This is a genomic window from Burkholderia sp. 22088 (assembly GCF_052045915.1).
Lineage (GTDB): Bacteria > Pseudomonadota > Gammaproteobacteria > Burkholderiales > Burkholderiaceae > Burkholderia > Burkholderia cepacia.
On the sequence record NZ_JBQEPY010000006.1, the window covers coordinates 173,015 to 287,636 of the forward strand.

At 67.2% G+C, this 114,622-nt stretch carries 102 protein-coding genes and 1 pseudogene (1 of these 103 only partly in view); 34 read left to right on the forward strand and 69 right to left on the reverse strand.

Going from position 1 to position 114,622, the window contains the following annotated elements; all coding sequences use genetic code 11:
• Window positions 1-140: 140 nt before the first annotated feature.
• The 6 genes from ACTJLD_RS13580 to ACTJLD_RS13605 all read right to left on the reverse strand — a co-directional run bounded on the left by ACTJLD_RS13580 (window position 141) and on the right by ACTJLD_RS13605 (window position 5,868).
• Window positions 141-1,337, reverse strand: coding sequence for a TauD/TfdA family dioxygenase (locus ACTJLD_RS13580; protein ID WP_059698387.1), 1,197 nt, complete (start codon window positions 1,335-1,337; stop codon window positions 141-143).
• Between the two features lie 22 nt (window positions 1,338-1,359).
• Window positions 1,360-2,316: an alpha/beta hydrolase gene (locus ACTJLD_RS13585; RefSeq protein ID WP_440659007.1), complete on the reverse strand. Its 957-nt coding sequence runs from the start codon at window positions 2,314-2,316 to the stop codon at window positions 1,360-1,362.
• A 33-nt stretch (window positions 2,317-2,349) separates the two neighbouring features.
• A complete protein-coding gene (locus ACTJLD_RS13590) occupies window positions 2,350-2,838 on the reverse strand; it encodes a thioesterase family protein (RefSeq protein WP_021161452.1) in 489 nt (162 codons plus the stop codon).
• Between the two features lie 21 nt (window positions 2,839-2,859).
• Window positions 2,860-3,825, reverse strand: coding sequence for an L-carnitine dehydrogenase (locus ACTJLD_RS13595; protein WP_021161453.1), 966 nt, complete (start codon window positions 3,823-3,825; stop codon window positions 2,860-2,862).
• 87 nt (window positions 3,826-3,912) lie between these two features.
• Window positions 3,913-4,842 (reverse strand): 3-keto-5-aminohexanoate cleavage protein, encoded by a 930-nt coding sequence (locus ACTJLD_RS13600; RefSeq protein ID WP_059525285.1) that lies wholly within the window; start codon window positions 4,840-4,842, stop codon window positions 3,913-3,915.
• Window positions 4,843-4,914: 72 nt separating this feature from the next.
• Entirely contained in the window at window positions 4,915-5,868 is a 954-nt protein-coding gene (locus ACTJLD_RS13605; RefSeq protein WP_060173682.1) for a choline ABC transporter substrate-binding protein, read from the reverse strand.
• A 611-nt stretch (window positions 5,869-6,479) separates the two neighbouring features.
• On the opposite strand from ACTJLD_RS13605, the gene ACTJLD_RS13610 reads away from it, so the two are divergent.
• Window positions 6,480-8,063 carry an isocitrate lyase gene (locus ACTJLD_RS13610; RefSeq protein WP_021161457.1) on the forward strand — a complete coding sequence of 528 codons (1,584 nt, stop codon included), beginning with the start codon at window positions 6,480-6,482 and terminating at the stop codon, window positions 8,061-8,063.
• 86 nt (window positions 8,064-8,149) lie between these two features.
• On the opposite strand, the gene ACTJLD_RS13615 is transcribed toward ACTJLD_RS13610, so the two are convergent.
• Window positions 8,150-9,049, reverse strand: coding sequence for a LysR family transcriptional regulator (locus tag ACTJLD_RS13615; protein ID WP_440659008.1), 900 nt, complete (start codon window positions 9,047-9,049; stop codon window positions 8,150-8,152).
• Between the two features lie 122 nt (window positions 9,050-9,171).
• Between ACTJLD_RS13615 and ACTJLD_RS13620 the strand changes: the two genes are divergently transcribed.
• Complete coding sequence (locus tag ACTJLD_RS13620) at window positions 9,172-9,615, forward strand: DMT family transporter (protein ID WP_134256093.1); 444 nt, start codon at window positions 9,172-9,174, stop codon at window positions 9,613-9,615.
• 261 nt (window positions 9,616-9,876) lie between these two features.
• Here the strand turns inward: ACTJLD_RS13620 and ACTJLD_RS13625 are convergent, their stop codons facing one another.
• The 7 genes from ACTJLD_RS13625 to ACTJLD_RS13655 form a co-directional block, all read right to left on the reverse strand.
• On the reverse strand, window positions 9,877-11,382 hold the full coding sequence (locus ACTJLD_RS13625; RefSeq protein ID WP_440659009.1) for an aldehyde dehydrogenase family protein: 1,506 nt from the start codon (window positions 11,380-11,382) through the stop codon (window positions 9,877-9,879).
• 33 nt (window positions 11,383-11,415) lie between these two features.
• Window positions 11,416-11,856, reverse strand: a complete 441-nt coding sequence (locus ACTJLD_RS13630; protein WP_440659148.1) for a c-type cytochrome — start codon at window positions 11,854-11,856, stop codon at window positions 11,416-11,418.
• Between the two features lie 101 nt (window positions 11,857-11,957).
• Window positions 11,958-12,458, reverse strand: coding sequence for a c-type cytochrome (locus ACTJLD_RS13635; protein ID WP_226151806.1), 501 nt, complete (start codon window positions 12,456-12,458; stop codon window positions 11,958-11,960).
• Window positions 12,455-12,991 carry a methylamine dehydrogenase light chain gene (locus ACTJLD_RS13640; RefSeq protein ID WP_021161464.1) on the reverse strand — a complete coding sequence of 179 codons (537 nt, stop codon included), beginning with the start codon at window positions 12,989-12,991 and terminating at the stop codon, window positions 12,455-12,457. Before ACTJLD_RS13640 ends, ACTJLD_RS13635 begins: the two co-directional genes overlap by 4 nt.
• Before the next feature lie 39 nt (window positions 12,992-13,030).
• Window positions 13,031-13,657: a methylamine dehydrogenase accessory protein MauD gene (gene mauD, locus ACTJLD_RS13645; RefSeq protein WP_021161465.1), complete on the reverse strand. Its 627-nt coding sequence runs from the start codon at window positions 13,655-13,657 to the stop codon at window positions 13,031-13,033.
• Window positions 13,654-14,208 (reverse strand): MauE/DoxX family redox-associated membrane protein, encoded by a 555-nt coding sequence (locus tag ACTJLD_RS13650; protein ID WP_060173687.1) that lies wholly within the window; start codon window positions 14,206-14,208, stop codon window positions 13,654-13,656. Before ACTJLD_RS13650 ends, mauD begins: the two co-directional genes overlap by 4 nt.
• Before the next feature lie 7 nt (window positions 14,209-14,215).
• Window positions 14,216-15,373 (reverse strand): amine dehydrogenase large subunit, encoded by a 1,158-nt coding sequence (locus ACTJLD_RS13655; protein WP_440659012.1) that lies wholly within the window; start codon window positions 15,371-15,373, stop codon window positions 14,216-14,218.
• Window positions 15,374-15,617: 244 nt separating this feature from the next.
• Here ACTJLD_RS13655 and ACTJLD_RS13660 point away from each other — a divergent pair, with 244 nt between their 5' ends.
• From ACTJLD_RS13660 to ACTJLD_RS13680, 5 genes are all read left to right on the forward strand, one after another.
• Window positions 15,618-16,580, forward strand: a complete 963-nt coding sequence (locus ACTJLD_RS13660; RefSeq protein WP_060173689.1) for a helix-turn-helix domain-containing protein — start codon at window positions 15,618-15,620, stop codon at window positions 16,578-16,580.
• 88 nt (window positions 16,581-16,668) lie between these two features.
• Window positions 16,669-17,613: a GlxA family transcriptional regulator gene (locus ACTJLD_RS13665; protein WP_021161470.1), complete on the forward strand. Its 945-nt coding sequence runs from the start codon at window positions 16,669-16,671 to the stop codon at window positions 17,611-17,613.
• Window positions 17,614-18,110: 497 nt separating this feature from the next.
• On the forward strand, window positions 18,111-19,823 hold the full coding sequence (locus ACTJLD_RS13670; RefSeq protein WP_027789713.1) for a M36 family metallopeptidase: 1,713 nt from the start codon (window positions 18,111-18,113) through the stop codon (window positions 19,821-19,823).
• A gap of 79 nt (window positions 19,824-19,902) precedes the next feature.
• Entirely contained in the window at window positions 19,903-21,156 is a 1,254-nt protein-coding gene (locus ACTJLD_RS13675) for a M20/M25/M40 family metallo-hydrolase (RefSeq protein WP_134256088.1), read from the forward strand.
• 175 nt (window positions 21,157-21,331) lie between these two features.
• A complete protein-coding gene (locus tag ACTJLD_RS13680) occupies window positions 21,332-21,694 on the forward strand; it encodes a YbjQ family protein (protein ID WP_027789715.1) in 363 nt (120 codons plus the stop codon).
• Window positions 21,695-21,700: 6 nt separating this feature from the next.
• On the opposite strand, the gene ACTJLD_RS13685 is transcribed toward ACTJLD_RS13680, so the two are convergent.
• The 5 genes from ACTJLD_RS13685 to betC form a co-directional block, all read right to left on the reverse strand.
• Complete coding sequence (locus tag ACTJLD_RS13685; RefSeq protein WP_440659013.1) at window positions 21,701-22,951, reverse strand: MFS transporter; 1,251 nt, start codon at window positions 22,949-22,951, stop codon at window positions 21,701-21,703.
• A gap of 250 nt (window positions 22,952-23,201) precedes the next feature.
• Window positions 23,202-24,614 carry a cysteine--tRNA ligase gene (cysS, locus tag ACTJLD_RS13690; protein ID WP_440659014.1) on the reverse strand — a complete coding sequence of 471 codons (1,413 nt, stop codon included), beginning with the start codon at window positions 24,612-24,614 and terminating at the stop codon, window positions 23,202-23,204.
• 361 nt (window positions 24,615-24,975) lie between these two features.
• Window positions 24,976-26,115 (reverse strand): porin, encoded by a 1,140-nt coding sequence (locus ACTJLD_RS13695; RefSeq protein WP_027789718.1) that lies wholly within the window; start codon window positions 26,113-26,115, stop codon window positions 24,976-24,978.
• 260 nt (window positions 26,116-26,375) lie between these two features.
• The gene (gene choX / locus ACTJLD_RS13700) at window positions 26,376-27,344 is read right to left on the reverse strand and encodes a choline ABC transporter substrate-binding protein (RefSeq protein WP_440659015.1); all 969 of its coding nucleotides are present in this window, start codon (window positions 27,342-27,344) and stop codon (window positions 26,376-26,378) included.
• Between the two features lie 45 nt (window positions 27,345-27,389).
• A complete protein-coding gene (gene betC / locus ACTJLD_RS13705; RefSeq protein ID WP_440659016.1) occupies window positions 27,390-28,925 on the reverse strand; it encodes a choline-sulfatase in 1,536 nt (511 codons plus the stop codon).
• Between the two features lie 288 nt (window positions 28,926-29,213).
• On the opposite strand from betC, the gene ACTJLD_RS13710 reads away from it, so the two are divergent.
• Together ACTJLD_RS13710 and purU are read left to right on the forward strand one after the other, a co-directional pair.
• The gene (locus ACTJLD_RS13710) at window positions 29,214-30,119 is read left to right on the forward strand and encodes a choline sulfate utilization transcriptional regulator (protein ID WP_027789721.1); all 906 of its coding nucleotides are present in this window, start codon (window positions 29,214-29,216) and stop codon (window positions 30,117-30,119) included.
• A 272-nt stretch (window positions 30,120-30,391) separates the two neighbouring features.
• Window positions 30,392-31,279: a formyltetrahydrofolate deformylase gene (gene purU, locus ACTJLD_RS13715; protein ID WP_059698426.1), complete on the forward strand. Its 888-nt coding sequence runs from the start codon at window positions 30,392-30,394 to the stop codon at window positions 31,277-31,279.
• Window positions 31,280-31,416: 137 nt separating this feature from the next.
• Here the strand turns inward: purU and ACTJLD_RS13720 are convergent, their stop codons facing one another.
• The 6 genes from ACTJLD_RS13720 to ACTJLD_RS13745 form a co-directional block, all read right to left on the reverse strand.
• Entirely contained in the window at window positions 31,417-32,070 is a 654-nt protein-coding gene (locus tag ACTJLD_RS13720) for a nucleoside triphosphate hydrolase (RefSeq protein ID WP_060349662.1), read from the reverse strand.
• A complete protein-coding gene (locus ACTJLD_RS13725; RefSeq protein WP_060173732.1) occupies window positions 32,067-32,960 on the reverse strand; it encodes a sugar phosphate isomerase/epimerase family protein in 894 nt (297 codons plus the stop codon). The genes ACTJLD_RS13720 and ACTJLD_RS13725 overlap by 4 nt, the downstream gene beginning before the upstream one ends.
• The gene (locus ACTJLD_RS13730; protein WP_104766921.1) at window positions 32,957-34,015 is read right to left on the reverse strand and encodes an ABC transporter permease; all 1,059 of its coding nucleotides are present in this window, start codon (window positions 34,013-34,015) and stop codon (window positions 32,957-32,959) included. Before ACTJLD_RS13730 ends, ACTJLD_RS13725 begins: the two co-directional genes overlap by 4 nt.
• A 2-nt stretch (window positions 34,016-34,017) precedes the next feature.
• Complete coding sequence (locus ACTJLD_RS13735; RefSeq protein ID WP_060173696.1) at window positions 34,018-35,025, reverse strand: ABC transporter permease; 1,008 nt, start codon at window positions 35,023-35,025, stop codon at window positions 34,018-34,020.
• Window positions 35,018-36,583, reverse strand: a complete 1,566-nt coding sequence (locus ACTJLD_RS13740; protein ID WP_440659018.1) for a sugar ABC transporter ATP-binding protein — start codon at window positions 36,581-36,583, stop codon at window positions 35,018-35,020. Before ACTJLD_RS13740 ends, ACTJLD_RS13735 begins: the two co-directional genes overlap by 8 nt.
• Before the next feature lie 83 nt (window positions 36,584-36,666).
• Window positions 36,667-37,659, reverse strand: a complete 993-nt coding sequence (locus ACTJLD_RS13745) for a substrate-binding domain-containing protein (protein ID WP_081081290.1) — start codon at window positions 37,657-37,659, stop codon at window positions 36,667-36,669.
• A 211-nt stretch (window positions 37,660-37,870) separates the two neighbouring features.
• Here ACTJLD_RS13745 and ACTJLD_RS13750 point away from each other — a divergent pair, with 211 nt between their 5' ends.
• A complete protein-coding gene (locus ACTJLD_RS13750) occupies window positions 37,871-38,944 on the forward strand; it encodes a substrate-binding domain-containing protein (protein ID WP_060173698.1) in 1,074 nt (357 codons plus the stop codon).
• A 128-nt stretch (window positions 38,945-39,072) separates the two neighbouring features.
• Here ACTJLD_RS13750 and ACTJLD_RS13755 read toward each other — a convergent pair whose 3' ends face one another.
• From ACTJLD_RS13755 to ACTJLD_RS13805, 11 genes are all read right to left on the reverse strand, one after another.
• The gene (locus ACTJLD_RS13755; RefSeq protein WP_027789724.1) at window positions 39,073-40,728 is read right to left on the reverse strand and encodes an APC family permease; all 1,656 of its coding nucleotides are present in this window, start codon (window positions 40,726-40,728) and stop codon (window positions 39,073-39,075) included.
• A gap of 178 nt (window positions 40,729-40,906) precedes the next feature.
• On the reverse strand, window positions 40,907-41,770 hold the full coding sequence (locus ACTJLD_RS13760) for a glycine betaine ABC transporter substrate-binding protein (RefSeq protein WP_027789725.1): 864 nt from the start codon (window positions 41,768-41,770) through the stop codon (window positions 40,907-40,909).
• A gap of 134 nt (window positions 41,771-41,904) precedes the next feature.
• Window positions 41,905-43,053 (reverse strand): hybrid-cluster NAD(P)-dependent oxidoreductase, encoded by a 1,149-nt coding sequence (locus ACTJLD_RS13765; RefSeq protein ID WP_124838692.1) that lies wholly within the window; start codon window positions 43,051-43,053, stop codon window positions 41,905-41,907.
• A gap of 26 nt (window positions 43,054-43,079) precedes the next feature.
• Complete coding sequence (locus tag ACTJLD_RS13770) at window positions 43,080-44,321, reverse strand: aromatic ring-hydroxylating oxygenase subunit alpha (RefSeq protein ID WP_059649812.1); 1,242 nt, start codon at window positions 44,319-44,321, stop codon at window positions 43,080-43,082.
• A gap of 52 nt (window positions 44,322-44,373) precedes the next feature.
• Entirely contained in the window at window positions 44,374-45,159 is a 786-nt protein-coding gene (locus ACTJLD_RS13775; protein WP_059525208.1) for an electron transfer flavoprotein subunit beta/FixA family protein, read from the reverse strand.
• Entirely contained in the window at window positions 45,156-46,325 is a 1,170-nt protein-coding gene (locus ACTJLD_RS13780; protein ID WP_175755610.1) for an electron transfer flavoprotein subunit alpha/FixB family protein, read from the reverse strand. The genes ACTJLD_RS13775 and ACTJLD_RS13780 overlap by 4 nt, the downstream gene beginning before the upstream one ends.
• 4 nt (window positions 46,326-46,329) lie before the next feature.
• A complete protein-coding gene (locus tag ACTJLD_RS13785; protein ID WP_440659019.1) occupies window positions 46,330-48,255 on the reverse strand; it encodes a (Fe-S)-binding protein in 1,926 nt (641 codons plus the stop codon).
• A 3-nt stretch (window positions 48,256-48,258) separates the two neighbouring features.
• Window positions 48,259-50,322: an oxidoreductase gene (locus ACTJLD_RS13790; protein WP_440659021.1), complete on the reverse strand. Its 2,064-nt coding sequence runs from the start codon at window positions 50,320-50,322 to the stop codon at window positions 48,259-48,261.
• Window positions 50,323-50,382: 60 nt separating this feature from the next.
• A complete protein-coding gene (locus ACTJLD_RS13795) occupies window positions 50,383-50,916 on the reverse strand; it encodes a DUF5943 domain-containing protein (RefSeq protein ID WP_006488993.1) in 534 nt (177 codons plus the stop codon).
• Window positions 50,917-51,058: 142 nt separating this feature from the next.
• On the reverse strand, window positions 51,059-52,030 hold the full coding sequence (locus ACTJLD_RS13800) for a dipeptidase (RefSeq protein WP_027789731.1): 972 nt from the start codon (window positions 52,028-52,030) through the stop codon (window positions 51,059-51,061).
• Between the two features lie 31 nt (window positions 52,031-52,061).
• The gene (locus tag ACTJLD_RS13805; RefSeq protein ID WP_027789732.1) at window positions 52,062-53,336 is read right to left on the reverse strand and encodes a serine hydroxymethyltransferase; all 1,275 of its coding nucleotides are present in this window, start codon (window positions 53,334-53,336) and stop codon (window positions 52,062-52,064) included.
• Window positions 53,337-53,781: 445 nt separating this feature from the next.
• On the opposite strand from ACTJLD_RS13805, the gene ACTJLD_RS13810 reads away from it, so the two are divergent.
• The gene (locus ACTJLD_RS13810) at window positions 53,782-54,807 is read left to right on the forward strand and encodes a GlxA family transcriptional regulator (RefSeq protein WP_027789733.1); all 1,026 of its coding nucleotides are present in this window, start codon (window positions 53,782-53,784) and stop codon (window positions 54,805-54,807) included.
• Between the two features lie 59 nt (window positions 54,808-54,866).
• On the opposite strand, the gene ACTJLD_RS13815 is transcribed toward ACTJLD_RS13810, so the two are convergent.
• Window positions 54,867-56,279, reverse strand: coding sequence for a discoidin domain-containing protein (locus tag ACTJLD_RS13815; protein WP_124817816.1), 1,413 nt, complete (start codon window positions 56,277-56,279; stop codon window positions 54,867-54,869).
• Window positions 56,280-56,549: 270 nt separating this feature from the next.
• On the opposite strand from ACTJLD_RS13815, the gene ACTJLD_RS13820 reads away from it, so the two are divergent.
• The 3 genes from ACTJLD_RS13820 (at window position 56,550) to ACTJLD_RS13830 (ending at window position 60,061) form a co-directional block, all read left to right on the forward strand.
• Complete coding sequence (locus ACTJLD_RS13820) at window positions 56,550-57,971, forward strand: aminotransferase-like domain-containing protein (protein ID WP_301826128.1); 1,422 nt, start codon at window positions 56,550-56,552, stop codon at window positions 57,969-57,971.
• A 264-nt stretch (window positions 57,972-58,235) separates the two neighbouring features.
• Window positions 58,236-59,003, forward strand: a complete 768-nt coding sequence (locus tag ACTJLD_RS13825) for a hypothetical protein (protein WP_440659024.1) — start codon at window positions 58,236-58,238, stop codon at window positions 59,001-59,003.
• 170 nt (window positions 59,004-59,173) lie between these two features.
• Window positions 59,174-60,061, forward strand: coding sequence for a DMT family transporter (locus ACTJLD_RS13830; protein WP_440659026.1), 888 nt, complete (start codon window positions 59,174-59,176; stop codon window positions 60,059-60,061).
• On the opposite strand, the gene ACTJLD_RS13835 is transcribed toward ACTJLD_RS13830, so the two are convergent.
• The 9 genes from ACTJLD_RS13835 to ACTJLD_RS13875 form a co-directional block, all read right to left on the reverse strand.
• Entirely contained in the window at window positions 60,050-60,964 is a 915-nt protein-coding gene (locus ACTJLD_RS13835) for a LysR substrate-binding domain-containing protein (RefSeq protein WP_060086149.1), read from the reverse strand. The genes ACTJLD_RS13830 and ACTJLD_RS13835 overlap by 12 nt on opposite strands.
• Before the next feature lie 219 nt (window positions 60,965-61,183).
• A complete protein-coding gene (fdhA, locus tag ACTJLD_RS13840) occupies window positions 61,184-62,380 on the reverse strand; it encodes a formaldehyde dehydrogenase, glutathione-independent (RefSeq protein WP_027789739.1) in 1,197 nt (398 codons plus the stop codon).
• Window positions 62,381-62,634: 254 nt separating this feature from the next.
• Entirely contained in the window at window positions 62,635-63,825 is a 1,191-nt protein-coding gene (locus ACTJLD_RS13845) for an HlyD family secretion protein (RefSeq protein WP_060197317.1), read from the reverse strand.
• Window positions 63,825-65,678, reverse strand: coding sequence for an efflux transporter outer membrane subunit (locus ACTJLD_RS13850; protein ID WP_440659029.1), 1,854 nt, complete (start codon window positions 65,676-65,678; stop codon window positions 63,825-63,827). Before ACTJLD_RS13850 ends, ACTJLD_RS13845 begins: the two co-directional genes overlap by 1 nt.
• A gap of 8 nt (window positions 65,679-65,686) precedes the next feature.
• Window positions 65,687-66,637 carry a glycosyltransferase family 2 protein gene (locus ACTJLD_RS13855; RefSeq protein WP_124817806.1) on the reverse strand — a complete coding sequence of 317 codons (951 nt, stop codon included), beginning with the start codon at window positions 66,635-66,637 and terminating at the stop codon, window positions 65,687-65,689.
• A 10-nt stretch (window positions 66,638-66,647) separates the two neighbouring features.
• A complete protein-coding gene (locus ACTJLD_RS13860; RefSeq protein WP_440659032.1) occupies window positions 66,648-68,249 on the reverse strand; it encodes a DHA2 family efflux MFS transporter permease subunit in 1,602 nt (533 codons plus the stop codon).
• Window positions 68,246-69,529, reverse strand: a complete 1,284-nt coding sequence (locus ACTJLD_RS13865; RefSeq protein ID WP_440659034.1) for a glycosyltransferase — start codon at window positions 69,527-69,529, stop codon at window positions 68,246-68,248. The genes ACTJLD_RS13860 and ACTJLD_RS13865 overlap by 4 nt, the downstream gene beginning before the upstream one ends.
• Window positions 69,530-69,546: 17 nt before the next feature.
• Window positions 69,547-70,116 (reverse strand): methyltransferase family protein, encoded by a 570-nt coding sequence (locus tag ACTJLD_RS13870; RefSeq protein WP_027789745.1) that lies wholly within the window; start codon window positions 70,114-70,116, stop codon window positions 69,547-69,549.
• Between the two features lie 67 nt (window positions 70,117-70,183).
• Entirely contained in the window at window positions 70,184-71,086 is a 903-nt protein-coding gene (locus ACTJLD_RS13875; protein ID WP_027789746.1) for an alpha/beta fold hydrolase, read from the reverse strand.
• Between the two features lie 718 nt (window positions 71,087-71,804).
• Here ACTJLD_RS13875 and betI point away from each other — a divergent pair.
• From betI to betA, 3 genes are read left to right on the forward strand one after another with little or no spacing between them, the layout of a single operon-like run.
• Entirely contained in the window at window positions 71,805-72,389 is a 585-nt protein-coding gene (gene betI, locus ACTJLD_RS13880) for a transcriptional regulator BetI (RefSeq protein WP_060197307.1), read from the forward strand.
• 32 nt (window positions 72,390-72,421) lie between these two features.
• Window positions 72,422-73,891 (forward strand): betaine-aldehyde dehydrogenase, encoded by a 1,470-nt coding sequence (gene betB, locus ACTJLD_RS13885; RefSeq protein WP_027789748.1) that lies wholly within the window; start codon window positions 72,422-72,424, stop codon window positions 73,889-73,891.
• Between the two features lie 25 nt (window positions 73,892-73,916).
• Window positions 73,917-75,617, forward strand: a complete 1,701-nt coding sequence (gene betA / locus ACTJLD_RS13890) for a choline dehydrogenase (protein ID WP_440659037.1) — start codon at window positions 73,917-73,919, stop codon at window positions 75,615-75,617.
• Between the two features lie 79 nt (window positions 75,618-75,696).
• Here the strand turns inward: betA and ACTJLD_RS13895 are convergent, their stop codons facing one another.
• The 10 genes from ACTJLD_RS13895 to ACTJLD_RS13940 all read right to left on the reverse strand — a co-directional run bounded on the left by ACTJLD_RS13895 (window position 75,697) and on the right by ACTJLD_RS13940 (window position 85,816).
• A complete protein-coding gene (locus tag ACTJLD_RS13895) occupies window positions 75,697-76,287 on the reverse strand; it encodes a dual specificity protein phosphatase family protein (protein WP_124535218.1) in 591 nt (196 codons plus the stop codon).
• Window positions 76,288-76,300: 13 nt separating this feature from the next.
• Entirely contained in the window at window positions 76,301-76,795 is a 495-nt protein-coding gene (locus ACTJLD_RS13900) for a hypothetical protein (protein ID WP_440659039.1), read from the reverse strand.
• Window positions 76,792-77,934: an MGDG synthase family glycosyltransferase gene (locus ACTJLD_RS13905; protein ID WP_059687002.1), complete on the reverse strand. Its 1,143-nt coding sequence runs from the start codon at window positions 77,932-77,934 to the stop codon at window positions 76,792-76,794. The genes ACTJLD_RS13900 and ACTJLD_RS13905 overlap by 4 nt, the downstream gene beginning before the upstream one ends.
• A gap of 510 nt (window positions 77,935-78,444) precedes the next feature.
• Complete coding sequence (locus ACTJLD_RS13910) at window positions 78,445-79,536, reverse strand: hypothetical protein (protein ID WP_440659040.1); 1,092 nt, start codon at window positions 79,534-79,536, stop codon at window positions 78,445-78,447.
• A gap of 234 nt (window positions 79,537-79,770) precedes the next feature.
• Window positions 79,771-80,277: a hypothetical protein gene (locus ACTJLD_RS13915; protein WP_059698471.1), complete on the reverse strand. Its 507-nt coding sequence runs from the start codon at window positions 80,275-80,277 to the stop codon at window positions 79,771-79,773.
• A 180-nt stretch (window positions 80,278-80,457) separates the two neighbouring features.
• A complete protein-coding gene (locus ACTJLD_RS13920; RefSeq protein WP_021160324.1) occupies window positions 80,458-80,961 on the reverse strand; it encodes a hypothetical protein in 504 nt (167 codons plus the stop codon).
• A gap of 121 nt (window positions 80,962-81,082) precedes the next feature.
• On the reverse strand, window positions 81,083-81,907 hold the full coding sequence (locus ACTJLD_RS13925; RefSeq protein WP_048026405.1) for an OmpW/AlkL family protein: 825 nt from the start codon (window positions 81,905-81,907) through the stop codon (window positions 81,083-81,085).
• Between the two features lie 74 nt (window positions 81,908-81,981).
• The gene (locus tag ACTJLD_RS13930) at window positions 81,982-83,235 is read right to left on the reverse strand and encodes a DUF2957 domain-containing protein (RefSeq protein WP_027789760.1); all 1,254 of its coding nucleotides are present in this window, start codon (window positions 83,233-83,235) and stop codon (window positions 81,982-81,984) included.
• Window positions 83,236-83,306: 71 nt separating this feature from the next.
• Window positions 83,307-84,902 (reverse strand): DUF2957 domain-containing protein, encoded by a 1,596-nt coding sequence (locus ACTJLD_RS13935; RefSeq protein WP_134256967.1) that lies wholly within the window; start codon window positions 84,900-84,902, stop codon window positions 83,307-83,309.
• 617 nt (window positions 84,903-85,519) lie between these two features.
• Window positions 85,520-85,816, reverse strand: a complete 297-nt coding sequence (locus ACTJLD_RS13940; RefSeq protein WP_021160319.1) for a cupin domain-containing protein — start codon at window positions 85,814-85,816, stop codon at window positions 85,520-85,522.
• A 434-nt stretch (window positions 85,817-86,250) separates the two neighbouring features.
• Between ACTJLD_RS13940 and ACTJLD_RS13945 the strand changes: the two genes are divergently transcribed.
• The 4 genes from ACTJLD_RS13945 to ACTJLD_RS13960 all read left to right on the forward strand — a co-directional run bounded on the left by ACTJLD_RS13945 (window position 86,251) and on the right by ACTJLD_RS13960 (window position 90,448).
• Window positions 86,251-87,198: an ABC transporter ATP-binding protein gene (locus ACTJLD_RS13945; RefSeq protein WP_027789763.1), complete on the forward strand. Its 948-nt coding sequence runs from the start codon at window positions 86,251-86,253 to the stop codon at window positions 87,196-87,198.
• 3 nt (window positions 87,199-87,201) lie between these two features.
• Window positions 87,202-87,963 (forward strand): ABC transporter permease, encoded by a 762-nt coding sequence (locus ACTJLD_RS13950; protein WP_021160316.1) that lies wholly within the window; start codon window positions 87,202-87,204, stop codon window positions 87,961-87,963.
• Between the two features lie 160 nt (window positions 87,964-88,123).
• Window positions 88,124-89,545 carry an MFS transporter gene (locus ACTJLD_RS13955; RefSeq protein ID WP_440659043.1) on the forward strand — a complete coding sequence of 474 codons (1,422 nt, stop codon included), beginning with the start codon at window positions 88,124-88,126 and terminating at the stop codon, window positions 89,543-89,545.
• 201 nt (window positions 89,546-89,746) lie between these two features.
• On the forward strand, window positions 89,747-90,448 hold the full coding sequence (locus ACTJLD_RS13960) for an MBL fold metallo-hydrolase (RefSeq protein ID WP_440659045.1): 702 nt from the start codon (window positions 89,747-89,749) through the stop codon (window positions 90,446-90,448).
• Between the two features lie 46 nt (window positions 90,449-90,494).
• Here ACTJLD_RS13960 and ACTJLD_RS13965 read toward each other — a convergent pair whose 3' ends face one another.
• A complete protein-coding gene (locus ACTJLD_RS13965; protein ID WP_027790668.1) occupies window positions 90,495-90,725 on the reverse strand; it encodes a hypothetical protein in 231 nt (76 codons plus the stop codon).
• 209 nt (window positions 90,726-90,934) lie between these two features.
• Between ACTJLD_RS13965 and ACTJLD_RS13970 the strand changes: the two genes are divergently transcribed.
• From ACTJLD_RS13970 to ACTJLD_RS13990, 5 genes and pseudogenes are all read left to right on the forward strand, one after another.
• Entirely contained in the window at window positions 90,935-91,366 is a 432-nt protein-coding gene (locus ACTJLD_RS13970; protein ID WP_060206654.1) for a YciI family protein, read from the forward strand.
• Between the two features lie 140 nt (window positions 91,367-91,506).
• Window positions 91,507-92,313 carry a DinB family protein gene (locus ACTJLD_RS13975; protein ID WP_175755632.1) on the forward strand — a complete coding sequence of 269 codons (807 nt, stop codon included), beginning with the start codon at window positions 91,507-91,509 and terminating at the stop codon, window positions 92,311-92,313.
• Window positions 92,310-93,104: an alpha/beta fold hydrolase gene (locus tag ACTJLD_RS13980; protein WP_440659048.1), complete on the forward strand. Its 795-nt coding sequence runs from the start codon at window positions 92,310-92,312 to the stop codon at window positions 93,102-93,104. Before ACTJLD_RS13975 ends, ACTJLD_RS13980 begins: the two co-directional genes overlap by 4 nt.
• A 79-nt stretch (window positions 93,105-93,183) precedes the next feature.
• A complete protein-coding gene (locus ACTJLD_RS13985) occupies window positions 93,184-94,062 on the forward strand; it encodes an alpha/beta hydrolase (protein ID WP_196486475.1) in 879 nt (292 codons plus the stop codon).
• A gap of 11 nt (window positions 94,063-94,073) precedes the next feature.
• Window positions 94,074-94,307, forward strand: a pseudogene (locus tag ACTJLD_RS13990) (aldo/keto reductase); the annotation flags it as partial.
• 94 nt (window positions 94,308-94,401) lie between these two features.
• On the opposite strand, the gene ACTJLD_RS13995 reads toward ACTJLD_RS13990, so the two are convergent.
• Window positions 94,402-94,635 (reverse strand): hypothetical protein, encoded by a 234-nt coding sequence (locus ACTJLD_RS13995; RefSeq protein WP_059698488.1) that lies wholly within the window; start codon window positions 94,633-94,635, stop codon window positions 94,402-94,404.
• 207 nt (window positions 94,636-94,842) lie between these two features.
• Window positions 94,843-95,742, reverse strand: a complete 900-nt coding sequence (locus ACTJLD_RS14000; RefSeq protein ID WP_059620307.1) for a hypothetical protein — start codon at window positions 95,740-95,742, stop codon at window positions 94,843-94,845.
• Between the two features lie 78 nt (window positions 95,743-95,820).
• Here ACTJLD_RS14000 and ACTJLD_RS14005 point away from each other — a divergent pair, with 78 nt between their 5' ends.
• The 3 genes from ACTJLD_RS14005 (at window position 95,821) to ACTJLD_RS14015 (ending at window position 99,125) form a co-directional block, all read left to right on the forward strand.
• Window positions 95,821-96,159, forward strand: a complete 339-nt coding sequence (locus ACTJLD_RS14005) for a helix-turn-helix domain-containing protein (protein ID WP_021160302.1) — start codon at window positions 95,821-95,823, stop codon at window positions 96,157-96,159.
• Window positions 96,160-96,183: 24 nt separating this feature from the next.
• On the forward strand, window positions 96,184-96,675 hold the full coding sequence (locus tag ACTJLD_RS14010) for a hypothetical protein (RefSeq protein WP_440659052.1): 492 nt from the start codon (window positions 96,184-96,186) through the stop codon (window positions 96,673-96,675).
• Window positions 96,676-97,196: 521 nt separating this feature from the next.
• On the forward strand, window positions 97,197-99,125 hold the full coding sequence (locus tag ACTJLD_RS14015; RefSeq protein WP_060197380.1) for a S53 family peptidase: 1,929 nt from the start codon (window positions 97,197-97,199) through the stop codon (window positions 99,123-99,125).
• A 69-nt stretch (window positions 99,126-99,194) separates the two neighbouring features.
• On the opposite strand, the gene ACTJLD_RS14020 is transcribed toward ACTJLD_RS14015, so the two are convergent.
• The 9 genes from ACTJLD_RS14020 to ACTJLD_RS14060 all read right to left on the reverse strand — a co-directional run bounded on the left by ACTJLD_RS14020 (window position 99,195) and on the right by ACTJLD_RS14060 (window position 106,837).
• The gene (locus tag ACTJLD_RS14020; protein WP_226255090.1) at window positions 99,195-99,617 is read right to left on the reverse strand and encodes an ExbD/TolR family protein; all 423 of its coding nucleotides are present in this window, start codon (window positions 99,615-99,617) and stop codon (window positions 99,195-99,197) included.
• Complete coding sequence (locus ACTJLD_RS14025) at window positions 99,614-100,357, reverse strand: MotA/TolQ/ExbB proton channel family protein (protein ID WP_440659055.1); 744 nt, start codon at window positions 100,355-100,357, stop codon at window positions 99,614-99,616. The genes ACTJLD_RS14020 and ACTJLD_RS14025 overlap by 4 nt, the downstream gene beginning before the upstream one ends.
• Before the next feature lie 14 nt (window positions 100,358-100,371).
• Window positions 100,372-100,707 carry an energy transducer TonB gene (locus ACTJLD_RS14030; RefSeq protein ID WP_264164957.1) on the reverse strand — a complete coding sequence of 112 codons (336 nt, stop codon included), beginning with the start codon at window positions 100,705-100,707 and terminating at the stop codon, window positions 100,372-100,374.
• A 590-nt stretch (window positions 100,708-101,297) separates the two neighbouring features.
• On the reverse strand, window positions 101,298-102,437 hold the full coding sequence (pqqE, locus tag ACTJLD_RS14035; protein ID WP_059698500.1) for a pyrroloquinoline quinone biosynthesis protein PqqE: 1,140 nt from the start codon (window positions 102,435-102,437) through the stop codon (window positions 101,298-101,300).
• Between the two features lies 1 nt (window position 102,438).
• A complete protein-coding gene (gene pqqD / locus ACTJLD_RS14040; protein WP_021160296.1) occupies window positions 102,439-102,720 on the reverse strand; it encodes a pyrroloquinoline quinone biosynthesis peptide chaperone PqqD in 282 nt (93 codons plus the stop codon).
• Window positions 102,717-103,436 (reverse strand): pyrroloquinoline-quinone synthase PqqC, encoded by a 720-nt coding sequence (pqqC, locus tag ACTJLD_RS14045; RefSeq protein ID WP_175864717.1) that lies wholly within the window; start codon window positions 103,434-103,436, stop codon window positions 102,717-102,719. The genes pqqD and pqqC overlap by 4 nt, the downstream gene beginning before the upstream one ends.
• Before the next feature lie 2 nt (window positions 103,437-103,438).
• The gene (gene pqqB, locus ACTJLD_RS14050) at window positions 103,439-104,362 is read right to left on the reverse strand and encodes a pyrroloquinoline quinone biosynthesis protein PqqB (protein ID WP_059698503.1); all 924 of its coding nucleotides are present in this window, start codon (window positions 104,360-104,362) and stop codon (window positions 103,439-103,441) included.
• 61 nt (window positions 104,363-104,423) lie between these two features.
• Window positions 104,424-104,498 carry a pyrroloquinoline quinone precursor peptide PqqA gene (pqqA, locus tag ACTJLD_RS14055; protein ID WP_006485436.1) on the reverse strand — a complete coding sequence of 25 codons (75 nt, stop codon included), beginning with the start codon at window positions 104,496-104,498 and terminating at the stop codon, window positions 104,424-104,426.
• Window positions 104,499-104,818: 320 nt separating this feature from the next.
• Complete coding sequence (locus ACTJLD_RS14060; protein ID WP_027790657.1) at window positions 104,819-106,837, reverse strand: sigma-54-dependent Fis family transcriptional regulator; 2,019 nt, start codon at window positions 106,835-106,837, stop codon at window positions 104,819-104,821.
• Between the two features lie 316 nt (window positions 106,838-107,153).
• Here ACTJLD_RS14060 and ACTJLD_RS14065 point away from each other — a divergent pair, with 316 nt between their 5' ends.
• Complete coding sequence (locus ACTJLD_RS14065) at window positions 107,154-108,188, forward strand: alpha/beta fold hydrolase (RefSeq protein ID WP_440659059.1); 1,035 nt, start codon at window positions 107,154-107,156, stop codon at window positions 108,186-108,188.
• Window positions 108,189-108,234: 46 nt separating this feature from the next.
• Here the strand turns inward: ACTJLD_RS14065 and ACTJLD_RS14070 are convergent, their stop codons facing one another.
• Window positions 108,235-110,619 carry a TonB-dependent receptor gene (locus ACTJLD_RS14070; protein WP_440659060.1) on the reverse strand — a complete coding sequence of 795 codons (2,385 nt, stop codon included), beginning with the start codon at window positions 110,617-110,619 and terminating at the stop codon, window positions 108,235-108,237.
• A gap of 429 nt (window positions 110,620-111,048) precedes the next feature.
• Between ACTJLD_RS14070 and ACTJLD_RS14075 the strand changes: the two genes are divergently transcribed.
• The 4 genes from ACTJLD_RS14075 to ACTJLD_RS14090 form a co-directional block, all read left to right on the forward strand.
• Window positions 111,049-112,770, forward strand: coding sequence for a methanol/ethanol family PQQ-dependent dehydrogenase (locus ACTJLD_RS14075; protein ID WP_301826143.1), 1,722 nt, complete (start codon window positions 111,049-111,051; stop codon window positions 112,768-112,770).
• A 71-nt stretch (window positions 112,771-112,841) separates the two neighbouring features.
• On the forward strand, window positions 112,842-114,083 hold the full coding sequence (locus ACTJLD_RS14080) for a c-type cytochrome (RefSeq protein ID WP_440659062.1): 1,242 nt from the start codon (window positions 112,842-112,844) through the stop codon (window positions 114,081-114,083).
• An 86-nt stretch (window positions 114,084-114,169) separates the two neighbouring features.
• Window positions 114,170-114,484 (forward strand): high-potential iron-sulfur protein, encoded by a 315-nt coding sequence (locus ACTJLD_RS14085; RefSeq protein WP_059698511.1) that lies wholly within the window; start codon window positions 114,170-114,172, stop codon window positions 114,482-114,484.
• On the forward strand, window positions 114,468-114,622 hold the start of the coding sequence (locus ACTJLD_RS14090) for a sigma-70 family RNA polymerase sigma factor (protein WP_440659063.1). The gene runs 1,753 nt beyond the window's last position; the window shows 155 of its 1,908 coding nt (coding positions 1-155); the start codon lies at window positions 114,468-114,470; the stop codon falls past the right edge of the window. The genes ACTJLD_RS14085 and ACTJLD_RS14090 overlap by 17 nt, the downstream gene beginning before the upstream one ends.

Sequence of the window (114,622 nt, forward strand, 5' to 3'; positions counted from 1 at the left end):
CCTTGCGGGGCTCGTCCTTTTTTATGAAACGCATACCTCCGCCGCCCGGCAGCGGGTGGCTTCGCCCGGGCGCCTCGCGTCCGGGCGCTTTTTCATCCTGCGCGGCAGGTGTGCAGGCAGGATGAAGCCGCACGTACCCGTCAGTGCGGTGCAGCCGCGGCGGGCGCCGAACGCGACAGCACGCGCCACCGCGACAGCAATTCGTCGCGATCGACGTAGCAACCCTGCAGATGCCGGCGGCCGGTCGACGGATCGAACTCGGTGCGCGCATGCAGCACGCGCCGGTTGTCGAACGCCCACATGTCGCCCGCCCGCAGCCGGCGCTGCACGCGAAAGCGCGGCTCGCGCGCAAGCGCGAGGAACCGCCGGTACGCGCGATAGACGGCCGCGACCGAGCCGGCCGGCGCATCGAGCGGCCCGCGCAGGAAGTTCGCGACGCGCACCTCGGTCACGTTGCCGCGCGCATCGAGCCCGATCACCGGCGCCGAGCAGCGATAGTCGCTGTTCGCACTCTTGTTCCAGAACTCGAACGGCGTCGACGCGAGTTGCTCGAAATCGGCCGGATGCTCGCGCCGCAGCGCATCCGCCAGCGCGAAGCCGTCGAGGAACACGCTGTCGCCGCCGGTCGCATCGTTCGCCAGGCAATGCAGGAACTGGACGCCCGGCTGCAGCTCGCGGGTCGGCAGATCGGTATGCGGCGGCAGGTTCAGCGACGTATACGCATTGCTGTCCGGGCGCGGCTTCGATTCGACGTCGAACAGCACACCGAAATTGCTCTCGCGGATCAGGCCGATGCGGCGCGCGATCTCGTCGACGCGGCCGCGCTCGGCCGGCACGCCTTCGACAAGCGTCAGCCCGGTGCGCTGCAACGCGGCGAGCCATGCGAGCAATGCGCCGTCGTCCTCCATCACGTCGCGCCACGCGAACACGCCGATGGCCGTCGCATCGTCGCCGGCCCACACGTGCCGCCCGTGCGCGGCCTGGCGCTCGGCGCGCGACGCGTCGTCGTACGCATGCGCGCGCAACCATCCCGGCGACCACGCGCTGCGATGTCCGTCGTTCCACTCGACATGCAGCGCGCCGTCGGCTTCGACGTGCACCGCGCGCGCGGCGAGATCCTCGCGCGCGTCGGCGATCTCGAACACCTGTTCACGCGTGACGGCATGCACGCATGCGGAGCACGCGCAGTTGTCGCGCAGCCAGTCGAAATGAAACGGCGATCGTCGCGTGTCGCTCCACTCGACGTCCACCGCTGAGTCGCCAATCGCGACCGCTGCAATGGTCGCGTCGACCGAAAACGTCCGCCAGTCCTCGATACGGTGTTGCGCTGCCTGCATCGTTGCCTCCCGGAAACGCCCGCTACGCGTGTGGTGCGAGCAGAAACCCGCCGACCGTCCGGTGCATCCGCGCCGCCTGCGGGCTCGTTCCGAGCGCGCGCCAGCAGCCGTGCACCAGCCCCTCTCCCATCCAGTAGTGCGCGGCACCGCCGGCCGCGCGAATCCGTTCGACGTACACGCGCGCATCGTCGCGCAGCGGATCGTGTTCGGCGCCGATCGCGAGGACGGGCGGCAGGCCGTCGAAACGCGCAGCCGCGAGCGGCACCGACGCGCGCAACAGCGGATTGCCGTCTCCCAGCGCATCGGACAGGCCGCCGTTCCAGTACAGCGCGCGATAACGATGGACGTCGTCGAGCGTCAGCATCGGTGCGTGCGCTTCCGTTTCGCGCGCGGGCGATTGCGGTTCGAACCCGAGCATCGGATAGACGAGCGCGATGCCGTCGACACCGCCTTCGCCCGCATCGCGCAACGCGGTGGCCACGGCCGCCGCGAGCATGCCGCCCGCGCTGTCGCCCGCGAGCGTCAGCGGAGGCGCGCACGGCCCGAACGGCCAGCGCGCGTCGCGTGCGGCGCGCGTGACGGCCAGGCAATCTTCGAGCGCGGCCGGCGCGCGATGCTCGGGCGCCAGCCGGTAATCGACCGCGATCACGTCGAGCCCCGTATCGGCCGCCAGTTGCGCGGTGATCAGCGCATGACTGTCGAGCGAGCCGACGACGAAGCCGCCGCCATGAAAGAACAGCACCGTGCCGCGCGGCGCACCCTGCGCGGACGTGTAGCGCCGCAGCGCGATCGCGCGGCCGTCGGGCGCCTGCCAGACGGCGTCCTGCTGCACGATGCCGGCCGGCAGCGCGGCCGGCGTCCACTCGGCCGCGAAGCGGTCGTAGAGGCGGCGCTGCTCGACGGGCGAGCGTGCGGCCGCGTCGGCCGGATACCACGCGTCGACGGCAGCGACGAACGCCGCGATTTCCGGTTCGAGCATCGTGTGCGCTCCGCGCTTGAAGGTTCGCGCCCGCTATCGGCGCGGCGGCAGCGCGATCACGCGGCCCGCATACGCGGGTGCCGCGCAATCGCGCTGCAATGCATGCAGCCCGGCCACGCGTGCGGCCACGTCGTCGTCGAACGGCGCCGATTTCGCGCCGTCGCGCGTATCGACGTGCAGCAGCATCTGCTCGCTCGCCGATACCGCATCGTCATGCCCGTCCGCGAACAGCTCGAGATACAGGTGCAGCCGCTTCGCGTCATGCGCCAGCACACGCGCATCGACACGCACCTGCGTGCCCTCCTTGATCTCGTGCAGGTAGTTCACGTGCGCTTCGAGCGTGTAGACCGAGCGGCCCCGCTCGCGACGCGCGGCGTCGTCGAGGCCGATGCGATCCAGCAACGCATCGGTCGCGAAGCTGAAGATCAGCAGGTAGAACGCATCGCGCAGGTGGCCGTTGTAGTCGACCCATTCGGGCCGCACCACGTCGCGGTATATCGTCAGCGGGGTATCGCCGGTCATCGCCTTCAGTCCTCTAGTCCCTTAGTCCTCGAATCGCATCCCGTGCCGCGCCTTCACCGCGGCGATCGACTTCAGCACCTCGGTGATGCACTCGTCGCGATAGCGTTCGAGTTCCTTGATGCTGCGCGTGCCCTGCTGTTCGGTCGTGCCTTCGACGACGCTGTCGATCAGCGCATCGGTGAGCGTGGGCGCGACCAGCTTCGTCCACGGCAGTTCGAGCGCGGGGCCGAACTGCTGCATGAAGTGTCGCATGCCCGCGTCGCCGCCGGCGAGCGTGTAGGTCAGGAAGGTGCCCATGAACGACCAGCGGATGCCCGCGCCGAAGCGGATCGCGTCGTCGATCTCGCCGGTCGTCGCGACGCCTTCGTTGACGAGGTGCAGCGCCTCACGCCACAACGCTTCGAGCAGCCGGTCCGCGATGAAGCCCGGCACTTCCTTTCGCACGTGCAACGGCCGCATGCCGAGCTTGCGATAGATCTCCATCGCGCCTTCGACCGCTTCCGGCGACGTGCGCGCGCCGCCGAGCACCTCGACGAGCGGCAGCAGGTAGACGGGATTGAACGGGTGGCCGACCACGCAGCGCTCCGGATGCGTCGCCCGCGCGTAGAAATCCGTCGGCAGCAGGCCGGACGTCGACGACGCGATGATCGCGTCGGGTTTCGCCGCGCGGCTGATCTGCTCGTGCAGTTCGAGCTTCAGCGCCTCGCGCTCGGGCGCGCTTTCCTGGATGAAATCGGCATCGGCGACGCACGCTTCGATCGTCTCCACGAAACGCAGCCGCGCGGGATCGGCGCCGGGCGCGAGGCCGACGCGCTCGAGCGCGGGCCACGCGTTCGCGACGTTCGCGCGCAGCCGTTCTTCCGCGCCCGGCGCGGGGTCCCAGACGACCACGTCGAGACCGTGCGCGAGCGCGCGGGAAATCCATCCGCTGCCGATCACGCCGGTGCCGATGGCGGCGAACGTCTTGATGTCGGTCTTCACAGCCATGTCAACGCATCCTTCAAATCAGGGGAAATCGGTGGGCGGCCGCGCGGGGCGTGCCGCCGCGTCATGTCGGTCAGTCGGCGCAGCCGCTCACGCGAACTCGGCGACCGCTCGGCGTTCGAGCGGTCGCTCGCCCCGTGCGGGCAAGCCGAGCTTGCGGCGGCCTTCGGCCGGCGTCAGTACCCGGCCGCCGAGCCGTTCGACGATCTCTCGCGCGCGCTCGACGAGCGTGCCGTTGGTCGCATGCACGCCGCGATCGAGCCAGATGTTGTCTTCGAGGCCGACGCGCACGTGGCCGCCGAGCAGCATCGCCTGCGCGACCATCGGCATCTGCATGCGGCCGATCCCGAAGCCCGCCCAGTGCGCACCCGGCGGCAGGTTGTCGACCATCGCCTTCATCGTGCCCGTATCGGCCGGCGCGCCCCATGGAATGCCGAGGCACAGCTGGAACAGCGGCGGATCGTCGAGCAGCCCTTCCTTCAGCAGTTGCTTCGCGAACCACAGATGGCCCGTGTCGAAGATTTCCAGCTCCGGCTTCACGCCGAGTTCCTGGATGCGCTTCGCGCCGGCGCGCAATTGCGCGGGCGTCGACACGTAGATGTAGTCGCCGTCGCCGAAATTCAGCGTGCCGCAGTCGAGCGTGCAGATTTCGGGCAGCAGCTCCTCGACATGCGCGAGGCGCGTGAGGCCGCCGACCAGGTCGGTGCCCTTGCCGAAACGCATCGGGTCTTCGCCCGGGCCGATCTCGAGATCGCCGCCCATGCCGGCCGTCAGGTTGATGATCACGTCGACGTCGGCCGAGCGGATGCGGTCGACCACTTCGCGGTATAGGTTCGGGTCGCGGCTGCCGCGCCCCGTCTGCGGATCGCGCACGTGGCAGTGCGCAACGGTCGCGCCGGCCTTCGCGGCCTCGATCGCGGCGGCCGCGATCTCCTTCGGCGTGACCGGAATCGCCGGATGCTTGCCGACCGTATCGCCCGCGCCGGTGACGGCGCAGGTGATGATGACTTCATGGTTCATGCTGGTTGCCTCGCTTGACTCGGGTTGTGTCGCATTGCGGGTGTTTCGTCAGGGCGCGCGGCGCGCGGGCCGTCACAGGCCGAGATACGCCTTCACGGCCGGCAGCCCGTCCTTGCCGTCGAACGTCTTGACGCCCGCGAGCCACGGATCGAGCACCTGCGGGTTCTTCTTCAGGTACGCCTTCGCGGCTTCGGCCGGCTTCGTCTTGTTCATCACCGACTGCATCAGCTGGTTCTCGAGCTGCGTCGAGAAGCGTAGGTTCGTGACGAGCTTGCCCGCGTTCGGGCAGCGCGCGATGAAGTCGGGCGCCGTCAGCGTGTACACGCGCGCTTCGCCGTAGTTCGGGCCGAACGCCGCGTCGCCGCCGGACAGGTAGTTCATGCTCAGCTGGATGTTCATCGGATGCGGTTCCCAGCCGAGGAACACGACCCACTTCTTCTCGCGGATCGCGCGCTCGACCGTCACCAGCATCCCGGCCTCGCTCGATTCGACGAGCTTGAAGCCGCCGAGCCCGTACTGGTTCGTGTCGATCATCTTCTGGATTGTCGCGTTCGCGCTGCTGCCTGGCTCGATCCCGTAGATCTTGCCGTCGAGTTCCGCACGGTGCTTCGCGATGTCCTCGAAGGTCTTCAGGCCGGCCTGGTATTCGTAGCTCGGCACCGCGAGCGTCGCCTTCGCGCCGGACAGGTTCGGCGGTTCGACGACGTTGATCGACTTGCTGTCGAGGAACGGCTGGAGCTGCTTCTGCTGCACGGGCCACCAGTAGCCGAGCGACACGTCGAGCTGCTTGCTCTTCAGGCCGGCGAACGAGATCGGCACCGACGCGATCGTCGTGGTCGGCTTGTAGCCGAGCGCCTCGAACACGGTCGACGCGAGCGCCGTGGTCGACGTGATGTCGGTCCAGCCGATATCCGCGAAACGCACGGTGCGGCAGGTCGCGGCATCCGTTTCGGCCCATGCCTCATGCGTGAACGCGCCGGTCGCCAGCACGGCCGCGGCAAGCGCGGCAATCTTCGTCGACTTCATGGTTCGGTTCCTCCCTGTTGGACTCGTGGCAGCCGGTGCGCGGGGTGTGCGCCGACCTGCATCGTGGGAGTAAAAGTAACGAGCCATATTGGTCGCGAGAAGACCGGCGGCGACCTGTTCTTGACTGTTTGCGACTATGAGTGGAAACCACTAGGTTTCTTGAAAGGCTTGTTGGACGGGGTTCTTGCGCGTATTGCGAGGGAATTCAGCTTGTCCACATGCGGCGCGCCGCTTGGGGCTCCGCCAGGACGAAACGGAGCGCCGGTGCGGCTTCTGGCGCGGCACGCGCACGCCGCACCGACGAACGGGTGTCATGGACGCATGTGAAGCTGGCCCGGCCTCCAGCAGCCGAAAGCGCGTTTCGTATTGCGGAATCCACGCCGATTTCCCGCGCCGCCGCGTTTTCGCCGCTTGAAAACTTGTTTTGCATCGCAAAAACAGCAACGTAACTCATTGAAAAACAACAAAAAATAATGTCTTATGTCTTATATAAGACATCACCAAAAGCTCAACGGGCGGCGTTACTATTTATCCCATGCAGTTCGCTGCGACAGACGTAGCGGGCACGCTCAACCAGTTACTCAAACGCGCTTTGCTCCCAGGAGATTGACATGGCCCAGTATCAAGACGACATCAAGGCAGTTGCCGGTTTGAAGGAAAACCACGGCAGCGCGTGGAATGCGATCAGCCCCGAGTACGCCGCCCGCATGCGTGCCCAGAACAAGTTCAAGACGGGCCTGGACATCGCCAAGTACACCGCGAAGATCATGCGTGCCGACATGGCCGCCTACGACGCCGACCCGTCCAAGTACACGCAGTCGCTGGGTTGCTGGCACGGCTTCATCGGCCAGCAGAAGATGATCTCCATCAAGAAGCACTTCAACAGCACCGAACGCCGCTACCTGTACCTGTCCGGCTGGATGGTCGCCGCGCTGCGCTCCGAGTTCGGCCCGCTGCCGGACCAGTCGATGCACGAAAAGACCTCGGTCAGCGCGCTGATTCGCGAGCTCTACACGTTCCTGCGCCAGGCCGACGCCCGTGAACTGGGCGGCCTGTTCCGCGAACTCGATGCCGCCAAGGACGCTGCAGCGAAGGCCGCGATCCAGGACAAGATCGACAACCACGTCACGCACGTCGTGCCGATCATCGCCGACATCGACGCCGGTTTCGGCAACGCGGAAGCCACGTACCTGCTGGCCAAGCAGTTCATCGAAGCGGGCGCATGCTGCATCCAGATCGAAAACCAGGTGTCCGACGAGAAGCAGTGCGGCCACCAGGACGGCAAGGTCACCGTGCCGCACGAGGACTTCCTGGCCAAGATCCGCGCGATCCGCTACGCGTTCCTGGAACTGGGCGTGGACGACGGCATCATCGTGGCCCGTACCGACTCGCTGGGCGCCGGCCTGACCAAGCAGATCGCCGTGACCAACACGCCGGGCGACCTGGGCGACCAGTACAACGCGTTCCTCGACTGCGAAGAACTGTCGGCCGACCAGCTGGGCAACGGTGACGTGGTCATCAAGCGCGACGGCAAGCTGCTGCGTCCGAAGCGCCTGCCGAGCAACCTGTTCCAGTTCCGCGCCGGCACGGGCGAAGCGCGCTGCGTGCTCGACTGCATCACGTCGCTGCAGAACGGCGCCGACCTGCTGTGGATCGAAACCGAAAAACCGCATATCGCGCAGATCGGTGGCATGGTCAGCGAGATCCGCAAGGTCATCCCGAACGCGAAGCTGGTGTACAACAACAGCCCGTCGTTCAACTGGACGCTGAACTTCCGTCAGCAGGCGTACGACGCGATGAAGGCGGCAGGCAAGGACGTGTCGGCATACGACCGTGCGCAGCTGATGAGCGTGGAGTACGACGAGACGGAACTGGCCACGCTGGCCGACGAGAAGATCCGCACGTTCCAGGCGGACGCATCGCGCGAAGCAGGTATCTTCCACCACCTGATCACGCTGCCGACGTACCACACCGCCGCGTTGTCGACCGACAACCTGGCCAAGGAATACTTCGGCGACCAGGGCATGCTGGGCTACGTGGCCGGCGTGCAGCGCAAGGAAATCCGTCAGGGCATCGCCTGCGTGAAGCACCAGAACATGTCCGGCTCGGACATCGGCGACGACCACAAGGAATACTTCAGCGGCGAAGCAGCGCTGAAGGCGGCAGGCAAGGACAACACGATGAACCAGTTCTGATCGTCGCCATACCGGAAGCACGACGCCAGCCCGTTTCGACGGGTTGGCGTTTTTTTTATCCGGCGGGATGACGCACGGGGTGCCCGTCAGGCATCGTCCCGCGCGCTTCCCGCTGCGATCACGCGCACGAACGCGTCCGCCAGCGCCGTCGGCTCGACCGGCAGCACCAGCGCGCACGCCGATTTTGCATCGTCATCCGAGATCGGCACGAAGACGACCCCGTCGATACCGAGGCTCGCCATCCGTTCCGGCACGATCGCCACGCCCTGCCCGGCCGCGACGAGATTCAGCATCGACGTCTTCGGCGACACGATCCGGGCGGTCGCGGGCACGAATCCCCGTTTCAGGCAAAGGTCGATCACGACGCGCGCCAGTCCGCCCCGCTCCCGATACACGGCCGATACGAACGGCTCGTGCCGCAGCCGCGAGATCGCGGTGCGCCGGCGGCCCGCCAGCGGGTGATCGGCCGGCACCGCCACGCACAAACGCTCGGCCGCGAGCTCGACGAAGCGAACGCGCGAATCGCGGCGCAGCACCGGCACACGAACGATCCCGATATCGGCGTTGCCGTTCGCGATCTCCAGCACCTGATCCTCGGACGACGCGCGGTCGAGATCGATCCGCGCACCCGGGCACGCGCTCATGAAACGCTCGAGCACCGGCATCAGGCTGCCGACGGGAACGGTGCTCGAATGCAGGAGCCGCAATACGCCCGCTTCACCGCGCGACAACCGTGCGCCCTCCTCGGCCGCGGCAGCCAGGGTCGCCGGAATCGACGCGACGCGATCGCGATAGATCGCGCCGGCCGCCGTGAGCCGCACGCCCCTCGGCTCCCGGTCGAACAGCGGGAACCCCAGTTCGTCTTCCAGTTGACCGATCTGCCGGCTCAGCGCCGACTGCGCGACGTGGAGCGCGCTCGCGGCCGGCGTGAAGCCGCCGAGATCGGCCACGGTCAGGAAGTACTGAATTTGCCTCAGGGATGGCATGCCGAAACGAGATGGATAAGCGCCCGATTTGATATTTGCGTTATACCGTCGCGCTTCCCAGAATGGAAGCCTGCCGTGCCGGAACCGCCGTCACGGGCCACATCGCCGGAGCTGCCCTCTTCGTGACTACTCTCCTGTCGTATCTGCTGGCCGTCGCCGCCGGCATCAGCGTGGCGTTGCAACAGGTGCTCAACGCCAACCTCCGCGCGCAGCTCGGCTCGCCGTGGTGGGCCGGGTCGGTCAGCTACCTCGTCGGCCTGGCCGCGATGCTCGCCGTCGCACTCCTGTCCCCGCATCCTCGCCCGAGCGGCACCGTCGCCGATGCGGGGTCGTGGTTCAGCTGGACCGGCGGATTCTTCGGCGCGGTGTTCGTCGGCATCGCGATCCTGATGGTGCCGCGACTGGGCGCCGCGACGACGCTCGCGCTGATCGTCGTCGGGCAGATGACCGGCGCGCTCGTGTTCGACCATTTCGGTGTGCTCGGCATCCAGCAGCATTCGGCCAGCCCGATCCGCCTGGCCGGTGCGGCGTGTCTCATTCTCGGCGTGGTGCTGGTTCGTGCGTGATGCGTTCGTGGCGTTCGTGGTATTCGTTGCGTTCGCGCGTGCGCTCGGATGTCGTGCTTCGACCCGGCCGACTGGCGTTGCGCACCGCCCGGTGCCGCATCGAGCGGATGCTTCAGGTCGAGCGCGCCTGCGCCGAACGGGATCGGCGCGTGGCAGCAGCCCGCCGCCGGCGCCCGGCCGCGATGCCCAGATCCGGATGGGCCCGCCTGCGGCATGCGTGCGCGGCCGACGTGGCGGCAACGCACGCACCCGCCGCTACGCTCATGCGTAGTTCATCATCACCGACTTGCTTTCCGTGTACTGGTCGATCACCGCGCGACCGAGTTCGCGGCCGAAACCCGACTGCTTCATCCCGCCGAACGGCATCGCGTTGTCGAGCAGCGAGTGGCAGTTGACCCACACCGTGCCCGCGGCGATGCGCGGGATCAGCTTGTGAATCGCGGAAAGGTCGTTCGACCAGATGCTCGCGCCGAGGCCGTACGGCGTGTCGTTGGCGAGCTGCACGGCCGTGTCGACGTCGTCGAACGGCATCGCGACGAGCACCGGCCCGAAGATCTCCTCGCGCACGACGCGCATCGCCTGCGTCGTATCGACCAGCACGGTCGGCTCGACGAAGAAGCCCGGGCCGTCGATCGCGCGGCCGCCCGCCGCGGCGCGCGCGCCCTCGCCGAATCCCGAATCGATATAGCCGCACACGCGCTCGCGCTGCTTCGCCGAGACGAGCGGGCCGATCTGCGTCGACGGATCCATCCCCGGGCCGATCTTCAGGCTCGCGGCGATCTTCGCGACACGCCCGATCACGTCGTCGAACACCTTCGTGTGGATGTACGCGCGCGACCCGGCCGTGCACACCTGCCCCTGGTTGAAGAAGATCGCGTTCGCCACACCGAGTGCGGCCTTGTCCGGATCGACGTCGGGCAGCACGATCACCGGCGACTTGCCGCCGAGTTCCAGCGACATCCGCGTCATGTTGTCGAGCGCCGCGTGGCCGATCGTCCTGCCTGTCTGCGTCGAGCCCGTGAACGCAATCTTGTCGATGCGCGGATCGCGCGACAGCGCGGCGCCGGCCGTATGACCGTAGCCAGTGACGATATTGACGACGCCGTCCGGGAAACCGGCCGCCTGGATCAGCTCGCCGAGGCGCAACGCACTCAGCGGCGTATCTTCCGCGGGTTTCAACACCACGGTGCAGCCTGTGGCCAGCGCGGGCGCGAGCTTCCACGCTGCCATCAGCAGCGGGAAATTCCACGGAATGATCGCGCCGACCACACCGACCGGCTCCTTGCGCGTGTAGGTGAAGATCTCGCTGTCGGGCATGTACGGCATGCCCGCGTCGATCACGCTGCCTTCGATCTTCGTCGCCCAGCCGGCCATGTAGCGGAAGCACTGCGCGGCCATCGCGACATCGAGCCCTTGCGCCACCATCACGGGCTTGCCGTTGTCGAGCGACTCGATCTCGGCCAGCTCGCGCGCATTCGCTTCGATCAGGTCGGCGAGCGTCAGCAGCAGACGCTCGCGGTCGGTGGTCTTCGCGGTACGCCACGGCCCCGCATCGAATGCGCGCCGCGCGGCCGCGACGGCCTGTTGCACGTCGTGCTCGTCCGCTTCGGGCACACGCGCGAGCACGGTGCCGTCGGCCGGATTCACGACGTCGAGCCGGCTGCCCGACGCGGCGTCGCTCCACTCGGCGCCGATCAGCATCTTCTTCGGCTTCGCGAGAAACGCGCGCGTGGCGTCGAGCAGCGGAAAGTCCTGGTTTGTCTCCATCTTCGTTCTTCCTCGATTTCCTGAATGGGTCGGTCAGTAGCGATCCACGACGCCGTCGACCCCGCGTGCCTGCAACGCGCGAACGAGGCCGGCGCGCACGGTCGCGACGTCGGAATAGGCAGGACGGCGGTGCGCGGCGACTTCGGCGGCCGTATAGGGCTTGAAGTCGCGCGGCAGCGCGTCGCGGTTCATGGTCGTGAGTACCCAGTTGAGCACGTCGGCCAGGTCCTGGTCCGACAGAGCCGAGTTCGATGCACCGGGCACGCGCATCACGTACTCGCGCCCGGCCGGCAGATGCGTGAAATAGCCGAGCGAGTTCGCGAGCGGCGGCACCTTGCCGGCGATACCGCCGCCCGTGGCCGTGTGGCAGCCCATGCAGTTGAGCACCCAGTGCTGCCGCGCGAGCGCCGCGTCGGCCGCGCCTTCCGCATACGCGGGTGCTGTCGTCAGGCCGACGACCGCCCCGGCAAGCATCAGCAGCGACGACAGGTGGCGCGACAGGTTGCCGAACCACGATGCCGCCGCGCGCCGCGCGCGCGGCGCGACGTCGCAAACGCGGGATGCACGGGCAACCTTCACAGGCCGAGCCCCTTGACGACGACGTCGCGTTGCGCATGAACGGCCGTGCCGTCCATCGCCTTCGCGCGCGCCGCGCGGATGTCGGCCGCCGTGAACGGCTTCGCATCGCCGTGCTGCGCGTTGAGATCGAACACGACGTAGTTGAGCACGTGCGCGATGTCGTCGTCGCTCGCGCTCGCAAACGACGGCATCTTGAAGTTGTAACGCTTGTCGCGCACCTTGATCTCGCCGAACATCCCGTGCAGCAGTGTCGCGACCAGCTGCGCACGCCCCGCCTCGGCCGTCGCATACTTGCCCGGATACTCGGTCAGCGGCGGCGCGAGGCCGTCCTGCCCTTTCCCGCCCGCCTGGTGGCACACCGCGCACTGCGCGTCGAACAGGCTCTTGCCGGCCGGGTAATGCACGGCGTCCTGCGCGCCGGCGGCGCCTGGCAATGCGAAGGCCGCCACGGCCGTCATGCACGCGACTGCGATCTTTCCTGCTTGCTTCACTTTCATTGCTTCGCCGCCCCCAACAGAACCGAAACCGAACAGTGGTAATTCGAATTGCCGTTCGCCATGCACCAGTTGATGTCGTTGTTCAACGACAGCTTGTACAGCGGCTTCTCGCGCTCGTTGCGGTTGCAGAAGCACTTGCCGCACGACGTCTTGCCGCAGCAATCGTTGTACGACACGATGTAGTCCGAACCGTCGTGCGGATTGCGGCAAGTGCCGATCCACGTGATCGGCGAAGGCGTCGTGCCCGGCGGGCAACTGCTCGACGTGCCGCCGCAACAACTGCACAGCCAGCCGTCGATCGCGCAGTATTTCCAGTAGTCGCAGCTCATCGGGTCGTCGCTCGCCCCCGAGGCGGCGGCACCGGATGCGCCCGACGCCGCATCGGCCGCATACGCGGTGCGATCGACGGGCAGCAGCGGCAGCATCGCCGATCCCACCAGTACCTTGCCGAGCTTCGCCATCGCGCTGCGCCGCGAACTGTGCTGCGCGACGCCGCGCGCCGACCGCTCGAACCATGAATCAAACAGGCCCATGTCGTTGTTCTCCCTTGACGTTGAAAGAGGGTCGGCCGGTCATGCGTGCTGCGCGTGCGCGTCGTGGCTGTGATCGCCGTGCACGAACTGCTGCAGCGATGCGACGCCGCGCTCCTTCGCTTCGAATAGGCTCTCGAGATGCTCGCGCGTATTGACGAGGCCCTTCGCACGCACCGTGCCGGTTTCGTCGAGCAGCACCGCATACGGCAGCTTGCCGATCTGGTACGCGAGGCCGAGCTCCTGCGACAGCACGTACGGGAAGCGCCCGAGGTCGTGCTTGCGCGCGAAGCGCGTGTGTTCGTCGATATCGCCGTCGCTCGCGAGCACGATGTTCACCGGCGTCGATTCGCTCGCCTGCAGCGACGGCAGCAGCGGCAGCAGCTTCTTGCAGACGGGGCACGTCGGCGACAGGAAGAACAGCAGCGTCGCCTTGCCCGACGCATCGATGCCGCCGACCTTCACCTGCGAGCCGCGAATGTCGGTCAGTTCGAACGCCGGCGCGATCGCGCCGACCGCCGGCCCCTTGTCGATCATCAATGCGCCGGCCGGCATGATGCGTTCGTACAGGATGCCGATCTGGCGCACGAGCGCGAGACAGATCGCGCCGAGCGCGAGGACGGCCACCCACAGCAGGGCGGTGGAAACGGTGAGAGCGGTTTGCATCATGAATTCCTCAGGTGGGAAAGGCGCGGTACGTTGGCGAGCAGCACGTCGACGGTGAGCAGCGCGCAGACGATCAGCAGCACGGAGAAGAACAGCGTCAGGTAGTCGAACCACACGACCGCGCGCGCGCCCGGCTCGACAAGCGCGGTCGCGGCCAGCGCGGCGAGCAGCAGCGCGCGACCGACGTGCAGCCAGCCGATGCCGCGCGGCGCATCTGCTCGCGCGGCCGCGAAGCCGGAACAGCCGCAGTCGATGTCGGTGTGGCCGCGCAGGAGATTGATCGCGATCGCCGCCGCGAAGGCGACGAGCAGCGCGATCAGGCCGATCGCGCCGGCCGTGCGCGTATCGGGAAACAGCAGTGCCGCCGCGCCGACGGCTTCCGCGAGCGGAATCGCGAACGCGACGGGCGCGGTCAGCGCGTCGGGCAGCAGCCGGTAGCCGGCGAGTGCGTGGCTGAACGCGGCGGGCCGGCGCATCTTCGCGAAGGCGCCGAGCAGCACGACGACGGCAGCGCCGGCCTGCGCGCTGGTGGCAAGTACGGGATCGAGCGTCATCGCGGCCTCACGGGTTGACGAGCAGCGACGACGTATTGCCGATCTGCTTCTCGACGTGCTGCAGCTTGCCCGTGCGCGCATCCATCACGACGAGGTCGGAGGTCGCCGTCAGCCCGTAGAACAGCGGCTTGTCGTCCTCGCTGACCTGGATCGACACGAGAGGATCGATCTTCTGCTGCGCGAGATCCCAGCGCGCGACACGCTGCTTCGACTTCAGGTCGAACACCCACACCTGCGTGCCGGGGTCCTTGTGCGAGCCGTCGGTACCCTTGTGCATCAGCACGTAGTAGCGGTTCTGCTTCGCCTGCACGGCCGTCTGCTGCATGCCGCCCGGGCGCCAGCCTTCGGCGCGCTCGGCGTCCGTCAGCAGCGGCCACGGCTTGCCGAACACGGGCTTGTCGCCGCTGAAATCCGCGCTGCGCACGTTGCCGCCGTAGGTCGTAAACAGATAGTCGCCCTTGTAGCGCGACGCGTTCACGAACGCCGGGTCCTTGTCGACGTCGATGAACGCATCCGACATCGTGCGCTTCGTTTCCTTGCCGTTCGCGTCGAGCGCGACGGTCAGCGCCTTGCCGCTTTCACACAGCGCCGTGAAGCGGTCGTTGCCCGACGGATACGCGAGCACGCAGGCCGCCGTGTCGATCTCCGACAGCACCTTCTTCGAGACCGCGTCGATCACCGTCACCGATGCGGCCGGCGTGATGTTCGCGACGTACAGCCGCTTGCCGTCCGCGCTGAACGCGGTGTTGTACGGCGACGGCACGTGCTGCGCATGCTTCGCCGGAATCACGATCTCGCCCGCATGATCGAGCGTCGTGTTGTCGGTGATCTCGACGACGTCGGTGCGCGTGCCGTGCGAGCCGCGCGAGAAGTACGTCGTCGCGACGAAGCTCGTCTTGCGGTCCGGCGAGATCGCGAGGCCCGGGCCGAAGCCGCCGTCGATCTGGCCCAGCAGTTTCTTCGCATCGGCGTCGTACACGTAGATGCGTCCGTCGGTCATCGACGGCATCGAGATGTCGACGATATAGACCTCGTGCGGATGCCAGGGCGGCATCTTCTGCACGACCAGTTCTTCCGGTTTTTCCGTCGCATTCGCGCCGCCGGCCCATGCCGCCGCGAACGCCAGCGTCGCCGCGAGCACCGCGGTTCGTCGCCTTGTCCTCATGTCGCCTCCAGTTGGGGAATCACGTAACGTGGGGCGACTGTAGTTCGACAATAAATCCGGTCAGCACCCGGACCGGCACCGCGTGCGTGCCGATTCGGGATATTGGAAAACCGCCTGAAAGGCACGCCGGCCGAAGGCTTCCGACCCTCTGGCAGATACGCCCGGAATAGCGCTGCTCCTTATTGCGCCGACCGCGCGGCCGGTTTAATCTTGCGCGGTCCTGATCGACGCACCCGGAGGCGCTGTGTTCGTGTTTCACGAGAGGTTCGACAACGCGGACCGGCATGCCGAGGCGCTGCGCGGCTGGAACCAGCGCTACGACCAGATCGGCTCCGGCGCGTATCGCAGCGCGGTCAAGCACGCGGTGCTGGACAGCGTGCAGCTGTTCCAGGAAGCCGCCAACGTTCGCATCATCCAGCGCGGAAGATTGCCGCACGACCAGACGGTGTTCGGCATGCCGCTCACCGGCTCGGGTGCGTTCGCATTCGGCGGGACGCGCATCGAACGCGGCACGATGGTGCTGGCGCGCGGCGGCACTCCGTTCGAGTTGCACTCGCCCGACGACATGTCGCTGATCGGTGTTGTCGCCAACGGCGAACTGATGCAGCAGATCGAGGATGCGGCCGACGTCCGCCTCGACGAAGCCACGTTGCGGCGCGGCGTCGTCGACATGCCCACCGCAGTGCTGATGCGCGCGAGCGTGCAGATCGCGACGCACCTCGAGCGTGTATTGTCGGCACCCGATACCTTCCGCGACGCACGCGCGCAGCGCGAACTGCGCGGCGCTATCGGCAACGTGCTCGTCGATCTCCTCACGTACCGGATTCCCGAGCCGTCGAACCGTCTCACGCATGCATGCCGCGCCGACATCGTGCGCCGCGTGCACGACTACGTGATCGACCATCCCGAAGCCCCGGTCGACGTGCTGAGCCTGTGCACGCAATTGCGCGTGAGCCGGCGCACGATGCAGAACAGTTTCCAGTCGGTCGTGCAGACCAGTCCGTTGCATTACGTGCGATCGCTGCGCCTGTCGCAAGTGCGGCGGATGCTGCTCGACACGCGGCAGGCCGACCTGCCGATCAGCGACGCGGCCGCACGCTGGGGCTTCATCCATCTCGGGCATTTCGCGAACGCCTACAAGGCACAGTTCGGCGAGTTGCCGTCGACCACCGCGCGCCGTTCCGCGCGCGGCGCAAAAACGCGCTGAGGCCGCGCAAAACCCGCGATAATCTCCGGCTGACCGTTCGCCGCCCCGCGCGACACGCGACGACCACCGGATTCCATTGCCTGCCCCGATGCCCGAGGATTTCCACTTCCTGCTGCTGCCCGGCTTTTCCGCGCTCGGCTTCATGTCTGCGGTCGAACCGCTGCGCGTCGCGAACCGCTTTCGCACGGAGCTCTATCGCTGGCACGTGATCAGCGCCGACGGCGCGCCCGTCGCCGCGAGCAACGGCATTCCGGTCGCCGCCGAAGCCGCGTGCGCGGAGGTCGAAACGGTCGATACGGTGTTCGTCGTCGCCGGCTTCGATCCGCTCGTGTGCTACACACGCGCGATCGGCGACTGGCTGCGCCGCCAGCACCGTCATGGTGCAACGCTCGGCGGCATCGACACGGGCAGCTTCGTGCTCGCGGAAGCCGGGCTGTTCGACGCGTCGCAGCCGCTCACGCTGCACTGGGAAGCGCTGGCCGCGTTCCGGGAACGCTACCCCGGCCTGAACGCGACGCAGGAGCTGTTCGAGATCGACGACCGGCGCATCACGTGCGCGGGCGGCACCGCGTCGATCGACATGATGCTCGACCTGATCGGGCGGCGGCACGGTGCCGATCTCGCGGCGGCGATCTCCGAGCAGTTCGTGGTCAGCCGGATCCGGCAGCGCTCGGACAGCCAGCGGCTCGAGATCGCCGCGCGCTACGGCGTGCACAACCGCAAGCTGATCCAGGTGATCGGCACGATGCAGCGGCACATGGAAAACCCGCTCGGCTCCGATGCGCTCGCGCAGGAGGTGTCGATCACGCGGCGCCAGCTCGAACGGCTGTTCAGCGCGACGCTGAACGACACGCCGACGCATTTCTACCTGAACCTGCGGCTCGACCGCGCGCGTGAACTGCTGCAGCAGACCGACATGAGCATCACGTCGGTGTGCGTCGCATGCGGGTTCGAATCGCCGTCGCATTTCTCGCGCACGTATCGCGCGCGATTCGGCCTGAGCCCGCGCAGCGACCGTCGCGCGACGCGCTGATCGTCACGGGTTTCAAGCACAATCCAGCACGGAATTGCGCGTTTCGGCAACGTTTCCCGCCGCTCGCTGAACAATGCCGGCGATTGATCGACGGACTGAAGAGGTCATCGAAAATAAACTGGAATGTCGTTGAAAATATTCTGTAACATACCAAAAAAAGTTAGATAGGCAGCCTAACGACATGCATGCCGCATCTCGGCAGGCTGCCACCGATATCGATTCGATCCGAGGGGTATGACATGACGATGCTCGATTCGCCGTCGCCGCACCTGCCTGCCGTTCGATTCTTCGCTCGCCGCTTCGCGCGCGCCTCCTCCCGCGTTTCACCCGCTACTCCCGCCGGTTTCTTTTCGACCTGACATTTAGGTTTCCTTAGTCAGTCGACGCTCCCAACACCGCTTCGCCGCACCGGCTCCATCGAGCCGGCGCGCGGGCCGTGTCGTGCCTGCGCGCCACGAACGCGCGGGCGTGTCCAACCGTTGAGATGAGGATCACGTATGCAGACATCACGCAAAGCACTGCCGCTCGCCCTGGGTCTCGCGCTCGGTTTCGGCATCGTCGGCGGCACCGCGGCCGATACGAAAGTCTCGAATCCGCAGGCAACGAGCCTGCGCGAAAGCCTGACACGCGGCGTCGCGCCGCCGGCCGCCAGGTCGGATACGGCCGCCGGACAGTTCCGCGCGGACGGCGTCGCCGTCACGCTGTACAACCCCGCCTATCGCGCGAAGAAGGCCGCCGCGACGCCCGCCGCCACCGCCCGCGACTTCGTCGCGTCGCAGGCCGCGCAACTCGGGCTCGACGCGACCGCGCTCGCGAGCCTCGTCGTCACGTCGGAGCGCAGCGACGCCGAGTTCACCGTCGTGCGCCTGCAGCAGCAGGCAGCCGGATTGCCCGTGTACGGCAGCGAAATCGCGGTGACGGTCGCGAAGGACGGCCGCATCCTGTACGTCGCGAGCAACACGATCAACGGCGTGGTCGCGAAGTCGGGCAAGGCGCAGGCCGTCGACCAGCAGCAGGCGCTCGACCGCGCACGCGCGTATCTCGGCGTGAGCGGCTTCACGAACCAGGATGCGCAGCTCGTCGCCTTCGTCGACAAGGCCGGCACGCATACCGCGTGGAAAGTGCGCGGCCGCCCGAACGACGGCCCGAAAGGCGACTGGGAACTGCTGATCGACTCGGGCAGCGGCGAAGTGCTGCGCGCCGAGGACAAGGCGTTCTACGCGACCGACGGCACAGGCTTCGTGTTCCGGCCCGACCCGCTGTCGCCGACCAAAAGCAGCTACGGCAGCACGGGCTACAAGGACAGCAACGACGTCGATTCGTCGCAACTCACCGCCGCGCGCGTGCGCGTGACGCTGAAGGATCTCGCGCAGTCGGGTGCGCGTTATTCATTGTCGGGCCCGTATGCGGCATGCGTCGATTTCGACGCGCCGCGCGACAACGCGTGCCCCGTGCAGTCGACCCCCGCATTCGAATTCACGCGCGGCAACCTGTATTTCGAGGCAGTGAACGTGTACTACCACATCGACACGTTCCTGCGTTACGTGAACCAGACGCTCGGCATCAAGGCGCTGCCGTACCAGTACACGGGCGGCGTGCAGTACGACCCGCACGGCGAATCGGGCGACGACAACTCGTCGTATTCGTCGAGCAGCGGCCGGCTGACCTTCGGGCAAGGCGGCGTCGACGACGCGGAGGATGCGGACGTCGTGATCCACGAACTCGGCCACGGCATCCACGACTGGGTGACGAACGGCGGCCTGTCGCAGCAGGAAGGGTTGTCGGAAGGCACCGGCGACTATCTCGCCGCCGCGTACAGCCGCGACTTCAACCAGTGGAGCCCGTCCGATGCGCAGTACCACTGGGTCTACAACTGGGACGGCCACAACGAGTTCTGGGGCGGCCGAGTGACCAACTGGAACGTCGGGCGCACCTATGCGCAGGCACGCGGCGCGGAGATCCATACGGCCGGCCAGTACTGGGCCTCGTGCAACCTCGTCGCGCGCGACGCGATCGGTGCGCAGGCGATGGACAAGGCGTTCCTGAAGGGGCTGTCGATGACCAACGGCTCGACCAACCAGAAGGCCGCCGCGCAGGCGGTGCTGACGGCCGCGTCCGCGCTCGGCTACAGCAGCGCGCAGCTGACCGCGATCGGCAATGCGTACAACCAGAGTTGCACGTACGGCGTGACCGTACCGAAGAAGTCGTAATCCCGCAGCAGGCGGGGGCGCATCGCACGACCTGTGACGCGCTCCCTTCATCGACATCGCCATCCTCACGAGATCGAACATGCCTACTCTGAAACTCACCCGCCTGAGCGCCGCGCTGGGCGCCATGCTGCTGACCGCCGCCGCGCACGCGACGCCGGTATGGATCACGCTCGGCGACGCGGCGTTCCGCCAGTTGCAACGCATCGACGCAAGCGCCACCGCGCAATACAGCACGACCCTCGACGCCGGCAAGGCGGCCGACGGCGCGTCGCGCCGCGAGACCGTACACGTCGTCGAGATCGACGATTCACGGCTCGGCGAACTGGCCCACGCCGTCCACCATACGCGCGGCCACGGGCCCGGCTATGTCGTGCACGACTCGTTCGACGACGCGCGCCAGGCACTGCAGCCGTTGCCGACGCCGCTCGCGAAGCAGGCCGCGGCTTCCACGTACAAGGTTTCGAACGCGCCGCAGATCGGCACGTGGATCCAGCAGCTGCAGGCCAGCAACATCGTCGGCACGATCACGTCGCTGTCCGGCTTCACGAACCGCTACTACACGACGTCGCACGGCGTCGCCGCGTCGGACTGGCTCGCGCTGCAGTGGAAGCAGCTGGCCGGTTCGCGCGCCGACATCACCGTCGAGCAGTTCGCGCATACGGGCTTTCCGCAGAAATCCGTGATCCTGACGATCCGCGGCAGCGATCCGGCCGCGGGCACCGTCGTGCTGGGCGGCCACCTCGATTCGACGGTCGGGCGCACGACGGAAAACACGCGCTCGCCCGGCGCGGACGACGATGCGTCGGGCATCGCCAGCCTCACCGAAGCGCTGCGCGTGCTGCTGGCGAACAACTACCGGCCGAAGCGGACGATCAAGTTCGTCGGGTACGCGGCCGAGGAAGCCGGCCTGCTCGGCTCGAAGGCAATCGCGAAGCAGTTTCGTGCGCAAAACGCGAACGTGGTCGGCGTGCTGCAGCTCGACATGACGAACTACAAGGGCGACCCGAAGGATATCTACCTGATCACCGACTACACGAACGCGTCGCAGAACACCTACCTGACGAATCTGGCGAAGACCTACCTGCCGGAACTCGCGATCGGCACGTCGCAGTGCGGGTATGCCTGCTCGGATCATGCGTCGTGGAATGCGCAAGGGTATCCGGCGTCGTTCCCGTTCGAGGCCGATCAGAACGACAGTCCGTATATCCATACCGTGAACGACACGCTGGAGAATTCGGATCGGCAGGCGAACCATGCATTGAAGTTCGGCAAGCTGGCGCTGGCCTATGCGGTCGATCTCGGCGGCAACGGCAGTGCGACCGTGACGCCCTGACGGCGTGCGGCCGGGCTGTTCGTCCGGAAATGACGGAAGCGTGTGCTCGCGGTTTGCATACGCTTCCGTCGCGAAGCGTTCTCCGCGGTCGCGGCGTTGACCCGTCGTCGAGCCGGGTACGCCGCCTCGTCCGGATAGAATCCCCGTTCGACCACTTCGCTACACGCTTCCCGCCATGACCGATTTCTCCCGCTCCATCGACGATCTGTCGCCCGCCCGTGTCACGACCGCGTTCGACCTGCCCGGCCACACGACCGTTCGCTCGCTCGGCGTCGCCCAGGGCATCGTCGTGCGCTCGCGCTCGATCGTCGGTTCGTTCGGCGCATCGCTGCAGACGATCTTCGGCGGCAACATCACGCTCTACACGTCGCTGTGCGAAAAAGCCCGCCAGCAGGCCTTCGACAAGATGCTCGCCGACGCCCGCAAGCTCGGCGCGAACGCGATCGTCGCGATGCGCTACGACTCGACCGAGATCGGCTCGGGTGTCACGGAAGTCCTCTGCTACGGCACGGCCGTGCGCGTGACGCAGGACGCGTGACGTCCGTCACGCGTCGCGCTCGAGCGACTTCATGGTCGCGAGCTGCGGGAACAGCCGCATCCACGTGAGTGCAACGGCGATCGTCGCCGCGCCGCCGACGACGATCGCGGCCGGCGCGCCCCACCATGCAGCCGTCACGCCCGATTCGAATTCGCCGAGTTGATTCGACGTGCCGATGAACAGCGAGTTGACGGCACTCACACGGCCGAGCATGTCGTCGGGCGTGCGCAGTTGCACGAGCGACAGGCGCACGACGACGCTCACCACGTCCGATGCGCCGAGCGCCGCCAGCGCGACGAGCGACAACACGAAATTCCTCGACAGCCCGAACACGATCGTCGCGATGCCGAATGCGATCACGCCGCCGAACATCGCGCGGCCGGGCCGGCCCTTGAGCGGAAAACGCGTGAGCCACAGCGTACCCGCGAGCGCGCCGACCGCCGGCGCCGCGCGCAACGCGCCAAGCCCCCACGGTCCGACCTGCAGGATGTCGCGCGCGTAGATCGGCAGCAGCGCGGTCGCGCCGCCGAACAGCACCGCGAACAGGTCGAGCGACAACGCGCCGAGGATCGCCGGTTCGCGCCGGATGAATGCGATGCCTGAAAACACCGAACGGAGCGTCACCGGTTCGCGCGTGGGCGGCGCGCTGCGCAGCGGAATCGTGCCGCTCAACACCGCCGCGACCGCGAACGCGACGACGCTCGTGCCGAACGCGACGGGCGCGCCGACGCCATACAGCAGCCCGCCGAACGCGGGCCCGAGAATCTGCGCGGCCTGGTTCGCCGAGGTCGACAACGCGGTCGCACGCGGCAGGTCGCTGCGCGGCACGACGGCCGGCAGCAGCGACGACACCGACGGCGACTCGAACGCGCGGGCCGTGCCGACGATCGCCGCGAGCGCATACACGGCCGGCGCGGCCAGCCACCCTTGCGCGGCACCGAGCAGGAACACGCCGGCGGCCAGCGCCTCGACGGCCTGGCAGATCGTCGCGATGCGCCGGCGGTCGTAGCGGTCGGCCACCTGCCCGACGACGAGCGTCAGCGCGAACATCGGCACGAACTGCGCGAGGCCCACGAGGCCGAGTGCGAACGCGCTGTGCGTGAGCGCGTAGACGTACCACCCGATTGCAACCGACAGGATCTGAAAAGCCAGGGAAGACATCACGCGCGTGCCCCAGAAGCGCTGGAACGGTGCGTGACGGAACAGGTTGGCGGGCAACGGGGATAAAGGACTGGGATCGGGCACGGAGTCGGTCATCGAGGTCTCGGCGGTCGGCGCGGCACGCCGGCACCGTTCGGGAAAGCGACTGCGCACGCCGATGCATGCGCGCGACAACGGTACGGACGCGGCGAAATCGCGATGATATGCCAAGCGCGCAAAACGGGCCGGGGACGTGGCCCGCAACATCGCGCGGACTCGGGGAGCGACGCATCCGGCGGCCGCGTCGATCGCGGCCGCCGGATGGCGGCTCGGGCACGGGATCTTCCGATGCAGGCGGCCGCGGGCTTCAGCGGGGCGGAACGCCCTCGTCGGTCGCACCGCCGGCAATGCCGAACAGGCGTTGACCTTCCGGAGTGTCCTCGACTCGCCAACCCTGCGCGCTCAACGCTTCCCGTATCCGGTCGGCCTGCACCCAGTCCTTGTCCGCTCTCGCGCGCTCGCGTTCGGCGAGCAACCCGCGAACGTATTCCGGAATGTCGGGCGCAACCGGCCGCCATGCGCGCAGACCGAGGCCCAGCACGGCGTCGAAGCTGTCCACGGTCGCTTTCAGCGTCGCGGGTGGCAGGTTGCTCCTGACCAGATCCCAGAGCACCGCGAGCGCCCTGGGCAGATTCAGGTCTTCGTTCACTTCGGCGTCGAATCGCGCGGCGAAATCCGCATCGACGCGCCCTCCGTCCGGCCAGCCGGCATACAGGTGCCGAAGCCGGGTCAGCGCGGTGTGCGCGGCATCGAGCGACGCCCACGTGAAATGCAGCTTGCTCCGGTAATGGGCCGTCAGGCACAGGTAACGGTACGCGAGCGGGTCGATATTCCGGCTCTGCAAGGTCTGGAGACGAACGAAATCGCCGCTCGACTTCGACATCTTCGTATCGGCGTCGAGCGTCAGGAAGTGCCCGTGCATCCAGTAATTCGCGAGGTTCGTGCCGTGGGCCGCCCGCGTCTGCGCGATCTCGTTGCTGTGGTGCACGGCGATGTGATCCTCGCCGCCGCAATGGATATCGAACAACGTCCCGAGATACTTCGCCGACATCGCCGAGCATTCGATATGCCAGCCCGGAAAGCCGCGCCCCCACGGGCTGTCCCATTCCATCTGCCGCTTGACGCCGGCCGGGCTGAACTTCCACAACGCAAAATCCGTGATGCTCCGCTTGTCGCCCAGCGCAACCCGCTTGCCCGCCTGCAACCCCGCGCGGTCGAGCCGCGCGAGATAACCGTAGTCATCCTGCCGACTGGTGTCGAAGTAGAGGCCGTCGTCCGTGCGATAGACGTAGCCGCCCCGGTCGAGCGTATCGATGAACGCGATCTGTTCGGCGATGTGATCCGTGGCGCGGCACCAGACCGTCGGCTCGAGCAGGTGGAGCGCGCGCCAGTCCCGCACGAAAGCGTCGGTGTAGCGCCGGGCGATGGCCCACGCCGATTCCCCAGTCCGGCGGCTGCCCTTTTCCATCTTGTCTTCGCCTTCGTCCGCATCCGAAGTCAGGTGGCCGACGTCGGTGATGTTGACGACGTGCCGCACCTCGTATCCGTTGCGCACCAGTACGCGGCGCAGGAGATCCTCGAACACGTAGGTTCTCAGGTTGCCGATGTGGGCGTCGTCGTAGACCGTGGGGCCGCAGCAGTACATGCCGACCTGCCCGGCCCGGATTGGCGTGAACGGGCGTACGGTACGCGACCAGGTGTCATACAGCGCAAGCGGCATCGAGTTTCTCCGTCCGAAGGTGTCGGCCCCAAAAACAAAAAGGCCGCCTGTCTTGCATCACAGGCGGCCGGAAGGCGATTGCTTGAATGTTCAGCGAGTTCGCTGGACGCAACTTCCCCCTGGCATGTTCTGACAACATGCGCGGAGCAGCGACGAGAGGAAATGGGCGCGATCAAGCATGGGGACGATGCTAGCGTCTATAGACGGCACCGGTCAATACCGTCGGGCAGTCGCCCGGCAGCGGGCCGTGACCGGACGGCTCTCGTGCCCGCTCCCCCCCGTCAGGCAAAAAAAAGCGCGAACCTCGGTTCGCGCCAAAGAGAGACCTCGCTGAAGACGTCACAACCTCACACCACCCCGCTCAGAACGAATGGCGCATCCCGATCCGCACGTCGGCCTGCGTCTGCGTCGTCGACGGCGTGAAGCTGTAGCCGACCACCGCATCGACGCCTTGCGACGCGCGCAGGTAATCGCCGGAGATATACACGTCGGTACGCTTCGACAGCAGGTAATGCAGGCCCGCCGTGCCCTGGTTCCAGTGATGGCCTTCGAAGCGCGTGTGCTGGTAGCCCGCGATCAGGCTCAGCGCCGGCGTGAACTGGTACAGGCCGCCGCCTTCATACACCTGCATGTGCGACGACTGGCCGAAACCCTTGATCGTCGTGTACGAGAAGTTGGCGTCGAGCGTCAGCTTGCCGATCGTGTAGCTCGAGCCGATGCCGAACGTGCCCTGGCTGTCGACGTTCATCGGCGTGTTCGCGAACAGGTCGGTGCGTGCGCCGGTCGCCGGATCGACGGTGACGGTCTGCTGGCCGAGGAACGTGTGCGTGCCGATCATCGCGTACGGGTCGAACGCATAGATGCCGTTCGGGTTGTTCAGGCGCGTGTACGCGGCGCCGATCGAGAAGTCGCCCTTCGTGAAGCTCGCACCCGCGCTCCATGCGCTGTTGCGGTGGAAGTTGCCGGCGACGTTGCCGAACGAGTACATCGCGCCGAACTTGAAGCCGCTGAGGTCGTTCGACAGGAACTTCACCGAATTCGGCAGGCGGTCGCCGTTGAAGCGGTCGAAGTCGCCCTGGTGAATCGCATAACCGCTGCCCCACGCGGAGATGTTGTAGATCGACACGAGTTCGTTCGTGATGTCGAGCTGGTTGCCGAACGACAGCGTGCCCCAGTCGTTCTGCAGGCCGACATACGCCTGCCGGCCGAATTCGGCGCCGCCGAAGCCGAGCTGCCCGGTACCGAGGCGGAAGCCGCTCTCGAGGGTGAACACGGCCTTCAGGCCGCCGCCGAGGTCTTCCGTGCCCTTCAGGCCGAAACGGTTTCCGTACGCGACGCCGTCGTCGAACTTGACCACGTGCGAGCCGCCCGTGTTGTTCACGTACGTGATGCCCGCGTCGAGAATCCCGTACAGCGTCACACTGCTCTGCGCATGCCCGATGGCGGGCACGCAGGCCGCGCATGCAAGCGCGGCGGCTACGGCAACTTTGGTGTGCTTCATTGTCGACCACCCTCCCTGAACCGTTCGATGGAAAGAATCTCGTCCCGGCGCGTGCTGCGATGCGCCGGTGGATTCGAATTCGGTACGCCCGCTGGCTTCGGCATTTCGTTTTCCGCAATAACGCAGCCATTGGCGAAAAATACAAACCCATATTTCGCGTCACCCGTCTGAAGGCGACAACAAATGGTCACGATGCGACCCGGTCGGGAAAACACGTAGACGGGCGGCGCGGTCGAAACCGGCCGCCCGGAAGGAGGGAATCAGTGCCCGTCGAGGGCCGCGCGCACCGCCGGCAGGCCCGGAGCGCCGGCCGCCGTCGTCACGCCGTCCAGCCAGCCGGCAACCAGCGCCGGGTCGGATTTCAGCGCACGCTGCGCCGCGAGCGCGGGCGACGTCTTGTGGTCGAGCATGTCGGCGATCATCCGGTTCTCGACGTCGACGGAGAACGTCATCTGCCGGAACAGCCGCGCCAGGTTCGCGCACTGGCCGGCGAACCCGGCGCGCGTGACCGTATTGACCGTCGCGCCGCCGTAGTTCGGGCCGAAATACGCATCGCCGCCCGACAGGTAGGTCAGGTGGAACTTCGTGTTCATCAGATGCGGCTCCCAGGCCAGGAACACGATCCACCGCTTGTCGCGCACCGCGCGCTCGACCTGCGTGAGCATGCCCGTCTCGCTCGATTCGACGAGCGACCAGTTCGCGGATCCGAGCGCGTGGTCGGCGAGCAGCCGCTTGATGTTCTGGTTCGCGGGCGCGCCGGGCTCGATCCCGTAGATCTTGCCGCCGAAGCGGTCGGCGTAGCGCGCGAGATCGGCGAACGTATGCACGCCGGCGGCGGCCACGTAGTCGGGCACCGCGAGCGTGAACTTCGCGCCGCTCAGGTTCGCGTGCAGCACGTCGATCGACTTCTCGTCGACGAACGGCTTCACGAGCGGCGCCTGCGCGGGCATCCAGTTGCCGAGGAACACGTCGACCTGCCCTTTCTTGAGCCCCTGGTACGTGATCGGCACCGACAGGTTCGCCACGTCCTGCCGATAGCCGAGCGCCTTCAGCACGACGCCCGCCATCGCGTTCGTCGCATCGATGTCGGTCCAGCCGGGCGCCGCCATCTTCACGTCGCCGCACGTCTGCGGGTCGGCCGCGTGCGCAGGCTGCGTCGCCGCCACGCACGCGGCGGCGGCGAGCGCCGCGCCGATCCTTCGGATTGCTGCATTGCGTTGCCGTTTCATGGTTCGCTTCCTCCGTCGTTCTTCAATGATCGCGATGTGGTCCGTTCAACGCCCGATGCGCGGAAAGCGCGCCATCGCCTCGAGCGTGTCGAGTTCGATGTGATTGCGCATGTAGCGCTGGCTCGCGTCGGTGAACGGCTGCCAGTCCCACGCGTGGATGCGGCCCCGCGTCGTCGCCGCGTAATGGAAGCGGCGGCGCCGCTGGCTCGCGCGCACCTGCCGGTCCAGTTCGGGCAGGTTCCAGCGCTGCGCGGCTTGCGCACGGAACGCGGCCAGCACGTCCGCGGCTTCCGGCGTGCCGGCGAGGTTCGTCAGCTCGCGCGGGTCGTCGCCAAGGTGATAGAGCTGGTCGGGGTCGGCCGGGCAATGCACGTACTTCCAGTCGCCGCTGCGGATCATCACGACCGGCGCGACCGCACCTTCCGCGAGGTATTCGCCGAGCGCAACTTCGTGCGCCGGCGTGCCGTTCAGGTGCGGCACGAGGCTTGCACCGTCGACGGGGTCCGGCCAGCCGCCGGCGGGGGCGGCGCCGGCCAGGTCGACGAGCGTCGGCAGCAGGTCGACGTGCGACACCGGCCCGCGCACGCGCGCGGCGCCGAAGCGCCCCGGCGCGTGCACGATCAGCGGCACGCGGCAACCGCCCTCGAAGAACGTCATCTTGTACCAGAGCCCGCGTTCGCCGAGCATGTCGCCGTGGTCTGACGTGACGATCACGATCGTGTCGTCGGCGAATCCGCACTGTTCGAGCGCGGCCAGCACGCTGCCGAACTGCGTGTCGACGTACGAGGTTGCGCCGTAGTACGCGCGACGTGCGGCGCGGATCTGCTCGTCGGTGGGCGGCGTGCGGTCGTTCTCGCAGACGAAGCGCAGCCGCTGCGAATGCGGGTCGCTTTCCGCCGCGTCGAGGCGCACGGCCGGCAGGTCGATCTCGTCGTCGCGATAGAGATCCCAGTATTCGCGCGTGATCGCATACGGGTCGTGCGGATGGGTCAGCGACACGACCATGCAGAACGGCCGCGCATCGTGCCCGGCCGCCCGCTCGCGCGCGACGTCGTACAGCTTCTGCTTCGCGGCGAACGTGACCTCGTCGTCGAAATCGAGCTGGTTGGTGCGCACGCACGGGCCCGCGTCGAGTACCGAACTCATGTTGTGATACCAGCTTGGCCGCTCCGCCGGGCTGTCCCAGTCGGGCACCCAGCCGAAATCGGCCGGATAGATGTCGGTCGTGAGCCGCTCCTCGAAGCCGTGCAACTGGTCGGGCCCGCAGAAGTGCATCTTGCCGGACAGCATCGTCCGGTAGCCGCCTGCGCGCAGATAGTGCGCGAACGTCAGCGTTTGCGCCGGCAATTCGGCGGCGTTATCGTAGGCGCCGATCCCCGACGGCAGCTTGCCGGTCAGCAGCGAAAAGCGCGACGGCGCGCACAGCGGGCTCGCGCAATAGGCGGCGTCGAACACCACGCCTTGCGCGGCGAGACGGTCCAGCGTCGGCGTGCGCGCGACGCGATTGCCGTAGGCCGGCAGCGCGAACGGCGTAAGCTGGTCGGCCATCAGGATCAGGATGTTGGGTGTCGGGTTCGTCATCGGCAGTCGTGGGGAAAACGGTGTTCGAATGGAACGGCGCGCCGCTCGCGCAGCGAGACGTCCGGCATGACGGAAGCGGCCCGACGAAAGTGCCGCGCGGGCAGGCCGCGCTGGCTAGAATCGCGGAATGCGTTGCGTGCCCTACCGTGGAGCGGAATGTGAAGCGGGCCGTGAAGCAGCCTTTGAAGCAGCCCGTGAAGCACGTGTGCCGCACCGTCCGATGCACTATCGCCCGCCCGAATTCGCGCGGGAAGGCGTCCGGCCCTTATGGGGCCATTAGAGGGACTTATGTCGAAATCCGAACCGTTACCGTCGATGCAGGCGCTGCGCGCGTTCGAATCGGCTGCCCGGCTCGCGAGCTTCACGGCCGCCGCGCGCGAGCTCGGCTCCACCCAGCCGGCCGTGAGCCAGCAGGTGTTCCAGCTCGAGGCCGAACTGGGCGTGCCGCTGTTCGAGCGCAGCCCGCGCGGCGTCACGCTGACGGCCGACGGCGAGTGCCTGTACGAAGCGGTGCGGCTGAGCCTCGACACGCTGCGCGGCGCCACCGCGACACTGCGGGCGCGCCGCGAGCACGGCGCGCTCACGATCGTCACCGACTTCGGCTTCGCCACCTACTGGTTGATGCCGCGCCTGGCCGGGCTGAAGCGCGTGATGCCGGATGTCGACGTGCGGGTCGTCACGTCGCAGGATTACGACGCGCAGCGCGACCACGGCGACATCGCGATCCTGTTCGGCGACGGCCACTGGCCGTCGTGCACGGCCGCGCGGCTCTTTCCGGAATCGGTCACGCCCGTGTGCTCGCCCGCGTTCCGCGACGCCCACCCGCACGTCGCCCGGGCCGACCACCTGCTCGCGTTGCCGCTGCTGCACGTGCAGCCGACGCGCCCCGAGCGCTGGCTGTCGTGGTCCGGCTGGTTCGACGCGCACGGCCTCGACACGGCAGCCGCCGCGCGCGGCGTGACCTTCAACAGCTATGCGCTCGTGATCCATGCGGCGCTGCTCGGCGAAGGCGTTGCGCTCGGCTGGGCGCCGCTCGTCGACGAACTCGTCGCGTCCGGGCAGCTCGTGAAGCTCCTCGACGCGCCGGTCGTCACGTCGCGCGGCTACTTCCTCGTACGGCCGCCGCAGCGGCCCGAGCCGGACGCGACCCACGTGTTCCGGCGCTGGCTGCTCGACGCGTGCGCACCGGCCTGAACGGCCTTCCGGGCGGCCTCCGGCTACGGGCCTGACGCGCGCCCGACGCCCGCTGGACCGGCCGCGCCCGCCCCGCCCGACGCCTCCCCCGGCGCCTGCCTGAAGCCCCGCCGCCGCCCGGCCGCGCTGGCGTGCCGATACCAGCCACACGGCGGGTTGGTTCTATCCGCGCCCGAATCGTCCTGATTTACTTGAGCCTCCCGCTACCCGCGTAGCGTGGCGCCCCGTCGCGCCGCCGCGCGGGTTGCGTTCCATGACATCCGAGGAATCTCATGACCGCCGACTCACGCCCCGATCAATTCGTCCTGACGCTGTCGTGCCCGAGCGCGGCCGGCCAGGTCGCCGCCGTCGTCGGCTTTCTCGAGCGCCATCGCTGCTACGTCGATGCGCTGAACGTGTTCGACGACGATCTCAGCAATCACTTCTTCGTGCGCTGCGTGTTTCATCCGACCGATGAAACGTTGCAGATCGACGCGCTGCGCCAGGAATTCGGGCCGATCGCGACCGCGCTCGGCGGCGGCGGCGAAGGCGACACGCAATGGGCGATTCACGACGTGAATGCGCGGCCGAAGGTGCTGATCATGGTGTCGAAGCTCGAGCACTGCCTCGCGGACCTGCTGTTCCGCTGGCGGATGGGCGAGCTGAAGATGGATATCGTCGGCATCGTGTCGAACCATCCCGACTTCGAGCCGCTCGCCGCGCAACACGGCCTGCCGTTCCGCCATTTCCCGATCACGGCCGATACGAAGGCGCAGCAGGAAGCGCAATGGCTCGACTTCTTCGAGTCGAGCGGCGCCGAACTCGTGATCCTCGCGCGCTACATGCAGGTGCTGTCGCAGGAAACGAGCGCGAAGCTCGCGAACCGCGCGATCAACATCCATCATTCGTTCCTGCCCGGTTTCAAGGGCGCGAAGCCGTATCACCAGGCGCATGCGCGCGGCGTGAAGCTGATCGGCGCGACCGCGCACTTCGTCACCGACGATCTCGACGAAGGCCCGATCATCGAGCAGGTCGTCGAGCGCGTCGATCATGCGCTGCGTCCGGAGCAGTTGCTCGCGGTGGGGCGCGACGTCGAATGCATCACGCTCGCGCGTGCGGTAAAGGCGTTCATCGAGCGCAGGGTGTTCCTGAACGGCGACCGGACGGTGGTGTTTTCGTAAGCGGGCGGACTTCGCCGCCCGTCATGCGGAAGCCGACGGCACGCGCGAAGACGCCGCGCAGTGACCGGAACTTGTCGTATCGGGCGGTGGCGTTCCGTCAGCGGTGCACGCAAAGCAGGCCGCGCTTCGCCGCCCCCTCAGCCGTTATCCACGCTGAAATCCGCGCAGACGCTGCGCGACAGCACCGTATCGAGATTGACGAGATCATTGCCGTCCATCTTCGCGCGCAGCGCCGTGTCGTCCATCCCGTAACCGCGCCATCGCGCGGTCAACCGCTCGACGAGCGTCGCGCGCGGCACGTCAAGCATCACGGTGACGTCGAACGATGATCGCAGCGCATCCCACGGCGCGTCGCCGAGCAGCAGGTAGTTGCCTTCGACCAGAATCAGGCGGGCCGACGCCGGCACGACGTCCGCGCCAGCTCGCGCGATCTCCAGCGACCGGTCGAACACGGGTACCGCGACGTCGCGGCCGTCGTCCTCGCGCAAACGCGCGAGCAACGCCGCGAAGCCGTCGACGTCGAACGTATGCGGCGCGCCCTTGCGCGCACGATGGCCGCGCGCGCCCAGCACCCGGTCGTCGTAATGAAAGCCGTCCATCGCGACGATGGACGCGAACCCGGGCGCCGCGTCATCGATGCGCGCGCACAACCGCTCCACGAACGTGCTCTTGCCGGCGCCCGGCGCACCGGCGATCGCTACCACGCGCCGCGCCGCCTGCTGCGTGCGCAGGAGGTGCGCGGCCAGCGCCTCGCGGTCGATGCGTTGCGCGCCAGTCACCGCCTCGCTCACGGCAGCCGGCTCCGTTCAGCCTGCTTCAGCGCCTCGCGCGCGGACTTGAGCTGCACGCGCGTAAAGGCCAGCGCGTGCGCCGCGAGGTCGTGACTGTCTTCCCACAGGTTGCGCCAGATCGCGAGGATGCCTTCGAGCGGCTGGCCGACGACGCGCGACGAAAAACTCTCGAACGTGATCGGCCCCGTATAACCGCTGAACACCAGCGCACGAAACACCGCGGTGAAGTCGACGTTGCCCGATCCCAGATAGCCGCGATGCGAATCGCCGATGTGCACGTAACCGAGCTGCTCGCCGGTGTCGCGAATCGCCGACGTCACGTCCGACTCCTCGATATGCATGTGATACGTGTCAAGATGCACCTTCACGTTCGGTCGGCCGATGCGCCGGCACAGCTCGACACCCTGCGACGCGGTGTTGAGCACGTTCGACTCGTAGCGGTTCACGACTTCAAGCCCAAGCGTGATCCCGCTTTGCGCGGCCGTGTCCGCCACCTGCGCGAGGATGTCGGCGGACATCGCGACGCCTGTGGCCGTCGTCGGCGTGAAATTCTTCTGGAAGGCCGAATACAGGATCCCACATACATGGGTTGCGCCGCAGTCGCGTGCGACACGCAGCGCGGCCTCGAGTTTCTGCTTGCCTCGCGCGGCCTTCTGCGCGTCGCCGCTTGAAATGTCGGATTGCGCATCGAGGCCGAGCGAGAACGTGATGCCAAGGCCATGCCGTTCGAGTTCGCGCCGCGTAAACGCGGCATCGATCGAATCCGGATCGAGCGCGGGCACCTCGATGAAATCGAAGCCCGTCTCGGCCGTATGCGCGATCGCGCGTGCGCATGCGTCGCGGCTCCAGCCGGCCTCCCAGACCAGCGCATGTACGCCAAGCTTGTTCATTTCGTCTCCTTCCGTTGAGGGGGTTCGAGGCCGCCGAGCGCCGGCGTCGCGATTCGATTGCGATTGCGCGGCCGCGATGCATGTCGGGCCCATGCCCAGCGCACCAGCATCACCGCGAGCAGGAACGCACCCCACAGCGCGGTCGCGAGGTGCTGGCTCGCGCCCAGCAGGTTGAGTCCGGATGCGATCACCTGCAGGATCACGAGCGCGATCACGACCGGCACGACGCGACCGAAGCCGCCGAACGGATCGACGCGTCCGAGAAAGCAGGCGAGCACCGAGATCAGCAGGAACGCCTCGCCGTGGCCGACACGAACCGAGTTGAAGCGCGACAGCATCACGACGCCGGCCACGCCGCACATCAGCCCCGACAGCATGTAGATGCGCGTGATCGCCCGCGTGGTCGAGATGCCCGAGTAGCGCGTCGCTTCCGCATTCGAGCCGATCATCCGCGTGACGAAGCCGAGCCGCGAATACGTCATCACGACGTGCCACAGCAGCGCGCAGCCCGCGAAGATCCACAACGGCGCCGGTACGCCGAGCCACAGCCCGTTGCCCATCGCGCGGACCACCGGTGGAAACCCGGAAATGTCGCCGCCGCGCGTCAGGAATTCGCCGAGACCGCGCAGGAAGATCATCGCCGACAGCGACACGAGGATCGGGCTCGCGCCCGTATGCGCGATCACCGCGCCGATCAGCCAGCCGGCCGCGGCGCCCGTCGCGAGCGCCGCGGCGATGCCGAGCGCGACCGCCGCGATGCCGGCCTCCGGGCCGCCGTGCGACTGGATCACCCACGCCATCGCGAGCCCCGCGAGGTTCGCCGTGAACGTGACGGCGAGATTGAAGCCGCCGGACACCAGCGGCATCAGCATCGCCAACGTGAACAGGCCGAGCTCGGGTAGCTGGAACGCGATCGACGCGAACGTGCCGCCCGTCAGGAAGCGATCGGACGCGACGCTCATCGCCGCGACGACGCACGCGAGAAAACCCAGCAGGCCGGCCACGTCGGCCGGAACGGAAAACGGCGGAAAGCGCCGGGATTCGGCGTGTTTCATGATCATGTCCTCGCGCGCGGCGACAGGAAGCGCGAGCCGACGAGCCGCGCGACGCCGTCGCTCGACACGGTGATCGCGACCAGAATGACCGCGCCGACGATCATCTTGAATGCGTACGGCGACACGCCGAGCAGGTTGAGCCCGTTCGCGGTGATCGACACGAGCAGAATGCCGAGGATCGCGCCGAGCACCGTGCCACGCCCGCCGCCGAGCCGCGCGCCGCCGAGCACGACGGCCGCGAGCACGTCCAGTTCGCGGCCGTACAGCGCGTTCGGCACGACCTCCTGCACGTAGTGCGCCTGCATCAGGCCCGCGATGCCCGCCATCATCCCGAGCCAGCCGTATGCGACGTAATGCATCGTCGCGAGATCGATGCCGACGCGCCGCGCGGCTTCCGGGTTGTCGCCGGTCGCATAGAGCTGGCGGCCGAGCGTCGTGCGCCGCAGCAGGAACCACGTTACAACCACGGCCGCAACCATCACTGCGACCGGCAGCGCGAGCGATGCGACGCCGCCCGTCGTATCGACCTGCACGAGCGTGACGCGATTCGTCCACCAGTCGGGCAAGTCGTAGATCGACACGCCGCCCGTCACGAACATCAACCCGCCGAAGAAGATGTTGAAGGTCGCGATCGTCGCGACGATCGACACGACGCGAAACCGGTAGATGATCGTCGCGTTCACCGCACCGAGCAGGATGCCGAAGCCGGCCGAGACCGCGAAGCCGAGCGCCCAGTTGCCGCCGCCGAGCCGCATCAGCGTGAGCGCCGCCAGGTACTGCACCACCGACGCGCCGACCGCGAACGAAATGTCGATGCCGCCCGCGATCAGCACGATCAGCAGCCCCACCGCGAAGATGATGTTGACCGCGCTCTGGTTGAGCAGGTCGAACAGGTTGGACAGCGTCAGGAAGGTCGGCGTCGCGATGCCGAGGCCGATCGCCATCGCGACGATCACCGCGAGCAGCCACGTTTCGGTCGAGCCGATGCCGAGTGTGCGGAGGTTACGCATGGACGTCTCGCTCGATATGATCGATCGGCGTGCCACCCGGCACGTACTCGGCGACGATGCGGCCGTCGCGCATGTGCAGGACGCGGTCCGCGTTGAAGTACACCTCGGGAATCTCGTCGGAAATCAGTACGATCGCCATGCCTTGCGCCGCGAGCCGGTGAATGATCGCGAAGATGCCGGCGCGCGCGCCGACGTCGACGCCGACCGTCGGCGAATCGAGGATCAGCAGCTTCGGCTTCGTCGCGAGCCATTTCGCGAGCACGATGCGCTGCTGATTGCCGCCCGACAGCGTCGACACCGCGTCGTCCGGGGCGCCGATCTTCACCGCGAGCCGCGCGACCCAGTCGCGGATCAGCGCATCGCGCCGCCGCGGAGAAATCAGCCCGGCCGCACCCAGCAGGTCGTCGAGTACCGCGATCGCAGTGTTGTCGCCGATCGATTGCGGCTGTACGAGGCCCAATTGCAGGCGGTCTTCCGACACATACGCGATGCCCGCGCGAATCGCGTCGCGATTGGAGCACAGCGACAGCGGCCGGCCGTCGAGCGCGATCGTGCCGGCGTCCGGTCGCGTCATCCCGAACAGCGACAGCGCAAGCTCGGTGCGCCCCGCGCCGAGACGCCCCGTCAGGCCGAGGATCTCGCCGCACCGCACCTGGAACGACACGTCTGCATACTCGCCACGCCGCGACAGCCCGTCGACGCGCAGCATCGCGGCCGCGGCCGACAGGTCCGTCGTGCGCACCGCGTAATCGAAGGTGCGCCCCGTCATCAGCTCGGTGAGCCGCGTCTGCGTCATCCCGGTCGTCGGAAACGTGCCGACATAACGACCGTCGCGCAGCACCGTCACGCGCGCGCACACGTCGAGCACTTCCGCGAGCCGATGGCTGACGAACACCACCGCGATGCCGTCGGCCGACAGGCGGCGCACGATCGCGAGCAGCGCCTGCGTCTCGGCATGGCTGAGCGACGCGGTCGGCTCGTCCATGAACACGAGACGTGCCCGGGCGACGAGCGCGCGCGCGATCGCGACAACCTGCCGCTGCGCGATCGTGAGTGTACGCACCGGCCTGCCGAGATCGAGGTCGACGCCGAGCCGCGCGAGAATCTGCCGCGCCGCGACGTTCATCCGCCCGTAGTCGACCAGCCGCGGACGCGCGCCGAGGTTCTGCTCGAACGCGATGTTCTCGGCGACCGTCATCTCGGGAAACAGCGCGAGGTCCTGCCAGATCACCTGGATGCCGAGCGCCCGCGCCCGCGCCGGATCGAGATCGCCGGCCGGTTCGCCGTCGAAGCGCATCACCGCGCCCGACTCCGGGCGATGGACGCCGCTCACGATCTTGATCAAGGTGCTCTTGCCACAGCCGTTCTCGCCGGCCAGGCACAGCACTTCGCCCGGCATCACATCGAACCGCACCTGTTGCAGCGCCTGCACGCCGCCGAACGTCTTCGACACATTGTCGAGTTCGAGCAACGGCGCATCGGCCGCGGCCCCGAACGCGGCGGGCGGCGGGTTCGCGCGGCCGGCCGCCGCGGATTCACGGGAATGGGCAGACATCATCGCTACGCTCCGGTGCGGCCTGCTATTAAACGACGGGACGAACGACTTCATCGCACGGCGCGTCGCGCCTGCGTGCAGGCCGCTCACAGTCCCTGCTTCGCGAGATCGTCGACGGTTTTCGCGTTCAGCTCGACGAGCTGGTTCACGATCAGGTTGTGACCTTCCGGATGCACGACGCCGAGCCCCGGAATCGTCATGCCGTCCTTGATCGGCTGCCCCTTCGCGAGCATCGTGCCGAGCGTGACGAACACCTCGCCTGCCTGCTCGGGGTTCCACATGTAGCCGCCGCTCAGCACGCCGTCGTGCACGAGCCGACGGCCCTGCCCCGGGGAGAACGGCCCGAGCACCACGACCTTGCCCTTCGCCTGCTTCTCGGCGACCGCACGCGCGGCACCGATCGGCCCCTGGCTGCCGAACGCCAGGATCGCCTTCAGGTTCGGGTGCGCGCGCATCAGATCGAGCGCGGTCTTGCGCGAAGCGTCCACGTCTTCGGCCACGCCGTAGCGATCGCCGACGAGCTTCATGTCCGGATAGTTGGCCTTCAGATACGCGATCGCGGCGTCGGCCCACGCGTTGTGCAGCGGCACCGTCAGCGAGCCGACGAACACCGCGTATTCGCCCTTGCCGCCCACTGCCGCCGCGAGGTTCTTCGCGTACGCTTCGCCGAAACCCTTCGCAGAGGCCAGCTCGAAATTCCAGTCGGTATTTTTCTGCTTCGGCGATTCGTGCGTGATCACCTTGATACCTGCGGCACGCGCGCGCTGCAGCACCGGCTCGAGCACCTCGGCATCGTTCGGCACCACGCCGATCACGTCGACCTTCTGCGCGATCAGATCCTCGATCGCACGCACCTGCAGCGCCGGGTCCGCGCTGGTGGGCCCGACCATGAACGCCTTCACGCCCAGTTGCTCGGCGCGCTTCCTGATACCCGCGTCCATCGCGTTGAACCACGGAATGCCGCCGATCTTCACGACGACCCCGATCACGGGCTTGTCCGGCGACGCCGACGCGATGCCCGTCGCGAGCGCGAACGCAACCACGCCCGCACATACCTTGCGCAAGAAATTCACCGACATGTCTCCTCCATCCGAAGGCGACCGTCGCCGGGCTTCAGGTCCCGGCATGGCGGTCAGTTGCTAAATCCATTCAGCAAACCGTTTGGTGTATGCTGAATCCATTTAGCTTCGACGGAAAGCAGGTGAAAACCCTGATAGGGCAACGCGCCCCGAAACGCATACCGTCGGCATCATCGGCATAAGAACCCACACGAGGGGAGCAACAACGCAGATGGCCCGCACGACTACCGGACGCAAGTCCACGATCTACGACATCGCGAAAGCAACCGGCTCGTCCACGTCCACGGTCAGCATGGTGCTGAACGGCAACTGGGCCCGCTACCGGATCAGCGAGGAAACGGCCACGCGCATTCTCGACAGCGCCAAGGCGCTCGGCTACAACGTGAACCTGAGCGCGCGCGGCCTGCGCCTGTCGCGCTCGGGACTGGCGGGCATGGTCATTCCGCACTACCGCAACCGCTTCTTCGCGGGGCTCGCCGAAACCTTCGAGGACGAGGCGCGCCGGCGCGGCCTGTGCCCGATCGTCGTCGGCACGCAGCGCGACCCGGACGTCGAACTGAATGTCGCGCAGACGCTGCTCGCGCAGCGTGTCGAACTGCTGTTCATTGCCGGCGTGCGGGACCCGGCACCGCTCAATATGCTGTGCGACGCGGCCGGCATCCCGTCGATCAACGTCGACCTGCCGGGCGCCGGTGCGCCGTCGGTCGTGTCGGACAACCGCGCGGGCGCGCGGGCGCTGACCGACGTGCTGATCGACAAGATGCTCGCGCGCGGCAATGCGCCCGACGAACTGATCCTGCTCGGCGGCATCGCCGGCGAATATGCGACCGCGATGCGGATCGCGGGCTTTCGCGACGCGTTCGCCGCGCGTGGCCTGCCGCCGCCGCCGGACGACGCGATCGAGTGCTGCGGCTACGCGCCCGCGGCCGCGCGCGAAGCGCTTGCGCGGCGCTACGACACGCTCGGCCGGCTGCCGGCCGGCATGCTAACGAACTCGATCACGTCATTCGAAGGGCTCGTGCGTTTCGCGTCGGAGCTGCCCTGGGACATCTGGCAGCGCACGGCCGTCGGCTGCTTCGACTGGGACCCGTTCGCCGCACGCCTGCCGTTCGACGTCACGATGCTGCGGCAGGACGTGCAGCGGTTGATCGCGGAAGCGTTCGCGCTGCTCGATGCGGGCGACGCCGGAGACGTCGCGCCGCATCCGGTCGTGATGGTGCCGACACGCTTCATGCGAACCCTCGACGACGACATGCGCGCCAGCGACGCAGAGCCGGCCGGCTGAGCACGCGGACACGAAATGAAGAAAGCCCGGCCGGTCCTGCGACCGGTCGGGCTTTCCGCATGCTGCGCATCACGTGCTCGCCTGGACCGCGTGCGGCGTCGGCTCCCGGCGAGTGACGTGTCAGATGCTCACTTCACCCACGCAAAGTAATACGACAACCAGATCGTCAACCCCGCCCCGACCAGCGCCGCATACGGCATCAGGTTCAGCCACATCGCGCGCTTCGGCACCTCGAGTTCCATGTCGCGCTGCATCTGCGTGGGGAACCGGCCGCGATCCTGCCAGTAATGGCGGAACAGGAATACCGGCACGATCAGCAGCATCGCGATCAGCCCGTTGCGCAGCGTGCCTTCGCCCTGCAGGTTCGCGCCCGCGCCGACATAAACGAGGTTCGCGTAGCCGCAGATCGAGCCGGCGACGAGCAGCCACGTCGGGCAGCGGAACGGTCGATCCCAGTTGCCGCGATCCATCCGGTGGATCCAGCCCGACTGAAGATTCAGGAATACGAACAGCATGTAGCAGACATTCGAGATCGACAGCACCGTCATGTAGTCCGACATCATCAGCAACACGAGGTTGAAGCCGAGATCGGTCCACATCGCGCGCGTGGGCGAGCCGTGCTCGTTCACGTGCGACAGGTACTTCGGCAGCCAGCCGTCGACCGATGCCTGGTACAGCGTGCGCGACGAGCCCATCATCGACGTCATCACGATCAGCAGGATCGACAGCATCAGCATCACGACGACCGCATTCGCGACCCACGCGCCGCCGCCGACGATCTTCGCCATCGCGGCCGCGACGCCGGTGCCGTCGCCGATCGACGGATCGAGCATCGCCTGCGTGCCGAGCGCCCCCTGGAACGCCATCGGCACGAGCGTCATCACGACGAGGCACAGCGCGCCCGACCAGAAGATCGCCTTGGCGGTATCGCGGCGCGGGTCGCGGAATTCGCGCGTGTAGCAGACGGCCGTCTCGAAGCCGTACGACGCCCAGCCGGCCATGAACATCGCGCCGAGCGCCATCGTGACGCCCTGCCCGTTCCACGAGCCGAACGTCGCGGTCGTGAGATTGCCGTGTGCGTCGTGACCGAGCGGCAGCAGCGGGAGCAGGTTCGACATCGGCACGTCGCCCGTGACGAACGGCACGATGCCGACGATCAACAGCGGCGTGAGCGACGCGATGCCGAGAATGCGCTGCGTGCGCGCCGCCTTCGATGCACCGCTGTGTTGAAGCTTGAACGTGATGAGAAGCAGGATCGTCGCGATGATGAACGTCGCATTGATCCGCAGGGACAGACCCGGCTTGATGAACCCGAGATCCGCAACCTTGAGCTGCCAGTGCAGCACCGCCGCGTTGGCGGGAAAGAGACTCGTGAGCGCATAGCTCGCCGCGAGGCCGCAGCCGAGCGCGAGCATCGGCGACCATGCGAGCCAGTTGCACCACACGGAAACCGGGGCAATCAGCTTGCTGTAACGGACCCAGCCGATCGCGCCATATACGGACGCGCCGCCCGATTTATGGGGAAATAGCCCCGATATTTCCGCATAAGTCGCGCTCTGAATCAGCCCCATCGTGATCGCGGCGATCCAGATCGCCCACGCGGGCTGGCCGATCGTCGCGCATACGCCGCCGATCGTGAACAGCACGCCTGCCGGCACGCCGCTCGTTACCCAAAAAGCGTCTTTCCAAGTCAGGCCACGATGCAGCGTGTGGCCCGTCGAATCATGTGAGATGGTTGCCTCAACATCACTGGTGCTGTTCGCACGCAGTCCTGCCTGACTCATCCAATTCCTCCTGTGATGACTCCGCACAAGGGCCGTAGTGTAACAACTTACCGGCTTTTTTGCAGAACCAAAAAAATAATTCCGGGATATGATCGCATCGCAGTGCAATTATTTCGCTGTCCTGCTGATCAATCCCGGACTGTCTCTTCGTCTATTTATTGCGGCGAATCGTCGCGGCTTACTGCACGCCTTCCGTCCACGAATTCACGCGGTCCGCATGCGCTGCAATCCATGCATCGGCAGCCGCTTCCGGCTTCGAGCCGTTCTGGATCGCGAGCATCACGCTGTCGATCTCGCCCGGCTTCCACTGGAATTTCTTCAGGAACGCGACGACCGGCTTGGCCTTCGTTTCGAGCTGAGGGTTCACGACACTGTCGACGTGCTCCGCGCCGCCGAACACCTTCTTCGGATCCTCGAGGAAGCGCAGCTTCCACTTCGCGAACATCCAGTGCGGCGCCCAGCCGGTCACGATCACCGGCTTGTTCGCGCCGACCGAGCGCGACAGCTCGGCCGTCATCGCGCTGCCCGAGCTCGGCATCAGCGTGTAGTTCAGGCCGTAGTTCTTGATCGCTTCGTCGGTCTTGCGCATCACGCCCGCGCCCGCATCGATGCCGACGATCCGGCCGCCGAAGCTGCCTTTTTCGGCATTCAGGTCGTCGATGCTCTTCGCCTTCACGTAGTCGGGGACGATCAGGCCGATCTTCGCGTCGGGAAAGTTCGCGCCGAGGTCGACGACCTTGGTCTTGTACTCGCCCCAGTAGGAACCGTGCGTGACGGGCAGCCACGCGGACAGCGTCGCGTCGAGATCGCCGCGCGCGACGCCTTGCCACATGATGCCGGCAGCGACCGGCACGAGCTTCACCTCATAACCGAGTTTCTTCTCGATCACGCGCGCCGCGACGTTCGACGTCGCAACGCTGTCGTCCCAGCCTTCGACGTAACCGATCTTCAGCGTGGGCTTCGTATCGGCGAGCGCCGATGCGCTCAGCGCCACCATCGCCGACAGTGCGCCGGTCCACATCAGTTTTCCGAACAGCTTCATGGTCGATCTCCTTGAAATGCGCACCGTGCGCGTTGTCTCTCTAGGTTCTTCAACCACAAATCCGCGGTATCGTTGTTTTCCGACGGATGCTTGTCCGGACGCGACGCGCCCGGACAGCCGATGGCGAGTTTCGACTACTTGTCGATCACGAGATCCGACAGCGGCTTGCTGCAGCACAGCAGCACCATCCCCTGGTCGATCTCGCGCTGGCGGATGCCGCCGTTGTGCTTCATTTCAACCTGCCCCGACACGAGCTTCACCTTGCAGGTGCCGCACATGCCCTGCGTGCACGACGCCGGCAGCCGCACGCCGGACTGGCGCGCCGCGTCCAGCACGTGCTGCTCCGAGCCGCATGAAATCTCGCGATTGCTCTTTGCGAAGCTGACCGTGTACTGCTTCGTATCGGTGTCGGCGCCTTCGGCCGGCGGGGCGAGATCGGCGAGCAGCTCGTCGCTTGCGGTCTGCGCGAGCGTTTCGAACGAGAAGCTCTCCTCGTGATACTGCTTGCGATCGAAGCCGGCTTCGTCGAGCAGGTCGCGCACGGCCTTCATGTACGGCGCGGGGCCGCACGTGAAGATCTCGCGCTCCATGAAATCCGGTGCGATCAGCTTCAGCAGCGGCAGCGTCAGGAAGCCCGTGACGCCCGGCCAGTTGGTGCGCGCGCCGACGCGCTCGACGACGAACGACGTGCGGAAATTCGTGTGGTTCGACGCGATCAGGTCGAGCTCGCGCGCGAAGATGATGTCGTCCGGCGTGCGTGCGCTGTGCACGAACAGGATGTCGCGATCCTCGGCGAGATCGTGGTGCGCGCGGCTCATCGACATCAGCGGCGTGACGCCCGAGCCCGCCGACAGGAACAGGTACTTGCGCGCCGGATGTCGTGCGCACGTGAATTCGCCGGCCGGGCCGAGCACGCGCACCGGTGCGCCCGGCTGCAGGTTGTCGTGCAGCCAGTTCGACACCTTGCCGCCCGGCACGCGCTTCACCGTGATCGACACCGTGTGCGGCCGCGCGGGCGACGACGAGATCGTGTAGCAGCGGTTGATCGTTTCGCCGTCGATGTCGAGTTCGAGCGTGAGGAACTGCCCGGGCTCGAACGAGAACGAGCGGCCCTGCGGCGAACGGAAGAAGAAACTCTTCACGTCGTGCGTTTCCTGCCGCACGTGGCAGCACACCAGCGTTTCCTCGACGTCGCTCGTCCAGCGCTCGGGAAGAGCGTTCCAGAACGCCGGCCGTGTGACCCGGCTGTCCGTCGGCTCGAAGTTGGCCGCATCTCGCATCATCTGTAACTCCGCTTCAGTGCTGGGTACTACGCGCCGGTTTTTTCGGCGAGCCGGCCGATATACCAGGCCGAGAATTTTTCGACGAGACCTTCCGTGAACGGCGAATACGGGCCCGGCTCGTACGCGCTGCTGGTCGCGCCGCGCTGCGAGAACTCGACGAGCGCGCGATCCTGGTCGTTCGTGGCGTTCCACACGGCCGTGAGGTTCTTCACGTCGTAGTCGATGCCTTCCTTCGCGTCCTTGTGCACGAGCCACTTCGTACGCACGAGCGTCTTGCCGGCCGACAGCGGAATCACCGAGAACGTCACGATGTGATCGCTCATGAAGTGATGCCACGAGTTCGGCTGCGTCCAGAACGACAGCCCGCCGAGGTCGGCCTTGTCGAAGCCGCCGAGCAGCTTCTTCGACGCGACCTTCGCATCGAGCGTCTGCGATTCGCCGTGGCGATCGAGCGGCAGGCGCTGCGTGCGGAAACCCGTCACGTCGAGCAGCTTCTCGATCTCGGCGGACGGCAGGCCCATCTCGGCCCACTCCTTGCCGCGCCGCACGCAGGTTTCCGCAAACGCATCCATGCCTTCCGCGTTGGCGTCGGAACGCTGGTAGCCGAAACCGTATTCGTACAGCGAGATGGTGAGCTCCGGATGGTTCGCGACGCAGTGATAGCACTCGCGGTTGTTCTCCATCGTGAGCTTCCAGTTGCCTTCCTCGATGATGTCGATCTGCGCGGCGATCTTCGTGTTCGGCAGGTCGTGCGGCAGCAGGTACGGCTCCATCTCGGCGCGCAGCTGCGCGAAATCGACCGGCGGCTCTTCGGCGAGGCAGATGAAGATCAGGCCGGCGAGGTTCTCGACGTGGACCGACTTCAGGCTGTGCTTGCAGCGGTCGAACTTCTCGCCCATGTGCTCGGCGAACATCAGCTGGCCCGTCAGGTTGTAGGTCCAGCTGTGGTACGGGCACACGATGTTGCCGACCGAGCCTTTGTCCTCGTTGCACAGGCGCGCGCCGCGGTGACGGCACACGTTGTGGAACGCGCGGATCGCCATGTCGTCGTCACGCACGATCAGGATCGAATCGCTTCCCAGTTCCACGGTCACGTAGTCGCCCGGCTCGGGAATGTCCGGCTCGACCGCCACCTGGATCCAGTGCTGGCGGAAAATCGCCTCCATGTCGAGCGCGAAGATGTCCTCGCTCGTGTAGAACGGCGCTTCGAGGCTGTAACCTTCCTTGCGCCGCTCGATCAATGCACGAATGTCTGCCGATACTTTCATCGTTTGCTCCGGATTCCTTGCATCCCTGGGTTCTTGCCGACAGGCATCAAAATCAGTAGTCGATGAGCTGATGCTCGCGCAAATACGCGAGGATCACTTGTGCTTTTTCGACCGAACTCCCTTCATTTACGACGTTGCCGCCACGGCTTTCGGTCGTCGTCGCGGACAGCATCCGGGCATGCCCGGAGCGCTTCTCGGCGGCGACCAGCTTTACGGGTTTACGCTCGACCGGGCCGACCGTCCACGCGGCCGCGTCGGCGTCCGCGCCGGGCGCCGCGAGCGCGGGCCGGATCGCGCCGGCGCGCAGCCGCGCATACGCATAACGCGGCTCGGCATTCGCGAGCGGGTGGACGGCGACGACGGCCGGCAGTGCCGCGTCCACGCGGCGTCGCAGCCCTTTCGGCAAAAATTGCCGGACCGCCGCACGGCCGCCTTCGACCGTCACGTCGACGGCCGAGCCGACCAGCGGATAGCCGAGCGCCGCGGCGATGCGATACGGCAGCATGCCGGTGTCGTACGCGCCCTCGGCGCGCGTGCCGGTCAGCACGAGGTCGTAGCCGTCGATACGCGCGGCGAGCGCATGCACGGCATCGTCGCCGTCGCGGCAGGCCAGCACCTCGACCTCCCGTGCGCCGAGCGCGAGATATTCGGCAAGCGCCGCATTCGCGGGATCTCCCGCATGGATCACGTCGAGCTTCGCGCGATGCCGCTCGGCGAGCTGGCGGCCGGTTTCGAGCGCGGCCGCGTCGTTGCGGCTGTAGCGCGCGACGCCGCTGACCGGATGACGGCCGACGGACACGAGCACCGCGATGCGTTGCAAGGGACGAGGGGCGTTCATGCGGCGACTCCTTCCGGTTCACGGGTGCCGACCGCGGCCGGCGATTCTCCACGCGCGGCGCGCGCGGCCTGCACCTGCTCGATCAGCGCGGCGATCGTCGACTGCGCATCGCCCACCACCGTCAGGTTCGCGCGTTTCGCGATCGGTGCGCTGCCGTCGAGGTTCACCGCGATCACGTGGCGGCAGTCCTTGATCCCCTGCAGGTGCTGCACCGCGCCCGAGATGCCGAACGCGATGTACACGCTCGCCTCGACCGTCTTGCCGGTCGCGCCGACCTGCTTGTCGCGCGTGAAGTGACCGTTGTCGACCGCGACGCGGCTCGCGCCGATCGCCGCGCCGAACACGCCGGCCAGCCGCTCGAACGCGCCGATGTCGGATACGCCGTTGCCGGCCGACACGATGAAATCGGCTTCCTCGAGCGCGACCTGGGCCGCGTCGATTTCATCGAGGCCGAGATCGCGATACGGCTGCGCGGCGTCATGGGCCGGGTGGATGAAGTCGGCGGCGAGACGCTCGCCCGCGCCGACGAACGGCAGCTTCGCGTCGACCGCGTTCTGCGCGAGCAGGATCACGTCGGGCAGCGCACGGGTCGCAAAGGCGCGCCCGGCCTGCGCATACGCGCCGACATGCTTCGCGTCGATCTCGACGACATGGGTAGCGACACTCGCGCCGGCGGCCGCCGCGTAGCGCCGGCCGAGATCCCCGTCGCCCGTCGCGTTGTCGGGCACGAACACGTGTTTCGGCGCGAGCGCGGCCACACAGGCCTGCAATGCTTGCAGTTCGCTTTCGGGATCGAACGTGCGGCGATCGAAGCCGGTCAACTCGAGCAGCTTGTCGACGCCCAGTTCGGCCACGTCGTCCTTCAGTTCGCCGAACGCGAGCAGCGCGACTTCGGTCTGCGCATCGGCGAGCAATGCGGCGGCGGCGATCGCCTGCCGCGAATGATCGTCGAGCGCGCCGCGCTCACCGTGCGCCACCACCAGCATCACGTGCTTCGGGTCCTGCACCGCGCGGCGCGGCTTCGCGGCCGCTGCGCCGTGACCGTGCGCCGACCAGTGCGCGGCGCTCGCATCGGCGCTGCCTTCCTCGCCGAGCGTGATGCGCTTCAGGCCCGCGGCCGTGATGATGAACGGCCGGCGCGGATCGATTCGTTTGATCGTGTTCATCGATTCACTCCAGCGAGGCGGCGACGAGTTCGGCCACGTCGAGCACGTCGGGGCGCGGGCCCACGACGCCTTCGAGCATCGCCGTGCAGTTCGGGCATGCAACCGCGACCACGTCCGCGCCGATCGTGCGCGCGTCTGCAATGCGGATGTCGGGGATGCGCTGCTTGCCGGGGATGTCGGTCAGCGGCGCACCGCCGCCACCGCCGCAGCAGCGGCCGCGCATGCCGTTGCGCTCCATCTCGACGACCTGGATGCCGATCGTCTTCAGCAGCTTGCGCGGCGCTTCCGTCTCGCCGTTGTAGCGGCCGAGGTAGCACGGGTCGTGATACGTGGTGCGCTTCTCGCTCAATGCTTCGACGGCCTTCGGCGCGATCTTGCCGTTGTCGGCCAGTTCGGCGAGATACGTCGTGTGATGCTTGACCGTCACGCGCAGCCCGAGCGCACGGTATTCGTTGCGCAGGCTGTGCATCACGTGCGGGTCGGCCGTCACGATCTGCTTGTACGACAGCGTGCCGAGCGTGCCGATCAGGCGCTTCGCCATCTGCTGGAACGTCGCTTCGTCGCCGAGCCGGCGTGCGACGTCGCCTGTGTCGGTTTCGGTCGAGCCGAGCACCGCGTAGTCGACGCCCGCCTTGTTCAGCACCTTGACGAATGCGCGCAGCGTGCGCTGGTAGCGCATGTCGAACGCGCCCTCACCCGCGACGAACAGCACGTCGACCGGCTTGCCGGGCTGCGCGACGGGCGCGCTCAGGTCGACCGACCAGTCGTAGCGCGCGGCCGTGTCGTAGCCGCCCATCGTGCCCGTCTCGCGCAGGTTCGCGAGCACTTCCTGGCCCTTGCCGGGCACCGTGCCGTGCACCAGCGTGCGGTTGCGGCGCATGTCGACGATCGCGTCGACGTGTTCGATCAGCATCGGGCATTCCTGCACGCACGCGCGGCAGGTCGTGCACGACCACAGCGTCTGCTCCTCGATCAGGCCGGACACGATTGGGCCGTTCGGCTCGCCGCGATGCTGGCCGACCGCGAGGCCCGGCGAAGGACTGCCCGCGTACGCCGCATCGGTGCCGCCCGCCATCCCGACGACGAGATCCTGGATCAGCTTCTTCGGGTTCAGCGGCTGGCCCGACGCGAACGCAGGGCACGCGGCTTCGCACTTGCCGCACTGCACGCACGCGTCGAAGCTCAGCAACTGGTTCCAGCGGAATTCGACCGGCTTCTCGACGCCGTACTCCTGATGCTCGATGTCCGGCAGCTTCAGCGCGGTCGGCGGCGTGGCCGTGCCGTTGCCCGTGAACGATTCACGGGTGGCCGCGAAGCGTTCCTGGCGCGGGTGGAAGGCAAGGTGCAGCAGGCCGGCGATCGCATGCTTCATCGGGCCGCCCTTCGCGGCGCCGACCGTCATCGTGAATGCACCGACGCCGATCAGCAGCGCGCAGAGCACCGCGAACGCGCCCGACATCGCACCGGTCGGCACCAGCATGAACAGCACGAGGCCGAGCGCGAACGAGCCGAGCAGCCAGGGCAGCGTATTCCACGGGCCTTTCGACAACCGTGCGGGCACGTCCTTCGCCGCGCGCCGGCGCCACACGAACACCGCACCGACCAGCATCGCGAGCGCCGCGAGGAAGATCAGCTTGTCGAGCCACGGCGAGTAGATCGCGAGGCCGTAGTTGATGAACACCAGCGCGAGCGCGCCGATCGCGCCGCCGGCCGTCGCGACGTGGGTCTTCGCGATGTACGGATCGCGGGCGACCACGTGGTGCAGGTCGACGAAATAACGCTTCGGGATCGCGAACAGGTTCGCGACACCGAACGCGCCGGGCGCCGTGGCGCGGCCGAGCCGCCAGTAGGACGAACGCTTCGCGACCGCGAACGCGAGCCCCGCCACCGACAGCCACAACAGGGCGGTAATGAGGAAGGACGGGTTCATCTTTTAGAAATCCTTCACGAGACGCAGCGAGTCGTAGATCGCACCGTGGACGTTGTGCATCGAGATGCAATCGCCGACACGGAACAGCAGGAAACGGCCGTTGCCGAGTTCTTCCGACAGGCACGGCTGCGGCTCGGCCGCGAACAGCGTGTGCGGATCGATCTGGCCGCGGTTCACCGATTCCGGCTTGAGCTTCCAGTACAGCTCGTCGTTCGGCGACGAACCGTTCTCGATCACCACCTGGTCGACGGCGCGCTCTTCCAGTTCTTCCGTGTACTCGTTGCGCAGCACGGCGATCAGCTTGTCGTCCTCTTCATAGACGCGATCGAGCATCGTGTTCGGCGTCGGGATCACGCCGAACGCATACAGGCGGCGATAGAAGATCGGGAACGTCGTGCCGCCGCAATCGTCGGCGACCTTCACGTCCGGCGTGACGACCTCGACCTTCGAGCCGCGGCTTGCCATGAAGTCGGCCACGCCCGCGCCGGCATGCGTGCTCACGCCGTCGAACAGCAGCACGTTCTGCTTCGGCTCGACCTTGCCGGTCAGGATGTCCCACGAGCTGACGGCAAGGCCCTCGGCCACGCCCCAGCCCGGCACCTGCCACGTGAAGCTCGACCCGCCCGTCGCGAGCACGACGATGTCCGGCTTCTCGGCCATGATCATCTTCTCGTCGGCGGCCACGCCGAGGCGGCGATCGACGCCGAGGCGCTTCGTTTCCATGTCGAACCAGCGGATGATCCCCGACATCTGTTCGCGCTGCGGCGCCTTCGCGGCGATCATCACCTGGCCGCCCACTTCGGCGTTCTTCTCGAACAGCACCACGTCGTGGCCGCGCAGCTTCGCGACACGCGCCGCCTCGAGGCCCGCCGGGCCCGCGCCGACCACCACGACCTTGCGTTTCGGGCCGCGCGACTTCTCGATGATGTGCGGCATCGTCGCTTCGCGCGACGTCGCGGCGTTTTGAATACACAGCACGTCGAGGCCGTTGTACTGGCGGTCGATGCAGTAGTTCGCGCCGACGCACTGCTTGATTTCGTCCTCGCGGCCGTCGCGGATCTTGATCACCATGTGCGGATCGGCGATCTGCGCGCGCGTCATGCCGACCAGGTCGATCATGCCGGTCGCGAGCAGACGCTCGGCCTGACCCGCGTCGCGGATGCTCTGCGCGTGCATCACCGGAATCTTCACGACCGACTTGATGCCGGCCGCGAGGTGCACGAACGGCTCCGGCGGCAGTGCCATCGGCGGCATGCAGTTGGCGATCGTGTTGTGCGTATCGCCGCCCGATCCGACCACGCTCAGGTAGTCGATCAGGCCCGTCTCCGACATCGCCTGCGCGATTTCCTTCAGCGCTTCGTGATCGAGGCCGTCCTCGTGGAATTCGTCGCCGCACATGCGCAGGCCGACGCAGAAATCCTTGCCGACCGCCTCGCGCACGGCCGTCAGCACCTCGATGCCGAAGCGCAGGCGGTTTTCCAGGCTGCCGCCCCATTCGTCGGTACGGTGGTTCGAACGCTTGCTCCAGAACTGGTCGATCAGGTGCTGGTGGGCGGCCGAGATTTCGATGCCGTCCATGCCGGCCGCCTTCACGCGCTTCGCGGCCGCCGCGAAATCGCCGATGATGCGGCGGATTTCCTCGATCTCGATGATCTTCGCGTTACCGCGGTGCACGGGTTCGCGCACGCCTGACGGCGACATCAGGTGCGGCCAGTGCTCGCCGTGGAACGACGAGCGGCGGCCCATGTGCGTCGCCTGGATCATGATCTTCGCGCCGTGCTTGTGCATCGTGTCGGCAAGACGCGTGAGCGGATCGATGATCTTGTCGGTCGACAGGTTCACCGATTTCCACCAGCCCTGCGGGCTGTCGATCGACACCGGGCTCGACCCGCCGCAGATCGCGAGGCCGACGCCACCCTTCGCCTTCTCTTCGTAGTAGCGGATATAGCGGTCGCCCGGCAGGCCGCCCGGCTCGGCATACACCTCCGCATGCGCGGTGCTGACGATCCGGTTGCGCAGCGTCAGCTGGTTCAGCTGCATGGGTTTGAACAGGTGGGGATAACGCATCGCTGGCGACCTCTGGCGTTCGAATGTCTCGTGTTGCGGGTGTTGTTCTGTAGCGGTGAATCAGTGCGCGATCGGCGACACTTCGAAGACGCAGTGGTCGTGATGCTCGGCCGCGCACTGCACTTCCTTCGATTGCGCACGCGGTGCGCCCTTGCCTTCCGGCGTCGTGTCGTTGACCCAGTCCATCGCGCCGGCGAACCAGCCCGCGAACATGTAGCAGAGCTTGCCTTCCTTGCCCGGCTGCTGGAGCACGAACGACGAGTGGCGCAGCTCGATCTTCGCGCGCGCGCTGGCCGGATCGGCCTCGATGATCGAGAACAGGCCCCAGCCGCGCTGCGACAGGCGCTTCAGGTAGTGCTCGAACACGGCCATGCCGGTCAGACCGTGCAGCTTGGCTTCCTTGTCGCACCAGTGGTAAGCGGACTTGTAGCCGGCCTTGTAGAGGATCTCGGCATACGCTTCGACGCCGAGCGCTTCCTCGACCGCGACGTGGTTGTTCGTGAAGAAGTGACGCGGCACGTACAGCATCGGCAGCGCGTCGGTGGTCCAGACGCCGGTATCGGGATCGACGTTGATCGGCAGTTGCGGTTGCATCGTGGTGACTCCGTGAGGAAATGGGTCGCGCGGCTCAATGCGCGGGCGCGACATCGTCCGCGTGCCCGCGCGGCTTGCGCGGGCACGTCCCGATTTTTGTTGTTGAATCGCTGCGGGTGAGGCGGTCCGGCGTTCGCGGCGCTTACGCGCCCCACACGTCCTTGAACACGCGCACCCAGTTCTCGCCCATGATCTTGCGGATGCGCGACTCCTTCCAGCCGTGGCGTTCCATCGCGGCAGTCAGGTTCGGGAATTCGCCGATCGTGCGGATGCCGTCGGGGTTGATCACCTTGCCGAAGTTCGTCAGCTGGCGATAACGGCCCTTGTCATGCGTCAGCATGTCGAAGAATTCCTTCGCGTAGTCCTGCGTGAAATCCGTGCCGATGCCGACCGCGTCCTCGCCGATCAGGTTCACGACGTAGTCGATCGCCTCGATGTAGTCGTCGATGTTCGCCTCGATCCCGCGCTTCAGGAACGGCGCGAACATCGTCACGCCGACGAAGCCGCCCGCGTCGGCGATCTCCTTCAGCTGTTCGTCGCTCTTGTTGCGCGGATGCTCCTTCAGGCCCGACGGCAGGCAGTGCGAATAGCACACCGGCTTCTTCGAGAACGCGATCGCTTCCGACGACGTGTTGCCGCCCACATGCGACAGGTCGACCATGATGCCGACGCGGTTCATCTCGGTGATCACTTCGCGGCCGAAGTCCGACAGGCCGCCGTCACGCTCGTAGCAGCCGGTGCCGACCAGGTTCTGCGTGTTGTAGCAGAGCTGCACGACGCGCACGCCCATGTCGGCGAACGCCTCGATGTAGCCGATGTTGTCCTCGAACGCATGCGCGTTCTGGAAGCCGAGGATCACGCCGGTCTTGTCTTCCTTCTTCGCGCGGAAGATGTCTTCCGTCGTGCGCACCAGCGTCAGCAGCTCGCTGTTGTCGCGGATCTTCTTCTTCATCACGCCGATGTTGTCGACGGTCTTCGTGAAGTTCTCCCAGACCGACACCGTGCAGTTCGCGGCCGTGATGCCGCCACGGCGCATGTCTTCGAACACCGGCTTCTCGAACTTCGAGATGTTCAGACCGTCGATGATGATGCTGTCTTGATGCAGCGTGCCCATGAGTGGCTCCAGTATTGTCGGGTCGGTCGGATCAATAGATCGGGAAGCGTTCGCACAACGCGAAGATCTCGCGGCGCACGCGCTGTTCGGTGGCGTGGTCGCCTTCCGGGTTCGCGCGCAGCGCGTCGAACACTTCCAGGATCAGGCGGCCCACCTCGCGGAACTCCGCGACGCCGAAGCCGCGCGTCGTGCCGGCCGGCGTGCCGAGGCGGATGCCCGACGTGACGGTCGGCTTCTCGGTGTCGAACGGAATGCCGTTCTTGTTGCAGGTGATGCCCGCGCGCTCCAGCGCCTGTTCGACCGGCGCACCCTTCAGGCCCTTCGGGCGCAGGTCGACCAGCAGCAGGTGGTTGTCGGTGCCGCCGGTGACGAGATCGACGCCGCCCGCCTTCAGCACTTCGCCGAGCGCCTGGGCGTTCGCGAGCACGTTGTCGATGTAGGTCTTGAAGTCCGCATGCAGCACTTCGCCGAACGCCACCGCCTTGCCGGCGATCACGTGCATCAGCGGGCCGCCCTGCAGGCCGGGGAACACGGCCGAGTTGATCTTCTTCGCGATGTCCTCGTCGTTGGTCAGCACGAAGCCGCCGCGCGGGCCGCGCAGCGTCTTGTGGGTGGTCGACGTGACGACGTGCGCATGCTCGACCGGGTTCGCGTGGCGGCCCGCGGCGATCACGCCGGCGATGTGCGCCATGTCGACCATCAGCTTCGCGCCGACGCTGTCGGCGATCGCGCGGAAGCGCGCGAAGTCGAGCGCGCGCGGGTATGCCGAGAAGCCGGCGATGATCAGGTTCGGCTTGTGTTCGTGTGCGAGCGCTTCGACCTGGTCGTAGTCGATCAGCATCGTGTCGCGGTTCACGCCGTACTGGACCGCGTTGAACCACTTGCCCGACAGCGCCGGCTTCGCGCCGTGCGTCAGGTGGCCGCCGGCATCCAGCGACATGCCGAGCACCGTGTCACCCGGCTTGGCCAGCGCGAGCATGACCGACCCGTTCGCCTGCGCGCCCGAGTGCGGCTGCACGTTCGCATAACCGGCATTGAAGATCTTCTTGACGCGCTCGATCGCCAGCGCCTCGACTTCGTCCGCGAACTCGCAGCCACCGTAGTAGCGCTTGCCGGGATAACCTTCCGCGTACTTGTTGGTCAGCACCGAGCCCTGCGCCTCGAGCACGGCACGCGACACGATGTTTTCCGACGCGATCAGCTCGACCTGCGACTGCTGACGCTCGAGTTCCTTCAGGATGGCGCTGCGCACCGGCGCGTCGCGCTCGGCAAGGGACTGCGAGAAGAAAGGCTGGGTGTTCGACATAGTGCGTCCGTGACGAAGAATAAGGGGCTGAAACCGAAGCTCAAGGCCCGCCCTGCCTGGGTTTCCCGCTCGTCCCGTACAAGGCTGCCGACGGCTCTATTCTTGTCGTTCGGATTTTCGGCGGATTGATGAATTTAGACGCGTTCTTTGCCTTTTCCGCCATCCGCGTCCGTTTTATACAAGTGACCGGTCGTGCTTTTTCGGATGACCAAGCAAATCGCCGTTGGCGGTTCACCTGTGAACAGGCACGCCGGCGGTGCGATTGCCGCCCGGTCGGGGTGCACTCCCTCACGAATACGGTGCAGTGCAGCATGCGGCTTTCAGCCATACAACGTATGGAGCTAGGGTTTAGCCGTATGGCACGCTTGTTGCGCTGGCTCACACAATACCGCAGCCCGATCCGTGCCCCGGGCCTATAGCTATTAGAGATTTCAGGAAGCTCCCCATGTCCCCCGACCGCACAGCGTCGCTGTCCCACTTCGCGTTCATGCCGTTACCGAATTTCACGATGATCGCGTTCACCAATGCGATCGAGGTGCTTCGGATGGCGAACTACCTGAGCGGACAGCCGCTCTACCGCTGGTCGGTCATCAGCCCGGAAGGCGGCCCGGTCACCGCGAGCAACGGCCTGACGGTCGATACGGGCCCGGCCGAATGCGTGGGGCAGCCCGACATCGTGTTCGTGTGCGGCGGCGTCGACGTGCAACGCGCGACCACGCCCGCCCATCTGTCGACGCTGCGCCGCTTCGCACGCGCGGGCATCCCGCTCGGCAGCCTGTGCACCGGCACCTATGCGCTCGCTAAGTCGGGGCTGCTCGCGGGCTACGCATGCGCGATCCACTGGGAGAACATGTCGGCGCTGAAGGAGGAGTTTCCGGATACGCGCTTCCTGAAGGAACTGTTCGTGATCGACCGCGACCGCATCACGTGCACGGGCGGCGTCGCGCCGCTCGACATGATGCTGAACCTGATCGCCGCACGCGTGGGCACCGCGCGCGTCACGCAGATCGCCGAGCAGTTCATCGTCGAACACGTGCGCGACACGAGCGCGCAGCAACGCATGCCGCTCGTCGCGCGCCTCGGCTCGGCGAACAAGTCGCTGTTCGAAGTGATCTCGCTGATGGAGAACAACATCGAGGAGCCGCTGTCGCGCGAGGAGCTCGCGCGGCTCGCGAACATGTCGCAGCGGCAACTGCAGCGCCTGTTCCGCGAGCACCTCGGCATGACGCCGACGCACTACTACCTGACGCTGCGGCTGCGCCGCGCGCGCGAACTGCTGCTGCAGACCGACATGTCGATCATGCACATCACGATGGCGTGCGGGTTCCAGTCGGCGTGCCATTTCAGCAAGAGCTATCGCGACGCGTTCGGCGTCGCGCCGACAAGGGAGCGCCGCAAGCAGGTCGCGCCGCTCGCGCAAGGCGCGGCGAGCGCCGGCCCCGCCTTCCCGGCGCATGTGCTGCATGCGTGAGCGTCGCTATGATCGACGCATGAAAAAAACGGCCTCGAAGGCCGTTTTTTCTTTTGCGCTTACGATCCCCACACCTGCATTTCGTAGAGCGAGTATCCCCACTGCGTCGCGCGCTTCGTGCCGAGCATCCGCACGTAACGACCGCTGCCGTTGAGATTCGGCAGCGTGACGTGGGTATATGAACCGCCGTTGCTCGTCGAATAGATCGTCGTCCAGTTGGCGTTGTCGTTCGACGTCTGGATCTGATAAGCGAGCGCGCCCGCATCCCAGTACAGATCGACGTGATCGATGCGCTTCACCGCGCCGAGATCCACGGAGATCCATTGCGAACCGACACCGGCGCCTTCCGGCGAATCCCAGCGCGTGCCCGTGGTGTTGCCGTCGAACGCCTTGTCCGGCGTGAGCGACGCGTTGTAGCTCGCCGACGCAGCGGCCGGATGCCCCTGCGACAGCAGCACCGGCTGCGCGGCGGCCGGGCCGCCGTAATAGCTCGCCCCGAGCTTGGCCTTCGTCGTGTCGGCATTCACGCCGAACTGCGACAGGCTCCAGCGCTGGCCGGTCGTCACGTCACCGACGTAGAGCTGATAACCGCCCGCCGTCGTCGACGAGAAGAACACGTAGTTCGTGCCGTTCACCGGTGCCGGATCCGAGTTGTTGCTCACGCAGTCGTTGATCGGCAACGCGTTCGGCGTCGACGCCGGGTCCGCGGTCTTCGTATAGATCTGGTCGGCCTGGCCGCTGTCTTTCCAGCGCGCGTAGAACACCATGCCGTCCGCACGCACGATCGGGTAGTACGTCTGCAGCCCGGCCGGATTGTCGAACGTCGCGGTCGCGCCGGTCGCGAGCGTGCGCTTCATCAGCCCCATGTTCGCGCCGGTGCCCGTCGCGTAGTACACGGCGCTCGAATCGGGCGCGAGATACGGCATCGAATACTCGGCGCCGGCCGGCGCGTTCGTCAGGCTCACAACCGACGTGAACGCCGGGCCCGCGCTCGTGTACGACAGCGTCGCCTGCTTGACGTCGCCGTTCTGCTTGAACACGAGCGTCTTGCCGTCGGCGCTGAACTTCGGATCCTCGTTGCGCGTGGCGCCCGTGCTGTTCGTCAGGTTGACGGGCGGCGTACCGGCGCCGAGTTGCAGCATGAACACGTTCCATGCGCCGTTGCTGATGCCCATGAACGCGAGCCACTTGCCGTCGGGGCTGAACACGCCGTTCATCGGATCGGTGATACCCCACGTGCTCTTGCTCAGTTGCGTCAGCGTACGGGCCGAGAAGTCGTAGAGGAACAGCTGGCTCGTGCCGTCGCCGTACTTCACGTAGCTGTGGTAGACGAGCTTGCCGGTCAGTGCGGCGGGGAACGTTGCGTTCGGCTGGGCGGCGGGATTGCTGATGCAGGCGGCCGTTGCGATGCCGCTCGACAGGTTGAGGGCGATGCCGGCCACGAGGCCGGCGACGAGAGTCTTCAATTTCACGCTGAATGATTCCGGGCAAGGTTGTGACGCCGCAGAAAAGGTCCCGCGCAGGATGTGCGCGGGCCTGGAATCCGCCGTCGGGCAGCGTCGATTCCGGTCGGTCGGACATCGGGAACGCAGATTGCTCGAGAGCATGCCGGCTTGTCAGACGAAAGAAAAGAATCAGAGCCCGGCAAAAACATGCGGATCAGCAATTGGGGGCGCGCTTGCACGCGACGGGTGCCGTGCTACTCTTTTTTCGGCAAGGCCCCGATCGGGCGGAGGGCTGGCATGAAGCGATACGCTGTGCTCGCACGAACGATCGCCGACGCAATCCACCGCGGCGACCTGCCGCCCGGTGCGCGCATCCCCACCGTGCGCATGGCCTGCCGCGTGTATGGCGTGAGCCCGTCCACCGTGTTTCGCGCGTACTACGCGCTCGAAGGCGAGGGTCTGATCGTCGCGCGGGCCCGATCCGGTTATTTCGTTGCGAACCTCGAAGACAAGCGCGTGCGGTTCGCCCACGATCCGCCGCGCAAGCCGGCCGCCGAGCCAACCGGCGACGACGATGTGCTGTTCCGCCTGCTCGACTCGCTCAAACGCGACGAGATCGTTCCGCTCGGCTCGGCCTTCGCCAGCTATTCCCTGTTCCCGATGAGCAGCCTGTGGCGCGCGATGGCGTCGGCGGCCCGCAACATGGATCGCACGGCGCTGCTGTCCGGCTTGCCGCCCGGCTACGACACGCTGCGCCGCCAGATCGCGCTGCGCTACCTGAACGCAGGCGCGGCGTTGCCGATGGACGAGATCGTCATCACGACCGGCGCGCTCGAAGCGCTGACGCTCAGCCTGCAGGCACTGACCCGCCCGGGCGATATCGTCGCGATCGAGCGACCGGCATTCCACGCGGCCCTCGAGGCCGTGCAGCGCCTGCACCTGAAGGCCGTCGAGATTCCGGTCGACCCGCGCACCGGCCTCGACCTCGATGCGCTCGAAACGGCACTCGACACGCATCCGGTGCGGGCATGCTGGTTCATGACGTCGTTCCACAACCCGACCGGCGCGACGCTGACCGACGAGCGCAAACGCGAGCTGATCGACCTGCTCACCGCGCGCGGCGTGCCGCTGATCGAGGATGACGTCTATGGCGAGCTGCATTTCGGAACGGCACCGACGCGCCCCGCCAAACTGTATGACGACAGCGGGCTCGTCCTGCATTGCGGTTCGTTCTCGAAATGCCTCGCGCCCGGGTTCCGGATCGGCTGGGTCGCGGCCGGACGCTACGTGCGGCAGATCCGTCAGGCAAGAGGCGCGAGCGCGCCGGCGGCCGACGTGCCCGCGCAGATGGCGATTTCGAACTACCTGCGCGACGGTGCGTACGACCGCTTCCTGCGCAAGCTGCGCCGCAATCTCGCCGCGCACCAGGCGCAGATGCTGGCGGCCGTGCAGACGTATTTCCCGGACGGCACCGAAGTGTTCGCGCCGCACGGCGGGTATTTCCTGTGGATCGAACTGCCGCCGCGCGTCGATGCGATGCACCTGTTCGACGATGCGATGGAAAACGGCGTCAGCATCGCGCCGGGGCCGATCTTTTCCGCAACCGGCGGATTCCGCCGCTATCTTCGGCTCAATTACGGCCGGCCGTGGACACCGGCCGTCGAGCACGCGATGGAGACCATCGGGACGCTCGCGGCCCGGCAGCGGCAGGACGGATAGCACGAAACGTGCACGTCGCGATGCTCCTTTTTGCGCATTGCGTTTCACACGCAGGCGACCAAGAATGAAGCGGAAGGTAACCGCGGAAGAACGTGCTCCGCTCACCCGACGTCACGGAGAATCCCATGAGCACCGCATGTGCACGACCGTCGACGATGCACGCGCCGCCGGATTCCGGCACGGGCCGATCGGTTGCCTTGCAGGAAAGCGTCATGTCGACCGGCGAACGTTCGCCTCGTTGACGGCGCCTGCCCGCTTCCGGCGATGCGAGTCCTGCCCAATCGGACGTTCCGCGCACGCGACGACTGGCGCGCAATCCTGAACGCGCGAGCCGACGCGCGGCGCACTGCCGGCTGCCGCTGCAGGGAATGCGGCTTCGTGGCTTTCCGCGCGCTCGAGCACTGCCCCGTGTGCGGCCAGTGGAACTGGCCGTTCGATCCGGTTCGCCGCACGCCGGACGACGCGCGCACCACGCACGCGGTGCAGCGCTTCGATACGTGGTCGTCGCGCGTCGCGCGGACGCTTCGCAACGCGGCGTTCCGGCGGCCGCGCGCATCGAGCGCGCCGATCCTGAGCATCCTGACGCTCGTGCTGCTGGTCGGCGGCTACGTGATGGTCGACCGGACGTGCAATGCCGATCCGGTCTGTCGCGGCTCGAACATATCGGGCGCGACGGCGAGCGATGCGGGTGCGTACGTGTCGAACGATCCCGTGCTGCCGATCCTGCCGGCGCCCGCCTATCCGTTTCATTCGACTGATGGAACTCAGGTGGCGGCCGCACGACAGCGCAGCCCGGATGTCGGCGAAGCCGCCCAGACCACAGTCGCGCGGGCCGCGCCGGCCATCCGTGCACCCGATCGGCCGCATGCCGCCACCACGGTTCGGGTCGCCGACCTGAAAGCCGGTCGCAATGCCGCGCATCGCGCCCGCACATTCCACCGAGTGAGCGCGCATACCGCACACACCGCGCGGGCGCGACGCACCACCACCGCCAGCAATACGCAACTCGCCCAGCTCTATCGCGGCCACTGAGCGCGCACGCGCCGTCCGTGCGCACGCTTGCGTCGATTCATTTTTCTAAACCGCCCCTCGCAAAACCTCGTTTGCGCCGCGACGCACGCGTGACGTTCAATGGGTCATTCGCCCGCGCCGGCGCGTATCGCGTTCCGGCCGCTCACCCGATCCACCGAACGGAGTCGTCGATGAATGCACTACAGCTCGTGACCCTTGCTGCCATCTGGGGCGCGTCCTTCCTGTTCATGCGCATGGGTGCACCGGAATTCGGCGTGGTCCCGCTGATCGCGCTGCGCGTCGCGATCGCGGCCGTGCTGTTGTCGCCGGTGCTGCGCAACGCGCAGGCGCGACAGGAATTCCGCTCGCACGTCGTGCCGCTGTTCGTCGTCGGCATCACGAACTCGGCGCTGCCGTTCTGCCTGCTGACCTACGCGGCGCTGTTCGTGACGGCCGGCACCGATTCGATCCTGAATGCGACGACACCGTTGTGGACCGCGATCGTCGCATTCGCATGGCTGCGTACACCGCTGACGAAACCCCAGGCGATCGGCCTCGCGCTGGGCTTCGCCGGTGTCGTCGTGCTCGCCGGCTCCGCGGTCGGCGCCGGCACGCCCGGCGCACCGCGCGCGATCGCCGCCGCGATGCTCGCGACGCTGTCGTACGGGTTCGCCGCGCATTACTCGAAGCGCAAGCTGGCGAATGTCAGGCCGTTCGTGTCGGCGTTCGGCAGCCAGTTGTTCGCGGCGGTCGCACTCGTGCCGCTCGCGCTGCCGATGTGGCCGCACGGCCCCGTTCACGCGTCCGCGTGGATCGCGGTGGTGCTGCTCGGCGCGATCTGCACGGCCGTCGCCTACCTGCTGTATTTCGGGCTGATCCGCAATGCGGGCGCGCAATATGCGGCGTCGGTCACGTTCCTGATCCCGATCTTCGGTGTCGTATGGGGCGCGATCTTCCTGCACGAGACGATCACCGTGCAGACGGTCGCCGGGTGCGCGATCATCCTGCTCGGCACCGCACTCGCGGCCGGCAAGCTCAAGGGATTCGCGGCCGCCGCCGTGCGCGGGTCACGCCAGTAGATCGCGCGGGCCGTCGTCGCCACCGCCGATCTCGCTCGCGAGCCAGTCGCGAAACGCGGCGATCTTCCACTCGTGCCGGCGCGCTTCGCTGCACACGACGTAATAGGACAGTTCGGTCGGCCAGGGCCGCGCGAGCACGCGCACCAGCCGGCCGGCCGCGACTTCGTCCCGCGCGTAGATGTCGCGCACCAGCGCCATGCCCTGCCCGGCGACCGCCGCCTTGATCAGCAACGCATCCTCGCTGAAGCTCGCGCCGCGCGGCGCACGGGCATCCTCGATTCCCTGCGCGCGCAGCCACAGCGCCCAGTCGGCGCGGTCCGCGTCCTGCAGCAGCGGATACGACAGGCAGTCGGCCGGCGTGGCGATCGGGCGGGCGGGATCGAGCAGTCGCGGGCTGCAGACGGGCCACAGCTCGGGTGTCCAGATGCGGAACGATGCATGCCCGGGATAATGGCCCAACCCGTGCCGGATCGCGACGTCGACATAGTCGCGACGCAGGTCGACCAGTTGCGCGCGCGTTTCGACGGTGATTTCGATTTCGGGGTATGCGGCATTGAACGCGCCGAGGCGCTGCACGAGCCACGTGTTCGCGAAGGAGGCGGTGGTCGTCACGGCGAGGCGGACGATGCGCCGATTGGCACCGTGCACGTTCGCCCACGCGGCCTCGATCTCGTTGAAGCCGCCGGCGAGCTGATCGAACAGCGCGCGACCCGTGCCGGTCAGCTCGAGCTCGCGGCCGGTGCGCTCAAACAGGCGCACGGCAAGGCGATCCTCGAGATTGCGGACGTGCTGGCTGACGGCGCCCGGCGAAATGCAGAGCTGGTCGGCCGCCTGCTTCATGCTGGCGCAGCGCGCCACTTCGACGAACGTGTGCAACGCTGCAAGGGGAAGTGACTTGGCCATTCGTGGATTCGGCGCCGGGCGGCCGCGATGGAGTCGGGAACGGGCGACGATTATCGCAGCAATTCCGTGCGGCCGGGATCGGCGGTGCGCAGGCGTTCCGGCCCGCGCGATACCCGCGCGCGGCCTGCCCTTCCCCGTGCTTCCTCAGCAAAAACGGGCGACCCGTTTCCGGTGCCGCCCGTTTCGCGTGACGCGCTGCGCGCGTCGAACGCTAGCGCATCACGCCGCCAGCAACCCGTGCGGGTCGATGACGAATTTGCGCGGCGCGCCGCCGTCGAACTTCTTGTAGCCTTCCGGCGCCTGGTCGAGCGAAATCACTTCGACGTTGACGATCTTCGCGATCGGCAGACGGTCGAACAGGATCGCCTGCATCAGGTTGCGGTTGTACTTCAGCACCGGCGTCTGGCCCGTGAAGAACGAGTGCGACTTCGCCCAGCCGAGGCCGAAGCGGATGCTCAGGCTGCCGTGCTGCGCGGCCTTGTCCTTCGCGCCCGGATCGTCCGTCACGTACAGGCCCGGGATACCGATCGCACCGGCCGGCCGCGTGATTTCCATCAGCGAGTTCAGCACCGTGGCCGGCGCCTCTTCCGCGTGGCCCGACGAGCCGTGGCCGTGCGCCTCGAAGCCGACACAGTCGACCGCGCAGTCGATCTCGGGGACACCGAGAATCTGCTCGATCTGCTCGCCGAGCGACGCGTCCTTCGACAGGTCGACCGTCTCGAAACCCATCGCCTTCGCGTGCGCGAGGCGTTCCGCGTTCATGTCGCCGACGATCGTCACGGCCGCGCCGAGCAGGCGTGCCGATGCGGCCGCCGCCATCCCGACCGGGCCTGCGCCCGCGATATAGACCGTCGAGCCCGGCTTCACGCCCGCGCTCACCGCGCCGTGATAGCCGGTCGGCAGAATGTCGGACAGGCAGGTCAGGTCGCGGATCTTCGCCATCGCCTGGTCACGGTCGGGGAATTTCAGCAGGTTGAAATCGGCATACGGCACGAGCACGTACTCGGCCTGGCCGCCGATCCAGCCGCCCATGTCGACGTAGCCATAGGCGCCGCCGGCACGCGACGGGTTCACGTTAAGGCACACGCCCGTATGCGTGTCCTTGCACATCGCGCAGCGGCCGCAAGCGACGTTGAACGGCACCGATACGAGATCGCCGAGCTTCAGCGTTTCGACGTCGCGGCCGATCTCGACCACCTCGCCCGTGATTTCGTGACCGAGCACGAGGCCGACCGGCGCGGTCGTGCGGCCGCGCACCATGTGCTGGTCGGAACCGCAGATGTTCGTGCTGACCACTTTCAGGATCACACCGTGGCCGATCGCGCGGCCGCTCGGATCGACCATCTTCGGATAATCGATTTTCTGGACTTCGACCTGGCCCGGTCCAAGATAGACGACACCTCGATTGCTGCTCATCGTATTGTCTCCATGTCTCGTTGGTGGCGCCGCGGCGCGCCGGCGCCATCCGGCGCACGCGCAACGTGCTGTTCGAGAGTAGTCCCGGAGGCAGGGGCGCCGATGTCTCAAACGCGACACGCGTTTGAACGGCGCCGACATCGATGGCGGAAATGCGAAAGTCGGGCGGGAACCGATGGAAAGGTTTCGCGGACGGCGTGACGCGCGGGGGCGGGCCGGTCGTCGCGATCGGCCGCCCCTCTCCCGGGCAGGCGCTACCCGCCCTGATTCTCGCGAATGATCGCGGCCGCCGCCGCTTCCGCGTCGCTCGCCACCCCGTCATGCACGCGCGTGCTGACGGCCGGCGTCGGCGGCTCGCTGTCGAGCGCGTGACCGTTGCGGTCGTGCGTGTCGACCGTTGCGCGCATCGACAGCCCGACGCGCAGCGGATGCGCGGCGAGATCGCGCGGCTCGAGCGCAATGACGACCGGCACACGCTGCACGACCTTGATCCAGTTGCCGGCCGCGTTCTGCGACGGCAGCATCGAGAACGCGCTGCCCGTCCCCGCCGAGAAGCCCTGCACACGGCCGCGATAGGTCACGCGCGAGCCGTAGAGATCCGACACGACCTCGACCGGCTGCCCGATGCGCATGTGACGGATCTGCCCTTCCTTGAAATTCGCCTCGATCCACAGCCGGTTGAGCTGCACGATCGACATCAGCGGCACGCCGGGCCCGACCTGCTGGCCGACCTGCACCGAACGCTGCCCGATCGTGCCGTCGACGGGCGCGACGATCGTCGTGCGCTTCAGGTTGCGGTACGCGAGCTTGAACTGCGCGGCCGCCTGCACGACGGCCGGGTTTTCGTCGACGGGCAGCCTGGTGCCGAGCGCGCGCGCCGCGTCGAGCTGCGCCTGCGCGGCCGCAAGATTCGCCTGTGCACCGGCGACCGCCGCCCGGGCACGTGCGAGTTCCTCGGGTGCGACGATCTCGACCGATGCACCGGAGCGCGCGGCGAACGCGCGCTGCGCGAGCGACAGGTCGGCGCGCCGCGCGTTCACGGCCTCGACGTACATCGTGTTCGAGATCTTCGCGTTCGCGACCTGCCGCACGGCCTGTGCGAGCTGCGCCTTCGCCTGCGCGAACGCGACGGACGCCTCGGTGTCGTCGAGCTTCACGAGCGTCTGGCCGGCGCGCACGGCCTGCGTATCGGCGACCACGACGTCGGTCACCGATCCCGGGATCTGCGCGGCGACCTGCACGATGCTGCCGGCCACGTACGCGTCGTCGGTGTCTTCGTAATAGCGATCGCTCAGCAACCAGTATGCGATCCATGCAAGCGCGGCCACCAGCACGACCGCGAAGAACACGATGAAGCGCTTGCGACGCGTCGCGCGGCGCGCGTCGAGTGCAGGATCGTTCAGTGCGGCCGGCGGCGCGGCGGTATGTAGGTTGTCGTGGTGCATCAGTCGCTTTGCGTGACGATCAGACGATCGTGCTGGAACAGGGGGATCGGCGGCATGAGCGGCAGGCTCGGCGCCGGAATCGCGGCCGCCGTGCGCGCGGGAACGGGGGTGCCGCGAGGCGTCGCGGCGACGGCCGGCGTGCGTGCCGCGTCGTCGCGTCGTGCGGCCCCGGTATACGATGCGGCGACGACCTGCGGGACGGCCATGCTCCGCGCACGCGCATCGGCCGACGGCCCCGCCACCGATGTGCCCGCGTTCGCGGCGGATGCGGTCGTGGCGGTCGCAGCCGCCATCGCGGGCGCTGCGGGTGCGACGGTCGACGCATCTCGCTTCGCCGCCCCGCTACGCGCCCGATGCGCGACCGTCGCGCCCGCATCGAATCCGCCGCCCAACGCACCGACCAGCCCGACACGCAGCGTGCGCTGCCGGCCGAGCAGCGCGATCAACTGCGCGCGCTCGTCGATCAGCGTGAGATCCGCGACATCCACGTCCTTCTGCATCAGCACGCCGCGCCGGTGGCGGTCGGTCGCGATCTGCACGATCTTTTGCGCGGCCGCGACCGCGTCCTGCTGCTGCGCGACGAGCGTCTGCGACGTCTGCAGCGACGTGACGAGTTGCGCGACCTGCCCGAGCGCGTCGTCGACGGTCTTGTTGTACAGCCCGATCGCCACGTCGGCCTGTGCGACGTCCGCACCGAGCTTCGCCTTCAGCCGGCCGCGATCGAAGACCGGCAGCGAGATCGCCGGGCCGACGGAACCGGCGAGCGCGTCGCGCGAGAACAGCGACGCGGGCGTCAGCGCGAACACGCCGCCGAGCGCGACGAGGTTCACGTCCGGATAGAACTGCGCACGCGTCGAATCGGCATTCGCGAACGCGGCTTCGACGCGCAACCGCGCGGCGACGATGTCGGGCCGGCGGCCGAGGAGACCGGCCGGCAGCCGCGCGGGCAGCGCGCCGCCGGCAAATGCGCCGACGCGCGGTCGCTGCAGCGCGAGCCCGCGCTCCGGGCCGCGGCCCGACAGCACGCCGAGCTGCAGTTGCGCGAGCTTGATCTGCTCGTCGTTCTGCGCGATCTGCGCGAGCAGCTTGCTGCGCTTGATCGCGGCATCGCTCGCGTCGTACGCGTTGTCGAGCCCGCGCGCGGTGCGCTCGCGCAGCACGGTCGTCACGCGCTGGCTCACCTTCAGCTTCTGCTGCAGCAGTTCCTGCATCGCATAGGCCTGGTCGAGCTGGCAGTACACGGTGACGATCGCGACCGCCAGCGTGAGCCGCACCTGCTCGGCCTCGACCCGCGCCGCTTCACGCAGCGACATCAGGCTCTTCGTCGCGGCGCGGTTCTTGCCCCACAGGTCGAGCTGGTAGTTGAGCCCGACGAACACCGACGACGGCGATACGTTCGGATCGCCGAAGATCTCGACCGGCACGCGATAGCCGCCGACCGATACGTTGGCGACGTCGTCGCCCGGCTTCGGCATCCGCGCGCGGCTGACCGTTGCGCCGGCCGTGCCCGTCAGCCCCGTCAACGAATCGAACTGCTGAAGCTGCGCCTGCGCGATCCGCAGCCGCGCCTGCGCAACCTGCAGGTCGGGGTTGTTCTGCGATGCCTCGGCGACCAGCCCGTCGAGCTGCGGATCCTGCAACTGCTTCACCCAGTCGGGCGCGGGCCACGCGCCGTTCACGCCGGGGCCGGCCGTCTGCGCGAGCGCATCGTCGGCCGGCGCGTGCAACGACAGCGACGGCAGGAAGCCCGTCGGCACGCATCCGCCCAGTGCCAGCGACACCGCCGCGGCACCGATCACCGCGCCGCCCTTCATGCGATGCGCCCAACCCGCTGCTTGTTTCACACGCCGCATCTCGCTCCTCATCCCTGCTGAATGCGCCGCTCGACGCGCCGCGCCCGCTCGGCCAGCCGCGGCCGCGTGCGCTCGAGCGGGCCGAGCCGGCCGAACAGGCCGTCCGCGATGCCGAACAGGATGCCGGCGAGCTTCGCGCGCTTGTCGCGTTCGACGAGCGCGATCTGCACGACCTGCCACACGGTCAGCAGGTTCGGCACGATCGCCACCGGAAAGCGCAGCCCGTACTGCATCCCGAGCTGCACCGCATTGCGTGCGCTGTAGTAGCGCCGTTGCCACGAGTGATTCATCGACGTCATTTCGAACGGGCCGATCGCGTGACGCTGCTTCGCGCCGATCCGGTGCGGCAGCACCAGCGACGGCACGACATAGAGCGGCACGTTGCGCGCCAGTGCGCGAAAGCTGTACTCGGTGTCGACGTGATCGATGAACAGCGTCTCGTCGAAGCGGCCGAGCACGTCGAACGCATCGCGCGACACGACGCAGCCCGACGAGATCAGGAACGCGCAACGCTGCAGCGGCGCGCCCGGCTCGATGCGCAAGCGGCGCAGCCCGATCCCGTTGGTCGAGAGTTCGGGCAGGAAACTGCGCACGTTCTCGTCGAAAATGCGCGGGCCGGCCAGGAACGCGCGCCCCGCGAGCCCTGCGCAGACGTCGCGCATCGCGGGGAAGTACGCGGCGGGCACGGACGAATCCTGGTCGAACAGCGCGACGGCATCGACGCGGTCGCGAAACAGCGCCGCGAGGCCCGCGTTGTACGCGCCGGCAATGCCGCCGCGATTGCCGTGATGCAGCAGCGCGATGCCCTCGCGCGCGCACAGCTCGCGGGCCCGCGCATCGGGCTGCGGCGTGTTGTCGACGACGAGCAGCGCATCGCACGCGTGCCGCCAGGTGCCGAGCGCGTCGAGCTGCGCGTCGCTCGGGTGATACAGGATCACGAGTGCGCCGAGTGTCGTCATGTTCCTCTCCTCAATGCCCGAACGACGCGGCCGCGCCACGCTTCGGCCGCGTCAGCCACATCATCGCCGCGAGTGCGAGACACGTCATGCTCGCCATCCAGAACATGTCGTTGGTCGCCATCATGTAGGCCTGCTGCATCACGACCTGGTGCAGCGTCGTCAGCTCGCGCACGCCGTCCACGCCCATCGCGTTCAGCGTGTGCACGAAGCGCTGCGTGTTCGCCGATGCGTGCGTGACGGATTGCGACACGACGTCGTAGTGATAGGTCGCGCGGTTGTCCCACAGCGTCACGCTCATCGCGGTGCCGAACGCGGCCGACAGCGTGCGCAGGAAGTTCGACAGGCTCGACGCGGCGGCGAGCCTGTCGTCCGGAATGCGCGACAGCGTCGCGGCCGTCAGCGGAATGAAGAAGCACGGCAGCCCGATCCCCTGGATCAGCCCCGGCGCGGCGATCTGCGCGAACGTCATCTTCAGCGTGAAATGCGCATCCCACGCGAGCACGGCCGCGAACACGAGGAAGCCGAAGGTCGCGAGCACGCGCGCGTCGAAGCGGTGCGCGTGGATCCCGACGAGAATCGAGAACACCAGCGCGAGCACGCCGAGCGACGCCGTCGCGAGCCCCGCGTGAAACGCGTTGTAGCCCATTACGGCCTGCATCCACAGCGGAAACACGACGCCGACTACCGAGAAGCTCATCATCCCGAGCGAGATGATCAGCACGCAGAACGAGAACGTGCGATCGCGGAACAGGCTCAGGTCGACGACGGGATGCGCCTCGCCCGCCTCCCAGATCAACAGCGACACGATCGCGAGCCCCGCGACCACCGCCAGCGTGACGATCAGCGGCGAACCGAACCAGCCGCGATCATGGCCGAGATCGAGCATCGCCTGCAGCGAGCCGACGCCGATCACGAGCAGCACGATGCCCGGCACGTCGATCGGGCCGGCCGTGCCGCGTTGCGCGTCGGGGCGCAGCATCGCGGTGCAGACCGCGAACGAGAACAGCCCGATCGGCAGGTTGATCAGGAAGATCCACGGCCACGAGAAGTTGTCGACGATCCAGCCGCCGACCACCGGCCCGAAGATCGGCGCGAGCAGCACCGTCATCGCCCACAGCGCGAGCGCGATCGTGCGCTTGTCCGGCGGAAACGTGCGCAGCAGGATCGTCTGCGACAGCGGCACCATCGGCCCCGAGCACAGCCCCTGCAGCGCACGGCAGATCACGAGCACGTGCAGGTCGCGCGCGAGCCCGCACAGCAGCGACGTCAGCGTGAACAGCAGCACCGCGCCGACGAACAGCCGCAGTTCGCCGACGCGGCGCGCGAGCCAGCCCGTCAGCGGCACCGCGATCGCGGCCGCGACCGAATACGAACTGATCACCCACGTGCCCTGGCTGTTCGATACGCCGAGACTGCCGGAGATCGCCGGCACCGCGACGTTCGTCACGGTCGAGTCGAGCACCTCGATGAAGGTCGCGAGCGACAGCGCGAACGTCAGCAGCGCGAGCCGGATGCCGCGCACCGGCTGCGCGGCCGGTTCCGACGCCAGGGCCGGCGCATCGAACGCGGACGCCACGACGGGCTCGTCGTGAAGCGGCGACGCGGTGCTCATGCGCCGGCCACCGCGGCTTCGGGCCGTGCGGCTGGCCGCCCGCGCGGCGGCGCGAACCGCTCGATGAAATCGGCGGCGGCAGCGCAGCCGTCCCGCTCGGCCGCCAGCCGTGCGCGTGTACGCGCCGCGTGCGCGGCAAACGCGGCCTCGCCGAGCACGCGCGCGAGCGCCGCGCCGAGCCGCGCACCGTCGACCGGGCCGTCGGCCCGCACGCCGCAGCCGCTCGCGGCAACCCGTTGCGCGTTGTCGAACTGGTCGTGCGCGAACGGCGTGACGACCTGCGCGATCCCGGCTTCGAACGCGAGCGCCGCCGTGCCGATCCCGCCGTGATGCACGAGCGCGCGGCAGCGCGGCAGCAGCGTGCGCATCGGCACGAAGCGGCGCACGAGCAAACGGTCGCCGTCCGGCGCCGCATCGTGCGGCGTCAGCAGGATCCCGCGCGCGCCGGTCGCGCGCAGCGCGTCCGCCACCGCGCGCGCGTAGGCCGCGTGATCGACGCGTGTCGAACCGGCCGTGAACACGACCGGGGGTTCGCCGGCCGCGAGAAACGCATCGAGTGCCACATCGTCGTCGGGAGTCGCAATATCGTTGAACAACGGAAAACCGCTTTGCAGATGATTCGACGGCCAGTCCGGCTGCGGCGGCGCGAACCAGCCGGGAAACAGGCACAGCACGCCGTCGGTGGAATGCAGCCAGCGGCCCAGCACGCGCCGCGCGGGCGCGAGCCCGAGATCGCGGCGCACCGCGTTGAGCGCGGGGCCGCATGTGCGATCGAGCACCCGGCGCTCGATCAGCGTCATCAGCGCCGCCTTCACGGGCAGCGGCCAACGCGCGGGAATCGTCAGGCGCGGGTGGGTCGGCGGCGCATGCGCGGACAGCAGCGTCGACGGCGACACCTGCACCGACACGTACGGCGTGCCGTGCAGCTCCTGCATGAAGCGCGCGGAGAACGCCCACAGCGTGCCGACGAGCACCGTATCGCCGTCGGCCAGCGCACGCAGCGCGTCGTAGTGCGGGCGCAGCGTCGGTGCGATCACCTGCCACAGCGTGCGAAACGACGTGCGCGAATCCCACAGCGCGGGGTTCGCCATCGCGGCCTCGTATTCGGCCGCGGTGCCGATCGGCACGAATTCGAACCCGCAATGGCGCACGGCCGCCTCGAACGGCGCGTGCGTGCAGAACACGACGTCGTGACCGCGCGCCGCGAGCGTGCGCGCGACGCCGAGCAGCGGATGCACGTCGCCCGCCGAGCCGATCGCGGTCACGATCATCTTCGCCATCGCGCGCCTCGCGGGGATCAGTAGAAGCCGGGAATCAGCGCCGCGACCTCGCGGCGGTACTGCGTGTATGCCGGCCCGAAATACCCGGTCAGCCAGCTTTCCTCGACGCGCACCTTGTACGCGAGCGACGCGAACACGAGCAGCACGCCGATCGCGCCGCGCCATTCGCCGCCGATCAGCGCGGCGCCGACGAGCGCGATCAGGCAGCCCGTATAGATCGGGTGACGCACGAGCGCGTACGGCCCGGTGCGCACGAGTTCATGGTCTTCCTTCAGCGTGACCGACACGCTCCAGTTCGTGCCGAGATGCAGCCGCGCCCACACCGAGAACAGCAGGCCCGCGACCAGCACCGCGAGCCCGCACTGCGCCTGCAGGCCGAAACGCTGCCAGTCGGGCACGAGTGCCTGCCACGACGGATCGGGCAGGATGATCAGCGCGCCGCCGACGATCAGCGGAATCGACTGCAGCGTGCGCGAGCGCGACGCTTCCTTGCGCACGGTCGCCTTCACGCCTTGCGAAGTGGCGATCCAGTAGGCGAGCCACGCGGCCCACGGAACGACGATGGCGATGGTCTGAACGATATTCACGGCTGGCCTGCCTCGTTGGGATGGGAATTCGGATGCGCGCTGCGTACCGGACGCACGGCGCGCGGCGTCACGACGACAGCGCGTGCATCGGCGCGGGCACGCACGCCTGCGCGGCGGCGAGCGCGATGCCGGCGGCGAGCGACGACTCGCCGCAGAAAAAGTCGAGCAGCGCCGCACGCGTGTATTCGCGCTGCGCGCGGCCTTCGATGTCGAGGAAGTGGCCGGCGTCCGGCACCGTCGCGAACCGCGCGCGCGGCACATGCGCGCCGAGCTGGCGCACGTCGGCGGGCGTCGTGTATTCGTCACGCTCGCCGTTCAGGAACAGGAGCTCGCAGCCGATGTTCGAGAACTCGCTGAGGTAGCGCTCGGGCTGCAGCGACAGGATCTGGTCGACGTGGAACGCGACCTGGTCCTGCTCGTCGCGCGGCAGGCGCGTGAGATAGCGGTAGTTGTACAGCTTCATGATGCGCGGCAGGTAGCGGCCGACGGTGTCGTTCAGCAACTGCGCGGCCTTCAGGTTCTCGCCGGCCGCGATGTGGTCGCGGGCGCGCGTCACGTAGTCGACCATCGCGTCGTTCAGGAACGGCGAGAACGAGCAGATCGCCGCGCGCCGCACGCTCGGGCAGCCGCGTGCGAGCGCGAACAGCGACGCCACGCCGCCCCACGACACCGACACGAGGTAGGCCGGCGCGAAACGCTCGACCAGGTACTGCAGGATCGCGGCTTCGTCGTCTTTCGTCAGGATGAAGCAGCCCGGGTTGTGCTGGCGCGACTGCCCCGCGTACGGCAGGTCGAAGCAGATCGTGTTCATCCGCTCGCCGAGATACTGGACGGTCTGCCCGAACGACGCGGTCGTCGCGAGCGCGCCGTTGACGAGCATCGCCGTGTCGAACGCCGGGTCGAACACGTTCCGTTCGACGTAGACCTTCAGACCATTCGGTAGCGGGACCACGTGTTTTTCGGTCAGCATCGTCGTTCTCCGGTGGATGCGGCGTCTCGACGTCGCGGCATGCTGCAGGTGCGCAATGGCTGCGCCGGTTTTCGCGCGCAATCCGAATCGCGCGATTGGCCAATGCACCGCGGCAATACCGGCGGCATCGATTCATTCCTCGTAGTGCGGCGCCATACTAATACGGACAATATTACTGACTCAAGTCATTCCAACGATACCCTCTACTCTGTCAGGAAATATCACCGCTTCAAATTATTCCGCCATTTTTATGGTAGACGGAATCCTTTCGAGGGTGATCGCAATCGTTTGCGGAGCGCCGGTCGAACCCCGCCCCACCATTCGATATTCATTTAAATTCAATAACTTGAACCGTTTAATTCACCTATTTAAAACGAATTTTCATGAATGAAACGTGACGTCGCTTCTTCAACCGGCTTCCATATTTCACCGAATATCACACAGCTCAATATTCTTTCATTCCGTAATCGCTTCGACACCCGCAACGATTAACCTGATTGATCGCCGACTTCAGAAAGCGTTTTAAACAAACTTCTGTTTTCTTAACCATCTTTCGATTATTTTTCCGCACCTGCACAACGCACGGCCGACTGCCCTTTCGTCTGCCCGGCACCCGCCGTCACCGTCAGACCCCGATTTTTTGTTGATTGAACGATCAATAAAAAACCGCTAAGCTCTCGACTTCCATGGACGGCCCGTCCGGGCGAAGGGAGTCGCGATGCCGAAAGTCGGAATGCGGGAGATTCGCCGCGCACAGTTGATCGACGCCACGCTGCGTTCGATCGACGAAGCGGGCCTGCCCGGCACGACGCTCGCGTCCGTCGCGCAACGCGCGAACATCTCGACGGGCATCGTCAGCCACTACTTCGGCGACAAGGACGGCCTGCTCGAAGCGACGATGCGGCACGTGCTGCGCGACCTGTGGTCGGCCACCACGCGCCGCCGCGTGGCGGCACGCAAGGACCCGCGCTCGCGGCTGCGCGCGATCGCCGCCGCGAACTTCGACGACACACAGGTGAGCGCGCCCGTCATGAAGACGTGGCTCGCGTTCTGGTCGCAGAGCATGCACGACCCGATGCTCAAGCGCCTGCAGCACGTCAACACGCGGCGCCTCCATTCGAACCTGTGCGCGGAATTCGCGAAGGCGTTGCCCCGCACGCAAGCGCGCGAAGCCGCCGGCGGCCTCGCCGCGCTGATCGACGGCCTGTGGCTGCGCGGCGCACTCGCCGGCGGCCCGATCGACACCCGGGCTGCATTGAAGCTCGCCCACGATTACATCGACCTGCTGCTCGCGTCCGACTGACGCGCGACGCAGTCGCCCTCAAGGAGATCCTCATGTCCGTATTCGGTTTGCAGCGCCTCTACATCGGTGGCGGTTACGTCGACGCCACGAGCGGCAAGACTTTCGACACCTTCGATCCCGCCACCGGCGAACTGCTCGCGCAGGTGCAGCAGGCCAGCGCGGCCGACGTCGATCGCGCGGTTGCATCCGCGCAGGAAGGCCAGCGTGAATGGGCCGCGATGACCGCGATGCAGCGCTCGCGCATCCTGCGCCGCGCGGTCGACCTGCTGCGCGAGCGCAACGACGAACTCGCGGCGCTGGAAACGCGCGACACGGGCAAGCCGATCGCCGAGACGCTCGCGGTCGACATCGTCACCGGCGCGGACGTGATCGAGTACTACGCGGGCCTCGCCACCGCGATCGAAGGGCTGCAGGTGCCGCTGCGCGCCGAATCGTTCGTCTACACGCGGCGCGAGCCGCTCGGCGTGTGCGCGGGCATCGGCGCATGGAACTACCCGATCCAGATCGCGTGCTGGAAGACGGCGCCCGCGCTCGCGGCCGGCAACGCGATGGTGTTCAAGCCGAGCGAAGTCACGCCGCTCACCGCGCTGAAGCTCGCGGAAATCTACACGGAAGCCGGCGTGCCGGCCGGCGTGTTCAACGTCGTGCAGGGCGACGGCTCGGTCGGCGCGCTGCTGACGGGCCATCCGGACATCGCGAAGGTGTCGTTCACCGGCGGCGTCGAGACGGGCAAGAAGGTGATGTCGCTGGCCGGCGCATCGTCGCTGAAGGAAGTGACGATGGAGCTCGGCGGCAAGTCGCCGCTGATCGTGTTCGACGATGCGGATCTCGACCGCGCGGCCGACATCGCGGTCACTGCCAACTTCTTCAGCTCGGGCCAGGTCTGCACGAACGGCACGCGCGTGTTCGTGCACCGTTCGGTCAAGGACGCGTTCACGCAGAAGGTACTCGAACGCGTGAAGCGCATCCGCGTGGGCAAGCCGACCGACGCCGACACCAACTTCGGCCCGCTCGTCTCGGCCGCGCAGCTCGACAAGGTGCTCGGCTTCATCGAAAGCGGCAAGGCCGAAGGCGCAAAGCTGCTCGCGGGCGGCACGCGCCTGACAGACGGCCACTTCGGCGGCGGCCAATACGTCGCGCCGACCGTGTTCGGCGATTGCCGCGACGACATGAAGATCGTCCGCGAGGAAATCTTCGGGCCAGTGATGAGCATCCTCGATTTCGAATCGGAAGACGAAGTGATCGCCCGCGCGAACGACACGCACTACGGGCTCGCAGCCGGCGTCGTGACGGAAAACCTGTCGCGCGCGCACCGCACGATCCATCGCCTCGAGGCCGGCATCTGCTGGATCAACACGTGGGGCGAATCGCCGGCCGAGATGCCGGTTGGCGGATACAAGCAATCCGGTGTCGGACGCGAGAACGGCATCACGACGCTCGAGCACTACACTCGAATCAAGTCGGTGCAGGTCGAGCTCGGCCGCTACAACCCGGTGTTTTAAGGATCACGAAAGGAGATTGACCGTCATGACGACACGCGAATACGACTACATCATCTGCGGCGCGGGTTCCGCGGGCAACGTGCTCGCAACGCGCCTGACGGAAGATCCGGACGTGACGGTGCTGCTGCTCGAAGCGGGCGGCCCCGACTACCGCTTCGACTTCCGCACGCAGATGCCGGCGGCGCTCGCCTATCCGCTGCAGGGCCGCCGCTACAACTGGGCGTACGAAACCGACCCCGAGCCGCACATGGACAACCGCCGGATGGAATGCGGGCGCGGCAAGGGGCTCGGCGGCTCGTCGCTGATCAACGGGATGTGCTACATCCGCGGCAACGCGCTCGACTACGACAACTGGTCGACGCACAAGGGCCTCGAGAACTGGACGTATCTCGACTGCCTGCCGTACTTCAAGAAAGCCGAGACGCGCGACGTCGGCCCGAACGACTATCACGGCGGCAGCGGCCCCGTGTCGGTCACGACCAGCAAGCCGGGCGTGAACCCGCTGTTCGAGGCGATGGTCGACGCGGGTGTGCAGGCCGGCTATCCGCGCACCGACGACCTGAACGGCTATCAGCAGGAAGGCTTCGGCCCGATGGACCGCACCGTCACGCCGAAGGGCCGCCGGGCGAGCACCGCGCGCGGTTACCTCGACCAGGCGCGTGCACGGCCGAACCTCGAGATCGTCACGCATGCGCTCGCCGATCGCATCCTGTTCGACGGCAAGCGCGCATCGGGCGTCACGTACCTGCGCGGCAACGAACGCGCGACCGCGCACGCGCGCCGCGAAGTGCTCGTGTGCAGCGGCGCGATCGCGTCCCCGCAACTGCTGCAGCGCTCGGGCGTCGGCCCCGGCGCGTGGCTGAAGGAACTCGACATTCCCGTCGTGCTCGACCTGCCCGGCGTCGGCCAGAACCTGCAGGATCACCTGGAGATGTACATCCAGTACGAGTGCAAGGAACCCGTCTCCCTGTACCCGGCGCTGAAGTGGTGGAACCAGCCGAAGATCGGCCTCGAATGGATGCTGAACGGTACGGGCCTCGGCGCGAGCAACCACTTCGAGGCGGGCGGCTTCATCCGCACGCGCGACGACGACCTGTGGCCGAACATCCAGTACCACTTCCTGCCGGTGGCGATCAACTACAACGGCTCGAACGCGATCGAGATGCACGGCTTCCAGGCGCACGTGGGCTCGATGCGCTCGCCGAGCCGCGGCCGCGTGAAGCTGCGCTCGCGCGATCCGAACCAGCATCCGAGCATCCTGTTCAATTACATGGCCGAAGCGCTCGACTGGCGCGAGTTCCGCGATGCGATCCGCGCGACGCGTGAAATCATGCGGCAGCCCGCGCTCGACCGCTATCGCGGCCGCGAGCTGAACCCGGGCGCGGACTGCAAGACCGACAAGGAACTCGACGCGTTCGTGCGGGCCCGCGCGGAAACCGCGTTCCATCCGTCGTGCTCGTGCAAGATGGGTTACGACGATATGGCGGTGGTCGATGAAGAAGGCCGTGTGCACGGGCTGGAAGGGCTGCGTGTGGTCGATGCGTCGATCATGCCGATCATCACGACCGGCAACCTCAATGCGCCGACGATCATGATCGCGGAGAAAATCGCGGACAAGATTCGTGGCAAGCAACCGCTCGCGCGTGTCGACGTGCCTTATTTCGTCGCGAACGGGACGATGGCGCGGAATGTCGCCAAGGCCGTGCGGCAGCCGGAGACGGTTTGACGACGGCGGGCATGCTGTCCGCTCGCCCAAAAAGAAACGCCGCCGACGGTTCCCGTCGGCGGCGTTTTTCCTTTCCGGCTCAGCCGCTATTGACCTCCTGCCGCAACCGCTCGACATCCACGCGCTTTAGATAGTCCGTGATGTTCTGCCAGATCGGATGGAACCCGTAGCCGCCATGCTGCAGTTCGTCGAGCGCCTGCTCGCGCGTCCAGCCCTGGTACACCATCCGGTACAACGCCGACACGAGGCCGGTACGATCGGCGCCGTGCTGGCAGTGGATCAGCACCGGGCCGTCCTGGTCGGCCGTACGCAGCGCCTTCAGCGCCGCGACCATGTCTTCGTCGCGGATGTCCCAGGTGTTGATCCGGATGCGCTGCATCTTGATCTGCGTGCCGGCCAGGATGCTGTCGTCCGCGTGAAACGAACGGAAGCTGATGACCTTGCGAATGCCGAGCTTCTGCAGTTCCGGCACATCCGCGCGCGACAGCTGCGCACTGCGGTACAGCGTCGGCGTGATCCGATGCAGGTTGTTCACATGCGCATCGGTCACACCCTGCGCCCATTTGATCGGCCTCGGCCGGGCGGACACCTCGGAGGCCGGGTCCGCATGGGCCGGCTGCACGAGCCCGGCGAGCGTGACGGAAAGCACGGCAATGAAGGCGAGTTTCATGTCGGGTCGGGGATCAGTAGAACGCGCGCTTGCGCTCGCGGGAAAGAATGAACAGCACGATCGCGGCGGCGCTCATCGTCCAGTAGTCGGTCGGTGCCACGCCGAACCAATGGATATGCCACGGCACGTTGGCCGGATTGAAACGGGCGAGACCGTAGGCCGGATTCAGCACGAACCACAGGAAATCCTCGGTCAGCCAGAACACCATGATGCACGCGACGATCCGCGCTTCGATGCGCCACGACCACCGTCCGTTGAACACGGCCGGCCAGTGAAAGAACAGCGCGACGAACGGGAACACCCACGCGTGGTAGCCGGTCATCGGCCGCCCGCCCCAGAAGATGTCGAGCAGCCAGTGATGCTCGATGCGCCACGTCGGCAGGTTGGCCGCCCAGCCCGCGCTGCCTTCGATCTGGATCTCCACGTTCGCGAAGAAATACGCGAGCAACACGACCCATGCAATGACAAACAGCGTATGGCGCGTCGGCACGAAGCGCGCGACGCTCATGCGGCAGGCTCCAGGCCCAGCACGCGATCGAGCACGAAGCGGCCGGCGAGCGGCCGACCGAGCGGCGCGAGGCGGCGGCGCATGTCGGCGAGGCGCTCCGGCGCCTGCAGCAGCGCGCGGATCCGGTAGACGAGCGCGTCATCGTCGATCGCCTTCAGCGCGACACCCTGTTCGAGCAGGAAATCCGCATTGCGCTCTTCCTGGCCCGGAATCGGCGAGTTGACGATCATCGGCAACTGCATCGCGAGACATTCGGACGTCGTCAGGCCGCCCGGCTTCGTGATGACGAGGTCGGCGCAGGCCATCAGGCGCTCGACCTGCTGCGTGAAGCCCTGCGGAAACAACCGGCCCGGATGTTGCGCGGCCAGTTCCTGCAACGATGCCAGCATCGCCTGGTTCTTGCCGGCCAGCGCGATCAGCTGGAAGTCGGCATCCATCCCGAGCAGGCGCGCCGCCAGCACGTCGAGCCCGCCGAGGCCCGCGCCACCGGACATCATCAGGAAGGTCGGGCGCGCGGGATCGAGGCCGTACTCGGCCGCGCAGGCCGCGCGATCGAGCGGCTGGCCGAACGCCGGCATGATCGGGATGCCGCTGACGTGCACCGTTTCAGGCGCCATGCCGCGGGCATGCATGCGCCACGCGATCTCGTCGTTGGCCGCGAAATAACCGCGCATGTTCGGCACGACCCACATGCTGTGCAGGTCGAAATCGGTGACCTGCACCCACACCGGCGTGTCCACGCGCTCCTTGCGGATCTCGCGCGACAGCAGTTCGGCCGGCAGGAAGTGCGTGCAGATGATCGCGTCCGGGCGCTGGCGTTCGATCTCCGCGAGCAGCGCCCGGCAATTGAGCCGCTCGATCGCGCGCCGGATCTTCTGCGACGGGGCGGCGGGATCGACTTCGTCCGTCTTCTGGTACAGGTAGCCCCACAGCGCCGGCTGGCTGCTGACGAGCTTGATGTAGAGATCGGTGTACAGCTTGCGGAAGCCGGTGGACACGAAATCCATCACGTCCAGGTGGGTGGCTTCGATGCCGGCGGGATGGTGGTCGGCGAATGCGCGGATCGCTTCGGCCGCTCGGGTATGGCCGGCGCCGGCGCTGACGCTCAGGAGGAGGATCTTCTTGTTTTGCTTTGACATCTGACTGACCGTTTCGATGAAGGTGGTCGGAACGCGGGTTCGCGGCGGCGCTCTCACACGGCGGCTGTTTGCGTCCGGCTTACAGCAAGCTTGGCAGATCTTCGGCGACGCGGGCGGGCAGTGACGTCGAAGCGGTCGCCGGCATCGTTTGCGGAATCATACTGCGTTCGGGCGATGGCGCCGGAATCGGGGGGCGCAGGCGGGATGGATGGTGCGGTGTGCGGTGTGCGGTGTGCGGTGTGCGGTGTGCGGTGTGCGGTGTGCGGTGTGCGGTGTACGGTGTACGGTGTACGGTGTACGGTGTACGGTGTACGGCCAGTGTGGACTGCTGACGGCATGACGGCTCGGCGCGCTGCCGCCCGATGCCCGTTCGCGTGAGCGAACGGGGTCCGGCATGGCGCGCGAATCAGGATGCGCGTACGCGAATCGTTTGGCATCCTTGCGGATTACTTCGAAAGAGGCTTCGGAAAAGCTGGCGCGTCAGCCGGCCTTGCCCCCTTGCTCGTGGAATCAGGGCGCTACACCGGCACGCTTGCGCATCCGCTTCCCGCGGACGATCGGATTCCATCGCGACGTCAGGCTCATTGCGCCACGCAGGTGATCGAACGCGACGTCCTCCTTCGGCCCGAAGCGGCTGACCGCCGGCCACGCGAGCACGTGATCGAGGCACGCCTGCCACTCGTCGCCATGAAAGCGGCGACCGATTTCGCGCACGGCGTCGGGCGCTGCGATCGCGATACCCGCCAGCAGGTAATAAGCCCAAAAGCTGCCCGCGCCGACGAGTCGATCCAGCCTGCATACGGATAACGCCGCGAGCAGCCCGTCCACCGACGCCAGATCGGCGCGATGCGTGCGGATCGCCCGCGCAACGAGGTTGTGCTGACCGCCATACGCGGCGATGGAGGCCCCGTCGCCGGCGGCGAGCACGGCCGAGAACGTCACGAGCGCAGCCATCTCGTCGATACGCGATGCATCGTCGCGCGGCCCGCACACATGCAGCACGATCGCGTCGATGACGGCGCCCGGCAGGGTCGACGTTTCTCCGCTCGCCGCCGCGATGACGGCGAGCCTGTCTCTCGGATTCTTCGCAGGCAGCGTGTCGCCCTGCGCGCCCGTCTCATGTGCGGTGCATGTGCCGGCATCCCCCCCGCTGCATTCGAGACCGCCGGCAATCCGCTCGAGTGCGGCCCAGCCGACATCGGGATCGTCGAATGCGCACGCATCGATCACGCCGTGTGCGGTGTCGAACGCGGCACGCGACCCGGGGCAGCAGCGTTCGGCTTCGGCGAGTTGCCGTATCGAAGGCACATGCGAGCATGCGCCGCGCGGGTCGGTCAGGTCGCATTCGCAGGCGCCGCCGTCCGATGCGATCCACGGCGCGAGCCCGTGAAGCACGGCCGTTGCGTCACGCGACAGATTCGCGCCTGTCCGCATCCGTATCGCCTGCGACGCGGCAACGGTCGTGTCACCACCGTCAGCCGCCATCGCTACGCAAGCGGCAGCGTCGAGATATTCGATCAGGTACTGCAGCCACGCGGCCGTGCGCAGCCGGTCAGGCGTCGCGCCGCGGGCATCGCCATACTTTGCTGGATCGGTAAGCATGGGTCTTCCGGGATAGTTCTGGCCAATTTGGAATAGTGGTAATTCAGTCGAATCGGATGGCGCGGTACGCCGTACCGACCCTGCAACGCCACACGCATCGGATCGCGATACGTGCGGCCAGCCTGTCGTCACGCTGATACGGAAGACGGCTCGAGCGCATCGACGAAGCGGCAACCCGCGCACATCCCGCACGGCCTTCGTGCAAGGCGAGTTCCCCGCATCGATGCCCGACGCTTACTGCACGTGGAACTTCGGCGACGTCGCGAGCCAGCCGTTCACCGTGCAATCCGGCGTCAGCACGGCGTTGTTGAGCGTCACGCGCGAGTCCGGATCACTCCACGCCGTCGTGACCTTGCTCGGTCCACAAGTACCGAGTACCCGCATGTCCAGCTTCACGTTGTTGATCGACACTTGCGTCGTGCTGTCCACGTTTCCCGTCCATGGCGCCGCACTGCTCGCGCTACCGGTGAACAACACGCACAATGTGCCGCCGGTGAACTGGGTCGACGTGATGTTGACGATGCCGGTCGGCGTGACGGTGCCGTTGACCGTCGTCGTACAGTTGATCGGACTGAACGCGCCCTTCTGGAGCGATGTGAGCCCCGACGCGGAAAACGGTTCGCCATTGGGATTCATCGGCAGGCCGTCCACGCGCGAAACGGTCACTGCAAAAGCAGGCGCGGCCGAACCCGCGGTGAATGCCACTGCAGCAACAAGCGATGCAATTTGACGAATGTTCATCTGTACGGCCTCTCTCTTGATATATGGCGGCCTTACACGAGAAACGCGGCCGCTCTGTCGAATGAATCCGGCCGTCGCGCCCATGCACGCGACGGCACGAACCCTTCGAATCCGTAAATACCCGCCGCACCTGTCGCACGACCCTCGCGCGCGGCGGGTACCCGCTTCGATCCGCGACGCTTACTGCACGTGGAACTTCGGCGACGTCAGCACCGTGCCGCCCACCGTGCAATCCGGCGTCAGCGTGGCGTTATTGAACGTCAGCGAAGAGTTCGTATCGCTCCACGTCGTGACAACCTTGCTCGGCCCGCAGGTGCCGAGCAGCGTGACGTTCACCTTCACGTTGTTGATCGACAATTGCGTCGTGCTGTCGGCCTGCCCCGTCCACGGCGACGTACTGCTCGCGCTGCCGTTGATCAGCGAGCATGTCGCGCCGCCCGAGAACGTCGTCGACGTGATGTTGACGATGCCGGTCGACGTGATCGTGCCGTTGAACGTCGCGGTACAGCCTGCGCTGATCGCGCCCTTGCTGAGGTTCGTGAGCCCGGTCGCCGAGAACGGCTCGCCATTCGGGTTCATCGGCTGACCATCAGCCCGCGAAACGGTGACTGCGAAAGCAGGCGCGGCCGAAACCGCGGTGAAAGCCACTGCAGCAACAAGCGATACGATTTTGCGAATGCTCATTTGAACTGCCCCCTCTCTTCACAAATGGCGGCACACCGCCAGGAACGCGACCGCCCGGCCGGATCGTTCCGGCCCGACGGTCGCAGGAAGCCGCCGGTGCGCGTCATGCGCGCCGGACGGCTCAGAACTTGTAGGAAATCCCGACGAACGTGATCAGCGGATCCGCCTTCAACCGTGTGCGCGTGGTGGCGAGCGTCGAACCGTCGGCCGCCTTGATCACGAGCGACGAGTAGGTCTTCAGCGGCATGTACGTCAGCGTCGCCGTCAGCCCCCAGTGCTTGTCGATCGCGTAGCTCGCGCCCACGTTGTAGACCGGCGTGAACGACGACGACGCCTTGCCCTCGACCGACGTCGGCCCCGGCTTGCCGGCGCCCGCCGCGAGCACGCTGCCGAGGTTTTCGTTGATGTCCTTCGCGAAGTTGCCGTTCAGTTCGATATTGCTGAACCAACTGTAGGCCACGCCGATCCCGACGAACGGGCGGAACTTCGCCGTCGGCGAATTGAAGTAGTACTGCAGAATGATCGTCGGGCTCCACTGCCTTGCGTTCTTCACGGCCGGCTGGTTAGCCGGGTTGTCCATGTTGACGCTGCCCAGCGCGCCGGACGGCCCGGGCGGCCTGATCGTGCCGTGCCCGGTCAGCGTGAACTCCGGCGGCACGCCGAGCACCGACGTCACGGCGATGTGGTCGGTGAAGAAGTGCGTGAGCGTCAGGCCGACCGTATCGGCGTTGTTGACGGTCAGGCTCGTGCCGGGCGACGTGAACGACCCGGGCAGGCGCAGCGGCCCGTTGATCGGCATGCCGGCGAGATTCGTCGTGAGCCCGTTGGTCGAATCCTGCGGCATGATGTGCAACCAGCCCAGCGTCGCGACGTTGTCGCCCGCCTGCTGGGCCGATGCGAGCGTCGATATGCCTGCGACGACACCCGCGACAATCAGCTTCTTCATGAAGTCTCCTTCTCGTTCTGTCCGGGCGCCGCGCCCCTTCGCGCGGCGCCGCCGTGTCTCCATCCGGGCTTGCGTCACTGCACGAAGGCGCCGACCGTGAAGTACGGATTACTCGTATCGTTCATGTCGAGGAACCCGAACACGCCGCCGGTGAACACGAACTTGCCGGTCGCCGGCCCCGATGCCGCATCCGCATGCACGGTCGTGACGACACCCGGCACCTTCTGCGTGAAATCGAGGTTCAGTGCACGCGTGAGCGCGGCCTGCGACGCGTTGAACGGATCGAGCAGCGTGGCCTGCGCGCCGACGAGCGCGGTCGCGCGGTAGTTGAACGCGCTGTCGACACCCGTGTACTCGCCGTTCTGCGAGCCTTGCGTGATCGCCGTCTGCGGGCTCAGGAACGAGATGCCCGATTCGTCGTCCGCGCTCGGCGAGCCCTGCGTCAGGTCTGCATTCGCCGCGCCGGTGCGGATGAAGATCGGCACGAGCTGGTTGCGCAGCTTGCCGACGATCAGGATCCCCTTGCCGGCCTTCGCGGGATCGACCGCCGCGAGCGTCGGCGGAATCTGCGGCAGGTAGTTGAGCGACTGGAACGCCGGCGCATCCGGACGCAGCGTGAACGGCTGGTTCACGGTCGCGCTCGACGCGAGCGGCTGCCCGCCGTTCTTCTTGCCGAAGTTGTCGGTCTCGACGTAGCTGCCGTCCGCGTTGATCGTCACCTGCTGGTCGAGCGCCACCGGCTGGAAGCTTTGCGACGGCACCTGGTGGTAGCCGAGCTGGTTGTACTTGCCGGCGATCTTCGTCAGGTCGGTTTCCAGCGACGAGAAGCTGATGAACGGGTAGTACGGGAACGTCGTCTTCGGGATCTTGCCGACGCCGATCACGCCGTCGAACTGGATCGTCGCGCCGGGGATCGCGCCGCCCAGCACGCCTTCGCCGAGGAACAGCCGCGCGGGGCGGCTCGGGTCGAGGCTCGCGTTCTGCATCCGGAACGTGCACTGGTTCAGCTTGACCGTCGGCAGGCCCGTTTCGTCGGCCAGCGTGCCGTCGACCACATTGGCGGGCGCCGTATCGCGCGTCGGCTGCACGGTGCCCGTCGTGGCCGGCACCGGCGACGCGAGATAGGTCATCCGGTACGTCATCTTCGTCGTGTCGAGCTGCACTTTCACCAGCTCACCCGATCCCGAGCCGCCGATGAACACCGTGTTGTAGTCGATCGTCTGCGGGCACAGCCGGACCACCGGCGCGGGCGGCGGGTCGCCGTCTCCGCCGCACGCAGCCAGCACGGGCGCGAGCGATGCCGCGGCCATCCATTGCTTCAAATTCATAGGAATCCTCTTGAAATTCGATTCGCCGGCGGCGACGCATGCGCCGCCGGTGTTACGTGTTCAATACAGGGTTACTGGACGAACGCGCCGACCGTGAAGAACGGGTTGACCTGGCTGTTGTTGACGACCATCGCGTAGACATTGCCGGCCGTCACGAGCCAGCCCGTGTCGCCCTTCTTGAAGATCGCCACGTTGCCGCTCGCGCCCTTCGCGTTGAAGTCCTGCGTGGCCGTGACCTTGATCTTGCCGGGCGTCGCCTGCGTGTAGTCGAGCCCGAACTGCGAGGTCACCCCCGACGTCTGCGGATCGATGAACGCCGCGGTACTGCCCTGGAACAGCGTGGACGTATAGTTCGCGGCCATCGTCGAGACGGCCGTGCCGTCATCGCAACTGCCTGCTACCGAATAGAAGGTGTTATTGGTGAAGACGCCGGGCAGGTCTGGGTGCGGCATGTTCGGGTTGAAGCTCGGCCCCGGCGACGTCACCTTGTTCGCCTGACCGCTGGATGTCACAACGCCGCATGCGGATGCGCTGGTCGCACCGATATATCCCCCCTTCAGGGAGTTCGCGGCAATCGCTTTCGTCGACGCCAGCATCGAGATGCCGACTTCGGCATCGGCGACCGATGCGAACAGATTGACCGTATCGACGTGCGTATAGCCGACACGAATCACGATCGGCACAAGTACGCCGTTCAGCCTGCCGACGATCATGATGCCTTTCGCCTGACTCGGTGCAATGATCAGCGTCGAGCCCTGCCCCGCGATCGGATACCCCTGCCCCACCGGATTGCTCACGAATACATTGTCTGCCGATCCGTCCGCGTTCTTGCGCTGCGCCCACGGCGTCCCGGTCGTCTGACACGAGTAGTCGCTGCCCTGCGTGATAGAACACGAACCGTCCGCATTGAACGTCTGATTCCAGTTGACGACGTCGGGCTCCCAGCCGACCGGCCCGGTCGGGCTCTGACCATCACCGCCGATCGGCGACAGATGGATGCCGACCTCGTTGTAGTTGCCCGCCACTTTCGTGAAGTCGGTTTCGGTGTCGGTGAAGCCGATGAACGGATAGAAATCGAAGGTGCGCGACGGTACGACGCCGAGCGTGATGCCCGGGAGCAGCGGGATACCGGCGAACGCAATCGTCGCCCCCGGAATCCCGCCGCCCACCACGCCATTGCCGACGAACAGCATCGGCGGATCCGCACGGTTGATCGTCACCGAATACGCGCCGTCGCTCGTCGCGCCGCTGTCGAGCACGAACGCACAGCGGTTCTGCTCGGCGGTCGGGAGCGTGGTCGGATGATGGAACGCGCCGCTGATCGTCAGGCCTGCGCGCGTATTGTTGACCTGCCCCGCCGACGTCGGCACCGACGATTCGATGAACTGCATCTGGTAGGTCATCTTCGTCGTGTCGAACTTCACCTTCACGTACTCGCCGCTGCCTGCGCCACCTGTGTACGTCGTCGTGTAGTCGAGCGCGTCCGGGCACAGCTTCGCGACGACGGGCGGCGTCGTGACGGAACCGCTCGGCCCGCACGCGCTCCCCGAGCACTGCGGCACGTTGATCGGCCCCGGATCGTCGCCGCCGCCGCAACCGGCGACGAACGGCAAAGCGACGACCGCGCACGACAGGATCGCTTTCCGCCATTCAGGAATGCAAATCATCAACCCCTCCTTTTCAGGTACGACAAGTCTCGTCCGGACAGGCTGCATGGCCCGCCGGTTGGTATCGCGCCGCCGCACGAACGCGCGGCGCATGACGGTGTGCGCAAGGCTGCCGCGATGCCGGTCAGGCAAATGCGGCACGCGCCGCGGCGGCAGACAAGCGCTCTCCCGCGGCGCCGTCATGCGGCACGGCGCCGTGAGAACAATCGAAACGGGATGTGGTTCGCCGCTACACGGCGATATGACAACGCAGGTACGCGACCTGCATCGCGCCTGCGTTCAGCGAAAAAACGGGAAACGGCAGTCCGACTGGCCCCGCGGATAGGCGTCTCATCAATTGGTCTCCATCCGTACGCTTGATTCGTTATCGTGATGCGTCGTTTGACGAGACTATGATCGGACGATTCCTACAAGTAAATGGATGCAGAGTTCCAAACGGCCGAAACCGCGCAATCGCAGTGCGTGCCGGGGATTTGACAGATTTTCAAACAGCCTTCAATTTATTTGCTCAGACAAATACATGGCCCGTATAACACGCGTTTGAATAACCATGGCCGATCCGCGCTCTGCCTTGCCTGCCGGCCCTCGACGATCCGCCTGCATGCTGCAGCGCAACCTCATACGTCGACGATCGCGAGCGTGCCGTGGCTGCCCGGCAGCACCGCGTGAGGCGTGCCGGCAAGCGCCAGGTACATTTGCCCGGCCTCGACGACGACCGTCTCGCCCCCGACCTCGAGCATCATCCGGCCGTCGAGCACCAGCAGCCCCTCGTTGTAGTCGTGCACTTCCGCTTCGTAAGCCTGCGCATCCATGCGCAGCACCTTGATCCTGGCCGGCCCGACCTCGCCGACGATCGTGGATTTCCACGCGACGGCCTGCGCGGCCGCCACGGATTTGAAATCGATCAAAGACATGCGTTCCGCTCCGTAAACGATGAAAGGAACGCATTATCGCGAGCGCGGCGCGCGCCGTCCCGGTACGGCGCGACGGCCTTCGGGCGGCACAGTCGGCCGGACGGCCGCGCCGCCGCCGGACGGACACGCGATCGCATCCCCGTTCGCATAAGACGGCACGCATTGTTCAACCGCCGCAAATAAAACACCACGTTATTGGGTAATGCGCCGTCAATTCACGCCAATCCAGCACCGGCAACGCTCGCCCTTTCCACGAGAATGCATTTCCATCTGTCGATTGCTAATATGGCGATCCTGCGATCCCGCACCACAACGCCGTTCGACATGACGCCCGTTCGCCATGCCGTCCCCGGTCCCGGCCGCTTCGCAGCGGCGCCGGCGCCGGGCACGCGCGGCGCACACCGTTGCGCCGGCCGGCCGTGCCATCCGTGAGCATGCAACCGATCCTTTCCGTCTCCGACCTCTCCAAGACTTACGCGTCCGGCTTCCAGGCGCTGAAGCACGTGACCCTCGACATCCGCCCCGGCGAGATCTTCGCGTTGCTCGGGCCGAACGGCGCCGGCAAGACGACGCTGATCGGCTCGATCTGCGGCATCGTCACGCCGACCTCAGGCCGCGTAACGGTCGGCGGCCACGACATCCGCGATCACTACCGCGCGGCCCGCGAAATGATCGGCCTCGTGCCGCAGGAGCTGACGACCGACGCGTTCGAAACCGTCTGGGCAACCGTGTCGTTCAGCCGCGGCCTGTTCGGCAAGGCGCCCGATCCCGCGCATATCGAGAAGACGCTGAGGGCGCTGTCGCTGTGGGACAAGCGCGACAACAAGCTGATGACGCTGTCGGGCGGCATGAAGCGCCGCGTGATGATCGCGAAGGCGCTGTCGCACGAGCCGCGCATCCTGTTCCTCGACGAGCCGACGGCCGGCGTCGACGTCGAGCTGCGCCGCGACATGTGGAAGCTCGTCGATTCGCTGCGCGAAAGCGGCGTGACGATCCTGCTGACCACGCACTACATCGAGGAAGCCGAGGAAATGGCCGACCGGATCGGCATCATCCTCGGCGGCGAGCTCGTGCTCGTCGAGGAGAAGCGCGAGCTGATGCGCAAGCTCGGCAAGAAGCAGCTCACCGTGCAGCTCGAGCACCCGCTTGCGGACGTGCCGCCCGCGCTCGCGCCGTTCGGCCTCGAACGCGCGGACGACGGCGCAGCGCTCGTCTACACGTACGACTCGCAGCGCGACGATGCGAGCATCGCGACGCTGATCAACGCGCTCGGTTCGGCCGGCATCGGCTTTCGCGACCTGCATACGACGCAGAGCTCGCTCGAGGACATTTTCGTCAGCCTGATCGACAACCGCCGCAACGGCGTGCAGCAAGGAGCCTGACGCATGAATCTGCATGGAATCCGCGCGATCTACCGCGCCGAAATGGCCCGCACGCGCCGCACGCTGATGCAGAGCATCATCGCGCCGGTGATCTCGACGTCGCTGTATTTCGTCGTGTTCGGCTCCGCGATCGGCTCGCGCATCAGCGACGTGAACGGCATCGGCTACGGCTCGTTCATCGTGCCGGGGCTCGTGATGCTGTCGCTGCTGTCGCAGAGCATCTCGAACGCGTCGTTCGGCATCTACTTCCCGCGCTTCACGGGCACGATCTACGAGATCCTCTCCGCGCCCGTGTCGTACTGGGAGATCGTGATCGCGTATGTGGGCGCGGCCGCGTCGAAGTCGATCCTGCTCGGCGTGATCATCCTCGCCACGGCCGGCCTGTTCGTGCCTCTGCACATCCTGCATCCGTTCTGGATGGTGCTGTTCCTCGTGCTGACGGCGGTCACGTTCAGCCTGTTCGGCTTCGTGATCGGCATCTGGGCCGACAGCTTCGAGAAGCTGCAGCTCGTGCCGCTCCTGATCATTACGCCGCTCACGTTCCTCGGCGGCAGCTTCTACTCGGTCGACATGCTGCCGCCCGCGTGGCGCGTCATCACGCTGTTCAACCCGATCGTCTACCTGGTCAGCGGCTTCCGCTGGTCGTTCTACGGGCTCGCCGACGTGCACGTGTGGATCAGCCTCGCCGCGACCGGGCTGTTCCTCGTGATCCTGCTGGCGATCGTCGCGTGGATGTTCCGCACCGGCTACAAGCTGAAGAACTGATGCAAAGCGGCCGCACCCCGCGCCGCCGCCGATGACGCATTTGGGCAAGCAGGCGGCGTTTTTCCTCTGATGCGGCATTTTGTGGTCGCGTCTACTGAAGACGAAGCATCGGGGCCGCGAAGCACGCGCTTCGCGGCCCCTTTTCATTTCAGAGGACGCCATGCCCGCCGCCACCGCTCCCGCCTCCTCCGCCGCCCGGCTCGAACGCCTGCCGTTCTCCGGCTATCACAAGCGGATCTTCTTCATCATCGCGATCGCGTTCTTCTTCGACTCGGTCGACCTCGGCACGATGACGTTCGTGCTCGGCTCGATCCGCAAGGAGTTCGGCCTGTCGACCGCGGCCGCCGGCCTCGTCGCGAGCGCGAGCTTCTTCGGGATGGTGCTCGGCGCGGCCGTCGCCGGCCTGCTCGCCGACCGCTTCGGCCGCCGGCCGGTATTCCAGTGGAGCATGATGCTGTGGGGCGCGGCCTCCTACCTGTGCTCGACCGCGCAGAGCGTCGACGCGCTGATCGTCTACCGCGTGCTGCTCGGGATCGGGATGGGGATGGAATTCCCGGTCGCGCAAACATTGCTGTCCGAATTCGTGCCGACCGAGAAGCGCGGCCGCCTGATCGCGCTGATGGACGGCTTCTGGCCGCTCGGCTTCATCACGGCCGGCATCGTCGCGTACTTCGTGCTGCCGCAGTTCGGCTGGCGCACGGTGTTCGCGCTGCTCGCGATTCCCGCCGTGTTCGTGCTCGTCGTGCGCCGGATCGTGCCCGAATCGCCGCGCTGGCTCGAGCATGCGGGCCGGCACGCGGAAGCCGACACGGTGATGCACACGATCGAGGCGAAGGTGATGCGCTCGGCCGGCGTCACGACGCTGCCGCCGCCGTCGCGGCTTGCGGAACCGATCGTGGCACGCGGCCACGGCGCGCTGCGCGAGATCTGGAGCGGCGTGTATCGTCGCCGCACGGTGATGGTGTGGCTGCTGTGGTTCTTCGCGCTGCTCGGCTTCTACGGCCTCACGTCGTGGCTCGGCGCGCTGCTGCAGCAGGCCGGCTTCGAGGTCACGAAATCGGTGTTCTACACGGTGCTGATCTCGCTCGGCGGCGTGCCGGGCTTCCTGTGCGCCGCGTGGCTCGTCGAACGCTGGGGGCGCAAGCCGACCTGCATCGCGTCGCTGATCGGCGGCGGTGCGATGGCATACGCATACGGCCAGAGCGCGCTGTACGGCGGCAGCACGACGCTGCTGATCGTCACCGGCCTCGCAATGCAGTTCTTCCTGTTCGGGATGTGGGCCGCGCTGTACACGTACACGCCCGAACTGTACGGCACCGGTGCGCGTGCGACGGGGTCGGGCTTCGCATCGGCGATCGGGCGCGTCGGCTCGCTGATCGGGCCTTACGTGGTCGGCGTCGTGCTGCCGGTGTTCGGCCAGGGCGGCGTGTTCACGCTCGGCGCGCTGTCGTTCGTCGCGGCGGCCATTGCAGTGTGGACGCTCGGCATCGAGACGAAGGGGCTCGCGCTGGAACAGCTCGCGGCAGGCGACGAAGCGGGCGGCGGCGGCCGGTATGCGGCAGCGGCCGACAAGATGTCCTGAGCGCCGCATCGACGACCCGGGCATGCTTTCCGGCCGGCATGGCGTTCAGCGCCGTGCCGGCTGCTGCGTGAACTGACAGGATTCGCGCCTGGCGCGGCGCTGCTAGACTGCGTCGAGGCACCGTGTCGCGCGCCCCTGGTGCATCGCGGCGCGCGCGATCGGGGTGCCCCGCCCCCCACTGCCCGCGCAAGGACCGCCTCGATGGACACCGCCCGTATCGAAGAAATCCGCAGCGGCCTGTTTCGCGCAACGACCTACATCGACAAGCTGAAGCTCGGCTTCAGCCAGTTCTTCGTCCGGTCGCCCGACGGCGACGTCGTCTGCATCGAAACGGGCACGCGTTCCAACTTTCCGCAACTGAGCGCGAGCCTCGCGACCGTCGGCATCGCGCCGTCGATGGTGAGCAGCGTGGTCGTCCCGCATTTCGAAGTCGACGAGATGGGCGCACTGCCCGACTTCCTCGCGGCCAATCCGGCGCTCGTCGCGTATGCGCATCCGATCTGCACGCACGGGCTGGCCGATATCTTCGGCGTGCGCGCGAAGCCGCTGAAGGACGGCGAGTCGACGACGATCTCCGGCGTCGACGTCGTGCCGATCTTCACGAAGCATGTCCATCAATGGGATGCGCTCGTCGTGTATCTGCCGGCGTACAAGGCGCTGCTGTCGTCGGACATCCTGATGCGCTTCGGCGACGAAGCCGCCGACGACCCGCTGCCGGCCATCCTCGATTCGATCCGGCGCTCGGGCTACCTGCCGTCGCTCGCACACTTGGCGAGCGCGCTGCGCCGGATCCAGACGCTCGATCTCGACGTCATCCTGCCGATGCACGGCCCGGCCATCACACACGACATCCCGCGCGTGGTCGCCGGCGCGATCGCGCATTGCGAGGCCGCCGCCGCGTAAGCCGCGGTGGCGGCAACCCGGACGACGGTCCGGCAGGTTGTTCCGGTCAGGCGCCGGCGACGACGAACTCTTCGGCCGCCTTGCGCTGAACCGCGGCCATCACCGCCAGTTCGCGCTTGCTGCGCGCATCGCCGGACACGACACCCGTCGCGTTCTTCGCCTTCGCGCCCAGCGGGAAAAAGACAAACGACGCGCCGGCCGGGGCCGCCGGTTCCGCGCGCAGGCGTTTGTTCAGGATTTTCAGGTACTTCTTCTTCGACACTTCCTTAGCAGCCATGGCACCCTCCGCGTGAACGTGGTGAGGACCAGCATAACAGTTTTGGCAAAGGGCTCCGCCGCATCGCCCGCCGGTGCGTGCGTCCCCGAATATTCGTCGGGCCAGATGTCGATTCGCGTCGCCGTCGCGCGTCGTGTTGTCGTAACCGATCGTTTTTGCCGTCGGCGCGGCCGGCGGCGCCCCCTGATTCCTTTCAAGGAGATACGACCATGCGCGTCCTGGTAATCGTCAAGGCCACCGCCGATTCCGAATCCGGCCGGATGCCCGACCCCGAAATGATCGCCGCGATGGGCCGGTTCAACGAAGAACTGGCGCAAGCCGGCATCCTGCTCGCCGCCGACGGGCTGCACCCGAGCATGCGCGGCAAGCGCGTGCACTTTGCCGGCAGGAACCGCACCGTCATCGACGGCCCGTTCGCGGAAACGAAGGAACTCGTCGCCGGCTTCTGGCTGTGGCAGGTGAAATCGATGGAAGAAGCGGTCGAATGGGTGAAGCGCTGCCCGAACCCGATGCCCGGCGACTCCGACATCGAGATCCGCCCGCTGTTCGAGGCCGAGGATTTCAGCCCGGCATTCACGGCCGAGTTGCAGGAACTGAAAGCGCAGCAGAGTGCGCAAGCCGAGGCGGGGAAACACGCGTAAGACTGGCGGCGTCAGGCGGTCTTGCGTGACCGCCGGGCGCCGGCAACGCTTGATGCAGCGCATCGCGCACATCCCGCCGTTGACGCTACCGGCCGAGTAACGTATCGTTTTGAGACGTTACTCGGCCGATTCTTTCCATCATGCATTCCCGTTTCGACCGCTTCCGCACCACCGCGCTCGGCGCCCAGCTCGAAGCACTGATCGCTCAACCCGAGCGCTACGTCGAATTCGCGGCGCTGTCGCGCGTGGGCGTCGCCGCGATCGGCGCGATCCAGCACGAGATCGCGCTGAAATTCCCCGAAATCGAAACCGACACGACGGCCCGCCAGTTTTGCGGCGCGATGGTCGCGGACGTCATGCGCCGCCACGGCCACGACGTCGTGCAGGCGCGCGGGCGGCTCGGCGGCACGCTGTTCAGTTACGGCGCGGTGTTCAGCGCGCATCCGCAGTTGCTGCCGTTCGCCGGTGTCGTCGCCGCGCTGGCGCAACTGCCCGATCGGCTCGCCGCGTATGCGGCGCACGTGCCGGCCGCACTGCGAACGCGCCGCCCCGACGGCACGGGCTTCTCGCTCGTCGAGCATGCGTGCCACCTGCGGGATCTCGACGCGGTATTCGCCGAACGCATCGACGCCGTACGCACCCTCGACCTGCCGGTGATCGCCTCCGTCGACGGCACCGCACTCGCCGCGCAACGCGACTATCTCGCGCAGCCGCTCGACGCGGCGGTCGCGGCATTCCGCACGGGCCGTGCGGCGCTGTGCACAGTCGCCGCCGCGCTCGATCCCGCGCAGCGCGCACGCTGCGGGCTGCGCGACGGCATCCGCCGCATGTCGCTCGACGAACTCGTGCGCGAACTGCTCGACCACGACCGCACGCACGTGCTCGAACTCGACGAACTGCTCGCCGAACTCGCATTGCCGCCCCTTCCTTGCCCGCCCGCGCCATGACCCAGCCCACGCCCGTCGTCTTCATTCACGGTTTCATCGGCACGCTCGACGTCCGCGGATGGAACGGCCCGCATCTCGCGCCCGACCTGCTCGGCTACGGCGCATATCGCGCGGTGCCGTTCGACGCGATCTCGCTCGCCGCTCAGGTCGAGCATGTGCGCCAAACCGTCGATGCTCACTTCGGCGCGCAGCCGGTCGATGTCGTCGGCCACTCGGTCGGCGGCGCGATCGCGATGCTGTTCGCGCATGCGCACCCGGAACGCGTACGGCGGATCGTCAACGTCGAAGGCAACTTCACGCTCGACGATGCGTTCTGGTCGGCGTCGGTCGGCCGCATGACGCCCGGCGAGGCCGACGCGATGCTCGACGGGCTGCGCGCCGATCCGCTCGACTGGCTGCGCGGCGCGATCGACGCGCCGTCGCCGGGCCAGCTCGACGACGCCTGCCGCTGGCTCGCGCATCAACCTGCATCGACGCTGCGCGCGATGGGCCGCGCCGTCGTCGCGACGACGGGCGAACCCGGCTACCTGCAGGCGCTCGAGCAAGTGTTCGAGCGTCATCCCGTCCGGCTCGTCGCCGGCGAACGCTCGCGCGCGGGCTGGCACGTGCCCGACTGGGCGCTCGCGCGCTGCGCCGGCTTCGACACGATCGCAGGCTGCGGGCACTTGATTCCGGCCGAGCGGCCGGATGCGTTTCGCGATGCAATCGGGCGCATCCTGGGCGCAGCAGGCATCTCCGGTCGTCAGGCAGGGAAGATGTCGAAACCGTATGATTCGCCGAAATTTGGTTGAAAGGCGCGGTTGCTAGAGTCACCGGAACAGGGTTTTCCCGGCGTCCGGCGCCGGACTGGGTCGACACATGCAAGGATCGATGCACCTGGCACGTACCTTCTGGCTGCTTCTGCTGCTGGCCGTCACGAGCCCTGCCTTCGCGTTTCATGCGCGGGTCGTCGCGATCCCGAGCGCCGCGATGAGCGAGACGCTGAAGGCGACGATCGTGCTGCCCGACGATTACGCGCGCGACAACCGCGGCAACGAGCGCTATCCGGTCGTCTATCTGCTGCACGGCTCGGGCGGCGACCATACCGACTGGACGTCGAACACGCACATCGCCGCGCTCGCCGACCGCTATCACGTGATCCTCGTGATGCCCGACGGCGGGCACGAAAGCTGGTACATCGACAGCCCGTTCGATTCGGGCAGCCGTTACGAAACCTTCATCGGCGATGAAGTCGTGTCCTACGTCGACCTGCATTTCCGTACGATCGCGACGCAGCACGCGCGCGCGATCACCGGGCTCAGCATGGGCGGCTTCGGCGCACTGCGCATCGCACTCGACCGGCCCGAGACGTTCGGCGCGGTCGGCAGCATCAGCGGCGCGGTCGATCCGCGCTGCTGCGCGGACGAGCCGGGCATCGACCACGTGTTCGGCGATCCCGAACGCCATTCGTCATTCTGGAACCGCAACGTGATCGTCGAAAGCGCGCGCGCGTTCGTGCGCGCCCATCTCGACCTGGCGATCGATTGCGGCCGCGACGATTCTTTCGTCGGCTCGAACCGCACGCTGCACGAACGACTGCTCGCGCTCGGCGTGCCGCACGACTACACGGAGCGGCCCGGCGGTCATACGTGGGATTACTGGGCGAATGCGATCCGCTACCAGATGCGGTTCTTCGCGACCTCGTTCCAGCATCGCGGTTACGCGTACCATCCCGCACCGGCTGTGCCGGAGATGACGCGCGCGGGCTGACGCGTACGCCGCGCGGCACGCCATCGGTGCCGTTCGCGCTCGCATGGGTCATGAAGAATCGCATCGTCGGCTCGACGATCGCGGGGCCGCGCACCGAAGCGCATCGGGACAGTGACATCGATGCGCTGACGCTCGGACTCGGCCCGGACGACGCACGGTTCGTCGATTCGCTCGTGCCGCCCGGGCACGCATTGACGCACGGGCATACCGATCCCGGCTATCCGGTCGAAGGCCGCAAGGTCTGAAATCTGAACGGGACGAATGAGATGCCGGGCTGCCCTGCCCGGCATGAAGAGGCATGCGCGTCACTCGACGCGCGGACACGTGGAAGCGGCGGAATCAGCTGTCGTGCGCAGTGGTATCGGCGCCGACCACGCGATCGAAGAACTCCTGCGCACGCGCCAGCTCGGCGAGCGCGCGATCGAGGCGCGACATCGCGCGCGCGTATTCGGCCGACGAGCTGTCGTCGTCGCTTTCGCCGCGCACGGCGCGAAAGGCCTGATCGACGTTGCGCGTTGCTTCGACGAAGCGTTGCGCGGCCCGGGCTTCCCGCGAACAGATGTGGGTCGACATCGACACTTCTCCCTCAGGGTTGCAGTGTGAAGCACGCCGACGCCCCGTGTGCGTGGTGCGCATGTCGGCAGCGTGAACCACGACCCGTCGATCGTCGACGCATCGGCCGCCGCGCAGCGCGCTTCGAGCCGATTGTCCCTCTGCACTCGCCGCTCCGCTATGGCGAGATTGCAACAAATTCTTGCGCGACGTGCCGCGCGCGATTCGTCACGCGCGCCCGATGCGCGGATGTGCAAGGCCCGCGAACGCGGCCGCTTCGCCCGGCGACAGGTCGAACAGGTCGCCCGTGAGATCGCGCGGATGCTCGGCCGCCGGCCGGTTGCGCAAACGCGCCACGTGCGTGGGCGCCACATACGCGGCCGCCGTTTCGATCGGCGGCACGTCGAACAGATCGCGCGTGACGCCGCGCACGGCGTCCGTCGGCGAACGGCCGCGCAAGCGCGCGACGAGTTCGACGAAACGATCGAAATCACCGGCGCGCGTCGCCTTGTTCACTTCCGCGAGATCGCGCGCCTTCAGCACGCACGGCTGGGCGAGCCGCACGAAATACGGTGCCTCGAGCTCGACCGACAGCGCGAGCGGATAGCTCTTGCCCGTCTGCTCCTTCGCTCGCCCGACGCAATCGACCACGGCCGCGCCCTGCGCGGCGCCGAGCGCCTTGCCGGTGCTCACGCTGCGCAGGTGATCGGGAAACACGCGCAATTGCGTGCCGACCGTCAGCGCGGTGGAGGACGCGCAGACGAGCGCGTAATGCTGTTCACGGCGCCGGCCGGACGGCAAGGTCGAGCGGCTCGCGATGAAGGTATGCGGCGGCAACGGCCGCACCTGCCCGCTCGCGTCGATCCAGGCATTCCACAACAGCGCGTCCTTGCGCTCGCCCGCGCGCGGGCGCGACGCGACCGGCGAGAACAGCGCGAGCAGCGAGCCCGTGCGATGCGCGGCGATCTGCGCGCTGTTGCCGAGCGGCTGGTTGATGCCCCACAGAAAACGCCCGCCCCCGAGCCGGCGCTCCCATTCCTTGCGGAGCACGACGGTCGGCAGTTCCTCGCCGGACTCGGTACCGATCTTGGTCCAGCAGAACGTGGGTGGGAGGTGTTTCAGTGTCATCAACTTTCTCGGGATACAGCCTCGCTGGTGACAGCAAGCCCATTCAACAGCCGTAACTGTATAGGTATAATGCATCGCATGGAAGCCCCGGACCAAGATTTTCCCGTACAAGACCTGTTGCGCCGCCTGCTGGCAGATACACGCTCGTCCAGCGAAATAGCGCGACTCTCCGGGGTCAGCCAGCCGACCGTATCGCGCCTGAGGCTGTCGAACGGGCATCGGCTGCGCCGCAGTGCGCCATTCAATAAGCTATGCAATTTCTACGGCGTCGATACCGAGCCATCGCGCCGCCAATACAACGACCTGTTGCGCGACGCGATCGTCGACGCGTGGGACGGATCGGACGAGCACGGCCGCGCGCTGCTGGTCGTGATCCAGGGGTTGAAGGGATTGCAGGCCAAGGCGGACGACGGATGATCGCCGGACCATGATGCACGGCACATGGCGCGCGACCTGCGCGCCGCCGCTGCGGGAATCGGGAAAGCCGGCAAGAAGGAAAAGAAGATGCCGTGCAACACCCGGCGTGCGATCCGCCCGGCTTCAATCGAAGGGAATCGAGCGCTGTGCCGCACGCGTGCTCTCCAGCCACACACCGACAAGGAAACCTCGAGAGCCGGTTTCAGAACGCCGCCGCGAAATGACAGCGGCCGCACCGGTTCTCGGCATCGCCTGCGCTGCGCCTGCATTGCGTCAATATCTCACTCGTCAATGATGACGAATGACTTACATAATCGTTTTCCGTTTATAAAAAACACCCTGAGAAGCGATTATCTAAACTTTTTAAACCTAATCAAAAAAAGTTTGACTCGCCGTTTTCTTTCTTGCTATCTTTCCCCGCAAGCAATATCGCCGGGAAATCGAATCCGCATCCGGAAATCAATGGCCCGACAATCAACTTCCGTTTTTATTACGTTTAAAACGAGAAGTAGCTGATTCGTAAGCCGCGGCACCCGCTCGCAACACACAGCTCCCGCTTCACCGGTCATCCCGTTCCGCTTCTGGCGGAAGAGGACGATGTCGACATCTCTCCCGGTTGACCGGGACATTCGATCTCGCCCGCAGCACCTCACACGAAACACGCACACCACGTCGTCGCTCGACCATGTATTGCCTGCTTATACGGATTTCATTCATTGGATTCCTAATTAAGTGATAACGCAGCGAAGCATCCGCAACAGCAGATCGAAGGGAAACAGATGGTCGGCACACGCGCCGTTGCTGCGACGCGAGCCGGCACGATAGCAGGCCGTGCGCGGGATCGATGTTCGCGATACGCGAATCCGACACCCGGGCCGGCCTCCGATCTTGATGGTGGGAGGGGGAGGAAAACTTATGTCGCCGTGAATCACGCCGGTCGGTCCGGTCTTGCGTCAGGTTGCATGCGCCGCCCTGCCGCTACCCGCGATCCGGGTCGCGCGCTGCACCGGTTCTTCGTCGAAATCTCGGAGCTCACAATGCAGAGAACTCAGCACGTCAATCGCACACTCTCGCAACGCTTTGCCCTCGCCGCACTGCCGCTCGCGGTAGCCGCCACGCTGGCGCCGCTGCCCGCCCAGGCCGCAACCAGCTGGGTGCCGACCCGCACCGCCGCTTTCCTGCTGTCGAATGCGCCCGCCGCGGCTGCTTCGGCCGCCTCGCAGGCCCAGCCTGCGTACTCGCTCAACAGCATCGGCACGCCGGCGCTCACCGACACGCACGTCACCCCGCTCGAACTGAGCCAGCCGCTGCATGTCACCGTGGTGCTGAAGAACCGCAACACCGACCAGCTCGACGCGTTCCTGCGCGACGTCAACCAGCCGGGCAGCGCGAACTACCGCAAGTACCTGACGCCCGCGCAGTTCAAGGCGCGCTTCGCGCCGACCGACGACCAGGTCGCGGCCGTCGTGGCCCACCTGAAGGCAAACGGCTTCAGCAACGTCACGGTGTCGGAGAACAACACGCTGGTCTCCGCCGACGGCAACGCGACCAACGCACAAAACGGCTTCCACGCGAGCATCAAGCGCTTCAACTATCGCGGCAAGCCGGTCTTCGCGAACGATTCGGCCGCGTTGATCCCGGCGTCGCTCGGCCCGGTCGTCGATGCGGTGCTCGGCCTGCAGAACGCCGCGGTGCCGCACCGCCTGCTCCACCGCTTCGCGCCGGCCGCCGCCATCGAGCCGAACAAGATCGCGAAGAACGCAGCCGCCGCGTCGCAACAGGTCGGCCACCAGCCGACCGATTTCGCGAAGATCTACGATGCGAGCGGCCTGCCCGCCGCGACCAACACCACGGTGGGCATCATCACCTGGGGCGACATGACCCAGACCATCGCCGACCTGAACACCTTCACGCGGAATGCCGGCCTGCCGACCGTCAACACGGCCGTGGTCGCGGGCGGATCGGGCACGCTGGCCGACGACGGCGATCCGGGCGAATGGGATCTCGACAGCCAGGACATCATCGGCACGTCCGGCGGCGTCAAGCAGCTGATCTTCTACTCGGCGGTGAACGGCGACAGCAACGACAGCGGCCTCACCGACGCGACGCTGACCGCGGCGTACAACAAGGCCGTGACCGACAACAAGGCGACCGTCATCAACGTGTCGCTCGGCCTCGACGAAACCGCCGCGAACTCGGACGGCTCGCTCGCCGCCGACGACGCGGTGTTCAAGCAGGCCGTCGCGCAGGGCCAGGTCTTCTCGGTCTCGGCCGGCGACGCGGGCGTCTATCAATGGTCGACGTCGCCGCAAGGCGCGCCCGGCTACATCGGCACGTACAACGGCACGTCGGTCAGGACGACGATCAACCTGTCCAAGTACAGCGTGTCGTCGCCCGCGAGTTCGCCGTATGTCGTCGCGGTCGGCGGCACGACGCTCTCGACCACCGGCACCACGACGTGGGCAGGCGAAACCGTGTGGAACGAAGGCGTCGCGTACGCGGATCTCGACAGCAACGGCAACCCGGTCGACAACGCCGTGCGGATCTGGGCCACAGGCGGCGGCGTGAGCGCGTTCGAAACCGCGCCGAGCTGGCAGACGGCCGCGCTCGGCAGCACGGTGACGAAACGCGTGGTGCCCGACGTGGCGTTCGACGCCGCGCAATCGACGGGCGCGTACATCGTCATCAACGGGCAGACCAACCAGCTCGTCGGCGGCACGAGCCTCGCTTCGCCGATCTTCGTCGGCGGCTGGGCGCGGGTCGAATCGGCGAACAACAACAGCCTCGGCCTGCCGACGTCGGCGTTCTACCAGAACTTCCCGACCAATACGTCGCTGCTCCACGACGTGACCTCGGGCAACAACGGTTATAGCAGCCACGGCTATACCGCGAAGGCCGGCTGGGACGACGATACGGGCTTCGGCAGCCTGGACTTCGCGAAGGTCAGCGCGAGTTCGGCGAAGTAAGCCCCCGGCGCGATGCGGTGCGGCGAAGGTGCCGCACCGCATCGCCCATGCAACGCGACATCGCGCGAGCTATCGGCCGCGAGCGGGCGCGGTAACGAAGCCGACTTTCGTGAGACCGGCCGCCTGTGCGGCCGAAAGCAGTTTTGCGACGCTGTCGTAGCGGGCCGCGCGATCGGCGGACAGGCGCACTTCCGGTTGAGGCGCGGTGCGGGCCGCCGCCGCGAGACGCGCCGCCAGCCCGGTTTCGGACACCGGCTGCGCGTTCCAGCTCACGCCGCCGCCCGCATCGATCGAGACATCGACATGCGGCACGCTCGTATCCTCGCGCGGGCTCGCCGCCTGCGGCAATGCAACGCGCGCGGCGTGATGCAGCACCGGCAGCGTCACCATGAACACCACCAGCAGCACGAGCATCACGTCGATCAGCGGTGTCATGTTGATCTCGGCTGCGAGCGCATTCCCTTCGGGCGCGTCGTCCGGGCCGGCGTTCATGCTCGCGCTCCGTCGGCGGCAGGGTGCAGGTCGGCCGGCATCCTGGTCGCCGGTTCAGGGCGCCCGGCGGGCTCGGGCACGCTTCCGGTCAGCAGCAACAGATGCAGCCCGTGCGCGAAGCGGTTGAGCCGTGCAACGATATCGCGCGACAGCCGCACCAGCGTGTTGTAGCCGAGCACGGCGGGGATGGCGACGCACAGTCCGAATGCCGTCATCACCAGCGCCTCGCCGACCGGCCCCGCTACCCGGTCGAGGCTCGCCTCGCCGGTTGCGCCGAGCGACAGCAGCGCGTGATAGATCCCCCAGACGGTGCCCAGCAGTCCGACGAACGGTGCGGTGCTGCCGATCGACGCGAGCACGCCGAGCCCGCGCTGCATCCGCGCCGCGGATTCGTCCACCGACGTCTTCAGGCTGCGCGACAGCCAGTCGCTCGCGTCGATCCGGTCGTGCAGCCGGTGCCGGCTCGCCTCGTGATGCGCGATCGCCGCCTGGCCCGCGCGAACGAGATCGACGAACGGCCTGTCCTGCCCTCCGAGCGTGTGCATCGCGCCGGCCGCGCCGCCGTCGTCCCGAAAGCGCGCTTCCGCGCGCGCCGCGCGGCGCCGGATGCCGACGAGCTCGATCGCCTTGATCACGATCACCGTCCACGATGCGATCGACATCGCGACGAGCAACAGCGCGACCGCGCGCGTCATCGGGTCGCCCTGCGTCCATACGTGACCGATTCCGTAGATTGTCATGATGAAGTGTCCTGTCAGTCGTCGAGATTGAACGCGATCGGCGCGCGTGCCCGCGTCGGCACCGGCGCGCCGTCGAACACATGCGGCGCGCAGCGGCTCGCCAGTACGGCTTCACGCGCCGCCGCGTCGAGACGCGGATAACCGCTGCCGGTCACGACACGCGCGGCGACGATCTGCCCCGCCGCATCGGTCTCCAGTTCGACGACCACGGTGCCGTGCTCGCCCAGCCGCAGCGACTGCGGCGGGTAGTCGGGTTTGACCAGCGCGCAGTCGGGATGCGCGACGAAGCGCGGCGGCGCCGACACGGAAGACGATCGGGATTCGGGTTGAGTCTGCGTCTGCGTCGGCATTCGTGCGGCCGCATCGTCGTGCGGCGTATCGCGTTGCGCCACGGCCGGCGAGGACGGACCTGGCCGTGCCGGAGCCGGCACAGGCACGTCATGCGCCGGCGGGCGGGGACGGCCGGACGCAACCTGCCGGTTCGTCCTCAACGCACTGCCCGCAGATGATCGGGGCGCGGACGTAGCCTCCTGCACCGCGCGCGACGCGGCAACCGGCTTCGCCTTCGCGGCCGCCGTCGTCGACGCCTCCGGCGCCGCCGCGATCAGCGTCGCCACCATCACCTGCCGTTGCAGTGGTTCGCGTCGTACGATCTGCTCATGTGCGAGCAGAACGAACAGGGCGGCATGCAGAGCGCATACGACAGCGAAGACCGACGCGACGCAAGTTCCGCGACGGCGTACCCGATCGCCAGCGGCACCACGCACGTCGGTCGCCTGCCGCGTTCCGAAGGCAGCGGTGCTCATCGCGCCCGCCTTCGCGCGCTCACCCATCCTCGTACACGCGCGCCACATCGCCGACATGAAGAGGAATGCATATCTATCGATCCGGCTTCCATCGCATTGCCTTGCCCTGTTCACCCCGCCGCCGCCGTGCCTTGTCAGCAGTCGCAGGCCGCTCCACACTGCGCGAGCGAATTCTCCTTGCTGCGGAACACCAGCGGCTGTTCGTCGCGCGGCGCGGGTCGCCGCGCGAATTGCACGGCCTGCTCGACCCGGCCGTGATGCGCGGACTTCTCGCACACCGGATCGGGCTGCGCCGGGTCGCCGGCCAACTGGTACGCCTGGCACCGGCAGCCGCCGTGATCGACATGCCGCTCGTCGCACGTGCGGCACGGCTCGCGCATCCAGTCCTCGCCGCGATACGCGTTGAATGCATCGCTGTCGTACCAGATTTCCTTCAGCGACCGGTCGCGCACGTTCGGCAGCGCGAGCCCCGGCAGCGACCGCGCGGCATGGCACGGCAGCGCGGTGCCGTCCGGCGCGACGCCGAGAAACACCGAACCCCAGCCGTTCATGCACGCTTTCGGGCGCCGCTCGAAATAGTCGGGCACGACGAACAGGATCTTGCAGCGTTCGCCGACCAGCTTGCGATAGCGGTTGACCGTTTCCTCCGCCTCGCGCACCTGCTCGACGGTCGGCATCAGCTGGTCGCGGTTCACCATCGCCCAGCCGTAGTACTGCGTGTTCGCGAGTTCGAGGTAGTCGGCGCCAAGGTCGAGCGCCATCTCGATGATCTGTCCGACGTGCGGCAGGTTGTAGCGATGCAGCACGCAGTTGAGCACCATCGGGTAGCCGTGCGCCTTGATCAGCCGCGCGACGCCGCGCTTCAGCTCGAACGTGCGCGTGCTCGTCAGGAAATCGTTCAGCTCGCGCGTCGAATCCTGCAGCGACAACTGGATATGGTCGAGCCCGGCCGCCTTGAGCCGCTCGATGCGCGTGACGTTCAGCCCGACGCCCGACGTGATCAGGTTCGTATAGAAGCCGAGCCCGCGTGCATGCGCGACGAGCGTCTCGAGGTCGTCGCGCTGCAGCGGCTCGCCGCCCGAGAAACCGATCTGCGCGGCGCCGAGCGCGCGCGCATCGCTGATGACCGTGCGCCACGCATCGGTGTCGAGCTCCGCGCCGTGCGTCGCGAAATCGACCGGGTTGTAGCAGAACGCGCAGTGCAGCGGGCAACGGTACGTCAGTTCCGCGAGCAGCCACAGCGGCGCGGACGGACGGGAAGTGTCGGGGGCCATGTCAGTCGAGCCAGCCGCGCAGTCGCGCATGATCGAGGAATCGGTACACGTCGGTCGCGAGGTCCGACTGGCTGAACAGGCGCTCGAGTTCGCCGATGATGTCGTCCAGCTCGCGCGTGCCGTCGCAACGCGCGAGGATCTCGCCGGCACTCGGGTTCAGTTTGACCATTCCTTCCGGATAGAGGAGCACGTATGCATCCTGGGCCGCCTCCCATTGCAGGCGGTACATGCCCCTGAGGCAGGGGCGCAGCGGCACGCCGCTGGCAGCTTCGATCGCGTTCATAGCGGGTAGGCCTTTTCGACGGCGTCGAGCATCGACCACAGGATGTCGAGCTTGAATTGCAGGATTCCGAGCGCACGCTGCTGCGCATCCGGCGTCGTGAAGTGCTGCAGCGTCACCGCAAGCCCGTGCTCGACGTCGCGCTGCGCAAGCGGCACGCGGCTGCGGAAGTAATGCAACCCGTCCGGCTCGATCCACGGGTAATGCGACGGCCAGCCCGCGAGCCGGTCGAGATGGATCTGCGGCGCGAACATCTCGGTCAGCGACGAGCACACGGCTTCCTGCCATGGCGCGCGCCGCGCGAAATTCACGTACGCGTCCACCGCGAAACGCACGCCGGGCAGCACGTGCTCGAGCGACCACAGTTCGTCACGCGAGAGACCGCACGCCTCGCCGAGCCGCACCCATGCCTCGATGCCGCCTTCGTTGTCGCCCTGCCCGTCGTGGTCGATCAGCCGCTGGATCCAGCGGCGCCGCGTGTCGCGGTCGGGGCAGTTCGACAGGATCGCCGCATCCTTGAGCGGGATGTTGATCTGGTAGTAGAAGCGGTTCGCGACCCAGCCGCGGATCTGCGTGGGCGAACAGGCGCCGCTGTTGAGCCGGCGGTTGAACGGGTGATGGATGTGATAGCGCGATTCGAGCGCGCGCAGGCGCGCCTCGAATTCGGTCGCGCTCCAGGGCGTCGGATGCAATGCCGTAGCGGGAATCGGAGCGTTCATGGTCAGACCTGGAATTGCATGCCGTCGTGCGCGACGTCGATGCCATGCGCGCGCAGTTGCGCGTGCTCGACGGAATGCGGATCGAGAATCGGATTCGTGTTGTTGATGTGCGTGAGCACCTTGCGCGTGCGCGCGGGCAGCGTGTCGAGCCAGTCGATCATGCCGGGCCGCCCGTGCTCCGCGCATTGCGCGAGATGCCCCATGTCGGCCGCGTGCTTGCGCGACAGGCCGAGGTCGATCATCTCGGTGCCGCTCCAGAACGTGCCGTCCACCAGCACGAGATCGGCGCCGTCCATCGCCGCGCGCACGTCGTCGGTGACGGCCGCGAGCCCCGGCGCATAGAACGCGCGCCGGCCGCTCGCGACATCTTCGATCGACAGCGCGATGTTGTCGCCGGGTGCGGCCGACGCACGCCGCGGCGAATAAGGCGGCGCCTTGCTGTCGACGGGAATCGCGGTAAAGCGGACCCCGCTCGCCGCCGGCACCGTGAACGGCTCGCCGAGCACGATCGTATGCGCGGCGACGCCGCAGTAATGGCCGAGCAGCGGCACGAGCGGCAAGCCGGTCGACAGGTCGTCGAGCACCGGCGCGCTCGCGTAGAGCGGCAGCGGCGTCGAGCGCTCGCGCAACATCAGCAGGCCCGTCACGTGATCGATCTGCGCGTCGCACAGCACGACGGCGGCGATGCCGCTGTCGCGAATCGCGCGTGCCGGCTGCAACTCCGGATCCGCGCGCAACTGGGAAAGGATGTCGGGCGACGCGTTGACGAGGATCCAGTCGATGCCGTCGTCGCTGACCGCGATCGACGACTGTGTGCGAGGCAGCACGTGGCCGCTTCCGCTGCGCGCGCGGCGACAGTTCGCGCAATTGCAGTTCCATTGCGGCAGGCCGCCGCCGGCTCCCGAGCCGAGTATCTTGATCTTCATGGGCGTCAGCTCCCGACGCCGCCCGCGCCGATCACGGCAAAGCGGGCGGCACGCTCGGCGATCAGCGGTTGGCGATGTACATCGTGATTTCGAAGCCGAAACGCAGGTCGGTGTAAGACGGGGTGGTCCACTGCATGATGTGTCTCCTGATTGAGTAGATGAGTTGCGTCGGTGAGTCGGTGAGTCGTACAACCGCGGCAATCGAGCGGTCGGTTCCTATTCAGCAAGGAGCGTGCCGAGGCCGCCCTTCGACGGCCCGACAGCGACACGCGGCGCTCGCCCGGGCATCGGGATGCAATCCTTACGATTTGCCTACGCGATTGACGCGAATGCGGTTCGACGCCACGGCCGCACGATGCGCATGGGCGGTGACAGGTGTTGAATCGTTGAACACCGGTGTTGCAACTTGACACACCGGCTGTGACAGGCCGCGCGGCCGCGAACCCGTGGCGCGCGTCAGCTTTCGTCGGACGGCTGGCGCTGCGGGTCGGCGGCCGGCATTTTCCGGTAGATCGTGTTGCGCGACACGCCGAGCGCGCGCGCCGCCGCGGACACGTTGCCGCCGTGGCGCGCCAGCGCAGCGGCAATCGCGGACGCGGCGACATCCTGCAACCGCGCATCGCCCGCCGGGAGCGCGTCCGCGGGCCATGCCGCGGCGGACGGATCGTGCGCGGCCGGCTCGGCCCGGGTATCGTCGCGGCGCAGGTCGTCGAAGAAATCGTCCGGCAGGTGCTCGCGCCGGATCTCGCCGTCGTCGTCGACCATCGCCGCCGCCGTGCGCAGCAGGTTGCCGAGCTGGCGGAAGTTGCCGGGCCACGCGCAGCGCACGAACAGCGCCATCACGTCCGGCGCGACGGACAGCGGCGGCCGGCCCGGGCCCGCGTAGGCCTCCCGTTGCAGCATCTTCTGCACGACCACCGCGAGATCCGTGCGATCGCGCAGCGGCGGCAGGCGCACCACGAGGCCGTTCAGCCGGTAGTACAGATCCTCGCGAAAGCGGTTCTGCGCAATCATGTCGCGCAAGTCGCGGTGCGTCGCGCAGATGATCGCGATGTCCACGGCGATCGTCTTCGTCGATCCGAGCGGGTTGACGAGGCGCTCCTGCAGCACGCGAAGCAGCCGCACCTGCAGCGGATACGGCATGTCGCCGATCTCGTCGAGAAACAGCGTGCCGCCGTTCGCCTGCAGCAGCTTGCCGATCGAGCCCTTGCGGCGCGCGCCGGTGAATGCGCCCTCTTCGTAGCCGAACAGCTCGGACTCGATCAGCGTCTCCGGAATCGACGCGCAGTTGACCGCGACGAACGGCGCATCGCGCCGCGGCGAGTCGTTGTGGATCGCCTGCGCGAGCAGCTCCTTGCCGGTACCGGTCTCGCCGGTGATCAGGATCGGGATGTCCTTGCCGATCACCTTGCGCACCTTCGCGATCACGCATCCAACCTGCGGATCGCCGGTGTCGAGGTAGTTGAGCCGCGACAGGCCGGCCGACGTGCCGGCCGCCGGCGCGGGCACCGCGTTCGCGCGCGCGGCCGGCGCACCCGCGTCGTGAACGTCCGTCGGCCGGCTGCCTTCGGCGAGCGTCGCGCGCCGGAAATGCACGCGCGCGCAGACCACCGCGCCGGTGCCGAGGTTCAGCATCAGGTGCCGGTCGGTGCTCGCGCGCATGCGGTCGATCAACTGTGCGCTCGTGACGTCGAACAGCGACGACAGCGTATGCGCACGCAGCGCGGCGAGCGGCATGCCGAGCTGGAACTGCGCACTGCGATTGGCCGACAGGAAACGGCCGTCGGCGGTGAACGCGACGATCCCCTCCATCAGCGTGCCGAGGAACTCGGGGCGGCCATGGAACGACACCTGCAACGTCTCCTGAAAGGTCGTCGTAAACAGGTGATTCTCGATCATCTGCACCGACATCTTCGCGAGCGCCATCGTGTGCTGGTGGTAGCTGCGGTGGTCGCCGGTCACGTCGAGCACACCGATCGCGTCGCCGTACGGATCGAGGATCGGCACGCTCGAACAGGTGAGGAAGCGGTTCGCAGCGAGGAAGTGCTGGTCGCCGTGAACGACCATCGGGCACAGCTCGGCGAGCGCCGTACCGATCGCGTTGGTGCCCTGCCGGTCCTCCGCCCAGTTCGCGCCCGGGCGCAGCGCGACCTTCTCCGCGCGGCGCAGGAAATCGTCGTCGCCGATCGAATGCAGGATCAACCCCTGCGCATCGGTCAGCACGATCATGCTCTGCGTGTTGACGATCTGCTCGTGCAGCGTCTCCATCACCGGCATCGCATGCGCGCACAGCACGCGGCTCTGCTCGCGCTTGAGCACCAGCGCCGCGCTCGACAGCACGTCGTAGTCGGGGCGTGCCGAGACCTGCAGGCCGAACGTCTCGGACCGCTCATGGGCTTTCTGGATCGACGGCGCGGGCCAGCCGGCGGAATGCGCGGCCCGCGATCCGGCCGCCTGCTCTACGTCATCGCGCATTGTCTCCTCCGGGGATCTTCCGGTCAGTTGCCGGACTCTTTGCCGTCATTGCAAGCAAGCATCGGGCCACGCGAGGGGCACGGCCCCAATCGAAAGCAGATTGCAAGACACGATCCGGCTCCGCCGGGCAGGTCGGGGCACCGGACGGTGCCGGTCTTCGTGATACCGCGTCTGCCCGATGCGTGACTACCCGTGCGAATCCCGATCTTTGCGGCTGGCGCGTTTCTGGCTTTGTCGTGGATCAAATACAGTGGTCGCCCGGACACCCGTGCGGCCGCGTGACGATTGCCCCGATTCCCCGAACCGATTCGACACGATGCCTGCCCAGATTCGCACCCTATCCCGATCCCGACCCGCGTCGCCGGCGTCACCGTCCACGCCCGCCGCGCCCGTTCGCGGACGCTTGCACCGCGACGCGCAATCGATCGCGTTCTCCGTCGCCGGCGCGGCGCACGGCCATCCGGTCGTGGTGCTGCACGGCGGGCCCGGCAGCGGCAGCCAGGCCGGCATCCTGCGGCTGTTCGACCTGACGCGGATGCGCGTCGTGCTCGTCGACCAGCGCGGCGCGGGCGCGTCGGCACCACGCGGCGGCACACGCCACAACGACACCGCGCGGCTGATCGACGATCTCGAAGCGGTGCGCGCGCAGCTCGGCATCGCGCGCTGGGGCGTCGTCGGCGGCTCGTGGGGCGCGGCGCTCGCACTTGCATACGCGGGCACACATCCCGCACGAGTCACCGGCGTCGTGCTGCGCGGGCTGTTCCTGACGTCGCGACGCGAAGTCCGCCGGTTGTTCACGACGTCGCGAACGCGCGCGCCCCGCGAATGGCGACGCCTGTACGCGGCGGCCGGCTGCAGCCAGCCGGATCGCCTGCTGTCGTGCTGCGCGCGGCGGCTGCAACCCGGCGCGAGCGCGGCCCGGCAGCGAGCGGTGGCGCTTGCGTGGCACGCGTACGAGAACGCCATCCTCGCATCGCCGAACCCGCGCCGCTCACCCGCGGATGCGATCCGCTCGCACAAGACCGTCGCCCGGCTGATCGACAAGTACCGGATCCAGGCGCATTACCTGCGACACGACTGCTGGCTCGGCGAGCGCCGCGTGCTCGCGCTCGCGCGCCGGGCGGCGCAGGCCGGCGTGCCGCTGTTCGCCGCGCACGGGATGCACGATCCCGTCTGCCCGGCCGCCAACGTCACCCGCCTCGCGCGTGCCGTGCCCGCGGCCGCGATCGAACACGTGAGCGCCGGGCACCTCGCAAGCGACCCGGCATTGGCACGCAGCATCGCCCGCGCCGTGGCCGCGATGTTCGCGGCGGCACCGCTCGCCCGACCGGGCCCGTCGCGCACATCTTAAGCGCCGCTCGGGCTGCGACGCAGCAATGCACGCAGCCGGGCATAGCTCAATCCCACGCGTAGCGCACGCCGACCCACGCACCGCGCGGCGCGCCCGGTCCGACGAACTGCTCGTTGACCGGATTCGCACCGTCGAACGTGTGATTCGGCCCGTTGAAGAAGTTCTGGCCCAGCACGCCGAAGCTCGCATAGCGCTTGTCGAACAGGTTCGTCACGCTCGCGAAGACTTCGAAGCGCTTCGTGATCCGGTAACGCATGTCGAGATCGACGAGCACGTAGCCTGAAATCCTGCCGTTCACGTCCTGGTTGTTCTCGTCGCCGCGCGCATACACGCCGCTGCGCCACGTGACGTTCGCGCCGATATCCCACCTGGGCGTCGCCGCGTAATCGAGCCGGAGCTTCACCGTGTGCGCGGGAATACCCGGGATATGGTCGCCTTGCTTGACGGCCACGTTGCCGTTCGCATCGGCCGCCGAATTCGCCGGGCTGTGCTCGGTCCACGACGACCGGTAGGTCGCATCGACATAGCTGTACGAAAGCCCGACACCGAGCGGGCCGAACCGCGTGCGGCCCGCGAGTTCGATGCCTTGCCGCCGCGTATCGCCGACGTTGCGGAAATAACCCTGCGCGCTTGCCGGACTGCTGATGAACTGGATGTCGTCGGTCAGCGTCGTGCGGTAGGCTGCGGCGCTCCAGGTCGTCGCGGCGCCGATGCGGCCGCGCATGCCGGCTTCGAACGTCTTCGAGATCACCGGCTTGAGCGCCGGGTCCGCGATGAAGTCGTTCGGCAGCGAGCACGGCGCGGCCGGGTCCGCGCATGCGAGTTCGATCGCGGTCGGCGAGCGCATCCCTTCGTTGTACGTCGCATAGGCGGTGAAGCCCGCGACCGGGTTCCAGTTGAGCCCGAGCGCCGGGTTGAACCGGGAGAACGTATGGTTGCCGTCGAGCAGCGGCTGCACGCCGCTCTCGTCGCCGATCTGCGCCTTCGACCAGTCGTAGCGGCCCGACACCGTCAACGTCCAGTGCGGCGTCAGCGACAGTGCATCGCTCAGGTACACGCCGAGGTTCGCATTGCGCGTCTTCGCGCGGGTCTGCTGCACGAAATCGCCTACGCCGATCGCCGCGCGCGTGTCGGTGAAATACGCGTCCTGCGACGATGCGACGTAGCTCGAGGTCGCGACATCCGCCGCCACGCCCGCGATCAGCTGGTTCGCCATCCCGCCGAGCTTGCCGAGCAGCGTGAGCTGCAGGCTGCCACCGTAGCTGTCGGTCACGATCGTCGACTGCGCGTTGGTGCCCTGCACCGTGTCGACCGTGCCGTCGTCGCCGACCGATCCGTAATCGGTATTGTTGTTGCTGCTGATGTTGGTGTTGCGCAGGTGCCGATAATACGCATTGCCGCTCAGCTCGACGTGCTCGCCGAAGAAACGATCGCCCGACAGCGTCAGGTAGCCGGCGCTGTTGCGGTTCAGGTCGGGATAGGTGTACGCCTGCTTCCGGTTGTCGAGGAACGAGCGCGGGATCGTCTGGGTGCCGTACAGCGCGTTGTCGGCGCCGCCTGCGGAAATCGACAGCGTCGTGTCCGAATCCGTGTAGCGCAGCTTGCCGAACGCCTGCCGCACGCGGCTCGCATTGTGGTCGGCCCAGCCGCCGTCGTTCGCGACGTTCGCCGTCGCGTAGTAGTCGAGGTTCGAGCCGATCGTGCCGCCCTGCTCGATGGCGGCCGTCTTGCGGCCCCACGAGCCGCCCGACACCTCGGCTTCGCCGCCCGGGTTCGACTTGCCGTTCTTCGTCGTGATCGCCAGTGCGCCGCCGAGCGTATTGCGTCCGTACACCGGGTTGGAGCCCGGTATCAATTGCATCCGGTCGATTGCCTGCGTCGGCAGGATGTCCCAGTTCACGACGTCGCCGAACGGCTCGTTCACGCGCACGCCGTCGACGAACACCGACAGCCCCTGCGGCGTACCGAGCAGCGGCGATGCGGTGAAGCCGCGATAATTGACGTCCGTCTGGTACGGATTGCCCTGCGCCTCCGAGATCGTCACGCTCTGCAGGTTCGCGGCGAAGAAGTCGGCAAGCGTCGCGCGGTGCTGCGCATCGAGTTCCGCCGCGCGTACCGTCTGCACGTTTGCCGGCACCTTCTGCAGCGGCGTACCGATCCCGAGCAGCGGCGTCGTGCCGACGACCACCACCGTCGGCAATGTGACGGCCGGCGCTTGCGGCGCGACGGCGGCCGGCGGCACGGCGCCGCCCGTCGCGGCCGTGCCGTCCGCAGGCTGCTGCGCACGCGCGCCGCCCGTCGACAGGCCGAACAGCGCGATGGCGCCGAGGGCCGGCCCGAGAAGCGCGCCACGCATCACGCCACCGTGCCGCGCGCGACGCGCGCGTCGCATCACGCCGCCCTTTCCGGCTGCCTTTGGCCTCCTGATCATTTCATTCGTCTCCATGCTTGTATTTCGCCGTGGTGTGCCCCGCACCGCGCGGCGTGCTGTTGTCGCGAAGCAGCGTGCGAGAACCGTGCCAGCCGCGTCGGCACGACGCCCGCGCGCGTCGCCGCGCACGGCATGCGTGACACCGGCGCGGGCGGCGCTCCACCTGTCACGGATGCCGCGCCACCTGTCATGTTTGGCAACACTGCGCGCACGGGGGTGTACCTGAATGCAACACCTTCGTTGACACGTGCGCGCGACGCGTCCGACGCCGCACGACGCACGATGCGCCCGTGTGCCGCGTCACACCGGCTTCGCGCCGCGATGGCATGCGACTTGCGTGAACGGCTGCGCACTCGGCCCGGAATCCCCACCGTGCCGGCGCGACGAACCGTTCGCGGCGGTGCGACCACAATGACTCAGGAGACAACCATGAAGAAACTCTCGGCTTCAGCGAGCCGGCTGGCGACGATCGGCATCGCGGCGGCAGCGGCCATCGCGCTGAACCCCGGCCTCGTCGAAGCGGCCGCGGACTACCCGGCCGTGACCTACCAGCGGCTGACCGATGCGCATACCGATCCGGGCTGGCTGACCTACTACCGCACCTACGACGGCCAGTCGCATTCGCCGCTCAAGCAGATCGACGCGTCGAACGCGAAGGAACTCAAGCAGGTGTGGGCCTACAAGTTCCCCGCCGAGCTGAAGCAGGGCTTCGAAGCCACGCCGATCATCAACGGCAACTACCTGTTCGTGACCACGCCGAAGGACAACGTCTACGCATTCGATGCGAAGAGCGGCAAGCAGCTGTGGAAATACGAACCGAAGCTTGGCGCGGCATCGTTCAAGACCGCATGCTGCGACGTCGTCAACCGTGGCGTCGCGCTGTACGGCAAGAACGTCTACGTCGCGATGCTGAGCGGCGAGGTCGTGGCGCTCGACGCGCAGACGGGCAATCTCGTCTGGAAGAAGCAGATGTTCGAGCCCGGCCTCGGCTATGCGTTCTCGCTCGCGCCGCTCGCGCTGGACGGCTCGATCATCGTCGGCACCTCCGGCGGCGAATACGGGATTCGCGGGTACATCGCCGCGCTGAACCCCGAAGACGGCTCGCTGGTCTGGAAGCGCTACACGATCCCGAGCCCCGGCGAAAAAGGCGCGGACACCTGGCCCGACGGGATGCAGGCGCACGGCGGCGGCGCCGCCTGGCTGACGGGCACGTACGACGCGGCAAGCCGCACGCTGTACTGGGGCGTCGGCAACCCCGGCCCGTGGCTCGCGGCGCTGCGTCCCGGCGACAACCTGTATTCCGACTCGCTGCTCGCGCTCGATCCGAAGAACGGCAACCTGAAGTGGCACTACCAGTACACGAGCAACGACACGTGGGACTACGACGGCGTCAACACGCCGATCCTCGCGGACATCAAGTACAAAGGCAAGGACTACGACGCGATCATTCACGCCGACCGCAACGGCTTCTTCCATGCGATCGATCGCACGACCGGCAAGCTGATCTACGCGGAGCCGTTCGTCACGGCAACGTCGGTCACCGGCTACACGGCCGACGGCAAGCCCATCGCGGACCCGTCGAAGTTCCCGAAGGCCGGCACGACGATCGACACGTGCCCGAGCTTCCTCGGCGGCAAGAACTGGTGGTCGGTGTCGTACGACCCCGCGCGCCACATCGCGGTCGTACCTTCCCTTCACGCGTGCATGAGCCTGTCAGGCAAGTCGGTCAGCTACATGGAAGGCCTGCCGTATCTCGGGGAAGGCTTCGAGATCAAGCCTGAACCGGGCAGCCAGGGTTATGGCGAACTGCAGGCCATCGACGTGAACACCGGCAAGAAACTGTGGGGCCACTGGTCGAAGAAGCCGTGGAACGGCGGCGTCGCGACCACCGCGAGCGGTCTTGCGTTCAGCGGCTCGCTCGACGGCCACCTGTATGCCTTCGACACGGCGACCGGCAAGGTGCTGTGGGAGAGCCCGCAGCTCGCGAGCGGCATCATCGCGCAGCCGTCGGTGTTCGAGGTCGACGGCAAGGAATATGTCGCGGTGCTCGCCGGATACGGCGGCGCGAACCCGATCTGGGGCGGCCCGATGGCCGACGTCGCGAAAGACGTTCCGCGCGGCGGCACGCTCTACGTATTCGCGCTCGACTGAACGCGCGTCGCGCCCGGCATGCGCCCGATCCGGGCGCGACGCCCCCACTGTTTCAACCGGAATGCACGACCATGAAAACTCGACTCGCTCCCCTAACCCTCGCCAGTCTGCTCGCCGCGGGCGTGGCGCTGACCCCGATGTCCGCCGCGGCCGGCGGCGTGCGCGTCTGCACGCTGCCGGGCAGCCCGACCGCCGCCCTCGACATGTCGGTCGCACGTGAAGTGCTGCGAACCGCCGGTATCGCCGCCTCGTTCAACCGGCGCGGCGTGGACGACGACGGCGGCGACGACGGCATCTCCGCCGCCGAACTGAAGCAATCGCTCGAACGCGACTGCGACATGATCGCCGGCTTCCCGCGCTCGGCGATCGCCGATGCATCGAATGCCCGGATGAGTTTCTCGCAGGGGTATCTGCGCTCCAGCTACGTCAGCGTGACGCTGCGCGACGCGCATGCATCGTCCACCGGCAAGGAAACGATCGCGGCCACGTACTCGAGCCCGTCGCAACTGATCGCGGCACAGGCGACGAACGCCCGCTTCGATCTCGAGAACACGTCCGAGCAGACCATCGACGCGCTCGCGACCGGTCGCGCACAACGCGCGATCGTCTGGTATCCGAGCGTCGTGGCGTACCGGCGTGCGCATCCCGGCCAGCCGTTCCGGATCGCGGCCACGGCGTCGCCGTACTCGGACTGGCAGCTCGCGTTCGCGTTCGGCCCCGATCGGGACGCGCTGCGGCAGCGCATCGACGCGGCGTTGTCGCGGCTGAATGCCAACGGCCGGATCGCCGCGCTCACACGCGGCTGGAACCTGCCGGAAAACATCGCTCAAGCGGCCAATATGCCGTCGCGCGGCCGCTTCCTCGACGGCGCGGTCGCGTCGGCCGGGCACTCGCGCACCGGCGTGCTGCTCGCCGGCGGAACACCCGCGACGGGCGGCTTCATCAAGGTCTCGGCGAATGACGAAAACGGCGTGCCGTCGTTCGACAATGCGCAGGCACAGCACGGCAAGAAGCTCTATACCGATGCCTGCGCGAAATGCCACGGCGACCAGCTCGAGGGCAATACCGCCCCCGCGCTGAGCGGGGAATCCTTCGCGCCCGAGGGCAAGTCGCACATCACGGTCGGCGGCATCTTCCAGTACATGTCGAACAACATGCCGGCCGATCGCCCCGGCAAGATGACGGCGCAGGAATACGAGGACCTGATGGCGTTCCTGCTCTATTCGAACGGTTATGACGCGTCGAAGAGCAAGCTGACCGCCGATGTCGCCACCTCGTCGAAGGCGCCGCTCGTCGCCGGCCCGCGCAAATAACGCTTTTTTCTCCCTTCGCTTCGATCGACCGCCGCGCCGGGAAGCCATCCCGGCGCGCGGGCCGGTTTTTTATTCAGGAAAACGACATGATCTCCCGCACTCGCAGAACCTTCATCGTTCAGACCGCCGGCCTGTGTGCCGCACTCGCAGCCGGAACCAGCGCATTCGCGGCAGCGCCGCTCGTCGACGAAAACGACGCGGCCGCGAAGACGCTCGGCTACCGCGCGAAGGCGACGACCGTCGATGCCGGCAAGTTCCCGAAGTACCAGGCCGGCCAGACGTGCTCGAACTGCCGCTTCTACAAGGCCGTCGCCGGCGAATCCTCCGGCACGTGTCCGATGTTCGGCGGCAAGGCGGTTGCCGCCGAAGGCTGGTGCAACGTCTATGCAAAGCTTGCTTGATCCCGGGCGCGGGCGCGAACACGACGGCGTGCCGCGCGGCGGCGCGAATGCGGAGCGCACGGACCGTTTGAATGCGCTGGTCGCGCTGGGCATCGGTCGCGGCTACGTGACGCGCGGTGAAATCGTCGACGCGCTGCC

Coding starts and splice junctions, on each gene's coding strand:
- ACTJLD_RS14070 (WP_440659060.1), bottom strand. CDS start 110,619: ATGATCAGGAGGCCAAAGGCAGCCGGAAAGGGCGGCGTGATGCGACGC.
- ACTJLD_RS13925 (WP_048026405.1), bottom strand. CDS start 81,907: ATGAAGAAGCTGATTGTCGCGGGTGTCGTCGCAGGCATATCGACGCTC.
- ACTJLD_RS13865 (WP_440659034.1), bottom strand. CDS start 69,529: ATGGCGAAGATGATCGTGACCGCGATCGGCTCGGCGGGCGACGTGCAT.
- ACTJLD_RS13835 (WP_060086149.1), bottom strand. CDS start 60,964: ATGGCCAAGTCACTTCCCCTTGCAGCGTTGCACACGTTCGTCGAAGTG.
- ACTJLD_RS14080 (WP_440659062.1), top strand. CDS start 112,842: ATGAAAACTCGACTCGCTCCCCTAACCCTCGCCAGTCTGCTCGCCGCG.
- ACTJLD_RS13740 (WP_440659018.1), bottom strand. CDS start 36,583: ATGATGTCTGCCCATTCCCGTGAATCCGCGGCGGCCGGCCGCGCGAAC.
- ACTJLD_RS13955 (WP_440659043.1), top strand. CDS start 88,124: ATGCCCGCCGCCACCGCTCCCGCCTCCTCCGCCGCCCGGCTCGAACGC.
- ACTJLD_RS13635 (WP_226151806.1), bottom strand. CDS start 12,458: ATGAAAGTGAAGCAAGCAGGAAAGATCGCAGTCGCGTGCATGACGGCC.
- ACTJLD_RS13935 (WP_134256967.1), bottom strand. CDS start 84,902: ATGATTTGCATTCCTGAATGGCGGAAAGCGATCCTGTCGTGCGCGGTC.
- ACTJLD_RS13795 (WP_006488993.1), bottom strand. CDS start 50,916: ATGCAACCGCAACTGCCGATCAACGTCGATCCCGATACCGGCGTCTGG.
- ACTJLD_RS13750 (WP_060173698.1), top strand. CDS start 37,871: ATGGCCCGCACGACTACCGGACGCAAGTCCACGATCTACGACATCGCG.
- betC (WP_440659016.1), bottom strand. CDS start 28,925: ATGACGAACCCGACACCCAACATCCTGATCCTGATGGCCGACCAGCTT.
- betA (WP_440659037.1), top strand. CDS start 73,917: ATGACGACACGCGAATACGACTACATCATCTGCGGCGCGGGTTCCGCG.
- ACTJLD_RS13730 (WP_104766921.1), bottom strand. CDS start 34,015: ATGAAACACGCCGAATCCCGGCGCTTTCCGCCGTTTTCCGTTCCGGCC.
- ACTJLD_RS13650 (WP_060173687.1), bottom strand. CDS start 14,208: ATGACGCTCGATCCCGTACTTGCCACCAGCGCGCAGGCCGGCGCTGCC.
- betI (WP_060197307.1), top strand. CDS start 71,805: ATGCCGAAAGTCGGAATGCGGGAGATTCGCCGCGCACAGTTGATCGAC.
- ACTJLD_RS13820 (WP_301826128.1), top strand. CDS start 56,550: ATGAAGCGATACGCTGTGCTCGCACGAACGATCGCCGACGCAATCCAC.
- ACTJLD_RS13930 (WP_027789760.1), bottom strand. CDS start 83,235: ATGAATTTGAAGCAATGGATGGCCGCGGCATCGCTCGCGCCCGTGCTG.
- ACTJLD_RS13685 (WP_440659013.1), bottom strand. CDS start 22,951: ATGACCGACTCCGTGCCCGATCCCAGTCCTTTATCCCCGTTGCCCGCC.
- ACTJLD_RS14085 (WP_059698511.1), top strand. CDS start 114,170: ATGATCTCCCGCACTCGCAGAACCTTCATCGTTCAGACCGCCGGCCTG.
- fdhA (WP_027789739.1), bottom strand. CDS start 62,380: ATGAGCAGCAATCGAGGTGTCGTCTATCTTGGACCGGGCCAGGTCGAA.
- ACTJLD_RS13745 (WP_081081290.1), bottom strand. CDS start 37,659: ATGTCGGTGAATTTCTTGCGCAAGGTATGTGCGGGCGTGGTTGCGTTC.
- ACTJLD_RS13830 (WP_440659026.1), top strand. CDS start 59,174: ATGAATGCACTACAGCTCGTGACCCTTGCTGCCATCTGGGGCGCGTCC.
- ACTJLD_RS13920 (WP_021160324.1), bottom strand. CDS start 80,961: ATGAGCATTCGCAAAATCGTATCGCTTGTTGCTGCAGTGGCTTTCACC.
- ACTJLD_RS13910 (WP_440659040.1), bottom strand. CDS start 79,536: ATGCTTACCGATCCAGCAAAGTATGGCGATGCCCGCGGCGCGACGCCT.
- ACTJLD_RS13860 (WP_440659032.1), bottom strand. CDS start 68,249: ATGAGCACCGCGTCGCCGCTTCACGACGAGCCCGTCGTGGCGTCCGCG.
- ACTJLD_RS14020 (WP_226255090.1), bottom strand. CDS start 99,617: ATGAACGCCGGCCCGGACGACGCGCCCGAAGGGAATGCGCTCGCAGCC.
- ACTJLD_RS13595 (WP_021161453.1), bottom strand. CDS start 3,825: ATGGCTGTGAAGACCGACATCAAGACGTTCGCCGCCATCGGCACCGGC.
- ACTJLD_RS13630 (WP_440659148.1), bottom strand. CDS start 11,856: ATGCTTGCCGGGGCGGTCGTCGGCCTGACGACAGCACCCGCGTATGCG.
- ACTJLD_RS13790 (WP_440659021.1), bottom strand. CDS start 50,322: ATGCGTTATCCCCACCTGTTCAAACCCATGCAGCTGAACCAGCTGACG.
- ACTJLD_RS13775 (WP_059525208.1), bottom strand. CDS start 45,159: ATGAACGCCCCTCGTCCCTTGCAACGCATCGCGGTGCTCGTGTCCGTC.
- ACTJLD_RS13585 (WP_440659007.1), bottom strand. CDS start 2,316: ATGCTCGAACCGGAAATCGCGGCGTTCGTCGCTGCCGTCGACGCGTGG.
- ACTJLD_RS13980 (WP_440659048.1), top strand. CDS start 92,310: ATGACCCAGCCCACGCCCGTCGTCTTCATTCACGGTTTCATCGGCACG.
- pqqE (WP_059698500.1), bottom strand. CDS start 102,437: ATGGCCCCCGACACTTCCCGTCCGTCCGCGCCGCTGTGGCTGCTCGCG.
- pqqB (WP_059698503.1), bottom strand. CDS start 104,362: ATGAAGATCAAGATACTCGGCTCGGGAGCCGGCGGCGGCCTGCCGCAA.
- ACTJLD_RS13960 (WP_440659045.1), top strand. CDS start 89,747: ATGGACACCGCCCGTATCGAAGAAATCCGCAGCGGCCTGTTTCGCGCA.
- ACTJLD_RS14030 (WP_264164957.1), bottom strand. CDS start 100,707: ATGCCGACGCAGACGCAGACTCAACCCGAATCCCGATCGTCTTCCGTG.
- ACTJLD_RS14065 (WP_440659059.1), top strand. CDS start 107,154: ATGCCTGCCCAGATTCGCACCCTATCCCGATCCCGACCCGCGTCGCCG.
- ACTJLD_RS13800 (WP_027789731.1), bottom strand. CDS start 52,030: ATGGGCACGCTGCATCAAGACAGCATCATCATCGACGGTCTGAACATC.
- ACTJLD_RS14010 (WP_440659052.1), top strand. CDS start 96,184: ATGGCGCGCGACCTGCGCGCCGCCGCTGCGGGAATCGGGAAAGCCGGC.
- ACTJLD_RS13600 (WP_059525285.1), bottom strand. CDS start 4,842: ATGAACCATGAAGTCATCATCACCTGCGCCGTCACCGGCGCGGGCGAT.
- ACTJLD_RS13895 (WP_124535218.1), bottom strand. CDS start 76,287: ATGAAACTCGCCTTCATTGCCGTGCTTTCCGTCACGCTCGCCGGGCTC.
- ACTJLD_RS13875 (WP_027789746.1), bottom strand. CDS start 71,086: ATGCTGACCGAAAAACACGTGGTCCCGCTACCGAATGGTCTGAAGGTC.
- ACTJLD_RS13950 (WP_021160316.1), top strand. CDS start 87,202: ATGAATCTGCATGGAATCCGCGCGATCTACCGCGCCGAAATGGCCCGC.
- ACTJLD_RS13970 (WP_060206654.1), top strand. CDS start 90,935: ATGCGCGTCCTGGTAATCGTCAAGGCCACCGCCGATTCCGAATCCGGC.
- ACTJLD_RS13945 (WP_027789763.1), top strand. CDS start 86,251: ATGCAACCGATCCTTTCCGTCTCCGACCTCTCCAAGACTTACGCGTCC.
- ACTJLD_RS13995 (WP_059698488.1), bottom strand. CDS start 94,635: ATGTCGACCCACATCTGTTCGCGGGAAGCCCGGGCCGCGCAACGCTTC.
- betB (WP_027789748.1), top strand. CDS start 72,422: ATGTCCGTATTCGGTTTGCAGCGCCTCTACATCGGTGGCGGTTACGTC.
- ACTJLD_RS14060 (WP_027790657.1), bottom strand. CDS start 106,837: ATGCGCGATGACGTAGAGCAGGCGGCCGGATCGCGGGCCGCGCATTCC.
- ACTJLD_RS13810 (WP_027789733.1), top strand. CDS start 53,782: ATGTCCCCCGACCGCACAGCGTCGCTGTCCCACTTCGCGTTCATGCCG.
- ACTJLD_RS13680 (WP_027789715.1), top strand. CDS start 21,332: ATGACCGATTTCTCCCGCTCCATCGACGATCTGTCGCCCGCCCGTGTC.
- ACTJLD_RS13590 (WP_021161452.1), bottom strand. CDS start 2,838: ATGACCGGCGATACCCCGCTGACGATATACCGCGACGTGGTGCGGCCC.
- ACTJLD_RS13735 (WP_060173696.1), bottom strand. CDS start 35,025: ATGCGTAACCTCCGCACACTCGGCATCGGCTCGACCGAAACGTGGCTG.
- ACTJLD_RS14075 (WP_301826143.1), top strand. CDS start 111,049: ATGAAGAAACTCTCGGCTTCAGCGAGCCGGCTGGCGACGATCGGCATC.
- ACTJLD_RS13915 (WP_059698471.1), bottom strand. CDS start 80,277: ATGAACATTCGTCAAATTGCATCGCTTGTTGCTGCAGTGGCATTCACC.
- ACTJLD_RS13850 (WP_440659029.1), bottom strand. CDS start 65,678: ATGCGGCGTGTGAAACAAGCAGCGGGTTGGGCGCATCGCATGAAGGGC.
- ACTJLD_RS13825 (WP_440659024.1), top strand. CDS start 58,236: ATGCGAGTCCTGCCCAATCGGACGTTCCGCGCACGCGACGACTGGCGC.
- ACTJLD_RS14000 (WP_059620307.1), bottom strand. CDS start 95,742: ATGACACTGAAACACCTCCCACCCACGTTCTGCTGGACCAAGATCGGT.
- ACTJLD_RS13640 (WP_021161464.1), bottom strand. CDS start 12,991: ATGGGCCTGTTTGATTCATGGTTCGAGCGGTCGGCGCGCGGCGTCGCG.
- ACTJLD_RS13975 (WP_175755632.1), top strand. CDS start 91,507: ATGCATTCCCGTTTCGACCGCTTCCGCACCACCGCGCTCGGCGCCCAG.
- ACTJLD_RS13985 (WP_196486475.1), top strand. CDS start 93,184: ATGCACCTGGCACGTACCTTCTGGCTGCTTCTGCTGCTGGCCGTCACG.
- ACTJLD_RS13695 (WP_027789718.1), bottom strand. CDS start 26,115: ATGAAGCACACCAAAGTTGCCGTAGCCGCCGCGCTTGCATGCGCGGCC.
- cysS (WP_440659014.1), bottom strand. CDS start 24,614: ATGCCGCTTGCGCTGTATGACACCTGGTCGCGTACCGTACGCCCGTTC.
- ACTJLD_RS13580 (WP_059698387.1), bottom strand. CDS start 1,337: ATGCAGGCAGCGCAACACCGTATCGAGGACTGGCGGACGTTTTCGGTC.
- ACTJLD_RS14015 (WP_060197380.1), top strand. CDS start 97,197: ATGCAGAGAACTCAGCACGTCAATCGCACACTCTCGCAACGCTTTGCC.
- ACTJLD_RS13655 (WP_440659012.1), bottom strand. CDS start 15,373: ATGAGGACAAGGCGACGAACCGCGGTGCTCGCGGCGACGCTGGCGTTC.
- mauD (WP_021161465.1), bottom strand. CDS start 13,657: ATGATGCAAACCGCTCTCACCGTTTCCACCGCCCTGCTGTGGGTGGCC.
- ACTJLD_RS13780 (WP_175755610.1), bottom strand. CDS start 46,325: ATGAACACGATCAAACGAATCGATCCGCGCCGGCCGTTCATCATCACG.
- pqqC (WP_175864717.1), bottom strand. CDS start 103,436: ATGAACGCTCCGATTCCCGCTACGGCATTGCATCCGACGCCCTGGAGC.
- ACTJLD_RS13855 (WP_124817806.1), bottom strand. CDS start 66,637: ATGACGACACTCGGCGCACTCGTGATCCTGTATCACCCGAGCGACGCG.
- ACTJLD_RS13725 (WP_060173732.1), bottom strand. CDS start 32,960: ATGAACAAGCTTGGCGTACATGCGCTGGTCTGGGAGGCCGGCTGGAGC.
- ACTJLD_RS13785 (WP_440659019.1), bottom strand. CDS start 48,255: ATGAACCCGTCCTTCCTCATTACCGCCCTGTTGTGGCTGTCGGTGGCG.
- ACTJLD_RS13710 (WP_027789721.1), top strand. CDS start 29,214: ATGTCGAAATCCGAACCGTTACCGTCGATGCAGGCGCTGCGCGCGTTC.
- ACTJLD_RS13905 (WP_059687002.1), bottom strand. CDS start 77,934: ATGTCAAAGCAAAACAAGAAGATCCTCCTCCTGAGCGTCAGCGCCGGC.
- ACTJLD_RS13765 (WP_124838692.1), bottom strand. CDS start 43,053: ATGATGCGAGATGCGGCCAACTTCGAGCCGACGGACAGCCGGGTCACA.
- ACTJLD_RS13965 (WP_027790668.1), bottom strand. CDS start 90,725: ATGGCTGCTAAGGAAGTGTCGAAGAAGAAGTACCTGAAAATCCTGAAC.
- pqqD (WP_021160296.1), bottom strand. CDS start 102,720: ATGAACGCGATCGAAGCTGCCAGCGGCGTGCCGCTGCGCCCCTGCCTC.
- ACTJLD_RS13675 (WP_134256088.1), top strand. CDS start 19,903: ATGCCTACTCTGAAACTCACCCGCCTGAGCGCCGCGCTGGGCGCCATG.
- ACTJLD_RS13605 (WP_060173682.1), bottom strand. CDS start 5,868: ATGAAGTCGACGAAGATTGCCGCGCTTGCCGCGGCCGTGCTGGCGACC.
- ACTJLD_RS13770 (WP_059649812.1), bottom strand. CDS start 44,321: ATGAAAGTATCGGCAGACATTCGTGCATTGATCGAGCGGCGCAAGGAA.
- ACTJLD_RS13805 (WP_027789732.1), bottom strand. CDS start 53,336: ATGTCGAACACCCAGCCTTTCTTCTCGCAGTCCCTTGCCGAGCGCGAC.
- ACTJLD_RS13665 (WP_021161470.1), top strand. CDS start 16,669: ATGCCCGAGGATTTCCACTTCCTGCTGCTGCCCGGCTTTTCCGCGCTC.
- ACTJLD_RS13940 (WP_021160319.1), bottom strand. CDS start 85,816: ATGTCTTTGATCGATTTCAAATCCGTGGCGGCCGCGCAGGCCGTCGCG.
- ACTJLD_RS13615 (WP_440659008.1), bottom strand. CDS start 9,049: ATGCCATCCCTGAGGCAAATTCAGTACTTCCTGACCGTGGCCGATCTC.
- choX (WP_440659015.1), bottom strand. CDS start 27,344: ATGAAACGGCAACGCAATGCAGCAATCCGAAGGATCGGCGCGGCGCTC.
- ACTJLD_RS13900 (WP_440659039.1), bottom strand. CDS start 76,795: ATGAGCGTCGCGCGCTTCGTGCCGACGCGCCATACGCTGTTTGTCATT.
- ACTJLD_RS13845 (WP_060197317.1), bottom strand. CDS start 63,825: ATGCACCACGACAACCTACATACCGCCGCGCCGCCGGCCGCACTGAAC.
- ACTJLD_RS13625 (WP_440659009.1), bottom strand. CDS start 11,382: ATGGAGACAAACCAGGACTTTCCGCTGCTCGACGCCACGCGCGCGTTT.
- ACTJLD_RS13760 (WP_027789725.1), bottom strand. CDS start 41,770: ATGAAGCTGTTCGGAAAACTGATGTGGACCGGCGCACTGTCGGCGATG.
- ACTJLD_RS14005 (WP_021160302.1), top strand. CDS start 95,821: ATGGAAGCCCCGGACCAAGATTTTCCCGTACAAGACCTGTTGCGCCGC.
- ACTJLD_RS13755 (WP_027789724.1), bottom strand. CDS start 40,728: ATGAGTCAGGCAGGACTGCGTGCGAACAGCACCAGTGATGTTGAGGCA.
- purU (WP_059698426.1), top strand. CDS start 30,392: ATGACCGCCGACTCACGCCCCGATCAATTCGTCCTGACGCTGTCGTGC.
- ACTJLD_RS13670 (WP_027789713.1), top strand. CDS start 18,111: ATGCAGACATCACGCAAAGCACTGCCGCTCGCCCTGGGTCTCGCGCTC.
- ACTJLD_RS13610 (WP_021161457.1), top strand. CDS start 6,480: ATGGCCCAGTATCAAGACGACATCAAGGCAGTTGCCGGTTTGAAGGAA.
- ACTJLD_RS14025 (WP_440659055.1), bottom strand. CDS start 100,357: ATGACAATCTACGGAATCGGTCACGTATGGACGCAGGGCGACCCGATG.